Here is a 112135-nt window from a genome sequence, read left to right as displayed (position 1 = left end):
GAGCGGAACCGCTACGAGGCTTGCGTCACGGCCGTCGGGCAGCGCGTCGCCGACCTGGTGACCCACGACCGGCTTCCCAAGGGCGACACCGACCTGGACCCCGCCGGCTTCGTGGCCGACGAGGCGGGCCTGGGCACGGCCCGGCAGGTGCACTTCGTTGTCGCGGCGGCGAGCACCGAGGAGATGGCGCTGGCGCGGGTCCGCCGGGATCTGCGCTACTACGGCGAGCAGGCGCGGGACTGGCATCCCTACGATCCGGCGACCTATGCCTCGCCGCTGGCCGAGCAGGCGCGCGCCATCGCCGCCGATCAGCTGTTCGGTTCGGACGTCACCGATCTGCGGCAGCTCACCGAGCGACTCGAGGCGGCGCGCGCGAACAACCACATCGTCGTTCTGCTCGTGGACCTGTGGGTGACCCGGCTGCCCGGCCGCCACCAGCAGCTGTCGACGCTCGCCAGGACCGGCGAAGCGACCGTGGCGGTGCTGGCCCCGCTGAGCGCCATGGATGCCGAGACGGTGCGGCACCGCGACGATCTGCGCTCCGAGCTGACCCGGGCGGTGCTGGCGGACATGACCGAGCGGGATGCGCCGACCCGGCTGGCGATCGAGAGCAGCGAAGCCTTTGTGGAGAACCTGATCTCGGCCCTCGAAGAGGCCCAGAACCGATTGTTCAGCCGGGGCAGGGTGTTTCGCCGACCGGCGGTCGAGTCCGCGACGAGCCGGCCGATCCTGCAAGGCCCTTGATCGACGTCCGGCAAAGAGTTGCCCGCCTGTTGCATAGTCGAAACCGAGTAGGAAAGGTGAGTGGCTGCGATGACCGACGCTGATGAGCCGGGTCTGGATGGTCGGATCATCACCTTCTATTCGTACAAGGGCGGCGCCGGGCGCACGATGGCCCTCGCCAATGTGGCGTGGATTCTCGCCAGCAACGGGGCTCGGGTGCTCGTGGTCGACTGGGACCTCGAGTCGCCGGGTCTGCACCGGTATTTCCACCCGTTCCTGGAGGACAAGGAACTGCGCGGGTCGCCCGGCGGGGTCATCGACATGATCCGGGCGTTTGCGATGGCCGCCACGCATCCGGGTGACGACCCGAGCGCCGAGCTCGGCCCGGACGAGGTGGACCGGCTCGCTCGGGTTGCGGCGTACTCGACTTCGCTGAACTACACCTTTCCCGAGGACGGCCGCATCGAGCTGCTGTCCGCCGGGCGGCAGGTTCCCGAGTACTCGACCCGGGTGAGCACCTTCAACTGGGACGACTTCTACGACCGCCTCGGCGGGCAGGCGTTCCTGGCCGCGCTACGCCGCAACATGCGCCGTGAGCACGACTTCATCCTCATCGACAGCCGCACCGGTCTCAGTGACAACGCCGGTATCTGCACCGTCTTCCTGCCGGACGTGCTCGTCAACTGCTTCACCATGAGCACGCAGAGCATCGACGGTGCCGTGGCGATCGCCCGCTCGGTCCGCAAGCTCCGCACCGCGCCGATCGACATCTTTCCGGTGCCGACCCGCGTCGAGGACGGCGAGCAGATCAAGCTCGAGCGCAGCCGCACCCTGGCGCGCCATCGCTTCGAGCCGTTCATTCCGGTGAGCGTTGCGGAGGCCGAGGAGTACTGGGGCTCGGTCGAGATCCCCTACAAGATCTACTACGCCTACGAGGAGATTCTTGCCGCGTTCGGCGACCGCCCCCGCCAGGAGGGCACCCTGCTGTCCGCCTATGAGCGTCTGGCGAGCAAGCTCACCGGGGTCGAACGCGAGCTGGGGGCCGTCGCCGAGGCGACCCGGCTGCAGTGGCTGGCCGAATTCGAACGTACGGCCGCCGCCACGGCGCCCGGCGACCCGATCGTGATCAGCTACGCGCCCCGGGATCGGATCTGGGCTGAGTGGATCAGCGCCGAGCTGCGGCTCGTCGACCAGCCGTACGAGCTTCGCGAGCTGCGTACGTCCGGCGGCGCCACGGAGGGGGCGAGCCGGGTCGTGGCGCTGCTGTCCGAGGAGTACCTGCGCTCGTCCGCGGCCGAGCGGACGCTGCGGAACGCAACCTCCCGGCCGTACCGCGGGCGCGGCCAGTTCCTGGTCCCGCTCCGGCTGGACGGCACGGAGTTGCCCAAGGCCTTGGTGGGCAGCGCGGTGCCGAACCTCCGGGATCTGACCGCGGCCCGGGCCCGGGAGGTGCTGCTGGCCGCGTTGGACCTGGCCGACGTTGCGGTTCCGCTCGTCGGCGAGAACGGCCCGGGCCCGCGCTACCCCGCGACGATGCCGGGCATCTGGAAAGTTCCGGCCCGAAACCCGGTATTCACCGGCCGTGAGGGGCTGCTCGACCGGCTCCGCGGCCGGTTGATCGACAGCGCCTTCACCCGGCCGGTGGCGCTGACAGGCCTGAGCGGCGTGGGCAAAACGCAGATCGCGCTGGAGTACGCCCACCGTTTCGCCGCGCACTATGACCTCGTTTGGTGGATTTCGGCGGATCAGCCGGCGATCGTCCGGGTGGAACTGGCACGGCTGGCGGGTCCGTTGCGGCTGAACGCCGGCGCGGACACCACCGGCCAGGTCGATGCGGTGCTGCAGGCCCTGCGCCAGGGCGACCGGCTGCGCCGGTGGTTGATCATTTTCGACAATCCCGACGACCCCGAGGGGATCGCGGAGTTCCTGCCGGCCGGCCCGGGAGATGTCGTGATTACGACAAGGAACCCGGACTGGGCCCAGCACGCGGAACGGATCGAGGTCGGCGTATTCGCCAGGCGGGAGAGCATCGAGCTCATCGCCAGGAAGATCGACTCGTTGTCCGAGGTGGAGGCCGATGCCGTGGCCGATCGGCTCGGCGATCTCCCCTTGGTGGTGGAGCAGGCCGCCGCGTGGCTGCAGGAGACCGGGATGCCGGTCCGCAACTATCTCGAGCTGCTGCAGTCCCGCCCGGCCGCGGTGCTGGCCGAGTCGTCCTCGGGCTACGGGGCCTCGGCCGCCGCGACCTGGACGCTGTCGATGCAACGACTGGAGGAACGGCAGCCCGCGGCCGCCCGGCTGATGGAGCTGCTTGCCTTCTTCAGCCCAGAACCGGTCCCGACATGGTTGCTACAGACCCCTGCTATGACCGAGGAGCTTGCTAGAGTCGACCGGTCCATGCGTGACCCCCTGCTGCACGGCTCCCTGATCCGGGAGATCGGCAGGTTTGCCCTGGCCAGGGTTGATCCCTCGATAAGCGCTGTTCGCGTCCACCGGCTGGTGCAATCTGTAATCAGGGACGCGCTGAGCGAAACTGATTCGGAGACGACGAGGGTGCAGGTTCAGGAGATCCTCGCCGCGGCCGCAGCGGCCCGGCAGGGTGGGGCGGACGACCAGGACAACTGGTCGATCTACGATGAACTGCGTCCGCATCTGGTTCCGTCGGGCGCGCTGCGCTCGCGCGAGGACGCCGTCCGTCAGCTGGTCATCACCATGGTCCGGTTCCTGCGACTGCGCGGCGACCTCGCCGGCAGCGAGGAGCTCGCCAAGCAGGCCCTCGACGAGTGGTCCGCAACGGGTGACGAGACCGACCGCGAGATGACCCTGCGGTTGAAGGTGCAGCTGGCCAACGTCCTGCGCACCGCGGGTCGTGACGACGAGTCCCGGCAGCTCAGCCACGAGGTCACGGAGGAACTCACCGAGCTCGTGGGCCCGGACCACCCGTACCGTCTGGAGGCGGCCGGTGGGCTCGCCGCCGACCTCTGGTCGGCCGGGCAGTACCAGGAGGGTCTTGCGCTCAACCGCGAGCTGCTCGACCGCTGGCGCGAGGGGTTCGGCGAGGACCACCCTCGCACGCTGATGGCGGCCAACAATCTGGCTCACGCGGAGCGCCTGTGCGGCAACCTCGCGGAGGCGGTGCGGCTGGACGCCGACACGCTGCGCCGTCGGACCAAGACGCTGGGCACGGACGACATCTGGACGCTGTGGTCCGCCATCTACTACAGCCTCGGCGTGCGTGAGGTCGGCAGCTACGAGGAGGCCCGGGACCTGCTGCAGCGGACCGTGGAGGAGTGCAACCGCACGCTCGGCCGGGAACACGAGCAGTCGCTGCGGGCGTCCCGCATCCTGGCCGGAACGCTGCGCCGGATGGGCCGGGCGGCGGAGGCCGAGCGGCTCGCCGCGGAGACGTACGCCGGGTACAAGAAGACCCTCGGTGCGAAGCATCGCGAGACGATGCTCGCCGAACTCGAGGTCGCCTGCACCCGCTCCGCGGCCGGCGATCACGGGCAGGCCGACGAGCTGGCGGCCGAGGTCCTGGACTACTACACCGACCAGTACAAGAGCGACAACCCCTACAGCCTGGCCGCTGCCAATGACCGCGCCATCTTCAAGATCCGAGCGGGCGACGGCGCAGGCGCGCTGGCCATCCTCGCGGACGTGTTCGAGACGTACCAGGCGAAGCTCGGCGACGAGCACCCGTCGACGCTCATCTGCTGCCTCAACCTCGCCAACGCGTGCTTCCTCACCGGCGACACCGCCCGCGCTCACCGGCTCGACGAGCGCACCCACGCCCGGCTGCGCCAGACGTTCGGCGCCGAGCACCCGGTCGTCATCGCCGCCACCAACAACCTGGCGATCAGCCTGCACGCCACCGGTCAGGAGCGTGACGCCGAACGCCTGTTCACGGAGGCGGCGCGGCTTGCGCGGGACGTGCTGGGCCCGGAGCACCCCAACACCCTCGCCATCGGCGAGCGGACCCGTATCAACACCGACATCGAGCCGTTCACGCCATGAGCTCAGCCGTCCAGGACGGCGCTGATCCAGGCTGACACGTCGGCCGGAGCGACCGTCCGGTCGGACGCCTCGTACAGCCGGCGGACGAGCCGCGGACGGCCCACCGGGTCGCTGCGGCGGCTGGCGACGCACAGGCCGACCCAGGCCTCCGGGGCGCCGCCGTCGATCGCCGAGCGGAATTCGTGCGCGGCCCGGTCGGCCTGCCCGTCCACGTGTGCGGCGACGGCGTCGACCAGCCGTGGATCGGCACGCGCGGGCGCGTCACCGGTCACGATCGATCGAATGAGTGCCGCCACCATCGGCTCCGCGGCCCCTGCGGCGGACTCGGTCCGGACGGCGCCGGGAGCCTGGGTCCACGCCGCCGGCAGCCAGGACGGCCGGGGCGCTCTCGCCAGCCGGCTCAGGTCACGGTCGGCGGACGCCTCGTCGTGGGTGAGGTCCCAGCGCACCTGGTACGCGTACGCCACATCGTCAGCGGCGTGCTCGATGTGAGCCGGGACCGGCTCGGCCACCCAGTCCAGCAGGGTGCGGTACAACGGCTCGACGAACTGCCGGCCACAGGCCGTCAGCTCGTCCGAGTCGAGCAGCGTCTGCACGGCGTGCAGGGTCAACCGCCGCCACAATGCGAATTCGAAATGCGCAGAGCGGTCACCGTCCGCACCGCGCCGCCGGCGCCAGAATTCACACACGCCGAAGTGTGCATAGGTGCCGTGCAGCAATGCGGAAATAGGTCGCGGATCGGGACGCCAGGGCGCGAAATACAACCGCCGGTCAGTCGTGTGCAGGTCATACTGGTCCAGAATCGCTACCAGTTTCATGTGCATGAACTCATGAATGAGAGACAATGCCATGGCCTCGGCCGGCGTGTCGAGCGATACAGCCAGCGACCCGAACGCGCGGAATGCGGTGGCGCCCTGGCTTTCGGCATCGTCGGAATGGGTGAGCGGCACCAGCGACGCGAGCGCGGTGCGCATGCCTTGGGCGTGGTCGGGGAAGTCCGTCGCGATGATGGACCACGCGGCCCGGCAGGTGTCACCGAACCGGGCCGCGGCCGCGTCGTCGAGCCGTTCCTGGGGAGGCCACGGATAGCAGTCGCGCTGGGCGTCGAGGTCCTCGACCGCGATGGCGTACCGGCCCTCCAGCTCGACCCGTCGCACCGGCATCCAATGCGCGCCGGCGCCGGTGAACGGCCGCGGCACATCGGCGTGGCCGTCCGTGCCGTGCAACGTGATCCGGTCGGCGGTGCCGGTGATCCGCACGAGGCCGGAGCCCAGGCCGGTGCCCGCGCCGAGGGTGGGCAGCACGACCGTCCCGTCGCCGGAACGGACGTCGACCGCGAACGTCATCCGGGCCCGCGCGGCGGCGGCGGCGGCGAGCGCGGACAGGTAGTCGGCGGCCTCGTCGAGGTCGCCCTTGGTCCGCAGCCAGTTGGACGCCCACTGATCGAGGTACGGGTGGCCGAGAACGGCCAGCGCGGCGCGGCCGTCCACGGACTCGGCCTCGGCGAGGAGATCGATCATCCGGTGAATGGTGTCGGCCGGGGCGTTGTTGGCGTTGCTCGTCTCGTGGCGAATGGCAGTAAGAAGAAATTTTCGCTTCAGCACCTGGCTCATGGCGAGTTTTTCTACCGCCGCACCGCTCCCACCGGTAGTCGTTAAGCTGGTGAATTCGGCCTGCGTCAGCGCAAGCCGTCCGAGCTTGGGCGTGTTGACACTCCGCACGGACGCTGAGCGTAATCGTGTGGAAGGCGGGCGCCAACGCGGCACGAGAAATTCGGTTACGCCTGTTTGGGAAGTTCACCCCGGGAGGGGACCGTATAGCACACAGTAAGTTCGGAACCACGCAGCGGCGAATGTCGCACGAATTGAGGCCGGGGCAACGCCGTCAGTAGCTGCGGACGAAGGTGGCGCCCGCGTCGGGGTCGACCAGAGAAGTGGTCGTCCACCGGTTGTCGCCGCAGGTGTACGGCTGGGGGTTGCTCGTCCCCGTCGGGTTGTTCTTCAGGACCTGTTTGTTGTCGACCATGACGGTCATCGTCATGGTGCCGGCCTTGGCGCTGAACAGGATCTGGTGGTTGGACGTCTTCAGGGTCTGGCGGTACTGGCCGCTGAACAGCAGCGTCACCGTGCGGCCGTCCGAGGACCTGCCCGTGTACGTGACCGACGAGTAGTCCGAGACGGAGTCGCCCTCGGCGGTGATCTCCTGCTGCACGCCGGAGCCGGTGACCTTGACCTTGCCGAGGGACTTGCCGTCCGGGGCGAGGTCGGTGAAGTCGAACGTCGACTTGTACTCCGACTGCTTCCAGTTGCCGACGAGGCACATGTCGATCGGGCCGGCCTGCGTTGCCGCGGCGCTCGTCGCTGTGGACGCGGCGGGGGCGGCGTTATCGGCGGGCTTCTTGTCGTCGGCCTGGCGCCGGATCGCGATCACCACCACGATGCCCACGGCCACCACGGCGAGGACCACGAGGCTGCCGATGAGGGCGAAGACCCGCGCGCTGCGTCGCGGGGACGGCGGGAGCGGGGGTGGCGGCTGGTACGGCCCGTAAGCCGGCTGGGGCGGTGCGGAAAAAGGCTGCGCGTAGGGCTGCGCCGAGTACGGCTGGGCCGAATATGGCTGCGCCGAGTACGGCTGGGCCGGATGGGGCTGGGCCTGATAGGGCTGGGCCGGATAGGGCTGGGCCGGATAGGGCTGGGCCGAGTACGGCTGCGCCTGGTCCGGGACCTGCTCGCCGCCGATCGGCGTGACGTCATAGGACTGGTAGGGCGGCGGCTGGCCCTCGTTGTTCCACTGCGTCATGGATGGATCTCCCCCGATATCATCCGATCAGGGGACAGGATGTCACAACGGGCGGCCGGGGTCGTTCGGGTGGGGTGACAACAGGGTGACCGTGTCGTGTCGCCAGGCGCGCAGCGGCATCGACGCCAGCGTCGTTTCCAGCTGATCGGCATCGTCCGCGCTGAACAGGCCCCCCGTGCGCCACTCGCCCGGTGCCAGCGGGGGCCGCCAGAGCCGCAGCAGGCTTCCCTGTGCCGCCAGTTCGGCCGCCCGTGCCGCCTCGCGCCGGCGCATGCCGGTGATCTCGTCGTCCGTCGTGCCGGCCGGGACCGTGGTGACCATGTCCACCAAGTACTCCAGCGGCCGATCATCCCGCACCGCGCGGGGCCGCCGGTATAGGATCTACGGGCTTCACAGTTATGGCATTCGATATTGTCGCCGTCGGCCGCGGGGGAATCTGCGTGTACGCCGCAATTGTCAGCGCCAGCAGTTCCGTTGTCGTGGCGGTTGTGGTGTTCGTGCTCAATCAGTGGAGTCATGCGCGGCGGGAGCATCGGCAGACCCGGCTCGCGATCGTCAGTGCGCAGATCCGCGATCTCTTCGGGCCGCTCAAGGTGGCCGTGGAGAGCAATGAAGAGGTCTGGCGGGCGTTGCGGGCGTCGAAGCTGCCCGACGGGTCGCTGCGTCGCGGCGCCGATCCCACGGATGGCGAACGGGCGACCTGGAGCAGCTGGTTCGAGGGGGCACTCATGCCTGAGAACCGTCGCATCCGGGATCTCATTCTCACGCACTCCGACCTGATTCCCGGCGACGATCTGCCCGATGTTCTCCGCGATTTCTGTGCCCACGTCGCCGCCTGTGAGGTGGCGCTCGCGCGGCAGGACGAACCCGAGGTGCTGATCGGTCATCCCGGGGCCGCCTTCGTCGAGTACGTTCGCAGCACTTTTGCCGACCTGAGGGCGAAGCAGGCCGCTCTACTCGACTCGATTGGATGACTGGCCAACCATGATGGCGGACGCAGTTCAGGGCGACGGGAAGACGGTCGCCATCGTGCACGGGCGGGACCGCCGGGCGTACGACGTGACGACCCGGCTGCTGGTTGCGCTGGGTCTGCGGCCGTACGCGTTCGAGGACGCCCTGGCGCGTACCCCGGAGCTTCCGACCACCATCGCCACGGTCCGGCAGCTCTTCGACGGGGTTCAGGCGGTGGTGGTCGTGCTCACCCCGGACGACCTGGCCATGACGCACACGAGTCTGGTGCTGCCGGCCGACAGTCTTCTGGACCGGCGGTACAGCGGTCAGCCGCGGCAGAACGTGCTCATCGAGGCGGGCATGGCGATCGCGGCGCTGCCGGGGCGGACGATTCTGGTGCGGGCGGGCAACATCCGCCGGGCCAGCGATCTCGATGGCGTGGCGATGGTCAACCTGGACCGCAGCGAACGGCCGATCGGGCGGCTCGTCGCCCTGCTGCGGCGTTCGGGCTGCGAGATCGCCGACCCGGTCAGCATCGACCAGGAGGTCCTCTCGGCCATCGCCCGGTTGCTGGACGAGGTCAAGGCCCGCGAGACCGAGCCGGTGTTCAGCGATCGCCCGGTCACCATTTTCGAGGCCGCGCGCAACTCCGGGCTCAAGGACGTCGAGACGCGGACCGAGGACAACGCGCTGCAGCTGCCGCCCGAGAAGTTCTACCAGAAGGCGCGGACCGAGCTGGCCATCACCGCAGTGTCGGCCTTTCACTCGTTCAGCCAGCACATGCGCCACATTCAGGGCGCGCTGGCCCGGGGCGTACGCGTGCGCTGCCTGATTCTCGATCCGGACAGCCCGGAGGTGAAACGGCTCTCGGACCGGGAGCGGCGGCCCATTCGCGACGACATCGTGGGGACCATCGGAACGCTGCGGCGGACGGGTCTCGATCGGGATCCGTTGTTCGAGGTGCGTTTCATGCCCTTCATGTACCCGTTCACGAGCGTCATGATCGACGGTGACCTGGAGGCCGCGCCGTCGTCGGACTTCGAGCGGCCGGACACCGATTTCGCGCCGCATGCGGAGATCCGGGTACAGCCGGCCGGATACTTCATCACGCAGCACGTCGGGCCGGTGCTGCAGTTCGTGGCGACCGACAAGGTCGGGCCGTTCCACCATTTCGCCACCGACGTGCGGCGGCAATGGGCCGGCGCCAAGCGGCTGGAAGAGCTCGAGGCCGGGCAGTGACGTTCGCCGGGGCCACCGTCGCCGCCTTTTACGGCCCGAAGAGCCCGCCCTTCGCGTCATTTCTGGCCGGGCTCCAGGGGCTCGCCGGTGACCTGCTCCCGGGTTTTGCGCCGCGGAGCATCGAGCAGATCCACGCGACGGTGCTCGGCCTGGAGTTTCCGATCAGGCCGACGACCCGGCAGGACGTGCGCGATGTCCTGGCGCACCTGCACGCGCAGCTCGGGGCGGCGCCGGTGCCGATACGGTTCGGCGGGTTCGGCCCGGGCGAGGCCGGCTTCCGGAGCCGCAACCGGACGCCGTACGAGCGGTCGTTCTCGGTGTCCCGCCGCCTGGCGGTGCTCATCGGATGGCCCGCGGACGCCGTTCAACGGCTGGCCGAGCTGCGGTACGACGCCGAGCGCTTCGGGTTCCGGCACCGGTACCACGGCCTGGGTCTCGATCCGGACCCCGACTGTTACCTGGTCATCGGCGAAGTGCCGCCGGAGGCCGGCGACGCCGGGCTGGAGGAAATGCGCTCGTACCTCTCCGCGCACCCGTTCACCGTGCCGCTGGGCGCCGCGGACGCGAGTGTCGTCCTCTACCGGTCGACGGAGCTGCCCCGGGCCACCAGCGTCGCCATTCCGCTCGCCGAGGCCGGCGAGCGGAACGACGGTACCGATGCGATTGCCGCAGTTGTCCGGGGCGACCGGCCGGACTAGGGGAGAACGGGCTGCGGCGCGGCCGGCGCCGGCACCATCGACCGGCGGCGGGTCGGCATGCCGAGCATCGGGTTGGCCACGCCCCACACGGCGCCCTTGCAGACCAGCTCCTTGTACACGGCGGCGGTCCGGCCGGTCAGGACCGCGGACTTGGCGCGGTCGTCGGCGGTGACGTACTGGATCAGGCCCTCCTTGCGGCCCAGCGAGATGCACTGGTTGAAGTACCGGATCGGCGCGTTCGGAAGCTTGCCCCCGGTGAGCCGCGCGGCGATCGCGTCCGCGGCCTGCCAGGCGGACGGGCTGCCCGACGCGCACGACATCCGCAGCGGCTTGCCGCCCGGGCCGATCGCCAGGGCGGAGTCGCCGATGGCGTACACGTCCGGGTGCGAGAGCGAGCGCATGTACCTGTCCACGGCAATCTGCCCCGTGTCCGAGACCTGGAGCGAGGTCGCCGCGGCGATCGGGTGCACCGCGAAACCGGCCGTCCACAGGGTCACGTCGGCGGCGATGTCCCGCCCGTCGGACGTGGCGATCCGGTCGGACCCGACGGCGTTGACCAGCGCGTGCTCGTACACCCGGATGTGCAGCCGGCCGATGACCTTGCGCAGGTGGTCACGGCCCTTGGGGGAGAGCCAGTCGCCGAGCTCTCCGCGGACGACGAGCGCGACGTCCAGGTCGGGCCGGGACTCGGCGATCTCGGTCGCGGCCTCGATGCCGGTGAGGCCGCCGCCGACGATCGCGACGGGGCGGCGGGCCTCGAGCCGGGCCAGGCGGTCGCGCAGCCGCAGCGCGCCGGGGCGGCTCGCGATCTCGTACGAGTGCTCGGCCGTGCCCGGCACGCCCTGCGCGTTCCAGCCGCTGCCGAGCGCGTAGACGAGGGTGTCGTACCCGAGCTCGCCGTCGCTGAGGCTGACGACCTTGCGTTCGGCGTCGACGGCGGTGACCTTCGCGATCCGCAGCTCGACGCCGGTGCCGGCGAACATCTCGCGCAGCGGCCGGGGCTTGAGGGTCTGGCCGGTCGCGAGCTGGTGGTTGCGAACCCGCTCCACGAAGTCGGGCTCGGCGTTGACGAGGGTGACGGTGGCGTCCTCGCGGCGGAGGCGCCGGGCCAGACGGCCGGCGGCGATGGCTCCGGAGTACCCGGCCCCGAGAACGACGATGCGGTGCGACATGGTGTGCTCCTGTCCTGCGCGGTTTTGCCCTTTGAGCCGGACAGCCCGCCGTTTCATGACAGCCACACGCTGTGAAGCACCTCACAGGGGCTCAGAAGGTGATCGTGGCCAGCGGCTCGCCGTGGTCGAGGGCGGCCCACTTCGCGGTGGCGCGCTCGAGCTTGTCGGGGTTCACCTGGTTCAGCAGCGCGGTGATGCCGTCCGCCGTCACCTCCAGGCACATGATCCCGACGACGCGCCCGTCCACGACCGCGACGACCGCCGGGTCGCCGTTGGCCGTCCAGGCGTACACCTCGGGCGAGCCCCCGACGGCGGCCCGCTTGCCGGCGCCGGGCTTGAACAGGCCCCAGATGAACTTCGCCACCGCCACGGCGCCCTGGAACGGCTTGGTCCGGGCCGGCACCTTGCCGCCGCCGTCGCCGATCGACACGGCGTCGGCGGTGAGCAGGCGCACCAGCGGCTCGGTCTGCCCGCTGGCCGCCGCGGCCAGGAACTCCTCCACGATCCGCCGGGCCGCGGCCGCGTCGACCGCGGTCCGGGTCTTGCCGTCGGCGACGTGCTGCTTGGCGCGGTGGAAGATCTGCTGGCTGGAGGCCTCGGACAGGTCGAGGATCTCGGCGATCTCGCGGTGCGGGTAGTCGAAGGCCTCGCGCAGGACGTACACGGCCCGCTCGTTGGGCGAGAGCCGCTCCATCAGGGTGAGCACCGCGAAGGAGACGGACTCGCGCTGCTCGGCGGTGTCGGCCGGGCCGAGCATGGAGTCGCCGGCCAGCAGCGGCTCGGGCAGCCACTGCCCGACATACGTCTCGCGCCGCGCCCGGGCGGACGTGAGCTGGTTGAGGCAGAGGTTCGTGAGCACCTTGGTCAGCCAGGCCTCGGGGACCTCGATCCGCTCGATGTCGGCGGCCTGCCAGCGCAGATAGGTCTCCTGCACGGCGTCTTCGGCCTCGCCGGCGGAGCCGAGCATCCGGTACGCGATGGCCTCCAGCCGCCCGCGGGCCGCCTCGAACCGTTCCACGTCCCCGATGGCCACGCTCATGGCCCGATGCTAACGCGCTCGTCCGGCGCTACAGGGACGGCGGCAGGCCGAAGCGGGCGAAGATCTTCGGGTCGATGAACGAGGTGATCTCGGCGATGCGGTCGCCGTGCAGGGTGAGGACGTTGAGGGCCCAGGCCTCGTGCGGGCCGTCCGGGGTGCGGCGCAGGTAGCTGGCGATCGCGGGCTGGGCGTTCGCGGCCGCGGCCAGGTTGCGCCAGCTGCCGCACGTGCTCAGCGGCATGCTCTCAGCGAAGTCGCGGACCGTCGGGAGCCCGCGGTACCAGGCCGGCAGCGGTGGCATCGACCACGTCACGTCGTCGGTGAGCAGGGCGACCAGGGCCGGGGCGTCGCCGTCCTCGAGCGCCGTGGCGAACGCGGTGACGATCTCGCGGACGCGCTCGTCGCCGATTCGGCGCAGGGTCGGCTGCTGGTGCCGCGGCGGTACCTTCTCGGCGAGCGTGCGCCGCGCGCGGGCGATGGCGGAGTTGACCGAGCCGGCCGTGGTCTCCATCATCGCGGCGATCTCGGCCGCGGCGAAGCCCAGCACCTCGAACAGCAGCAGGGCGGCGCGCTGGTTGCCGGGCAGGTGCTGCAGGGCCGCGACGAATGCGAGCTCGACGGTCTCGCGGCGCTCGTAGACGACGTCGGGGTAGGGCTCCAGCCACGCGACATCCGTGCGCGGCTGGACGCCGGCGGCGGGCGCCTCGGCGGCGGGGCCGAGGTCGATCGGCAGCGCGCGGCGGCCGCGGGCGGCGACGAGGTCGAGGCAGGTGCGGGTCGCCACGGTGAAAAGCCAGGAGCGCAAAGAACCGCGGCCTTGGTACCCGGACAAGCCCAGCCAGGCCCGCACGAGCGCGTCCTGCAGCGCGTCGTCGGCGTCGTGGACCGATCCGAGCATGCGGTAGCAGTGCGCGTGCAGCGCCCCACGCAGCGGCGTGACCAGGCGCGCGAAGGCGTCGTCGTCGCCCTTGCGCGCGCGGGCGAGGTCGTCGGCGAAATCGGGCTCGAGCAGCCGACGAGTCTGCGGCACTTCGTCAGTCTCCTTTCGTGAGAGAAGGAGGTCATCCACCATGCGACACGACACTCTGCGCGTCCCGGACGCCGCGCTGCACTACGAGCTGCGCGGCAGCGGACCGCTCCTGGTGCTGGTCGGCGCCCCGATGGGCACCCGGTTCTTCGCCGCGGCCGCCGACCTGCTCGCCGCCGACCATACCGTGCTCACCACCGATCCGCGGGGGATCGGCGCGAGCGTCCTCGATGTTCCCGAGTCCGGCTCGACCCCGCAGGCCCGCGCCGACGACCTGGCGCGCCTGATTGCGCACGTCGATGCGGGTCCGGCCGCCGTCTTCGGCTCCAGCGGCGGCGCGGTCACCGGCCTGGCCCTGGCCGAGCGCCACCCCGGCGTCGCACACACCGTGATCGCCCATGAGCCGCCGGTGACCGAGGTGCTCGAGGACCGCGAGGAGCGCCGGGCCGCGATCGAGGACATCATCGCCACCTACGAGTCGGGCGACCCGGCCGGCGCCTGGAAGAAGTTCATGGTCAACGCGAACATCCACGAGGGGCCGCCGGCGGGTCCGCCGCCGGACGCGCAGCAGATCGCGGACGAGCGCTTCTGGTTCCGCCACGAGATGCGCGGCACCACGGTCTTCCGGCCCGACATCGCCGCGCTGCGCTCCGGGCCGACGCGGGTCGTGGTCGCGCTGGGGGAGGACTCGGCGGGGCAGCTGCTCGACCGGACGTCGCACGCCCTGGCCGCGCTGCTCGGCACGGCGCCGGTGCCGTTCCCCGGCGGGCACATCGCCTTCGTGATGGACCCGCCGGGGTTCGCCGCGCGCCTGCGTGAGGTGTTGGCACTGTGAGGTGCTTGGACCTCAGCGGCCCATGAGCCGCTCGACCTCGGCCAGCTCGGTCTCGTTCAGCGGCCCGTGCTCGAGGGCGCCCGCGTTCTCCTCGACCTGGGCGACCGTGCGGCACCCCGGGATCGGGACCGTGCGCGGGTCGTAGGCCCACAGCCAGGCCAGCGCGCCCTGCGCGAGGGTGCGGCCGCCCGACGTCAGGATCTCGCGGATCGCGTCGATGCGCGTGAGGAACTCCGGCGTCGGGCGGCCGTCCTTGAAGTACGTCATCCACTCCGGGCTCAGCCCGCGCACGTCGTCGCGGGGCAGTTCCGAGGTGGCCGAGTAGCGCCCGCCGAGCAGCCCCATCGCGAGCGGCCCGCGGATGATGACGCCCAGGTCGTGCTCGGCCGCCACCGGCAGCACCGCGAACGAGCCGCGCAGGACCGACAGATCCGCCTGGATCGTGGCGCACCGGACCCCGGCGGCCGCGAAGGCGTCCGCGCGCTCGGGGAAGTCGGTGCTCCAGCCGTACGCGCGGATCAGGCCCTGGTCCACGAGGCCCTCGAGCACGGGGACGAGGTCGAGGGCCTCGGCGATCGGCAGCGCGTTGATGTGCAGCTGGTACAGGTCGATGTGGTCGGTGCCGAGCCTTCTGAGCGAGTCGCGGACCGAGCGCCCCACGTTCGCGGGCGTGCCGTCGTCGGGCCCGACCTGCCGGGTCTGCTCGTCGAAGGTGGCCCCGAACTTGGTGGCGATCACCACCTCGTCGCGGCGGCCTTCGAGCGCGCGGGCGAGGACCTTCTCGCTGTGCCCGGCCCCGTACACGTTTGCGGTGTCGAAGAACGTCACCCCGAGCTCGAGCGCGCGGCGGACCGCCCGCACCGACTCCTCGTCGTCGACCTCGCCCCACCCGAGCGGCTGCTCACCGGCCCAGAACGGCCCGCCGATCGCCCAGCACCCCATGCCGAGCGCGCTGACCTCGATGCCGCTGCGTCCCAGGAATCGCTTGTCCATGAGGAGGAGCCTGTCACCTGGAGCGCGCTCCAGGTCAACTCAGGCCGTGATGACGATCTTCCCCCGCGCGTGATGCCCCAGCATGTGCGCGACGGCGCTCGCCGCGTGGTCGAGGGGGTAGGCCTTGTCGACGACCACCCTGACCTTGCCGGTCCCGAGGAGCTCGAGCAGCGCGGTCAGGTTCTCGCGGTCGTACGCCGGCCTCACCAGCCGCACGTTGGCCATCAGCGCGGCCCGGGCGGTCCGGGGCAGGCCGGCCAGGAGGCCGCCGGTGTTGCCGATGCTGTTCGGCATGAGCACCCCGCCCGGGGCCAGGAGCCGCGCGGTGGCCTTGGGCGGGTGGTTCAGGACGTTGTCGAGGACGGCGTCGAACCGCGGCCCGCTCCGGGTGAAGTCCTCGCTCGTGTAGTCGACGACGTGGTCCGCCCCGAGCGAGCGGACCAGTTCGGCGTTGCCGGGCCCGCACACGGCGGTGACCTCCGCGCCGAGCGCCTTGGCGATCTGTACCGCCATCGTCCCGACGCCGCCCGAGGCGCCGTTGACCAGGACGCGCGTGCCGGCGCTCACGTGGGCCACGTCCCGCATGGCGGCCAAGGCGGTGAGCCCGGCCATCACCGACGCCGCGGCGTCGGTGAACGTGAGCCCGGCCGGCTTCTTGACGAGCCGGGCGGCCGGTGCGGCGGCGTACTCGGCGAAGGTGCCCTGGGCGGACCCGAACACCTCGTCGCCGGGGGCCAGGCCGGCGACCCCGGCGCCGACGGCCTCCACCACCCCGGCGACGTCGCTGCCCCGGATCCGGCGCCGCGGGCGGCGCGGCCCGGCGCCGAGGCGCAGGATGGACGGCTCGCCGGCGACGGTGGCCCAGTCCGGGGTGTTGACGCTGGTGGCCCGCACCCGGACCAGGACCTCGTCGGGGCCGATCGCCGGCACGTCGATCTCTTCGATGCGGAGCACCCGCTCGGGGGCTCCGTAGCCGGTTTGGACGATGGCGCGCATGTCAGTATCCTTACGCGGTAAGGCCTGTGCGTACGCTGTAAGGGTAGGCCGTACGGTGTAAGGGCGTCAAGGGAGGGCGACGTGAAGATCTCCGCGCTGGGCGACCCCGGCCCCGAACGCCGCACGCAGCTGACCCGGGCGCGGGTGATGGAGGCCGCGATCGAGCTCGCCGACCGGGACGGCCTCGAGTCGATAAGCATGCGGAAGCTCGCCCAGGAGCTGGGCGTGGAGGCGATGTCGCTCTACACGCACGTACGCAACAAGAAGGACCTCCTCGACGGCATGACGGACGCCGTGCTCGGCCAGATCCCGACGGGGGTCGACGGCGCCGGCTGGAAGGCGTCGCTGCGGCAGCTGGTGCTCGCCGCGCGCGGCGTCATGCTGCGCCATCCGTGGGCGCCCGGCGCGGTACAGCAGCAGAGTGCCCCCGGCCCCGCCGCGCTGACCTACGTCGACACGGTGCTCGGCATCCTCCGCGAGGGCGGCTTCTCGGTCGCGCAGACGCATCACGCCCTGCACCTGCTCGGCAGCCGCCTGCTCGGGTTCACGCAGGACGTGTTCGACGACTCCGGGGACCTCGCCCCGGAGGCGGTCGCCGGCCTTGTCCGCCAGCTCGGCGCCAGCCATCCCTACGTCGTGGAGATGGCCGTCGCGGTCACCCACGAGGGCGCCCTCGGCGGCTGCGACGACGGCGCCGAGTTCGCCTTCACGCTCGACTTCATTCTCGACGGCCTGAGCCGGCTGCAAGGAGGACCGGCCGGGTCATGACGCTCAGCACCGGCGCCGGCTGGACACTCATCACCTTCGTCTTCCTCGCCGTCGCGCCGGCCGCGAGTCTCTGGGCCGGGCGCAGCCGGGCCGCCGCGATGTGGGGCATCGTCGGCGGCACCGGCTCGATGGTGTTCGCGCTAGCGCTGGTCGCCGCCGGCTTCGCCACGATTCCCGAGCGGGACAGCCTCGACTACGTCACGGCGTTCCCGGTCGGGCTGGGGCTGCCGCTGCTCGCCGCCGGCCTGGGCCTGCTGCTCGCGGCCGGCGTCCGCGCCGTCGCCGTGACGTCGGCGCCCGGCCGCGCGGAAGGCGAGCAGCAGCAGGACCGCGCCCAGGAAGGCGACCAGCGCGGCCGTCGCGGCGGTGACGTGCATCGCCGCGATGAACGCGTCGTTCGCCCGCGTGGCCAGGTCGGGGCGGTGCAGGGCGTCCGCGACCGCGCGGGTGTGCTCGGCCGACGGGGCCGCCGCGTCCCGGGCCGCGGGCGGCAGGTCCCGCAGGGCCGGCTCGATGCGGTCGCGGTACGTGGTGGCCAGGACGGTGCCGAGCAGGGCGATGCCGAGCACGCTGCCGACCTGCCGCACGGTGTTGTTGACCGCCGACCCGGCGCCCATGCGGTCCAGCGGCAGCACGGCGATGACGGCGGCGACCGTCGGGGCGATCGTCATGCCCATCGCGGTACCGCTGACCAGTCCGATGGCGCAGAACCACACCAGCGGCGTGTCGACGTCGAACCACAGGTTGGCCAGGAACGCGGCCGCGACCACGAGCAGGCCGCCGCCGCTGACCAGGCCCACGCCGTGGCGCTTGGCCAGGCGTGCGCCGAGGCCGGAGCCGATCGCGACGCCGAGCGCGCCGGGCAGGAACGCGAGGCCGGTGTCGAGCGCGCTCATGCCGCGGGCGCCCTGCAGGTAGAAGTTGCCGTAGAACATCTGGCCGGTGATGGCGAAGAACAGCGCGGCGAGGGCGACGTTGCCGGCGCTGAACCGGCCGTTGCGGAACAGGCGCGGGTCGAACGACGGCTCGCTCGAGCGCCATTCGAAGACGGTGAACAGCACGAGCAGCGCCAGGCCGAGCACGACCGGGCCCCACACCGGCCAGCGGGTCCAGTCGGTGTCCTGGCCGGCCTCGATGAGGCCGTAGGCGAGGGCGGCGAGGCCCGCGGTGGACAGCAGCAGGCCGATCGGGTCCGGCCGGCGCTTCCGGGCAAGCTTCGGGTTCGGTACCACCGACGCGATCCCGATCAGCGCGATGGCGACGACGGGCAGGTTCACCAGGAAGACCGAGCCCCACCAGAAGTGGTCGACGAGCACGCCGCCGAGCAGTGGGCCGAGGGCGACGCCGACTCCGCTGGAGGCCGACCAGGCGGCGATCGCCCCGGCCCGGCGTTCGGGCGGGAACGTGGCCCCGATGATCGCCATCGAGGTGGGCATCATCATCGCGCCGCCGACGCCCATCAGGCCGCGGGCGAGGATCAGGCCGGTGGCGTCGCCGGCCCACGCGGCCCAGATCGAGGCGCCGCCGAAGCAGACCAGGCCGAGCACCAGGATCGTGCGGTGGCCGTAGCGGTCGCCGAGCGCGCCGGCGGCGAAGAGCGCGGTGGCGAACAGCAGGGCGTAGGAGCCGACGGCCCACTGGAGCTGGCCCGGCGTGGCGCCGAGGCCGGTCCGCGGGTCGGCGATGCGCTCCAGCGCGATGCCCAGGATTGTGGTGTCGATCCAGATGAGGACCGCGGCGAACACGAGGACCGACAGCACGCGGCGCTGCCGGGATACGCTTATTGACAGGTCCCTGACGGTCATGTTTGCCACACTCGCAGGATTGGCAGGTTCCTGTCAATAGTATTCCGGCGCACAATGGGCGGGTGACTCCCGGAGACGCCTGCTCGACCTTCCTCGTCCGCCACGCCTGGCTGACCCTGCGCGGCGTCGTCGCCGAGGCCCTGGTGCCGTTCGAGCTGTCGGTCGCGCAGTTCGCCTCGCTGCTGCTGCTCGACGAGTCGCCCGGAATGTCGGTGGCCGACGTGGCGCGCAAGGTGTCCACCGCCCGCCAGTCGGCGAACGAGATGCTCACCGGCCTGGAGCGGGCCGGCCTGGTGGAGCGCCGCCAGCACCCCTCCGACCGCCGCTCGCAGCAGATCCTCCTGACCGACGCCGGACGGGCGCGGCTGGGCGAGGCGGTGCCGGCCGTGCAGGCCGTGGAGGCCAGGCTCTCCAACGGGTTCACCCCGGAGGAGCTGGCCGTTGTGAACGCCTGGCTGACGCGCATGACCGCGGCCGACGCGCCGCAGGGCGAGGAGATAACTACGCTCTGAGCTGGACAGAGGTGTGTCCCGCATCACATCATGGAGTGGGCGGGAGGTGCGGCATGGAACTGCTCGGCGGTATACAGCGCGTGGAACACGCCATCCAGACCCCGGTCGGTGATCCGGCGTTCGGGTCCCGGGTAAGTCACGCGGTGGCGCAGCTCAAGGCCGCATTCGCGGTCCACGTGGAACAGACCGAGGGGCCCAGCGGCCTCTACGCGGAGGTGGTCGACGACGCGCCGCGGCTGGCGCCGTACCTCAACACCCTGGTCGGCGACCACCGCTCCGTGTGGACGGCCCTCGACCAGCTCGAGGGGCACCTGACCGACGAGCACCCGCCCGAGGCCGTGCGCCGCGACGCGGACCGGCTCATCCGCGAGGTGTGGCAGCACCGGCAGCGGGGCGCGGACCTGCTCCACGAGGCGTACGAAACCGACCTCGGCGGAGAGACCTGAGCCGACTACGCTCGAGCGATGGGGCAGCATGTGCTGGTCGTCGACGACGACCCGACGGTCAGCGACGTGGTGCGGCGCTACCTGGAGCGGGCCGAGTTCGGCGTCCGGCTCGCCCGTGACGGGCAGGCGGCGCTGGACGAGTACCGCCACGAGCGCCCCGACCTCGTCGTGCTCGACCTCATGCTGCCCGGCATCGACGGTCTCGAGGTGTGCCGGCGGCTGCGCACCCAGGACCCGGGCCTGCCGATCATCATGTTGACCGCGCTCGGCGAGGAGTCCGACCGCGTGATCGGCCTGGAGGTCGGCGCCGACGACTACGTCACCAAGCCGTTCTCCCCGCGCGAGCTCGTGCTGCGCGTGCAGTCGGTGCTGCGCCGCGCGGCCCCCGCCCCGGCCGCCGGCGGTGAGCTGGCCGATGGCGACCTGCGGGTCGACGTCGCCCGCCGGATCGCGACCCGGCACGGGATGGAGCTCGCGCTGACGGTGCGCGAGTTCGACCTGCTCGTGTTCCTCATGCGCAACCCCGGCCGGGTGCTGCGCCGCGCCGAGCTGCTGGAGCAGGTGTGGGGCTGGACCTTCGGCGACCAGTCGACGGTCACCGTCCACATGCGACGGCTGCGGGAGAAGGTCGAGGACGACCCGGCCGAGCCCAGGCGGATCCTCACCGTGTGGGGCGTCGGGTACCGGTACGAATATGCCTGACATCATCTCCACGTTCCTGATGGCCCTCAGCGGCGCGCTCGCCGTCGCGCTGGCCGGCCTCGTCGCGCTGCGGGTCCTGCGCGGCCGCTCGGTCACCGCGCACATCGTGGTCATCCTGCTCGTCACCGTGTTCAGCGTGCTGGCCGGCATCCTCGGCGCCGCGATGCGCATGTTCATCTCCGACCACGATCTGCACGTGCTGCTCATCGTCGTGGGTACGGCCGCATCCGTCTCGCTCGCCGTCGGGCTGTGGTCCGGACGACGCCTGGCCCGCTCCAGCATGTGGGCGGCCGAGGCCCGCGACCGCGAGCGCGCCGCCGAGGCCCGCCGCCGCGAGCTCGTCGCCTGGGTCTCGCACGACCTGCGCACGCCCCTGGCCGGGCTGCGCGCGATGGCCGAGGCGCTCGACGACGGCGTCGTTTCGGACCCGGACACCGTCGCGGAGTACCACCGCCGCATCTCCGCCGAGACCGACCGCATGGCCGCGCTCGTGGACGACCTGTTCCAGCTCTCGCGGATCAACGCCGGGGCGCTGCGCCTGTCGCTGACGGACGTGCCGCTCGGCGACGTGGTCTCCGACGCCATCGCGTCGGCCACGCCCCTGGCCGCGGCCGAGCGCATCAGCATCGTCGCCGAGCCCTCGTCCGGCTGGCCGGTCGTGCGCGGCTCGGTGCCGGAGCTGTCGCGGGTGGTGAACAACCTGATCGGCAACGCGATCCGGTACACGCCGCCGGAGGGCACCGTGACGGTCACCGGCGGCCAGGACGACGGCGGCGGGTGGCTCGCGGTGTCCGACACGTGCGGCGGCATCCCCGATGCGGACCTGCCCCGGGTCTTCGACGTGGCGTTCCGGGGAGCTCCCGCGCGTACACCCGAAAAAAGCGCCGGAGGCGGGCTCGGGCTGGCCATCGTGCGCGGTCTCGTCGAGGCCCACCACGGCGACGTCGCCGTGGACAACTCCGGCGACGGCTGCCGGTTCGTGGTACGGCTGCCTAGTGCAGACCGTCCAGTGCGTGCCGGCACGGATCGTCCGGCCGCTCCGGCAGTCGCGGGATGACGTCGAGCAGCACCCGCCGGAGCCGGTCGGTGTTCTCCCCGAAGACCCGGAAGACCTCCTCCTGGGTCACCCCGTGGTCGCCCTCCACGCCCGCGTCGAGGTCGGTGACCAGGGCGATCGAGGTGTAGCAGAGCGCCAGCTCCCGGGCCAGCACCGCCTCGGGATGCCCCGTCATGTTCACCACCGCGCCGCCGATCGCCGTGTACCAGCGCGACTCGGCCCGCGTGGAGAAGCGCGGCCCCTCCACGACGACCATCGTGCCGTCCCCGGCCGCGATCCCGTGCTCCGCCGCGACCTTCTTCACCACGTCACGCCCGGTCTCGCAGTACGGGTCGGCGAAGTTCACGTGCACCGCGCCCTCGTCGTAGAACGTCTGCACCCGCCCCGAGGTCCGGTCGATCAGCTGGTCCGGCACCACGAACGTGCCCGGCCCCAGCTCGGGCCGCAGCCCGCCGACCGCGCAGGGCGCCAGCACCTGCGACACGCCGATCTCCTTCAGCGCCCACAGGTTCGCCCGATAGGGGATCCGATGCGGCGGAAAACGGTGATCCTTTCCGTGCCGGGGAAGAAAAGCGGCGCGCCGCCCGCCCACCGTGGCGACCGTGATCGGGTCGGACGGTGGGCCATAAGGCGTGTCGACCACGTGTTCCTCGGCGCCGTCGAGGAGGGCGTAAAGCCCTGATCCACCGATCACGGCTACGTCCGCGAGTGAGGTCACGGAACAGACCCTAACCGGGACGCGCGGGTCAGGCTATGGTGCGAGACATGACCCTCGCACCCCGCTTCCTCGTTTGCTGGTGGGACTGATGTCGATGCACGGGGAACTCGGTGAACCACCCACGGGCCGTGGGTCACCGAGACCGGGAAATTCCGGCACCGGCCGGGGTACGTCCAGGCAGCGTCGAGGGAGGGCGATGGAGTCGTTGACCGGGCGGCTGCTGGTGGCGACCCCCGCGCTCCGCGACCCGAACTTCGAGCGCACCGTCGTGCTGGTCGTCGCGCACGAGGAGGGCGGCGCCCTCGGCGTGGTGCTCAACCGTGCGACCGAGGTCCAGGTGGCCGATGTCCTCGGCGGCTGGGGCGCCCTGGCGGGTGAACCACCGGTGGTCTTCGAGGGCGGCCCGGTGCAGCCCGAGGCCGCGATCTGCCTGGCCCGCACCCGCCCCGGCGTCGAGGACCTGGCCGGCTTCAACCGCGTCTCGGGCGCCGTCGGCACCGTCGACCTCTCCGGCGACCCAGACCTCCTGGTCGCGGGCGTCCTCGGCGTCCGCGTCTTCGCCGGCTACGCGGGGTGGTCCCCGGGCCAGCTGGAGCGCGAGATCGAAGGCGGCTCCTGGTTCGTCTTCGACGCCCTGCCCAGCGACGCGTTCGCCCCGCGCCCCGACGACCTGTGGCAGATGGTCCTGCGCCGGCAGGGCGGCCTCATGGCGGCGGTGGCCCACTACCCGTCGGACCCGACCCAGAACTAGGCATACCCGATGTGACCCCAACCCCGGTTATGTGTACTATTCCGTGAGTGCCCGCGAGAGCGAAGCACAAGATGGGGCCGTGGCGCAGCTGGTAGCGCACCACACTGGCAGTGTGGGGGTCAGGGGTTCGAGTCCCCTCGGCTCCACCATCGATAGGCGCTCCCTGCTCAAAGGCGGGGGCGCCTTTTTTGCCGTTGCGATGGCGGTGTTCCTCGCGTTTGCTTCGCATCACTCCCCAGTGGGGGCTTCGCCACCCACACCCCCATTTCGGTCCTCAGGTTGCTGATCGTTGGTGTCCTCAGGTTGTGGTCCTCAGGTTGCTGATCGTTGGTGTCCTCAGGTTGTGGTCCTCAGGTTGCTGATCGTCGGTGGCCTTGGTTCTGCTGTGGGGGTTTTCGTCTCGTGTTGGTTTTTTCGCTTCCGATTGGCAGGGGGTGAGCATTCTTTCGGTGTTTGACGATCGGTCGGTGCGGGCCAAGATCGCGGCGGTCGTGCTTGTTGCTGCTGCCTCGGGGGTTGTTGTCGGGGCGATCGGGATCTCGGCCGTGCGGAGCGTGAAGTCCACGGCGGATGCGGCGCAGAGCAAGAGTCTGCAGGTGTTCGAGGCGTCCGGGTCGTTTGCCAAGAATATCGAGGCGTTCGGGGACAATATGTCTGCGCTGCGCCTGTACCCGAGCCTTGCGGACCGGATCAACGCCGGGCTCGCGGCCGACAAGAAGGCCGTGGAGGATGCCCTCGGGACGCTGCAGACGGGGCTGGCGGGCGATGATGCCGCTACTGGCGTCGTCGCCAAGGCGGCGACCGACTGGAAGGCCTACACGGAGTTCATCGCCGTGGACCGCAGCAAGGCGTCGGCGGCCGAGCTGGCGACCGTGGTCACCCAGTACGACCAGCTCTACGGGGCCCTCGGCGACGATCAGAAGGCCCTGAGCGACACCGCGCACCGGTTCGTCGCCGCGACGTCACGCGCCAGTGCCGCCGAGGCCCGCAACGCCACCACCACGATCGCGGTCGTCCTCGTCGTCGGGGTGCTGCTGAGCCTGCTGCTCGGGCTGCGGGTGGCGAGCCGAATCCGCCGCGCCGTGCAGGGCGTTTCGAACGTGACCGACGGCCTGGCCGGCGGCGACCTCACCCGCATCTCCGACATCGTCGACCACGACGAGATCGGCCAGATGGCGGCATCCCTGAACCGGGGCATCGCCAGCCTGCGCGACGACGTGGTCGGCCTCGCGCGCAACGCCACCAGCCTGCGGGGCGCGGCCGACCAGCTCAACTCGGTCGCCGGCGGCGTCGAGAACGCGGCGAAGGACGCCTCGGCCCGAGCCGGTACCGTCGCCACCACCGCCGACACGGTCTCGTCCAGCCTTCACGTCGTCTCCGCCGGGGCGGAGGAGATGCGATCGTCCATCCGGGAGATCAGCCGCTCCACCTCGGAGGCGGCGCAGGTCGCGGCCCAGGCCGTCCAGGTCGCCGCCCAGACCAACGAGACCGTGTCGCGCCTCGGCGACTCGTCGACCGAGATCGCCACCGTCGTCAAGGTCATCACGCAGATCGCCGAGCAGACGAACCTGCTGGCGCTCAACGCCACGATCGAGGCCGCCCGGGCCGGCGAGGCGGGCAAGGGCTTCGCCGTCGTCGCGAGCGAGGTGTAAGGACCTGGCCCAGGAGACGGCCAAGGCCACCGAGGACATCGTGCACCGCGTCGAGGCCATCCAGAGCGACACAACGCGCGCGGTCGGCGCCATCGGTGAGATCTCCGGGATCATCGAGCGCATCAACTCGATCCAGCTCACCATCGCCTCGTCCGTCGAGGAGCAGACGGCGACCACGCAGGAGATGAACCGGACGCTCTCCACGGCGGCCCAGGGGGCGGGGGACATCGCGGTCACCATCGCCGGTGTGTCGGACGCCACCCGCCGCACTACGGACTCGATCGGCGAGACCACGAAGGCGGCCCAGCTGCTCGCCCAGACGTCGACCGACCTGCAGACCCTGGTGTCCCGCTTCCGCTACTGAGGCCGTTCGTGCTCGCGCCCACGAATGCACGACCTTCAACTCATCTTGTTCCCATATCACCATATGGCCTATACTTGTCCGCATGTCGAGTCTGCACAGGCAAGTCGCCGCCCACATTCGGGCCGAGATTCGGACCGGTTCGCTGCCGCCGGGATCGATACTGCCGAGCGAGAAGTATCTGGCCGAAGCCCATGATGTCGGCCGGGCCACCATTCGCGACGCCCTGCTGATCCTGTGCGGTGAAGGGCTTGTCGACTGCCGGCCCGGCTATCGAGCGCGGGTGTCGGTACCGGTCGCCCGGATGCGCCTCACACTGCAGCCGGGCGAGGAAATCGTCGCCCGCGCGCCATCTGCCGAGGAAGCGGCCGGACTCGGACTTCGCGCGGGCGAACCCGTGCTGGAACTGCGCCGGGATGGCCAGGTCGAGCTGTACCCCGGGAACCGCACCGTTATCGGGGCGGCCTCGCCGGAGGACTGGAACGACCCGGCATGAAGGCCGCCGTGGTCGGCGCCGGATCAACGGGCTTCGGTTCTGACCAGGTCAGTCCTTCTTCAGCCGGCGCCAGCCGCCGGCTCGGTTGTTCGCGATGATCTGGCGGAACATGGCCAGGAGCGGCTCGGCCGGGACGTGGGCGCCCTCGTATACCGCCACGGTGCGGGCCGTTTTGTTCGCGTGACCCGCGGTGATGATGCCCGCCGGGTCGGGGACTATCGCGCCGTCGTACAGGAACACGTTGACGTGGGTTTTTGCGGCCAGCAGGGCACAGATGTTGCCGTCGAGGACGAAGTAGGGCTGGACGGTGCGTTTGATCGTCTCGGTCACCGCCGGGTCGGCCTCGTGTACCAGGTCACGGACCCGGCGGCAGACGGTCTGCTGCCACTCGGGGAGCGCGTCGATGTACGCGTCGACGCGCTCGTCCTTCTCGTACGTCATGTTCCCGAATCTAGAGCGGCTCGTCCGAGGAGTAGCACGGCGTCGCGATGTTGACTCGCAGAGTGTCGGTTCCCTCGGGGGCCACGGAGATGTTGACCCGGTCGGCGGCGGTGGCGTTCAAGGAGCCGTCGGCGCCGGTCGAGGCCACGGTGTACTGCTCGCCGGTGTAATGGTCGCGCAGCTTCTGCAAGGCGGCCGGCTGCTGGGCGGCGGGCACGGGCACGTCGCCGTAGGTGATGGCGGTGAAGGTGTGCGGGCCCTCGCACGGCGCCAGGCTGCTCGTCGGCGGGCCCGTGGGCGTCGCGGCCATGGCGGTCACGGCCTCGGTGCGGTACTTGTCGGCCAGCGCCTGGGCGTCGGCGTGCTTCATGGACTTGACGGGGCCGGCCGAGGGCGTGCCCGACTCCGGCGTGCTCTTATCGCCGTCCGAGCACCCGGCCAGCACCACAAGGGCCAGCACCAGGCTCAGCGGACTCAGGATGCGCCTCACTGCACACTCCCAGTGGACATGGGTTCAGGCTAGGTCGTACACGGTCGTGGCGATGTCGCGGGCACAGAGCCGGTCGATGATCAGCGGTTCGATCTGCTCCCATCGGCCGCCGGCCAGCCCGGCGCCGATGCGCGGCATGTGCACCGAAGCCTGCAGCCGCACGGCGTGATCCGCAACCGCACCGAGGCAAAGACTGAGTGCGTCGTACCGGATCGGGGGTCCCTTCGAGCCGGTCCGCATCCCGTGCTGGCCGATCATGTTCGCGACCCAGGTGTCGGCGCGTACCGGGACCACCCGGACCGCGCCCAGGGCGAAGTCGTTGTGGGCGCGCTCCCGGTGCCACGCGCGGTAGTCGCGCTCCGGCTCCGGCCACCGGCGGGACAGGGCGACCACGAACCCCTTGCCCCATCCGCCGAGGTCGTTGCAGACGTGCGCGATGAGCTTCGGGCCCGCGGCCTGGGGGCTTGTCGCGTCGCCCCGGACGTAGCGCAGGGGGGTCACGACGTCACGTGCCGCGGCAGGACCAGGGCGAAGGCACGCGGGAAGCCCAGCGGCTCCAGGTGGCGGGCGGCCACGTCGGCGACCGGGATCGTCGTCTCCACGCCCCGGGCGGGGTTGAAGCAGTGCAGCTCGCCGTCGGTGTGGCCGACGATCAGGACCCAGTGGCGCGGTATGGCCGCGCCGATCAGCATCGCGACCGGCCAGTCGCACTCCACGGCGGCGATCGCCGGGGCCAGGTCGCCGCGGAAGAGTCGCCAGCCGTACCGGACCCCCAGGGCCGCGGTGTGCGCCGAGATCACGCCGGCCACGCCCCACGGCGTGGTGCCGAGCTTGCGGGGCCACAGGCGGTTCGCGGCGGCGTGGATGCGGTGCTGCTCGGCCGCTGCGTCGGTGACCGTCGCGCCGTAGTCCGGGTCCAGCGCCGCCGCGGCCACCAGGGCCACGGTCGGGCCGCAGGTGAAGCCGTCCGTCTGCCGTACGTACGCGTAGTCGGGCACGCACAGACAATAAGGAACGATCAGCCCCGGCGCAGGAGGCGTCCCACGGCGGCCATCATCTCGGTGGCCATCTCCTCGCCCTTGCCCTCCTGGGAACCGTTGTGCATGCAGTGGCGGGCGTGGTCGTCGAGCAGTCCGAGCGCCACCTTGTCCAGGGCCGCCTGGATCGCGCTGATCTGGGTGAGGACGTCGATGCAGTACCGGTCCTCGTCGACCATCTTCTCCACGCCGCGGACCTGGCCCTCGATGCGGCGCAGGCGGCTCTGGAGCTGGTCCTTGGTGGCGGTGTACCCGCGCGGCGTCGGGGCGGTCATGGCGACAAGCATACCCGCATCGCGATGAACCCCCTGGGGGTATAAAACCAGGTCACAAACCTCACGCCGGGCGGGGCGGTGCCGATAACCCACCCGTGGGAGAGTGGCTGACCAGGCGCCTCTGGCTCGTCTGGTGTGTAGTGGGCGGCGTCGTGGCCGCGATCTACCCGCTGCTGCCGCGCAACTCGCCCGGGGCCGGCATCGGCTACGAGACGATCATGCTGGGCGCGGTGACAGGGGTGCTCCTTGGCGTGCGGCGCAACCGGCCGCGGCGCCGTGCGGTGTGGTACTGCTTCGCCGCCGGCCTCGCCGTGTGGGTCCTCGGCGACATCGTCTACGGCCTGTACCTGCTGCGGACCGGCGCCGTGCCGTACCCGTCCCTGGCCGACGCGTTCTACCTCGGCGCGTACCCGGCGCTCGCGGGCGGCCTCTGGCTCATGCTGCGCGCCCAGGGCCGCGACCGGGCCGGCCTGATCGACGCGTGCATCACCGCCGCCGGCAGCGGCCTGTTGTTCTGGGTGTTCGTGATGCGCCCGATCGCCGACGCGGAGCACTTCACCGTGCTGCGCCGGGGTCTTCGCGCTGACCTACCCGTTCGCCGACGTCGTGCTGCTCGTGCTCCTCGCGCGCCTGCTGACCGGCCGGACGGCCCGGACGGCGAGCTACCGGCTGCTCGTCGCCGGCACCACGCTGATGTTCGTCACGGACGTGAGCTTCTCGGTGTTGTCGACGTTTTCGTCGGTACCGAATGGAGTTCCGCAAATCGGGTGGCTTGCGTCATATGTCGCGCTAGCGGCCGCGGCCCTGCACCCGTCCATGCGCACCCTGACCGAGCCCGTCACCGAGGCGGCCACGACGCTGTACCGAAGCCGCCTGGTCGTGCTCGCGGTCAGCTCGCTCATCGCGCCGCTGGTGCTGCTCGGCCAGGGCCCGGCCCGCGCGGAGCACATGGACTGGCTCGCCATCGGCGTCGTCGCCGGGGTGCTGTTCGTCCTGGTCGTGGTGCGGATGGCGGCGAAGGAGGCCAAGTCGCGCCAGGAGCGCTTCCGGCCCGAGTTCGACCAGCGCGCCTCCGAGCACGCCCAGCTGGGCGCGCAGCTGCGGGAGGCGATCGACCAGGGGCAGTTCCAGCTGGTGTACCAGCCGATCGTGGCCCTGCCGCACGGCGAGCTCGCGGGCGTGGAGGCACTGATCCGCTGGCACCACCCGGAGCTGGGCTTCATGAGCCCCGCCGACTTCATCCCGGTCGCCGAGCGCAACGGGCAGATCGTCGAGCTGGGCGCGTGGATCCTGCTCGAGGCGTGCTCGCAGGCGGCGGCCTGGATGGCGAGCCTCGGGGCCGCGGCGCCGCGCAAGGTGAGCGTCAACGTCTCGGCGCGCCAGCTCGCGGAGCCCGACTTCGCGGAGGTGGTGGCGGCGGTACTCGCGGCGACCGGCCTGCCCGCCGAGCGTCTGGCGATCGAGGTCACCGAGACCGCGGTCTTCGGGGGCGGGCGGGCGATCGAGGCGCTCGACGCGGTACACCAGCTCGGTGTGCGCATCGCGCTGGACGACTTCGGCACCGGCCACTCGTCGCTCGGGCTGCTGCAGACCTGCCCGGTCGACATCCTCAAGGTCGACAAGTCGTTCGTCGACAACGTGACAATGGCGGGCCGGCACGCGGTCATCGCGACCGCGCTGATCAACGTGAGCGACGGGCTCAACCTCGAGGCGATCGCCGAGGGCGTCGAGACCGCCGAGCAGGCCGCGGAGCTCTACCGGCTCGGGTACCGCTACGCGCAGGGGTACCACTTCGGCCGCCCGGTCGCGAACCCCCAGTTCGCCCTGGAGTCCGCCGTCGCCTAGGCGGCCGCGACCGTGACCTTCTCCGGCAGCACCACGCAGATGCGGCAGCGGGCCTCGTACGCGTACGTGCCGTCGTCCGGCAGTGCGGTCGACGGGGCCAGCGTCCGGAGCATCGGCTCGCCGTGCTCCAGCACCTGCGTGTACACGGCGGAGAACGAACGGCAGCGGTCGCACACCGCGCGGCGGTAGGTCACGCTCGCGGGCCCGAGCTCCAGCAGCGCCCGCACCGGCGCGAACAGCTCGCCGCGGTGGTCGAGGTCGATGCCGGCCGCCACCACGCGGGTGCCGCGCTCCAGCAGCCGCCGCACCACGAGCATGTCGGCGATCGTGAACATGTGCACCTCGTCGATGCCGACGACGTCGAGCTCCTCGTCGAGCGCGGAGGCCAGCGAGGTCGCCTTGACCGTCGCGAGGGCGGCCCCGCTGCGCGAGACGACACCGGCGTCGCGCACGTGCCGGGCGCTCTGGAACACGCGGTGCCGCGCGTCCGTGTACTGCAGCGGCGAGAGCAGGCTCACCAGCTCCAGCGACTTGCCGCTCTTCATCGGGCCGAGGATGACGGTCAGATCCACGGCGACACGGTACTCCGGCCGGACTGTAGGAATTTTCACCCCAGCTTGCGACCTTCGTCCCCAGGGGGCATGTTTGATGGTATGCAGGTCGTCTCGCCGCCCAGCCGTCTGCGGCGTGGTGTGCGACGACTCGCGATGGCCATCTGTGCCCTGATCCTCGGCGCCGGCTTCACCCCGGCCGTGCCGTCCACAGTGGAGCCGTCCCGTCCGGCGCCGGTGTCGTTCAACGCGACCGCCGCCCCCGCCCCGGCCCCGCAGTCCACAGTGGACGAGGCGGCCCCGGTCGCCCGTTTCGCCGAGGCGGTGGCGATCACGGCCGCGCGGGCCATGCCCGACGGCCGATCCGTGGGCGCCGCGGCGGGCCGGGCCCCACCCGCGCACCCGGCGTGAGACGAACCCCTCCCTGACCGGTCTCGCCCCCATCCGAGGTGCCCCCGCCATGCAGAACTTCTCCCACGGTATGCAGCAGGCCCTGACCATCTGGCTGGCCCTGCTCGCCGCCGCCGTCATCGCCTTCGTGGTCATGTCGTTCATCTCTCACCGCGGCTCCGGCGGCCCGTCCTGGTGGACCCGCCTGCGCAAGGCGATCCGCGACCCCGACGCCGCGCGCGAGAAGCTGGCCAAGGCCGAGCGCAGTGCCAAAGAGATCGAAGAGCTGCGGCGGTACTGCGCGGAGGTCGCCATCGCCGACGAGCGCGCCACCGCCATGGCCGACCGCCGGCGCAACGAGTGGGAGGCGGCGCAGCGCACGCAGGAGGCCGCCTGGCGCGCGTTCGAGGAGTCGGAGCGGGACGTGCACCGCCTCCGGCGCGCGAACGCCTTCCGGCTGACCGAGGACGACCCGGAGAACCGCCGCCGCCACCTGGTCCGCATCGTCAACGCGGCCCACGACCGCGGCGAGATCTCGGCGGCCGACCTGGCCGACGCGCTCATGCACCGCAACGGCTGGGACCCGAAGGCGCACCCGTTCGCGCAGCAGCTGATGCTCCGCAAGGTCATCCGGGACCGGAAGTTCCGCGCGTACCAGGAGGCCTCGGAGCTGGAGCGGAAGACCGCGAAGGCCGCCGACCTCGCGATGGCGGCCAAGCGCAGCCTGGACGACGAGGCGTTCGACGCCGAGCTGCGGCTGCGCAAGGCGACCGCGGTGGCCCCGGAGCAGGGCGCCCCGTCCTTCCGCACGGCCACGGCCGGTTCCTGAGCTCCGGGCGGCGCTGCGCGCCGCTCTGGTAAGGCGATAGGTCGGGCGCGGCGCTGCGCACCGCTCTGGTAAGGCGATAGGTCGGGCGCGGCGCTGCGCACCGCTCTGGTAAGGCGATAGGTCGGGCGCGGCGCTGCGCACCGCTCTGATATAGGCGATAAGTCGGGCGCTCCGCGCCGCGACTTATCGCCTATATCCGCATTTTTCGGGGGTCTGCGGGCTTCGTCCGGTCTTCGGGGCGCAGCGCCGCTGCGGCGTTTCAAGGTCAAGACCGTTCGGCCCGGTGTAACTTGTGTGTGGGGCGTCGACATCGGCACGATCATGGCCGCGGGCGGCCTGCCCAACGGCCGGAACTTCGCGGAGAACGTCAGCATCCGGTACCTCGCCGGCGCCCGCGTCGTGCACGCGGGACCGGGCGGCACGCTGAGCACCATCGGCGGCCCCGGCATCCGGGCGGGCGAGGACCTGGCCTTGATCGGCGCCTGAAATTCGCTACGTTGACGGGGTGGCCTACCTCCTCTCCGTCAACGTGGGCGCGCCCATGCGCACGCAGCACTCCGACGTGCAGCACACCGGCATCGACAAGCGCCCGGTCGACGGGCCGGTGGCGATCGCCGAGCCCGGGCCGCGCGGGTCCGAGCCGACCGGGGTCGACGGCGACCGGGTCTGTGACACCCGGCACCACGGGGGGCCGGATCAGGCGGTGTACGCGTACGCCCGCGAAGATCTCGACAAATGGGCCGCCGAGCTCGGCCGGAACCTGCCCGGCGGCGTCTTCGGCGAGAACCTGACCACGGTCGGGCTCGACGTGACCGGCGCCCGCATCGGCGAACGGTGGCTGATCGGCGACGAGACCGTGCTCGAGGTGTCCGCGCCGCGCATCCCGTGCCGGACCTTCGCCGGCTGGCTGGGGGAGCGGGGCTGGATCAAGACGTTCACGCAGCGGGCGATCCCCGGGGCGTACCTGCGGGTCGTCGTGCCGGGCTCGGTGCGCGCCGGGGACGAGGTGCGCATCGTGCACACTCCGCCGCACGACGTCACGATCGGGCTCACGTTCCGGGCCCTGACCGCGGAGCCGGAGCTGTTGCCCCGGCTCGTGGCGGCCACGGCGCTGCCGGCCCAGACGCGCGGGAAGGTGCTAAGCCGTCTGGAGTGAGCGCTTGGACAGGCCCATGAAGTATCCGTCGATCACCGAGCGCACCGGCGCGTCGGGTTGGTCGGCGGCGCCGAGGGTGACGAACAGCGGCGTGTAGTGCTCGGCCGTCGGGTGCGCGAACGGCATGCCCGGGGCCTGGCTGGCGTACCGGCTCAGGGTGTCGACGTCACCGCGGGCGAGCGCGTCGGCGGCCCAGGCGTCGAACTCGGCGGACCAGCCCGGCGGCCGGCCGTGCCCGGTCCAGTGCTCCCGGGTCAGGAACGGCAGCCCGTGCGTCATGAACCCGGAGCCGATGACCAGGACGCCCTCGTCGCGCAGGGGGCGCAGCCGGCGGCCGAGCTCCAGCAGCCGGTCGGGGTCGTGCGTGGGCAGGCTGAGCTGGAGCACGGGCACGTCGCCGAGCGGGTACATCACCATCAGCGGTACCCACGCGCCGTGGTCGAGCCCGCGGCTGGTGTGCTCGTGCAGCGGCTCGCTGTCGGGCATCACGGCCGCGATGCGCCGCGCGAGCGCGGAGGCATCGGGCGTGTCGTACTTCAAGGTCCAGAACACGGGCTTGAAGCCGCCGAAGTCGTACACCAGCGGCGTGTTCGCGCCCGTGGCGGAAACGCTCAGCGGCGCCTGCTCCCAGTGCGCGCTCACGATGAGGATCGCCTTGGGCTTGGGCAGTTCGAGCGTCCAGTCGAGCAGTTCGCGCATCCACTGCGCGTCTTCGAGCAGCGGCGGGGCGCCGTGGCTGATGTACAGGCTGGGCAGCGCCCCGTCCTCGGGCGTCCATACGCGCTGCTCGCGACTGGCCGGAACGGCCGCGGCGAGGTGCTGCTCGAGAAAGGGAAGCTGGTTCATGTTTACGAGAGTAGCGCGTTAGTTGAGCGCTCAACAAGAGCGGGTGACGATATGTCGGGCGCTGGCGCGCCGCGACATATCGGATTTATACCCCGGCGGGGCTTAAGTCGTTTTTTTCCGGGTTCTCAGTCCGTTGCGAGCTCGGAGGCGCGGTGGAGGGCTTCGGCCACGGCCCGGGTCTCGGCGGCGCCGTATACGAGGAGGAGCTCACGCTCGCGTCCGCCGCGGCGGTCGGTGGCGGTGGCGCGCTCGACGACGACGCGGGTGGTGGTGAGCCGGTCGTCGACGTGGATGTCCATGTCGGCCACGCCGATGTCCACCTGCCGGACGAAGAGTTCTTCCATGAGGGAAAGCGTGGCGCCCCCTCGACGCGCGTACGCCGCCCCGATCGGGTTATTCGCCGCTCGCCCTCTGTCGCCCGCTTCGGGGCTTGCCTTCGATGCCGCGAGGGTGGCCTGGCTCCGCGCTGGGGCTTGGCTTTTCTGCGCCGCGCCGCGCCGCTTGGCTTTCGCGCCGCGCCGCGCCGCGCCGCGCCGCGCGGCTTGGCTTTCGCGCCGCGCGGCTTGGCTTTCGCGCCGCGCGGCTTGGCTTGGCTTTCGCGCCGCGCGGCTTGGCTTGGCTTTCGCGCCGCGCGGCTTGGCTTGGCTTTCGCGCCGCGCGGCTTGGCTTGGCTTTCGCGCCGCGCGGCTTGGCTTGGCTTTCGCGCCGCGCGGCTTGGCTTGGCTTTCGCGCCGCGCGGCTTGGCTTTCGCGCCGCGCGGCTTGGCTTGGCTTTCGCGCCGCGCGGCTTGGCTTGGCTTTCGCGCCGCGCCGCGCCGCTTGGCTTTCGCGCCGCGCGGCTTAGCTTTTCGCTTCGCGCGGCTTGGCCCCGTATTGCCCCGTCTGGGCTGCGCGGCTCGGCTTCGTTCAGCGTCGTCCGGTGGGCCTCTCCCGGGCTCGCCTCAGAAGTGTGCGCGGGCGGCGGTGGTGACGAGGAGCTTGGCCTCGTGCAGGTGCGTCTTCTCCTCGGCGGTGACGTTGGGGTCGGCGTGGCGCCTGTGCACGGCGGCTTCGAGCTGGGAGAGCGGGTTGTCGCGGGTACAGCTGAGGAAGGTGTCCAGAAAGTCCTCGGCCCGCTCGGCGAACTCGTGCCCCGGCACGACGGCCACCGTCGCGATGAGCAGCGCCGTCGCCGCCACGTCCAGCTCCGGCGGCCCCTCGCAGCTGTTGCGCCAGTCGATCACGACGGGCCCGCCCTCGGTCATGACCACGTTCTCGGGGTGCAGGTCGAGGTGCAGGATGCGCGTGCCGGGATCGGTGGCTGAGCGAACGCGCACTTTGTGCAACCGTTCGAGCAGATCGGCGAGCACGGTGGCGCCCGAGTGCAGATCGAGCGTGCCCTCGTCGAGCGCCTGCAGCATCGTGGGCCCTTCGAGGCGCTCCATGACCAGGTCGGCGCCCTCGGCCTCATAGACGCGAGGGACCGGATATCCATGATCCGAGACGTACCGCATGATGACCGCCTCCGCCGTCACGTCCCCGCCGCGCCGGTACCGCCGGAGGACTCGCCGCTCGTCAAGGGCATAGACATCCGCATCGCGGCCGCTGGCGAGAAGTGCGGTCATGCCGCGACTCTACGTCCTCACCCGCAATCATTCAGCCCTCAGGTGGAGGGGCATCCACTCTTGTGAGCGACACCCGTTCGCGGCTCACATTTCGCTCAGCCGCGCGCTGCACGAACGTGCACGAGCTGGCGTAACGGTATGTAGCGAGGAGCCTGTTTGCGTTTGCGGCGGGCACCGTTGCCGGCAACGCGCGCATGGCACGCCGATGCGCAAGGCTTGTGTTCTCGCCGTGGCTTCAGAGCCAGCCGTTCTCGTCGGCGAGGCGGACGGCTTCGGCGCGGGTGCGGGCGCCCGTTTTGCCGATGGCCGCCGACAGGTGGTTGCGCACGGTGCCCTCGGACAGTCCGAGCTGGCCGGCCACGTCGGCGACGGTGCCGCCCTCGCGGGCCGCGCGCAGCACGTCGGCCTCGCGCGGGGTCAGTGGACTGTCGCCGCTGGCCAGCGTCTCGGCGGCCAGGGTCGGGTCGACAACGCGGAGGCCTTGGGCGATGCGGCGTACGGCATCGGCGAGCTGCTTGGCCGGTGTGTCCTTCACGACGAAGCCCGACGCGCCCGCGGCCATGGCCCGGCGCAGGTATCCGGGCCGGCCGAACGTGGTCACCATGAGCACCTTGCAGGACGGCAGCGCCTTGCGCAGCGCCGCGGCGGCCGCGATGCCGTCCAGCCCGGGCATCTCCACGTCGAGCAGCGCGACGTCGGGCCGGTGCTCCCGCGCGGCCGCGACGACCTCGTCCCCGCGCCCGACCTCCGCGACGACGGTGAGATCGGCCTCGAGATCGAGCAGCGCCGCGAGCGCGCCCCGCACGAGGGCCTGGTCGTCGGCGATCAAGAGTCGGATGGACACCGGAGCATCGTGCCATGACCGAGTCGCGCGGTCGCCGAGCGGAGACGAACAGGAACCACTGCGCGTTTCGTGCAACGGCCGGGCGTCTCGCTGCACAGGCCGGCGCGAATCGTGCAACTGCCCCGGGCGAACGTTGTGCATGAGCGTGCACCGAGCGGTGAGCGTGCACGGCGCGGTGAGCGAATGTGTGCCGGTGAGCGTGCGCCGTGCGCGGCGCGGTGAGCGTGCGCGGCGGGGTGAGCGAATGTGTGCCGTTGAGCGTCCGCCGTGCAGAAGTGAACGCCGTGTCCGAGCGTGCGCGGCGCCGCGCATGAACGAAAGAGGCCGTCGGCGATGTGCGTTCACGTCGCCGGGGCGGGCTCGTTGCGCGGGGCCTCGTGCTCCTCCTCCGCCTCGGTGTCGAGCATCGTGGTCTCGTCGAAGGGAATCTCGCCGGCCAGGACGGCCCGTGCGCGGTCGCGGTCCAGCTCGCCCGACCAGGAGCCGACCAGCAGCGTCGCCACGGCGTTGCCCGCGAAGTTGGTCAAGGCGCGCGCCTCGGACATGAAGCGGTCGATGCCCACGATCAGCCCGACCCCGTCGGCGAGGGCCGGGCGGTGCGCCTGCAGCCCGCCCGCCAGCGTCGCCAGACCCGCGCCGGTCACGCCCGCGGCTCCCTTGGACGCCACGATCATGAACACCAGGAGCGAGATCTGCTGCGGTACCGACAACGGCTGATTGAGTGCGTCCGCGATGAACAGCGACGCCATCGTGAGGTAGATCGCGGTGCCGTCGAGGTTGAAGGAGTAGCCGGTCGGGACCGTGATGCCCACCACCGCACGTGACACGCCGGCGTGCTCCATCTTGGCGATCAGTCGCGGAAGCGCGGACTCCGACGACGAAGTGGACAGAATGAGCAGGAACTCTCGCCCCAGGTACCGCAGCAGCTGCAGCACATTGAGGCGCGTCACGGCGAAGAGCAGCAGGCCCAGCACCCCGAACACGAAGATCAGGCAGGTCGCGTAGAAGCCGAGCATGATCTGCGCGAGGCCGGCCAGCGCCTTCCAGCCCGTGGCGCCCACGACCGCGGCGATCGCGCCGAACGCGCCGACGGGGGCGACCCACATGATCATTGCGAGTACGCGGAAGACCAGGCGCTGCAGCAGGCCGATCGCGCCGAGGATCCTGTCGCCGCCGGGCAGGGCCTGCACCGCGAAGCCGACGAGCAGCGCCACGAGCAGCGTCTGCAGCACGGAGCCGCTGGTCAGGGCCGAGAACAGCGTGGTCGGCACGATGTGGAGGAGGAAGTCGACGGTACCCTCGGCCGCCGCCCCCTTGTAGGTCGTCGTGCCCGCCAGGTCGAGGCCGGCGCCCGGGTGGATGATGTTGCCGACGATCAGGCCGATCGCGAGTGCGACAGTGGACATCACCAGGAAGTAACCGAGCGCCAGTCCGCCGACCTTCCCGACGCGCGCGGCCTGTCGGATCGAGCCGATACCGAGCACGATCGTGCAGAAGATGATCGGGCTGATCATCATCTTGATGAGGTTCACGAATCCGTCGCCGAGCGGCTTGAGCTCCTTGGCGAAGCCGGGCCAGAGCAGGCCGACCGCCACACCCGCGGCAACGGCGAGGATCACCGCGAGGTACAGGAACCTGGTCTTGTCGCGTCCCATGCCAGGGACTTGCCCACTAGGTAGTGATCTGAATCACTGTGCGAGATCGGTGATCGTCCGCACCGCGGCCTTGACGATGCCGGCCGCGAAGTCGTAATCGAGCGTGTCCGCGGTGTCGTCGGCGCGGTGGTAGTGCTCGTTTCGATAGTCGGCCGTGTCCGTTACGAGCAACGAGCGGCGGCCCGCCTCCCAGTACGGCACGTGATCACTGCGCAGCGCGACGTCCTGGGCGAACTCCGGAAGAACCAGAGGCAGCGACGGTACCTCCAGATGCCTGGCGAACCGCGTCAGCAGCCCCTGGGACCGCTCGTCGGCGACCAGCGCGACGAAATCCCCCTGCTCGGGCGGCTCCAGGAAGCCCGCGAGCTCCTCGGGCAGCCGCTGGTGAGCGGCGGTGTACCCGATCATTTCAAAAACGATCGACTCCGTCTGCGCGGTGATGAACGCCTGGTGCGCGGCGCTGCCGTCGAAGCCGGCCTCTTCGCCGCCGAACAGACAGAACCGGATGGTGCGGGCGGGCAGGTCGGCCTCGCGCAGCAGGCGCGCGGCCTCGAGCACGCCGGCCACGCCGCTGGCGTTGTCGTCGGCCCCGGGGCTGCCGTCGACCGTGTCCCAGTGCGCACACAGCTCAACGGCGTCGTCGGAGGTGCCGCCCTCGATGTCGGCGACGAGGTTTACCTGGTGCAACTCGCCGCCATAGCGTTCGACGCGCACCTTCAGCCCCATGGCGGTGAGCTGATCCGTCACGTACCGCAGGCAGGCCGGCACCCCGGGCAGGTCCTCGAACCGCGGCCCGTGCGCAGTGAGCGCTTCGACATGAACGCGCAGCCGTTTCGCGGAGATCACGGCCACAGGATAGGGAATGGGCGATGCGCCGGGGAACGCCGGGACGGCCACCGTTTCCGTCCGCGGCTGCGACCCCGAACGATTGCCCCTGGTCGCGGCCCGCGGAGGCCGGCTCACGATGATTCTTGATCGGACGGCGCCGGACATGGAACAGCCCCCGAGGTTTCCCGCGCTCTGCGCAGGCCGGTCGGACTACACCGGAAAGCCTCGGGGGCTGGGTGGCTGTCTCGTATTCGCCTGCCGCCATCCGGGCGGACATGCGAAGTGCGAGTCCAGAGGACGGCGGCTAGCGGACAGTCACCTCACGAGTCCCATTGCTACACAACTTTGGACCACCTCCTTTCCCGTGTACGCCCAAACTAGCCAGCTCCGTGGATCACCTGCAACGGTTTTTCGGGAGCACTTCGGTCAGCGGCGTCGGAGGCGGCGAGGCGCTTGATCATCCGCCGTACGACCAGCAGCGGGATGATGCCGAAGACCCCGAACGACATGTCGATCAGCGACCACCAGATGGGGATGTCGCGCACGGGCCCGGCGAAGAGGGCGAGCGGCACGATGCCGAGGCAGGCGATCATGCCCCACTCGATCACCCAGATGTTGCGCACCGGGTCGCGCAGTGGGCCCCAGAAGGCAACGGCGATGACGAGGTGGGCGAAGGCGAGCCAGTCCGTGCCGTACATGATGAAGGGGTACTTGTCGTTGGTCTCCGTGATGCCACGGTCCACCCGGGCGATCCAGTCGATCAGGCCCTGCGGCGCGGGGGAGCCGTCGAGCAGGTGGTGCAGCCAGCGGACCTCGTGCTCGAGCGGGAACGCGGTGACGCCGCTGGCGACCAGGCCGACGATGAAGACGATCAGCCAGACCCGGATCTTCGTCATGCCCGCAGCGTAGGACCGCGCGCGCCGCCGCGGCGTTGTCCGTCACGAGATCTGCACAACAACTACGCTGCGCGATGTGAGAGACATCGAGATCCGCGGCGACATGATCCGCCTGGGTCAGTTCCTGAAGCTTGCCGACATCATGGAGTCGGGCGGGGAGAGCAAGGAGCTCATCCTCGACGGCGAGGTCAGCGTCAACGGCGAGGTCGACACCCGCCGCGGTCGGCAACTGCACAAGGGCGATGTCGTACGCGTCCTGGGCGAATCGCTGCGCGTCGCCTAGAGGCACGGCGCGCACGCCGGCCGTTCGGGACTCAGCGCGCCGGGTGCCGTTCGCGACGATCCCGCGGCCGCCCGAGGACGCGTGAGCCCAGCCGCCCAACGGCGCGGTACTCAGGAACTTCACAGCGCCGTTTGGGCCGCTCCCCAGGTCAGCGCCGCATAGTTCTTCTTGTGACCGGCGCCGGAAAAACCGGAAGCCTCCCTGGATGGTCCACCGGCGCACGGTCACGCCAAACGTTGCTCACGACGTTGCCGAGCTGGGGTGGTCAGCGCGGGCAACAGTGATGCGGTCGAGGTCGGGGCACCACCTGCCGGGGGTGCGCCCGGCCTCGACTGTGTTGCGCCCGGCAAGCGGCGCACCGCCAGAAACCGGCGAATACCCCGTCGGGCGATAAATCCGAAAAGTCGCGGCGCGAAGCGCCCGACTTTTCGTGCCCAGCCCAGCTACGGCGTCAGCACGAGCTTCCCGCGCACATGGCCCGCGCCCAGCAGCCGGTGCGCATCCGCGGCCTCCGCCAGCGGCAGCTCCCGGTGCAGGGCCACCCGCAGCCGGCCGCGATCCGCGAGGTCGGCCAGCCAGCGAAGATCCTCCGCCGACGGCGTCGGCGGCACGTACCGCCCGCCCGCCGCCGCGATCGCCGGGTTCACCGTCGACACGGCCCGGGCCGGGTCGCGCACCTCTCGCAGTACCGCCGCCGTCGTCTCCCCGCCGTCCAGGTCCAGGGCCACGTCCACCGGCTCGGGCGCGAGAACTGGCTCGGCGCCCAGTTCGCGCAGGAAGTCGTGGTCGGCCTCGGCCGCGGTACCCAGCACGCGCTCGGCGCCCAGGGCCAGGGCGATCTGCACCGCGAAGTGCCCGGAGCCGCCCGCCGCGTCGTGGATCAGGACCACGTCGCCCTCGCCGGTGCCGGCGGCGCGCAGGGCCTGCAGGGCGGTGACGGCGGCGCGCGGGACGGCCGCCGCCTCCACGAACGTGAGGCCGGCCGGCTTGTGGGCCGCGGCGCGCTCGGGCACGGTGACGCGCTCGGCGTAGGCGCCGTCGGTCCAGGCGTACACCTCGTCGCCCACGACGAAGCCCGTCACCTCCGGGCCCCGGGCGACGACCACGCCCGCCACCTCCCGGCCGGGCACGAGGTCGGCCGCGGCGGGTGCGTCCAGGTCGGCGCGGTCGACGCCGGCCGCCCGGATCGCCAGGAGCAGCTGGTCGGGGGCCGGGTTCGGGTCGGGCAGGTCCCGCAGGGTCAGCGTGTGCTCTGCGGTCAGCGTGATCGCCTTCACGCCTCCATGTCTAGCGGCTCCGGGACCCGCGCGCAGGCGGATACGGCCAGGTCGAGGGAGGTGAGATGGGCAAGTCCCGCCCGGGTGAGGCGCGCTACCACCCCCGCCGCGAGCCAGCCGGGGCCGCCGGCGTTGAACGCGGTGGCCGGGAATTCGGCGGCGACGGCGAGCAGGCCCGCGGCGTCGGCGGTGTCCGCGGTCTGCGACCAGATCACGGCGGCGCCGGGCGACGTCCGCTCCGTCGCCGCGTGCAGGGCCCGCCACGGTACCGCCGCGCCGAGCGGGAAGGTCCCCAGCCGCCGTTCGAACAGCGTGGCCGCCAGCGCCTTGAGCGGCAGGTCGTGCTGCTCGCCGGGCGCGCAGGCCAGCAGCACGTGGTTGCTGCGGATGTCGTCGTGGCGGGGGAGGCTGGCCAGGTCGAGGCCGCGGGCGATGCCCTCGGTGAGCGTGTGCTCGACCGCGATGTCGATCGGCCCGTGTACAGCGGCGACCCGGCGCAGGGCCGGCACGCACGCCCCGGTCCAGGTCGCCGCGACGCCGTACCGCGCCGTCAGCGTGACGACGAGGCCGGCGACGGCGCCGCTGTCGAGATCCCGGGCCGCGTCCAACAGGTCCAAGAGCCGCATACCCAGTGATTCGCGCGGACGACGGCAAATGGATGCAACCCCGCCCGCCCGGGGCGGCAGGCGGACGGGGCGGACCCGAGCGGGGCTGTGGCGCAGCCCCGCCCGCCCGGGGCGGCGGGCGGGAACGGGTACGACATCCTCAGGCGCTTTGGCGGCGCACCAGGATCGTGGGCAGCACGGGCGGCTCGTCCCACGGCTCGTTGCACATCTGGGCGAGCAGCTGGCGGGCCGCGGCCGCCCCGATCTCCTCGACCGGCTGCTTGACCGTGGTCAGCGGCGGCTGGGTGAACGCCGCCAGCGGCAGGTCGTCGAAGCCGACCAGGGCCACGTCCTCCGGCACCCGCCGCCCGGACTGGCGCAGCGCGTGCAGGGCCCCCACCGCCATGAGGTCCGAGGCGCAGAACACCGCGTCGAGGTTCGGGCGGTGATCGAGCAGGCGGGTCATCGCGTGCACCCCGGCCGGGCGCGTGAAGTCGCCGTACGCGATCGGGCCCGGGTCCAGGCCCGCCCGCTCGAGCCCCTCGCGGAACCCGGCGAGCCGGTCCACCCCGGCCGACACGTCCGGCGGCCCGGCGATCGTGACGATGCGCCGGCGACCCGTGCGGGCCAGGTACTCCACCGCCTGCCGGGCGCCGCCGCGGTTGTCCGCGTCGACGTACGACAGCGCGCTGCCCTGCAACGGCCGGCCGATCAGGGTGACCGGCACGCCGAGCGCGGGGAGCGTGACGACGAGGGGGTGGCTGCTGCGGCAGTAGATCAGCATCACGCCGTCGATGTGGCCGCTGCTGAGGTACCGCTGCAGCGACGCGGGCCGCTCGCCCGCGGCCAGGAGCATCGGCATGTCGCGTTCGGCGAACGCGGCACTGGCCCCCGCCAGCACACGGGAGTAGAACGGGTCGGCGAAGAGGCGTGCGTTCGGCTCGCACACCACTGCGGCGACGGATCGCGGGCGGCGGTCGACAGCGCGGGCGGCACGCTGTCGGACGTAACCTAGCCGGTCAACGGCGTCTCGGACCTGCTGGCGGGCGGCCGGCGACACACGGGCGGAGCCGTTGAGCACACGCGAGGCAGTTGCGGAAGAAACACCGGCGAGGGCGGCGACGTGGGCGAGGGTGGGGTGGTCAGCACTGTCACGCATGGGGTCGTGCGTGGGATCCTGCGTTTCTGGAGCGACGGTAATCGACATCGCGACCTCCTTAGATAGCAAGTCGTCGATTTTGGGAGCGCTTCCATATCGGAGCGTCATACACGGTTTCCGCGGTGTCAACACGAGATTGCCGCAAGGTTTCGCTACCGGGCTTCTGACTGTAAATTTCAGCGCCGGACCGTGAGCCGGGTCTCGACGCGCACCCGTCGGGTTCTCTAGCCTCGCTGCATCGAAGGAGGCAAGGATGCGTGACTGGATCGCTGTGATCGTCGCCGTGCTCGGGGTGCTGTTGGTCCTGGCCGGTGCCGTCCTGATCGTTCTGCAGGCCCTCGGCGAGACCCGCCCGTCGTCCGGCTCGGCCGGCCGGGTGGCGCCGGTCCCGGATAATGCCGACACCGTCGTGGTGGAGGCGGTGCCGGCCGGGCCGCCCAGCGAGCCGATCTCCAGCCGGCTCCTGGGGGCCGTGAAAAGCCCGAGTCCGGCCGATCGGCTGATCTTCTGGGGGATCATCTTGTTGGTGCTGGCCGCGATCGCGGCGGGCGCCATCAGCTTCGACTTCGGGGCCAAGGGCGGTAGCTGAACCCCAGCGATCTCGCGTCGGGCAGTAGGACTATTCTGCCTGCGGGGTGACCCGTTGATCGCGTTGGCGATCACTCGACGCCTCGCGGAGCTGGCTCGCCAGCTGGTTCAACAGCCTCAGGAGGCCTTTCGTGACCACCGTCGCACCGAAGCCGATCGTCACCAGGCCTTGGCCGGTGCACAAGCCGGTCAAGGGCTCGGCGTTCGCTCGGCTGCTGCGCACCACGGACGCCAAGCAGATCGGCCTGATGTACCTCACCACGTCGTTCGTGTTCTTCATGATCGGCGGGTTCATGGCTCTGCTCATGCGCGCCGAGCTCGCGCGTCCGGGCCTGCAGTTCCTCTCCCCTGAGCAGTACAACCAGCTGTTCACCATGCACGGCACGATCATGCTGCTGTTCTTCGCGACGCCGATCGTCTTCGCGTTCGCGAACTACATCACGCCGCTGCAGATCGGCGCCCCGGACGTCTCGTTCCCGCGGCTCAACTCGTTCGCCTACTGGCTCTACGCGTTCGGTGGCTCGATCACGCTGATCGGCTTCATCACGCCGGGTGGCGCCGCGGACTTCGGCTGGTTCGCCTACGCGCCGCTGAACAACATCATCAACTCGCCCGGCGTCGGCGCCGACCTGTGGATCGTGGGCCTGGTGCTCTCCGGCCTCGGCACCATCCTCGGCGCGGTCAACATGATCACCACGATCCTGACCCTGCGCGCGCCCGGCATGACGATGTTCCGGATGCCGATCTTCACCTGGAACATCCTGGTCACGAGCGTCCTCGTGATCATGGTCTTCCCGATCCTGGCCGCCGCGCTGCTGGCCCTGGAGGCCGACCGGCGGCTGGGCGCGCACGTGTACGACGCCACGACCGGCGGCGCGATGCTCTGGCAGCACCTGTTCTGGTTCTTCGGCCATCCCGAGGTGTACATCGTGGCGCTGCCGTTCTTCGGCATCATCACCGAGGTCATCCCGGTCTTCAGCCGCAAGCCGGTCTTCGGCTACAAGGGCCTCGTCGGCGCGACGATCGCGATCGGCGCCCTGTCGATGAGCGTGTGGGCCCACCACATGTTCGCCACGGGCCAGGTCCTGATGCCGTTCTTCTCGTTCCTGAGCTTCGTCATCGCCGTGCCGACCGGCATGAAGTTCTTCAACTGGATCGGCACGATGTGGCGCGGCCAGATCACCTTCGAGACGCCGATGCTCTTCGCGATCGGCTTCCTGGTGACGTTCCTCTTCGGCGGCCTCTCCGGCGTGCTGCTGGCCAGCCCGCCCATCGACTTCCACGTCTCGGACACGTACTTCGTGGTCGCCCACTTCCACTACGTGCTCTTCGGCACGATCGTGTTCGCGGTGTACGCCGGCATCTACTTCTGGTTCCCGAAGATGACCGGCCGGATGCTCGACGACCGCCTGGGCAAGGTCCACTTCTGGCTCACCACGATCGGCTTCCACACCACGTTCCTGGTGCAGCACTGGCTGGGCACCCAGGGCATGCCGCGCCGGTACGCCGACTACCTGGCCTCGGACGGCTTCACGACGCTGAACACGATCTCCACGATCGGCTCGTTCATCACCGGCCTGTCGACGCTGCCGTTCATCTGGAACGTGTGGAAGTCGTACAAGACCGGCCGCGTCGTCGAGGTCAACGACCCGTGGGGCCACGGCATGTCCCTGGAGTGGGCGACATCCTGCCCGCCGCCGCTGCGCAACTTCGACAGCATGCCGCGCATCCGGTCGGAGCGGCCGGCCTTCGACGCCCGCTACCCGGCCCACGCCCCCGGCCACTCGCTGGAGGCCCCGCCGCCCGGCGGTGCCCGCCCGCTGAGCCACGAGGCCGACGGCGGCGCCAGCTACCAGGACTCGTGACGGCCGTAAGGCTCTGAACGCCCTCGCACCGCTTCGGCGGGCGGGGGCGTTCCTCGTTCTCGGGGTGCGGAGATCTGGACCGTGAGGGGCGCCCTGAGGGCGGTTTTCCGGGGTTTGCCGAGCAACCGCGGCGTCCTGTTGCCGGCGCCGCTCGTGTGACAGTTTTGTGAAAAACGGGCGTGATCACCCGACCGGGTGATTTGCTTGATCCGCGGTCACGTTGCGTCGAAGCGCTGACACGCGGCGTGACTAAATGTGACGGTGTCTGAGCGCGGGCGCCGCCACCCGGGGTGTGGGGTGGGGCGCTCCGCGCTTCGTCGTCGAAAGGGGCGGCCGGAGCCGGGAGAGACTGCGCTCCGTAATCGTCAGGCCGGTTGGGTGACCCCGCCGCGAGGGGCGGGGAGGCGGCCGGACACGGTGCCGGGCGGGATCGGTACGCCGAGGATGTCGCTCACGCCCACCACCGCGAACAGACGCGCGATGAAGGGGTTGGGCCGGCGAATATCGAGCTTGACGCCCATGCTGTGGCAGATGCGCTTGGCAACGACGAGGGTGCCGATGCCGGTGGAGTCGAGGAAGGTGACCCCCGCGAGATCAATGACGAGGAGATCGATGCTTCCGTCGAGCACTGAGCTCACCGAGGTGCGGAGCTCTTGAGCGGTCTCATAGTCGATTTCGCCACTCAGGGTCAGCACTGACTCCCGCTGATCTGAGGGGCGAGTCTCGATCGACAACTTCACGTGACCCTCCTGGTGCTGAGCCGTCCACCATGGACGACCCTTTGAGGTCCCGCAAGCGTAGCGAAGTCCAGCCATTTTCGCCACGCTCCGTGTAGGGGCTCCTTACGTAGTGACGTGAGAAGTCCTCACATCGGTGTTACGGAACCACTTGCCCGGATGACGGTACACGTCGGTTGTTACACGGCAAGTCCAGCCATGTGCCATCCGCCGGACGGTCAACTCGTCGTCACGACGGGTTCACCGACCAAGGTCACCCCGGCCGCACGCAGCTCTACCAGCGCGGATTCGGTCGTCGCCGGCGCGACCCCGGCCGTGAGGTTCAGGAGCACCTTCGTAACAAAGCCCTCACGCACCGCATCGAGGGCCGTCGCGCGGACGCAGTGGTCGGTGGCGATGCCGACCACATCGACCTCGGTGACGTCCCGCTCGCGCAGCCACTCGGCCAGGCCCTGGCCGCCGGCGGAGCCCTCGAAGCCCGAGTACGCCGCGGCGTACGCGCCCTTCTCGAAGACCGCCTCGACCTTCGCGGTGTCCAGCGACGGGTGGAAGCCGATGCCGCCGGTGCCGACGACGCAGTGCACCGGCCAGGTGCTGACGTAGTCGGGGTGTTCGGCGAAGTGCGCGCCCGGGTCGACGTGGTGGTCCTGGGTGGCCACCACGTGGTCCCAGGGGCCGTCGGCGAGCGCGGCCGAGATCTCCGCGGCCACGCCGGCCCCGCCGGCGACGGCGAGGGAGCCGCCCTCGCAGAAGTCGTTCTGCACGTCCACCACGATCAACGCCCGCGTCATGCGGTGCCTCCAGAGATTCCGCCGGACATGACGACCGGGACCGCGGGGTCGCCGGCCGAGAGCTTGAGCCCCTCCCAGGGGATCGAGATCAGGCACTGGCGCAGGTGCTCGCGCGAGTCCTTGATCGTCGGCAGGCCGTCGACCGGCTCGCCGCCGCGCAGCAGCGGCCGCTGCAGCGCGCGGTCGTGCGGCTGCGGGTCGGGGACGCCGAGGGAGACGACGAGTTCCTCGGTCGCGGTACCGGTGGGCTTGTGCCGCCGGACCGCCGTCTTGCGCCCGCCGACCGTGCCCTTGTTCTCCGAGCGCTTGACGACCGGGCGCCCCTCGACCTCGACGAGCTTGTACACCAGCCCGGCGGTCGGCGCGCCCGAGCCGACGACGACCGCGGTCCCCGCGCCGTAGGCGTCGACGGGCTCGGCGGCCAGGGCGGCGATCGCGTACTCGTCGAGGTCGCCCGACACGACGATCTGCGTGTCCGTGGCGCCCAGCGAGTCCAGCAGCGCCCGCGACTCTGACGCGAGGACGCTCAGGTCGCCGGAGTCGATCCGCACGGCCCGCAGCTCGGGGCCGGCCACGGCGATCGCGTTGCGGATGCCCTGGGCGATGTCGTACGTGTCGACCAGCAGCGTGGTCTGCTTGCCCAGCGTCGCGACCTGGGAGGCGAACGCGGCCTGCTCGGAGTCGTGCAGCAGCGTGAAGGCGTGGGCGGCGGTACCCGTGGTCGGGATGCCGTAGCGCCGCCCGGCCTCGAGGTTGGACGTGAACGCGAAGCCCGCCAGGTACGCCGCGCGGGCCGCCGCGACCGCCGCCTCCTCCTGCGTGCGGCGCGAGCCCATCTCGATCACGGGCCGCCCGCGGGCCGCCGTGACCATCCGAGCCGCGGCCGCCGCGATCGCGCTGTCGTGGTTGAGCACCGACAGGATCAGCGTCTCCAGCGCCACGCACTCGGCGAACGTGCCGCTCACGGTGATGATCGGCGAGCCGGGGAAGAACAGTTCGCCCTCGGTGTAACCGTCGATGTCGCCGCCGAACCGGTACTTCCCGAGCCACTCGGCCGTCGCGTCGTCCACGATGCCCCGGCTCTTGAGGAACTCGACCTCCTCCGCGCGGAAGCGGAACTCGGCGATCAGGTCGACCAGGCGCCCGGTGCCCGCGACCACGCCGTAGCGCCGGCCGGTCGGCAGCCGGCGCGCGAACACCTCGAACACGCAGTGCCGGTCGGCGGTGCCGTCCCGCAGCGCGGCGGACAGCATCGTCAGCTCGTAGTGGTCGGTCAGGAGCGCGCTACTCGTCACATGAACAACATATTCCAAGGGCTATAGGACGGCGATCACTCCGCCGGTCGGCAACCGCCCCGAACTCCACGAACCAGATATATCGCCTGGCGGGGTATAAGTCCGAAAAGTCGCGGCGCGGAGCGCCCGACTTTTCGCTACCAGCCGGGCGCCCGGTGCACCGGGAAGGCCGCCGCTACTCCTCCGGCGGCAGGGAACGCAGCGCCGCCGCCAGCTCCGCCCGGCCCGTCACGCCCAGTTTCGCGTAGACGCGCATGAGGTGGTTGTCGACGGTACGCGAGGAAAGGTAAAGCTGATCCGCGATCTCCTTCGACGGCACCCCGGCCGCGGCCAGGCGTGCGATCTGGCGCTCCCGCCCCGTCAGCATCGGCTGCGGCACGACCAGGGCCGGGGTCACCGCCTGCGGGCACTCCACGCGCAGCTCGGCCAGGCGCTGGGCCGCCCGCGGGGTCTGAGGCGAGCGGATGCCGCGCAGGAGCGTGACCGCGCCCGCGGCGGCCTCGGCGGCGAAGAGGTACAGGCGCATCTCGGCGAGCTCCTCGGCCACCGAGAGCAGCGCGCCCCCGTCCTCCTCGGCCATCGCGCGCACGTGCCAGGCCATGGCGGGCGCGAGACGGCCCTCCACCGTCGTGGCGAGGGCGCCGATGCGCTCGTTGACCTCGGCGGCGAAGCCGAGACGGCCCAGGTCGTACAGCGCGAACATCTCGTGCGCGGCGAACCCGTCGCTGCGGTTGCGCGCGGCCAGCAGGCGGAGCACCTCGGCCGCCGTGGTCACGTCCCCGCCGGCGACGGCGACCCAGGCGCGGGCCTCCTCGAGCCAGGGGTACAGGACCTCCATGGAGCGGTAGTGCGCCTCCTCGGCCAGGGCGAACGCCGCGGCGGCGCCGGCCGCGTTGCCCTGCAGGGCGGCCATGTGGGCGCGCTCGGCGTGGGCCAGGGCGACGAAGATCCGGCCGGTGGCGAGCATGGCGCTGGCCTGGCTGGCGGCGCGGCCGCCCTCCTGGAGATGCCCGCGCAGCCGGGCCGCCTGGGCGCGCACGATCTGCAGGTATCCGGAGCCGAGCAGGAAGTTGCCGGCGTCGGCCATGCCCGCGAACTCGGTGGCCACGATCGCGTCGACGGCCTCGAGGTCGGCCGCGAGGATCATGGCCGTGCCGCGGGCGAGCTCGATGCCGAGCTGGATGTACGGCACCTCCGCGCGCCACTGGGCCGCGTCGGCGTCGAGCAGGGCCATCGCCTTGACCGTCTGCACCGGGGTGCCGCGCATGGCCTGGAGGTGGCCCATGTTGCTGCGGGCGAGGGCGCGCGGGCCGGGGGCGGAGGCGGGGCCGTCGAGCACGGTGCGGGCCAGGGTGAGCGCCTGGCCGTAGTCGCCGCGGTGCAGGCGCATGGTCGACTCGACCGCGAGCACGAGCGAGCGCTCGCGGAGGTCACCGATCTTGTGCGCCTGGCGGCTCATCTCGTCGACGGTGGAGGAGTCGCCGATGCCCCAGTGCGAGGTGATGTGCCGGATCGCCAGCCACCGGCTGCGCTGGGCCTCGTCGGTGATCTGGTCCTCGTTCTGGTCGAGGAGCAGGGCGCCCTCGTCGGGGCAGTTGGCGAACATGAGGATCGTGGCCAGGGTCTCGGCGGCGTTGAACCCGCCGCCGGCGGCGACCGCGGCCTTGCCCAGGCGCATCGCCAGCGCCATGTCATAGGTGGCGAACGCGAGCCGGCACGCGTTGAGCAGCAGCACCGGGTCGCGGGCGGTGTCGGAGTCCAGCCGCCACACGGCCACGCGCAGCAGGTCGTCGCGGCGGCGGGCACCGCTGGCCTCGACCAGGCTCGCGAGGTCGGCGAGCAGGCGCCGGAACCGCGTGACCGGGCAGCGGCGGCGGACGACCTCGCCGTACAGCGGATGGGCCAGCCGCACCGTCGTGCGCCGGTCCTCCACGACGACCCGGACCAGCTGCCGCTCCTCGGCGATCTCCACCGTGGCGAGGTCGGTCGCCTTCACCAGCAGCGGCAGGCCGATGGGCTCGCCGAACGCGACCAGCTCCAGCACCGCCCGCTCCTGCGGGGTCAGCTTCCCGATGCGGGCGTCGACGACCTCGGTGAGGGTCGGGGCCAGGTCGACCTTGCCGGTCCAGCGCTGCATGCCGTAGCTCTCGATGATCTCGCCGGACGCGTGGGCGGCGATCACCAGCTCGCGCAGCAGGAGGGCGTTGCCCTGGGAGAGCTGCCACAGCCGGTCGACCGAGGCCGAGTCGACGGGGCCGCCGAGCACCTGCTGCAGCAGGTCGGAGGTCTCCTGCAGGGTGAGCGGCCCGAGCTCGATCCGCTCGACGAGGTCGTCCTTCCACAGCGCGCTGACCGGGTCGTGCACCGACTCGCCGGTGCGCACGGTGCCGATCACCGTCGCGTTCTCGGAGCGGGCGACGTAGTACACGAGCGCGGCGGACAGCGGGTCGAGCAGGTGGGCGTCGTCGATCGCGACCACGATCGGGCGGCCCGCGGCCTGGCGGTGCAGCGCGTCCACCGCCCAGCGCAGCAGACCGGCGGGCGAGCCGCCCGCGGGCTGGTCGGGCGGGAGCACCTGGGCCAGCCCGCCGAGCGGGAGACCGGAAGTCGCGGCGTTGGCGGTGGCCGTCCAGACAGCGAGTCTGTCCTGGTCCAGCGTGTTCACGCTCTCGCGCAGCAATCGGCTCTTGCCGATGCCGGGCGGGCCGCCGAGAATCAGACCGCGACCGGTCGAACCGGAGGCCGCCTCGGCGACTCGAGTGAGTTCTGCGTTTCTGCCGACAAAGCTCCAGGGAGGCACCGTCGCAGCATATCGATACGTTGATTACTGCGCGTACCCGCGGAAGCACGAACTTGAGTAGTGCGTTCGGCCCCACTGAGTAGCTGGAGCCCTGCTGCCGTAAGTGTCCGTTCACGTAGCGTTCCGATGCCCCGCCCAGCCGCGCCGCCCGCCGGCGCCCGGAGCGGGCTTTCCCGAGCGTGCACAAGGAGGTCGCACATGGGCTTCGGGGTCATGCAGGCGCCGCTGATCGATCTGGCAATTACGTCAGCGCCGAGCTTCGGCGTCCCGACGAGCGGGAGATCAGTGGCCGCCATGCCGGTTCGCGGCAGCCGGAACCAACGGCAACCCGTCACCCCGTCGCAGCCGTCCCACCGGTGCTGCGCGATCGTCGCCGGCACCGCCGGGTCGGGCAAGACGGCGCTGATCAACGCGCTGATCCGGCGCAGCGCCGAACCGCTGGAGGCCGGCGACGCCTGGGTGGTCTTCCGCCACGGCGAACGCCCCGAGGCCTGGGCCTTCGTGCCCGGGCACCGCGAGCCCCGGCCCTTCCCGGACCGCAGCACGATCAAGGGCCCGGTGCGCCCGGCCCGCCGGATCGAGATCGCCCACCCCTCACCCCTGCTCAAGCGGGTCGCCTTGATCGACACGCCCGGGCGCGGGGACCTGGATCCGGCGACCGCCGAGATCTCCCTCGACGCGGCCGCCGACGGCCTCGGCCTGCTCTTCGTGGTCGACGCCGCGGCCCCGCTCGGCCGCGCCGACCTCGACCTGCTCACCGCCGCGGCCGAGCGGCTGGAGCGCATCGCCTTCGTGCTCACCCGCATCGACCAGCACGACGAGTGGCCCGAGATGCTCGCCGCCAACCGGGCGCTGCTCGCCCCGCGCGGCCCCCGGCTGGCCACCGCGCCGTGGTTCCCGGTCTCGCTCGACCCGGCGTCCACGTTCGGCGTCGCCGAGCTGCGCCACCAGCTCGAGGCCTGGGCCGACGAGCGGGCCGCGGCCGGGGCGCGCGTCGGGGGAGTCGCGGCCGCCACGGTCTCGGCCACCGGCGACGCCTGGCAGGAGCACCTGGAGCGGGAGATCCGCACCCGCCGCCTGGCCGCCATCGAGCGGGTCTCGATCGACCTGGCCACCATCCACGTGCGCTGCGTGCAGGAGCTCGGCTCGGGCAAGGGCTGCCCCGAGCTGCCCCGGGTGCTCGACCGGCAGCTGCACGCCCTGTCCGTGCGCAGCACCCGCCAGCTGCACACCGACACCCGCGAGGTGATCGGCGCGGTCTTCGGCGCGCTGCTGGACACCCCGCCGGGCGAGCTCGTGCTGGCCCGCATCGCCGGCGCCGCCCGCCGGGCCGCCGACGGCAACCGCGACGACGGCCGCGAGCGTGACCGGGCGCTGCTGGTGACCACCACCTCCGGCGTCGCCGCGCTCACCGGCGCGGGCGCGCTGGACAGCCTCTCCGCGACCGGCGCGGCCGGCGAAGACCCGGTCCGGGTGCTCTCGCCGCTGGGCATCGGGCTCAACGCGGGGTCGTATGCGATGTGGCAGTCCCGGCACGCGCCGGGCGGCCCACCGAAGCTGCCGGACAAGAAGGACTGCCGCCGCTGGCTCCAGCACGCGCTGCGCGAGATCGAGGTTGAACTCGGCCACGAGCTCAGCGAGCGCTACGCGGAGCTGCGCCAGGCACTGTCGATCATCGCTGGAGACGCGGTCGACCATGGCGTGCTGCTCGCTTGATGGCACCATGTTGGTATGGCGGCGCCGCAGGTCCTACCGATCGAAGAGACCCACGTCGAGGTTGATGAGGTGCCCCAGACCGACCGTCCGTGGGTGACTGTCGTCTGGAACGATCCCGTCAACCTCATGAGCTACGTGACCTGGGTCCTGCAGAAGCTGTTCGGGTACAGCAAGGAGAAGGCCGAACGCCTCATGCTCGACGTGCATACCAAGGGCAAGGCGATCGTGACCAGCGGGGTGCGCGAGAAGATGGAGTACGACGCCTCACGGCTGCAGGCCCACGGGCTCTGGGCGACGGTGGAGCGGTCGTGACCATGTTCGTGCGCGCCGGCACGGTGTGCGTCGCCCGGTTCGGCCCGGGCGAGGCGGCCGTGCTCAACGAGGTCATGCTCGAGGTCATCACCCTGCTCTCCGAGGGCTTCGACCGCACCGACCCGGTGATCGAGCGCCTGTTCCCCGACGTGTACCGCGACGACGCCGCCCTCTCGGCGGAGCTGCGCCGGTACACCGAGGACGATCTGCGCTCGGCGAAACTGGAGCAGGCCGCCCTGCTCCTCGACGCCCTGCCCGTCGAGGGCGGCGAGGTGGCCCTCGACGAGGAGCAGGCCGAGGCCTGGCTGCGAGCGCTCACCGACGTCCGGCTCACCCTGGGCCTGCGCCTGGGCATCGCCGACGACGACGTGGACATCGAGACGGAGCTGGACGAGGCGATCCTCAAGGACCCGACCTCGGCGCGGGTCGCGCAGCTCTCGGTGTACCAGTACCTGACCTACCTGCAGGAATCGCTCGTCGGCGCCCTGATGGGCTGACCGTGAGATGCCCGTCACGGGCGAGGGTCGCCCGGGCTTCGGTAGGCTGTGAGCCGTGCTGACCCTCGACGCCGCGATCCTCGACGCGATCGTCGCGCACGCCCGCCGGGATCACCCCGACGAGGCGTGCGGGATCGTCGCGGGCCCGGCCGGCTCCGACCGTCCGGTGCGGCACGTGCCGATGGAGAACGCGGCCCGGTCCATGACCTTCTACGAGTTCGACTCGAAGGAGCAGCTGCGGCTGTGGCGGGAGATGGACGACGCCGACGAGGAGCCGGTCGTGGTCTACCACTCGCACACCGCCACCGAGGCCTACCCGTCCCGCACGGACGTCTCCTTCGCCGGCGAGCCCAACGCGCACTACCTGCTCGTCTCCACCCGTGATCCGGAGCTGACGGAGGTCCGCTCGTTCCGCATCGTGGACGGAGCCGTCACCGAAGAGCCGGTTCAGGTAGTTAATGCAGTCGTGGATCCGAACGCCGTCCAGAAGTACCTCTTCGGGCAGAGCCCGGCGACCGTCGACTACGAGTGTCAGTCCGGCAGCTGAGGCCGCCCGGTTGCACGAGTACGTCCGCACGTCGTCAAAGGCTCATGCCGTACCAGAGGAGAAGAAATGGCTATCGAGGTCCGTATTCCCACCATCCTGCGCAGCTACACCGGCGGCGCCAAGACCGTCGAGGGCTCCGGGGACACCATCGCCGACCTGCTCACCGACATCGACTCGCGCCACGCGGGCATCAAGGACCGCCTGATCACGGGCGAGGGCGGCCTGCACCGGTTCGTCAACGTGTACATCAACGACGAGGACGTCCGCTTCCTCGGCGCGCTCGACGCGAAGCTCAACGACGGCGACTCGGTGACGATCCTGCCCGCGGTCGCGGGTGGGGCGTTCGCGTTCGCCGCCGCTCACGCCCTGCGCAGCTGATCCCGTGGCGCGCTACGAGTCCCTGCTCGACGCGTGCGGCAACACGCCGCTCGTCGGACTGCCCCGGCTCTCGCCGAGCGCCGACGTGCGGCTCTGGGCCAAGCTCGAGGACCGCAACCCGACGGGGAGCGTCAAGGACCGCGTGGCGCTGTGGATGGTGAAGGCGGCCGAGGAGTCCGGCCGCCTCCGCCCCGGCGACACGATCATCGAGCCGACCAGCGGCAACACCGGCATCGCGCTGGCGATGGTGGCGAAGCTGCGCGGCTACCGGCTGGTGTGCGTGATGCCGGAGAACGTCTCGTCCGAGCGCACCGCCCTGCTGCGGATGTACGGCGCGGAGATCATCACCTCGCCGGCGGCGGGCGGCTCCAACCGCGCCGTCGCCGTGGCGAAGGAGATCGCGGCCGAGCATCCGGACTGGGTGATGCTGTACCAGTACGGCAACGAGGCCAACGCCCGTGCGCACTACGAGACGACCGGCCCGGAGATCCTGCGCGACCTGCCCACCATCACCCACTTCGTGGCCGGCCTGGGCACCACCGGCACGCTCATGGGCGTGGGGCGGTACCTGCGCGAGAAGGTCGAGGACATCGAGATCATCGCGGCCGAGCCCCGCTACGGCGAGCTCGTCTACGGGCTGCGCAACCTCGACGAGGGCTATGTGCCGGAGCTGTACGACGCGTCGGTCCTGACCCGCCGCTTCTCCGTGGGCACCCAGGACTCCGTGCTGCGCACCCGGCAGCTGGTCGAGGTCGAGGGCATGTTCGTGGGCTTCTCCACCGGCGCCGTGCTGCACGCCGCGCTCGCGGTGGCCCACCAGGCGCTCAAGGCCGGCCGGCGGGCCGACGTGGTGTTCCTGGTGGCCGACGGCGGGTGGAAGTACCTCTCGACCGGCGCCCACGGGGGCACCCTGGCCGAGGCCGAGAGCGCCCTCGACGGCCAGCTCTGGGCGTAGACAGACCTACAACCCGGTCACGACCCAGCCGAGCAGCAGGCTCACCGACGCCGCGCCCAGCAGCGCGTAGGGGAGCCTGCGCCGGTGCACGCTCGCGAACGCGGCGATGGTGCACACCAGGCCGAGCAGGCCGATGGTGATGACGACGGGGCCGTACCAGATGCGGTACTGCGCGATCAGGCCCACAAAGGCCCGCAGGGCCACCGCCATGCCCCCCAGGCCGAGCGCGGCCGCCCAGGCGCACACCGCGGCGATCTGCCGGTTGTCCGGGCGCGGGTCGGCCTCGGTGGGCAGGCGGAACGCGTCGGGGAGCTGCCGGCGCAGCCACTTGGCTCGGAACATGTCAACCGACACGGTCGCCTCCTCTGTTACCGCCTCACCGCGTGCAACGAGCGAGATAGTTGACCGTGACGCGACCCTGTCACGTTGGCGACATCCGCCCCCGGATCTTTCGGCCTCGGCTGTCAGTCCGGCGTAGGCTGCGCAGCGTGAATGGGCCAAGCCGGGCCTTATACCGGCGGGTTCGTGGATTGGATCTATCCTCACCCTGACCGTTCCTAGCCACATGCGATCCACAGTTCGTTCGAAGACGGGAGACGGCGGGTTGAGGGCAGCATCATGAGGCTCACGGTTCTCGGCTGCGCCGGCAGCTTCCCGGGGCCGGAGGCGCCCTGCTCCGCCTACCTGGTCGAGGCGGACGGCTTCCGCCTCCTGATGGACTTCGGCCCGGGCTCGATGTCGGCGCTGCAGCGCTACGGCAGCCTCTACGCCGTCGACGCCATCCTGCTGTCGCACCTGCACTGCGACCACATGCTGGACGCCTGCTCGTACGTCGTGGCCCGCCGCTACGCCCCGGCCGGCCCGTTCCCGCCCCTGCCGGTCTACGCGCCCGTGAACGCCCCCGAGCGGATCACCGCGGCCTACGGCGGGGAGAACGAGCCGATGTCGATCGGCGACGTGTACACCTTCTACGCCCTGCAGCCCGGCAGCTTCCCGATCGGGCCGCTGTCGGTGACCGTGGACCGGGTCAACCACCCGATCGAGACGTACGGCGTGCGCCTCGAGCACGACGGCAAGGTGCTGGCGTACTCGGCCGACACCGCCCCGTGCGAGGCGCTGATCCGCCTGGCCCAGGGCGCCGACGCGTTCCTGTGCGAGGCGAGCTACCTCGACGGGGTGGACAACCCGCCCGACCTGCACCTGACCGGCCGGGAGGCGGCCGAGCACGCCACCAAGGCGGGCGTCGGCCGGCTGCTGCTCACGCACCTGGTCCCGGCGTGGGGGAGCGAGGCGCTGACGCTGGAGGCCGCATCGAGCGCCTTCTCTGGCCCGATCGACGTGGTCCGGCCTGGGGCCAGGTACGACATTTAGGACCCCGTTTGCCGTCTGGCCAACAAATGGTGGCCGCATGCATGGACGACGCCCTCATGGTCATGGCATGCGGATCGCGATCGTCACCGAATCGTTCCCGCCCGATGTGAACGGCGTCGCCCACTCCGTCGTCCGGGTCGCCGAACACCTCGTCGCGCGTGGCCACGAGCCGCTCGTGATCGCACCTCAGCCGTCGTCCGCGGCGCGCTCGGTCACCGGCTCGTTCCCGTACCAGATCATCCGCGTGCCCTCCGTCGCGACGCCGGGCTATGGGAGCTTCCGGCTGGGGCTGCCCAGCCGCCGCCTGGCCGCCGCGCTGAAGGCGCACCGCACCGACCTCGTCCACCTGGCCAGCCCGTTCGTGCTCGGCGCCCGCGGCATGACGGTCGCGGCGTCGCTGGGCCTGCCCACGGTGGCCGTCTACCAGACGGACGTCCCCGCCTACGCCCGCCTGTACTACAAGTCGAACCTCGGCGAGCAGGCCGCCTGGCGCTGGCTGCGGCACATCCACAACGCCGCCGACCGGACCCTGGCGCCCTCCACCGCCGCCGCCACGGCCCTGCACAGCCACGCCATCGAGCGCGTCTGGCTCTGGCGCCGCGGCGTCGACGCGGCCCGCTTCGACCCCGGGCACCGCTCCGCGGCCCTGCGCCGCGCGGTGGCCGCCGAGGGGCAGGTGATCGTCGGGTACGTCGGCCGGCTCGCCGTCGAGAAGCGCGTCGACCTCCTCGCGCCGGTCAGCCGCATCCCGGGCGTCCGCGTGGTCGTGGTCGGCGACGGCCCCGCCCGGGCGAGCCTCGAGCGGGCGATGCCCGACGCGGTGTTCCTCGGCGAGCGGCGCGGCGACCAGCTGGCCCGGATCTTCGCCAGCCTCGACCTGTTCGTGCACACCGGGCCGTTCGAGACCTTCGGGCAGACCATCCAGGAGGCCCTCGCGAGCGGGGTGCCCGTGGTCGCGCCGGCCCAGGGCGGCCCGCTGGACCTCGTCGACGACGGCCGCACCGGCTTCCTGGTGCCGCCCGGCGACGCCCCGGCGCTCGTCGCGGCGGTGACCTCGCTGGTGAACGACGACGAGCGGCGCCTGGCGATGGGCGTGGCCGCGCGCGTGGCGGTGGCGTCGCGCACGTGGGCCGCGGTCGGGGACGAGCTGATCAAGCACTACGTCGACGTGCACTCGGGAGGCGTCGCCGCCCGGTCTGTGCCCATCCCGGCATGAGCGGTCCGGAGCGGAGCGGAGGGGCCGCTCATCGGAAATGCAGGGTGCCTTGTGCCTCGCGTCGATGCCGGAGTGCAGCGGAGGCATCGGCGTGAGTGCTCGAATAGTTCGGCTGGCGAACTTCGTCATGCCGCGCTCCGGCGGGTTGCGCACGGCCCTGCACGCCCTCGGGGAGGGGTACCTCGCCGCGGGCCACGAGCCCATCCTCATCGTCCCCGGGGCCGAGTACTCCGACGAGATGACCAGGCAGGGTCGCGTGATCACGATTCCCGGCCCGGTCGTGCCCGGTACCGGCGGGTACCGCGTCCTGCTGGCCCGCCGCCGCCTGGTCAAGCTCCTCGCCGACCTCGCGCCCGACCGGCTCGAGGTCTCCGACCGCTTCACGCTGCGCTGGACCGGCCGCTGGGCCCGCGAGCGCGGCATCCCCGCGGTGATGGTGTCCCACGAGAGCCTCGCCGGCCTGCTCACCTTCGCGGGCCCGCTCGGCAACCCGTGGGCGAACCTGCTCAACGCGCGCAGCTTCCGCTCGTACGACCGCATCGTGTGCACGACCGGCTGGGCCGCCAACGAGTTCCGGCGCATCGGGGCCGGCAACCTCGCGCAGGTGCCGCTCGGCGTCGACCTGGAGCTGTTCAACCCGTCGCGCTACGACGACACGCTGCGCGCCCGCTACGCCCGGCCGGACCAGGTCCTGCTCGTGCACTGCGGCCGGCTCTCGTCCGAGAAGCGGCCCGAGCGCTCTGTCGACGCCCTGGTGGCGCTGCGGAAGCGGGGGGTCGATGCGGTACTCGTGGTGGCCGGCGACGGCCCCCTGCGCGCCCGGCTCCAGGAGCAGGCCCGCGGGCACGAGGTGCACTTCATGGAGTTCGTGGCCGAGCGCACCGCCGTCGCGTCGCTGCTCGCGACCGCCGACGTCGTGATCGCGCCCGGCCCCATCGAGACGTTCGGGCTCGCCGCCCTGGAGGCGCTCGCGTGCGGTACGCCCGTCGTCGTCGACGCGGCATCCGCGCTGCCCGAGGTGATCGGCGCCGCCGGCGTCGCCGTCACGAACGATTTTGCTTCCGGTGTACTGCGGGTGCTCGAACGACCCGCCGCCGCCCGACGCGCCGAGGCGCGCGCCCGGGCGGAGCAGTTCTCCTGGCCGGCCGCGGTCGCCGGCTTCCTCGCGGTACACCACTCGCTGGTCCTGTCGGGGGTGGCTTCGTGACCGTCTTTGCGGCTCTGGGTGATTCGACGACCGCCGGCTTCGGCGACCGGGTCAAGGGGAAGTGGCGCGGCTGGGCGCCGATCTTCGCCTCCGCCCTGGGTGTACGTCTCCACAACTTCTCGCTCAGCGGCGCCCGGGCCGCCGACCTCGAGCGCGACCAGCTCCCGCGCGCGCTCGCGGTGCGCCCGACCCTCGCGGCCGTGCTCATCGGCACCAACGACACGCTGCGGGACCCGTTCGACGGCGTCCGCTTCGCGGGCCACCTCGAGCGCACCGTCGCCGCCCTGCGCGGGGCCGGCTCCGAGGTGCTCACGATCCGCCTGCCCGACCCCGGACGCATGTTCGGCCTGCCCGGCCCGCTGGCCCGCCCGCTCGCCCGCCGCATGACCGAGATCAACGAGGCGGCCGACCGCATTGCCGCACGGTACGACACCATCCATTTCGACGCGGCCGGCAACCCGGACTCGTACGACCGCCGCATGTGGAGTGTCGATCGCCTCCACCCGAGCGAGCGCGGGCACCGCTTCCTGGCCTGCTCGTACTTCGACCTCCTCGACCAGCGCGGCGTCGTCAGGACCCTCCGCACGGACGGCCCGGGCCCCGCCCGCCCGTCGCCCGAGCCGAGCAGCCCGCCGCCGTCGCCGCTGGCCCAGGCCCTGTGGATCTCGACGGCCGGCACCCATTGGGTGATCCGCCGTTCGACCGACCTCCTGCCGGGCCTGTTCCGGCTCGCCTGGTCGGAGTGGCGGCACGGCTCGCCCGCCGCGGATTTGGACATGGTCCCGGGCAAGGTCGCCTGACCTCGTGCGCCGCCCCTTGTCTAGGGTGGTTCTCATGGCTCGACCCGATGGACGCGTCCACGACCAACTTCGTCCCGTATCGATCACCCGCCAGTGGAGCACGCACCCGGAGGGGTCCGTGCTCATCGAGTTCGGCGCCACCCGCGTGCTGTGCACCGCCAGCGTCACGGAGGGCGTGCCCCGCTGGCGCAAGGGCTCCGGCCTGGGCTGGCTGACCGCCGAGTACGCGATGCTCCCGCGCGCCACCACGACCCGCAGCGACCGGGAGAGCGTGAAGGGCAAGATCGGCGGCCGTACCCACGAGATCTCCCGCCTGATCGGCCGCAGCCTGCGCGCCTGCATCGACCTCAAGGCCCTGGGCGAGAACTCGATCGTCCTCGACTGCGACGTCCTCCAGGCCGACGGCGGCACCCGCACCGCCGCCATCACCGGCGCCTACGTGGCCCTCCACGACGCGGTCGGCTGGCTCGCCGCCCAGCGCAAACTGGCCGGCAAGCCCGCGGACGTCCTGCACCGCTCGGTGGCGGCCGTGAGCGTGGGCATCATCGCCGGCGACCCGCGCCTCGACCTCTGCTACGAGGAGGACGTGGTGGCGGACGTGGACATGAACGTCGTCTGCACCGGCGCCGGCGAGTTCGTGGAGGTCCAGGGCACCGGCGAGCAGGGCATCTTCACCCGCGCCGAGCTCGACACCCTGGTCGACCTGGGCGCCCGCGGCTGCGCCGACCTGACCGCGCTGCAGCAGAAGGCCCTGGCCGGATGACGGACCTCCTCCTGGCGACCCGCAACAAGAAGAAGCTCGTGGAGCTCCGCCGGGTCCTGGAGTCCTCGGCGCCGCACATCGAGCTCCTGGGCCTGGACGACGTCGACACCTACCCGGAGGCCCCCGAGACCGGCCTGACGTTCGAGGAGAACGCCCTCCTGAAGGCTCGCGAGGCGGTCCAGTACACCGGCCTGCCCAGCATCGCCGACGACTCGGGCCTGGCGGTGGACGCCCTCAACGGCATGCCCGGCGTGTTCTCGGCCCGCTGGTCCGGCCTGCCGAGCGGCGCCCCGGACCGCGACGGCGCCAACCTGCGCCTGGTCCTGGCCCAGATCGCCGACGTGCCCGACGAGCACCTGGGCGCGGCCTTCGTCTGCTCCGCCGCCCTGGTCCACCCGGACGGCCGCGAACAGGTCTTCCGAGGCGAGATGCGAGGCCACTTGATCCGAGCCCCCCGCGGCGACGGCGGCTTCGGCTACGACCCGATCTTCGTGGCCGACGGCCACACCCGTACGACGGCCGAACTGACCCCGGACGAGAAGGACGCCATCAGCCACCGCGGCAAGGCCTTCCGCGCTCTGGCCGCGGGCCTGTAACACCGCAGCCTTCCGTTTCCAGCTCCCGGCGGCCGCCCAGCACCTAGGGCCGGCCGCCGTTTGCGTCCCCGGCTGGTCTACCCCTCTTCGTCCCGGCCGCCGCTTCGGGTCATCCCGGTCTTCCGCGGCGCGCCGTCCCGGTCTTCCGCGGCGCGCCGTCCCGGTCTTCCGCGGCGCGCCGTCCCGGTCTTCCGCGGCGCGCCGTCCCGGTCTTCCGCGGCGCGCCGTCCCGGTCTTCCGCGGCGCCTTCCCGGCCTTCCCTGACGGCCGGATCAGCGCCGTCGGTCAGGCCAGCGGTCCCGCCACCCGCTCGATCTCCCTCCGGAGGTCCCGCGACCACACCGCGCCTCGAGCCGCCTCCATCACCGGCGCGAGGAACACATCCGGCCCCGGCCGTCCCGCAAACCTCTCCACGATCTCCACCGCGAGCGTCCCCGCCGGCGAGGGCTGCAGCGGCTCCCGGAGCTGAATCCCGCGCACCCCCGAGATCAGTTCGACCGCGAGGATGCTGCACAGGTTGTCCAGCACCGTCCGCAGCTTCCGCGTCGCCGCCCACCCCATCGACACGTGGTCCTCCTGCATGCCCGACGTGGGCAGCGAGTCCACGCTCGCGGGCGCCGCCAGCCGCCGGTTCTCCGCGACGATCCCCGCCGCCGTGTACTGCGCGATCATCAGCCCCGAGTTCACCCCAGCGTCCGGGGCCAGGAACGGCGGCAGGTCCCGCGACCGGGTGACGTCCAGCAGCCGGTCGACCCGCCGCTCGGCGATCGCCCCGACCTCGGCCGCCGCGATCGCGAGGTAGTCGGCCGCGAACCCGAGCGGCGCCCCGTGGAAGTTGCCCGTCGACTCGACCCGCCCGTCGGTGAGCACCACCGGGTTGTCCACGATCGACCGCAGCTCCCGCCCGGCGACCGCCGCCGCGAAGTCCAGCGTGTCCCGCGCCGCCCCGGCCACCTGCGGCGCGCACCGCATCGAGTACGCGTCCTGCACCGCATGCACCAGGTCGTCCCGGTGCGAGTCCATGATCGGCGAGCCCTGCAGCAGCCGGTGGATGTTCGCCGCCGAGGCCGCCTGCCCCGGATGCGGCCGGATCGTGTGCAGCTCCGGCATGAACGGCCGGTCCGACCCGAGCATCGCCTCGATCGACAACGCTGCCGTCACGTCCGCCATCGTGAACAGGTGCCGCGCGTCCTCGATGGCCATGATCAGCATGCCGAGCATGCCGTCGGTGCCGTTGATGAGGGCGAGCCCCTCCTTCGACGACAGCTCGATCGGCGACACTCCCGCGTCGAGCGCACTGATCCGCGTACCGTCCTTCGCCAGCACCCACCCCTCGCCGATCAGCACCAGCGCGCAGTGGGCCAGCGGCGCCAGGTCCCCGGACGCGCCGAGCGACCCGTGCTCGGGCACCCACGGCGTGATGTCCGAGTTCAGCAGCTCCACGAGCGCCTGCGCGACCTCGGGCCGCACCCCGGAGCGCCCCATGGCCAGCGAGCGGATCCGCAGCAGCATCATCGCGCGTACGACCTCCCGCTGCACCGGCGCCCCAACGCCCGCCGCGTGCGACCGGATCAGCGCGTGCTGCAGCTCCGCCCGCCGCTCCGGCGCGATGAACGTGTTCGCCAGCGCCCCGAACCCGGTCGACACCCCGTACACCGGGCGCCCGTCCCGCTCGATCGCGTCCACGATGGACCGGCTCGCGCGCATGGCGTCGAGCGCGTCCGGCGCGAGGGCCACTCGCGCGTTGGCCCGGGCGACCGCGATCAGGTCGTCAGGGCTGATGCCAGAGGCGGTGATGGTGATCAAACCAGCTCCCCATTGAGCACGACGTTATTCATCAGCGGCACCCCGGGCCGATAGGCCAGGTGCACGTAAGAGGGGGCGTCCAGCACGACGAGGTCGCCGCGCGCCCCGTACGTCAGCCGCCCGATGTCTTCCCGGCGCAACGCCGCCGCCCCGCCCCGCGTAGCCGCGAGCACGGCCTCGGCCGGCGTCATCGCCATCTCGCGCACGGCGAGCGCGATGCAGAACGGCATCGACGTGGTGTACGACGACCCCGGGTTGCAGTCCGTCGCCAGCGCCACCGTCGCCCCCGCATCGAGCAGCGCCCGCGCCGGCGGATACGGCGACCGCGTCGAGAACTCCGCCCCCGGCAACAGCGTCGCGACCGTGCCCGACCCGGCGAGCGCCGCGATGTCCGCCGCGGACAGATGCGTGCAGTGATCCGCCGAAGCGGCATTGAGCTCAACCGCCAGCTGTACCCCGGGCCCCGCCGTCAGCTGGTTGGCGTGCACCCGCACCCCCATCCCCGCGTCCGCGCCGACGGTCAGGATCGCCCGCGAATGATCCGCGTCGAACGCCCCCCGCTCGCAGAACACGTCGATCCACCGCGCCCCGGCCCCGCGCGCCGCGCTCAGCATCGGCCCGCACACGAGGCTCACGTAGTCATCCGTCCGATCCGCGTACTCGGCCGGCACCACATGCGCCCCGAGAAACGTCGTCTCGCTGCTGAACTCCCGCGCGATCCGCAGCGACCGAGCCTCATCGGCGACGCTCAGCCCGTACCCGGACTTGATCTCCATCGTCGTCGTACCCTGCCGCAGCGCCTCATTCCGCAGCCGAGCCACGTTGGCCCGCAACTGCTCGTCATCGGCGGCCCGGGTGGCGCCGACGGTCGTCCGGATCCCCCCACCCGTGTACGGCTGCCCCGCCATCCGCGCCGCGAACTCCGCCGCCCGATCGCCGCCGAACACCAGGTGCGAGTGACTGTCCACAAACCCGGGAAGCACCGCCGCCCCGTCGGCGTCGAGCCGCACATCGGCCGCGGGCGCGTCGCCGGCCCGCCCGATCCACTCGACCCGCCGATCGTCAATGACGAGCGCCGCGTTGCGCCGAATCCCGAGCGGCCCCTCACCCCAGTTCGGATCGCCCGTGACGAGCTCCCCGACGTTGGTGACCAGCAACGACCTCATAGCGCCGCCCCGATGCGCCCGCCGTCGTCAACGCCTTCACGCCAAACCCCGACTCCAACGCGACTCTCCCCGAAGGCCGCGTCCCCGCCATTGCCCGCCACATTCCCCGCCACGTCGCCGCTCGGACCGCTACCGGGTTCGTCGCCGATGCCAGCCGCGTCGCCGTTCGCGCCGTTTCCAGACCGCTCGCCGATGCCCGCCGTGTTGCCTGGCCGTCTGTCGCTCGTAGCGTTTCCCGGCCCATTGCCGGCGCGGCCGACCCCGGCATCGTCAGCGCCCGCCACACTTTCCGGCTCATCGCCCCTCGGTGCGTCGCCGTCGGCCGTCGCGCTGCCTGTCTCGCTACCGCGCGCCGCACCCCCTGGCCCACTACTCGGGCCCGGCCGACCTCCACCGCCGGACCGGCCTTCTCGGGCCGGGGCATCTCCGCCAGCCTTCGCGATCTCTGCGAGCGCATTGGTCAGGGCAGCCGCCACATCGGGGACGCCGGCGTGAACCCCGTCGCGCACGACGACCCGCCCGTCGACCACCACGTGCCGCACGTCCGCCGCGGTCGCTGCGAACCCGATCGCCGCCGGGTCGCAGCCCGCCGTCCGGGCCGTGTCGAGCGCCACCGTGACCAGGTCCGCCCGCCCACCGATGGCGATGGAGCCGGCGTGCATCCAGCCGAGCGCCGCGTGCCCGGTCGCCGCGGCCGCGGTGATCAGCTCGGCGCCCGTGAAGTGCCCGCGGTGCTCGGTGTGGAGCCGCTCGTGCATCTCGACGCCGCGCGCCTCCTCGAACAGGTCGATCACGGCGTGGCTGTCGCTGCCCAGGCTCAGCGGGCTGCCCGCGTCGACCAGCGCCCGCGCGTGCCCGATGCCATCGGCGAGATCCCGCTCGGTCGTCGGGCAGAAGCACACCCCGGTGCCGTTGTCCCCGAGCTCCGTCCGGTCCGTGTCCGACAGGTGCGTGGCGTGCACCGCCGTCAACCGCGCGCTGAGCAGCCCGTTGTCGGCCAGCAGCTCCGTCGGTGTCCGGCCGTGAACCGCCAGGCAGGCCTCGTTCTCCGCGCGCTGCTCCGAGAGGTGCACGTGCGTCGGCAGACCGTCGGTGCGCGCCGCGAACGCCGACAGCACCTCGGCCGGCACCGCCCGCACGCTGTGCGCAGCCGCCCCGATCCGCGCATGAGGCCGGGGCCGCAGCCGATCCAGCCGGTTCGACCAGGCATCGATCGACCCGTCCCCGAACCGGAGTTGTACCCCTTCCAAGGCCCGCCCATCGACCCCCGCGGTCAGGTACAGCGTGTCGAGCAGCGTGATCCTGATCCCCGCATCGGCCGCCGCGGCGATGAGCGCCTCGCCCATTGCGTTCGGGTCCGCGTACCTGACTCCGCCCGGCCCGTGATGCAGGTAGTGGAACTCGCCGACGCAGGTGATGCCGGCCAGCGCCATCTCGGCGTACACGGCGACCGCCAGCGCGTGGTACGAGTCCGGGTCGAGCGCGCCCGCCACCGCGTACATCTGCTCGCGCCAGGTCCAGAAGGTGCCCCGGCCCCGCTGGGTGCGCCCCCGCAGCGCCCGGTGGAACGCGTGGGAGTGCGCGTTGGCCAGGCCCGGCAGCGTGAGCCCCGCCAGCCGGACCGCCCCGGCCGCCTCGGGCGCGTCGACCGGCGTCTGGGTCCGCACTGCGACGAACCGCCCACCGGCGATCTCGACGAGCACGTCGTCGGCGACGCCGGACGGCAGCCAGGCGTGTTGGCAGTGGTACCGCGTCATTGACATAGCCGGGCCAAGAGGTCGGTGAGCTTCTCCACCCCGACGGCGCAGTCGGCGTCGGAGGCCGACTCCTGCGGCGCGTGGGAGATGCCGGTCGGGTTCCGCACGAACAGCATGGCCGTGTCGACGTGCGCGGACAGCACGCCCGCGTCGTGCCCGGCGCCGGTCGGCAGCACGGGCGCCTGCAGCTCGAGGGCGGCGAGCCGGCTGACGTCACCGGCGAACCCGACCTCGCCCGTGACCGACTCCGCGGTCATCGTCACGTGCGTGCCGTCGCGCCGTGCCCGTTCCTCGGAGCGATGGTGGATCGACTCGACGAGCTTCTGCAGCGTCTCGCCGTCCGCGGCCCGGGCGTCCAGCCAGGCGGAGGCGCGGGCCGCAATGGCGTTGGTGGCGTTCGGCGCGACGTCGACCCGCCCGACGGTCGCGTGCGCGCCGTGGATCCGGGCGACCTCGTCGGTCGTCAGCACCGTATACGCGAGCGTCAGCATCGGATCGTGCCGGTCCGACATGCGCGTCGTGCCGGCGTGGTTGCCCTCGCCGGTGAAGTCGAACCGGTATCGCCCGTGCGGCCAGATCGCGCTCGCCACGCCGATCGGCGCGTTCAGGTGGTCGAGCGCCCGCCCCTGCTCGACGTGGAGCTCGACGAACGCTCCGATGCGCGCGAGCCGGTCCGGATCGGGCCCGAGCCGGTCCGGGTCGAGCCCGGCCCGCCCGATCGCGTCCGCGAGCCAGGCGCCCTCCCGGTCGCGCAGCCGCAGCGCCTTCGCCGGGTCGAACGCGCCGGTCATCAGCCGTGATCCGAGGCACGGTACCCCGAACCGGGCACCCTCCTCCTCGGTGAACACCGCGACCGCCACCGGCCGCACCGGTTTCACGCCGCGCTCGCGGAGCCGGTCGATGGCCAGCAGCCCGGACACGACGCCCAGGGGCCCGTCGTAGGCCCCGCCGTGCGGAACGGAGTCGAGGTGGCTGCCGGTGACGATGGCGCCCTCCTGCTCCGGCTCGCCCCACCAGGCCCACAGGTTGCCGTTGCGGTCGATCTCCACCTCGAGGTCGCGGTCCAGCGCCTCCTCGATGAACCACTCCCGGCACACCAGGTCGGTGTCGGTCCACGAGTGCCGGACGTACCCGCCGTCCTCACCGGCCCGGCCGACGGGGCTCAGCGACTCCCACAGCGCGGCGAACCGCTCGGCGCTCATCATGCCCGCTCACCGGCCTCTGCGCCGTCGGCCGGCGCCTCCCGCATCGGCACCCGCAGCCCGTTCGCCCCGGCCACCTCCGCCGCGTCCTCGTACCCGGCGTCCACGTGTCGCAGCACGCCCATCGCCGGGTCGTTGCTCAGGACCCGAGCCAGCTTCTGCGCCGCCAGCGCGGTGCCGTCGGCGACCGACACCTGCCCGGCGTGGATCGACCGTCCGATCCCGACGCCGCCGCCGTGGTGGATCGACACCCACGAGGCGCCCGACGCCGTGTTGACCAGCGCGTTGAGCAGCGGCCAGTCCGCGATCGCGTCGGATCCGTCGCGCATCGCCTCAGTCTCGCGGTACGGCGAGGCGACTGATCCGGTGTCGAGGTGGTCGCGCCCGATCACGAGTGGCGCCTCCAGGGTGCCGTCGGCGACCATCTCGTTGAACCGCAGCCCGGCCCGGTCGCGCTCGCCCTGCCCGAGCCAGCAGATCCGCGCCGGCAACCCCTGGAACGCGACCCGCTCCCGGGCCATCGTGATCCAGCGGTGCAGCGACGCATTCTCCGGGAAGAGGTCGAGGATCGCCCGGTCGGTGGCGGCGATGTCGGCGGGGTTGCCCGACAGCGCGGCCCACCGGAAGGGGCCCTTGCCCTCACAGAAGAGCGGGCGGATGTACGCCGGGACAAAGCCCGGGAACGCGAACGCCCGGTCGAATCCGCCCAGCTGGGCCTCGCCCCGGATCGAGTTGCCGTAGTCGAACACCTCGGCGCCGCGGTCCAGGAAGCCGACCATCGCCTCCACGTGCCGGGCCATCGATTCGCGGGCCCGCTCCGTGAACTCCTCGGGCTTCTTCGCCGCGTAGTCGGTCGCGTCCTCGGGAGCGACACCGCTCGGCACGTAGGACAGCGGGTCGTGCGCCGAGGTCTGGTCGGTCACGATGTCGGCCGCGACGCCCATCCGCAGCAGCTCGGGCAGCAGCAGCGCGGCGTTGCCCGCGACCCCGACCGACAGCGGCCTGCGCGCCGTCTGCGCCTCGACGGCGAGCCGAACCCCGTCCTCCAGCGAGTCGGCGACGACGTCGAGGTAGCGGGTGGCGACCCGCCGCTCCAGCCGGGCCCGGTCGACGTCGATGATCAGGCAGACGCCGCCGTTCATGGTGACCGCGAGCGGCTGCGCGCCGCCCATCCCGCCGCACCCCGCGGTGATCGTGAGCGTGCCGGCCAGCGACCCCCCGAACCGCTTCTCGGCCACCGCCGCGAACGTCTCGTAGGTGCCCTGCAGGATGCCCTGCGTGCCGATGTAGATCCACGACCCGGCGGTCATCTGCCCGTACATCGTCAGGCCGAGCGCCTCCAGCCGCCGGAACTCCGGCCAGTTGGCCCAGTCGCCGACCAGGTTGGAGTTGGCGATCAGCACCCGGGGCGCCCACTCGTGCGTCTGCAGCACCCCGATGGGGCGGCCGGACTGCACCAGCATCGTCTCGTCCGGTCCGAGGGTCGTCAGGGTGCGAACCAGTGCGCGGTAGGACGGCCAGTCGCGTGCGGCCTTGCCCGTACCGCCGTACACCACCAGGTCCTGCGGACGTTCCGCGACGTCAGGGTCGAGGTTGTTCATGAGCATGCGCAGGGCGGCCTCCTGTTGCCAACCTCGCGCCGTCAACTGGGTGCCCCGAGGGGCACGGACTGTTTCCATGATTCTCCTCGGTTAGGGCAGGAATACCTGACGGGTGGCGGCGGAGCGCTCGAACGCCTCGAGCCGCTCCTGAGTTTCGGCCGGTGCCGAGTCGCACATCGCCTGGAGCAGGATCGTCACCATGGCCATCGGCGCGGTGTGCATGTCGAACACGAGCCGGGAGCCGACCGGCGCGGGCAGCACCACGTCGGACTCGGCGGCCGCCGGGCTGACCGGCGAGTCCGTCACGGTGACGACACGAAGCCCAGCGGCCCGCGCCTCGCGTAGCGCGTCGACCGCCTCGCGTGGATATCGGGGCAGCACAAACGCCAGCATCGCAACTGCACCGGCCGCGCGTGCCTGTTCCAGGCGATCCGCGAGCAGGCTGCCCTGCTCGTGCACCAACCGTACGTCCGGATGAACCTTGGCCGCGAAGTAGGCGAAGGCGCCCGCGAGGGCCGCGGCCGCGCGGAGCCCGAGAACCGGCAGCGGCCGGCTCGCCATCAGCAACCGGCCCGCCTCGGTCAGCGGCCCGGGGTCCTTGAGAGTGTCGGAGAGCCGTTGGAGGTTGGCGATCTCGTCACCGAGCGCCTGCTCGAACTGGCTGACCGGGGCGGTCTCATCCGGGTCGTCCACTGTGGACGGGCCGTGCCGGTAGCCGTCGATGGTCACGCGCAATTCGTCGCGCAGTGCTGGATAGCCCTCGAACCCCAGCGCCGTCGCAAAGCGGGTCACCGACGGCTGGCTGACGCCCGCGAGGGTCGCCAGGTCGCCGCTGGAGAGGTAACCGGCCTGCCCGGCGTGCTCGACCAGGATGCGCGCGATGCGCCGCTGGACGGGCGTGAGTCGCTGTCCATCGAAGAGGTCGAGTATCCGCTGGCGTGGTGTTGAGGCCATGGGCTGACTGTAAGTCGACTTTCAGAGTTGCGTCAAGTGCATGGGATCATTCAGAATGTTGGCGGGAAGGGGGACGTCCATGCGACTCTCAGAACGTGCGCCTGAGCTACCTAGCTACCTACCCGATCAAGAGCTGTTACCGCGTCGAGGCAGGCATCGCGGAGGTGGAGCCCTGGGGTCTTGCGGGCGATCGCCGGTGGATCGTCGTCGACGAGACGGCCAAGCTGATCACCCAGCGGGAGTTGCCGGCGTTGGGTCGGGTGCGGCCGCGGTACAACGACCGGGGCCTGGTGCTCGAGGCAGAGGGCGCGGCGCCGATCGAGGTTCCGTACCCGTCGGCCGAGACGACCGACATCAGGCACTTCCACCAGTGGATCGCCGCGACGTCCGCGGGGGACGTCGCGAACCACTGGGTGTCGCAGGTGATCGGGCGGCCGGCGCGCCTGTTCCACCTCGACGATCCGACCCGGCGGGCGGTGGACGCCGGGTACGGCACCCCGGACGATCGCGTCAGCTTCGCCGACGGCTTTCCGCTGCTGCTGGCCAACGAGTCCTCGCTGCACGCGGTCAACGACTGGCTGGTCGAGGACGGCGACGAGCCGATCACGATGACCCGGTTCCGGCCCAACGTCGTCGTCTCCGGCGCCCCGGCCTGGGCGGAGGACGACTGGATCGGCCGCCGGATCGTCATCGGCGATGTCGCCTTCCGTGTGCCGAAGTCGTGCGACCGATGCGTGCTGACCACCATCGACCCCGAGACGGGTGAGAAGGGCAAGCAGCCGCTGCGAATACTGGCCAAGCACCGGCGGTTCCCGGGCGGCCTGATGTTCGGCGCCAACCTCATCCCGGATGTACGGGGCAAGATCGCGGTTGGCGACGAGGTCACCGTCGCCTGAGGACACTGGGCGCGAGCGGTGGTCAGGTGTCGGCCGGTCGGTCGGGTCGGGCAGGTCGGGCGGCACGGGCCTATGAGGGTGCCGGGCGCGAGCGGTGGTCGGGCGCCGATCGGTCGGGTCGGGCAGGACGGGCAGCACAGGCCTACGGGGATTCTGGCGCGAGTGCCGGCCGGGTGGTCGGGCCAGTCGGGTCGTTGACGCGTTCGAGCGCGAGTGATGGCAGCGACGGTCGGGCCGCGTAGGTCCTTGACGAACTTCGGCGCGAGCGATGGCAGGCGGCGGGGCCGCGGAGGTCTTTGACGAACTTCGGCGCGAGCGATGGCAGGCGGCGGGGCCGCGGAGGTCTTTGACGAACTCGGTTTGAGCGATGGCGGCCGAGGCCGTGCAGGTCTCTGGGGGAGATGAGCGGCTGCGCGTCGTGGGTGTGTTCAATCAACTTCGACGGTAGCGGTCGCGGCGCGCCGGACATTCGTGCGGTGGCGGGGCCGGCGGGGTCTGCCGGTCAGGAGTGCCCGGTGCGGGATTCGGACAGTAGCTACGAGAGCACGTCAGGTGGCGAGGCGAAAGTGGCATAACGCGTCCCGGGGTGCTGCTGGCGGGACATGATCAAGGCGTGACGCCCGTGCGGGTGCGGCCCCATCTTGCCGAGATCCTCGAGCGCACGCAGCACGTCGTCGTGACGTTCAGCGTGCTCGGGAACCTGCTACCCGAGCCGGAAGCGGTGGCGCGGCTGGTCGGCGAGATGCTCGAGGAGACCGGGCGTCGGGCGTCGGTCCTGCAGGGCGTGAGCGACAACCCGTTCGACATGTTGGCCGAGGCGTACGAGGTGTCGGAGGAGGTGGGGCGCCGGGCCGAGCAGTTGATTCACGACGCGGAGGTGGACGCGGCGGACTGGGTGCCCGTGACCGCTAAATCGGCCGAGCTGCTCGAGGCGTGCCGGGCGACCGGGCGGTCCGTCGCCGTGTACGCGCCGCACAGTGAGTCGGCGGTTGGGCGGTACCTGCATCGGCTCGGGCTGCGCAGCCTCGTCGGGCCGGCGTTGGGGCGCGGGTTCGCGATGCGTAACCGGCGGTCCGGACGCTGGCGCCGGTGTTCGCGATGCGTAACCGGCGGTCCGGACGCTGGCGCCGGTGTTCGCGGCGATCGGGGTCCGCGCGCAGGACACGGCGGTGGTGTGCGCGACGTTCTCGGCGATGTCGGCCACGCAGCGGGCGGGGGCGCATGCGATCGGGGGGGAGCGGATTCGTGAGCCGCGGAAGGTGTTGCACGGCGGGGAAGGGCGGAATGCGGTGGTGCGGTCCTTGATGGCGCTGGCCGGGGCCGTCCAGGAGTGTGGACCGCCGCCCGAGGTGTGGTGACGGCATCCGGGGATCGTCGGGGGAGAGATATTGAGGTCTGTCGTTGGCGTCGGCCGGCTGGAGTCGGACTAGGGCAAGATCGCTGGCCAAAACACATCGGTAATGTGAGCGAAACGGTTCCTGCCTAGGCTCCCTCCATGGCGGACATCTTCGATGAGTACTCGATGTCCGGGGGCATGTTCGAAGCTTGGGACGAGATGTTCGAACGCCCCGGACTGCCGCGGTCCCCCTATCGTTCGCTGTTCGCCGCGCTTCAGCCGTTGGCCCCGGCCGACCTGCGGTTTCGGGCTGATCAGCTGGCTCGGGTCTTCACTGATCGCGGGGTCACCTTTGCGTACGCGGGGGAGGAGCGGCCCTTCCCGCTCGACCTGATTCCGCGCATTCTCGACGCTGCCGAGTGGGACCTGCTGACCGCCGGGGTGCGGCAGAGGGTCAGGGCGCTCGAGGCTTTCCTGGCCGACATCTACGGGGCCGGACGGGTGTTCACCGATGGAGTGGTACCGCGGAAACTGATCACCAGCAGCGCGCACTTTCACCGGCAGGCGTACGGGATCGAGCCGCCCAACGGGGTGCGCGTGCACATCAGCGGCGTGGACCTGGTGCGGGACGAGCAGGGGCGTTTCCGCGTGCTGGAGGACAATCTGCGGATTCCGTCCGGGGTGTCGTACGTCATCGAGAACCGGCGCGCGCTCGCGCACACGATGCCGGCGCTGTTCGCCGATGCTCGGGTGCGGCCCGTCGACGACTACCCGGCGCGGCTGCTCGCGGCGCTGCGGGCCGCCGCGCCCGAAGGGGTCGACGATCCGACCGTCGTCGTGCTGACGCCGGGGGTGTACAACGCCGCGTACTTCGAGCATGCGCTGCTCGCGCGGCTCATGGGCGTCGAGCTCGTCGAGGGGCGTGACCTGGTGTGCAGCGGCAACCGGATCCGGATGCGCACGACGCAGGGGGAGCGGCCGGTGCACGTCGTGTACCGCCGGGTCGACGACGACTTCATCGACCCGCTGCACTTCCGGCCCGACTCGGTCATCGGCTGCCCGGGGATCGTCAACGCCGCGCGGGCCGGGCAGGTCACGCTGGCCAACGCCGTGGGCAACGGGGTCGCCGACGACAAGCTGGTGTACACGTACGTGCCGGACCTGATCCGCTACTACCTGTCGGAGGAGCCGCTGATCGACAACGTGGAGACGTACCGGCTGGACGACCGCGAGCCCGAAGTGCTCCACGACGTGCTCGACCGGCTCGACCAGCTCGTGCTGAAGCCGGTCGACGGGGCCGGGGGCAAGGGCATCGTGATCGGCCCGCAGGCCTCCGCGGAGACCCTGGCCACGCTGCGCCGGACGGTCGAGCGGGACCCCCGGGGCTGGATCGCCCAGCGGCCGGTCGCGCTGTCCACGTCGCCGACGCTGCTCGGCGACCGGGTCGCGCCGCGCCACATCGACCTGCGCCCGTTCGCGGTCAACGACGGCAACGAGATCTGGCTGCTGCCCGGCGGCCTGACCCGCGTCGCGCTGCCCGAGGGCGCGCTGGTGGTCAACTCCAGCCAGGGCGGCGGCTCCAAGGACACCTGGGTGCTGGCGAATCCGGGCGATCCCGCGCCGGCGCCGCGGGCCCAGGCCGGGGCCGAGCGCGACAGCGGCGCCGTCCGGGCCGAGAGCGGCCCGCGGGACAGCGGCCCGGCGGCCGCGCAGTTGGCCGGACAGCAGCAGTAGGGAGGAGGGCTGATGCTCAGTCGTATCGCGGAGTCGCTGTTCTGGATCGGCCGGTACGTCGAGCGCGCCGACGACACCGCGCGCATCCTCGACGCGTTCCTCGGCCGGCTGCTCGAGGACCTGTGGGCCGACGAGGACGCGGCCTGCCGCACGCTCATGTCGATCCTCGGCGCGCCCGCCCCGCAGGACCGCCGGCTCACCACCGGCGATGTGCTGGAGCTGCTCGCCTTCGACGCCGAGGACCCCAGCGCGATCTCCGGTGCGATCGTGGCCGCCCGCGACAACGCGCGGGGTGTACGCGAGACGATCTCCAGCGAGATGTGGGAGTGCCTCAACGTCACGTGGCACACGCTCGCGTCGCGGCGGGGTGCGGCCGAGCGGCTCGGGCCGACGGTGTTCCTGAGTTACGTACGCGAGCGGTCGGCCGTTCTCGCGGGCCTCGCCGAGTCGACGATGAGCCGCGACGACGGCTGGCGGTTCCTGGTGCTCGGGCGCAGCCTGGAACGGGTCGACATGACCGCGCGGCTGCTGTCGATCCAGACCAACACGCCCGACGAGGTGACCGGGTGGCGCACGGTGCTGCGCTCCTGCGGTGCCGACGAGGCGTTCCTGCGCACGCACGGCGGCACGTTCGACCCGCAGCGGGTCACCGAGTTCCTGCTTCTGGACCGTCTGTTTCCGCGATCCGCCCTGCATGCCCTGGGTACCGCCGAGCAATGCCTTATCGATCTTGCGCCCACGATCGAGCGCGCCGGCGTGACCGACGCCGCGCGCCGGCCCATCGGGCAGATCCGGACGCGGCTGGAGTACGCCGACACGACCACGCTGCTGGCCGAGCTCCCGCAGCACCTGCGCGCGCTGCAGCTGACCTGCGCGACGGCGAGCGCGGCGATCACCGCCCGGTACTTCCCGCAGTCCACGCCCGTCACGTGGGGCACCGTCGCTTGGGGTGGATCATGAACTGGCGCCTGAAGATCCGCCACGTCACCGGCTACAAGTACGCCGGGCCGGTCTCGGCCTCGTACAACGAGGCCCGGCTCACGCCGCTGACCCTGCCGTGGCAGACGACCCTGTTCAGCCAGGTCGAGGTCACGCCCGGCGCGACCACGTACCGGTACCACGACTACTGGGCGACCCAGGTCACCGCGTTCGACCTGCACCGCCCGCACCAGCAGCTGCGCGTCGTCTCCAGCAGCCTGGTCGAGGTGTCGCCGCCCCCGGCGCCGGCCGTCCGTCTCGGCTGGGCCGAGCTCGGCACCGGCGCGGTGCACGACGCCTACGCCGAGTTCCTCGCGCACTCCCGGCTCACGACGGTCGCCCCGGAGCTCGTCGCCGACGTCTGGTCCGCCGTCGCCGGGTCCCCCGCGGAAGCGGCCGAGGCCCTGTGTCATTGGGTTCGCAATGAGGTGGCGTACGTCCCCGGCTCGACCGGCGTGCAGACCAGCGCCCAGGAGACGTGGGACCTGCGCAAGGGGGTCTGCCAGGACATCGCGCACCTGACCGTGGGGCTGCTGCGGGCGAAGGGCATTCCCGCGCGGTACGTCTCCGGGTACCTGCACCCCAAGGTCGAGGCCGAGGTCGGCGAGACGGTCGCCGGGCAGAGCCACGCCTGGGTCGAATGGTGGGCCGGGGAGTGGACCGGGTTCGATCCCACCAACGGGGTGCCGGTCGGTCCGCGGCACGTGGTGGTCGCCCGCGGCCGGGACTACGACGACGTGCCGCCGCTGCGTGGGGTGTACCACGGGGCGCCGAGCAAGCACCTGGGCGTCACGGTGGAGATCACGCGACTGGCTTGAGTATTGTGTCTCTCTGTTACTGGGGCCGTAGCCCAATGGCAGAGGCACACGGTTTAGGTCCGTGCCAGTGTGAGTTCGACTCTCACCGGCCCCACTTCCGATTTATCGGGTACTGCAAGTGCTTTACCGGCTCGTACACTCGTCCGCATTATGACGAAGCTGAATCAGATCATCGCGGTCGAGAAGGGCGTGAAGTCCCGCTCCTTCCAGGACCTCACCGAGGCCCACCACGTCCTGCAGAAGCCGGCGCTGCTGGCCGGGATCTCGCGCACGTACCGCCCGAAGGACGAAGAGGGCGAGCAGCTCCCGCCCGAGTCGACGCGCGTGCAGGTCAAGGCCGAGGAGGTCCTGCGCCAGACGGCGACGATCCTCACCCGCCTGTTCGACGTCACCGCGACCAAGGACTGGACGAACTGCGTCGCCCGCGCCGACGTCTCGGTCGACGGGGAGGTCCTGCTGCGGGAGGTGCCGGTGTCGTACCTGCTCTTCCTGGAGAAGCAGCTCGCCGACCTCCTCACGTTCGTGCGCAAGCTGCCGATCCTCGACGCCGCCGAGACGTGGGTGTACGACGCCTCCGCCGACACGTACGCGACCGAGCCCACGCAGACCACCCGCACGAAGAAGATCCCGCGCAACCACGTCAAGGCCGAGGCGACGGAGAAGCACCCGGCGCAGGTCGAGGTCTACTACGAGGACGTGGTCATCGGCTATTGGAAGACCGTGAAGTTCTCGGGCGCGCTGGCGGCCAAGCGCGTGAACGAGCTCGTGGAGCGCGTCGAGAGGCTGCAGGCCGCGGTGAAGTTCGCCCGCGAGGAGGCCAACGGCGTGGAGGTTGTGGAGCAGGAGGCCGGAGAGAAGGTTTTCCGGTACCTGTTCGGCGCCTGACGGCGGCGATGCCCGGCGCTTAGCGGAAGTGCGCGGCGCCGGGCGTCGGATGGGTTGAGGTGCGCCCCGGGCCGATGGGCGGTCGATATGCGTGATGCGTGACGACCGGAGGGTGCGGGACGTGTTTGCGCGGCGCGTGACGACCCGGCGCGTACGGGCGTGTTTGGCGTAGCGCGTGACGACCCGAGGTGCGCGGCGCGTGCGGGCGTGGCATGGGGTGTGCGGGGCCGGCTGGGGACGTGTGCGGCTGGGTTCCGGCTATGAGGTGCGCGACTTTCCTGCGTGTGGCGGTGGCGGTGGAAAGCGGTTTCGCGTTTTGGGGTGGCGGCTTTAAGATCGAGGTGCGCAAGGAGCGCAGGCTGAACCTGAGGCTCAGTTTGACAGGTGCGCGCGGTGTCAAGGTGGAGGTTCGATTCCTTCCGCCGCCAGTACTCGAGGCGGCGTAGCCCAATGGCAGAGGCGGCCGCGGGAGCCGAAACACAAACTCAACTTCTCGCTCCAGTCTGAGCATTCGCCGCCGAACGCCGGATCAAACGAACGGGACGCCAGTCGTCGAGGTTGCGGGTTCAACTCCCGCTCGGTCCTCTCCATGGGCCGATAGCTCAATCGAAGAGCGCGACGTCATAACTTGATCTTCGTTCTTCAAACGTCGCCGGTGTGCGCAAATGGGCGGCACGCCGAAGCCCGGTGGATGGATACTCCGCCGGGCTTCACCATGTCCGCGGCAGGACGCCGAAACTGGGGAAGAGCGGTGCGGGTGGAGGTCGCGGGGGATCGGCTGCCGTCGGGCCAGCGCGGACCCGATGAGGCGGATGCCGGGCTCGCGGCGGGCGCCGGCGTGGACTCGGGCCAGGTGCGGACCCGGGCCAATGCGGACACGGGCAACTGCGGTCCCGATGATTCGGCGCGCGGATGCCGGCTCGCGGCAGGGCAGTGCGGACTCTGGGCCAGTGCGGACCCGGCCAGCGCGAAACCTGGGCCAGCGGAAACCCGGGCCGCCGCGGACCCGGCGAGCGCGAAACCTGGGCCGGCGGAAACCCGGGCCGCCGCGGACCCGGTGAGCGCGAAGCCTGGGCCGGCGGAAACCCGGGCCGCCGCGGACCCGGCGAGCGCGAAGCCTGGGCCGGCGCCGAACCTGGGCCGGCGGAAACCCGGGCCGCTGCGGACCCGGCCAGCGCGAAGCCTGAGCCGGCGCCGAACCTGGGCCAGTGTGGACCCGGGCGTGCGCGGACCCAGCCGGTGCGAAGAACTGCGCCGACCTCCGGCCGTCAGCGGGGCGGCTCAGTCGAGGCCCAGGTCCTTGCGCAGCTTCGCCACGTGGCCGGTGGCTCGTACGTTGTACATCGCGCGCTCGATCTGGCCCTTCTCGTCGATCACGAAGGTGGAGCGGATCACGCCCAGGACCGTGCGGCCGTAGTTCTGCTTTTCGCCGTAGGCGCCGTAGGCGCGCAGGACGGCGCGGTCCGGGTCGGAGACCAGGGGGAAGGTGATCGCGTCGCGGTCGCGGAACTGGGCCAGCTTCGCGGGGGCGTCGGGGGAGATGCCGACCACCTCGTAGCCTGCGGCCTTGAGCGAGGCGATGTTGTCGCGGAAGTCGCACGCCTGCTTGGTGCAGCCAGGGGTCATCGCCGCCGGGTAGGCGTAGAGGACGACCTTTCGGCCGCGGAGGTCGGCGAGTGACAGGGGCTCGTCCCGGTCGGTCTGCAGCGTGAACTCGGGGGCCGTGTCACCCGGCTCCAGGCGCGTCGTCGTCATGCCCAGACTCTATCCCCCGGGTACGACAAACATGGACGCTGATCGCGGAGTGCCTTGGCGGCGCTACTCGAAGTGATCGGGAACTTTTTGCGGGTGACCCGCGACCAACTCAGAATGACCGGCGCGAAATCATGAGCTCATGACCCGACGCAGATGGTCCGTCCCTCTGGCGATGCTCCTCGGGGCCCTGGCCATCCTCGTGCTGCCCGCCGCGCCCGCCAGCGCGCACGCCGAGCTCGAGCAGACCGCGCCGGTCGCGGGTACGGTGCTGGACCAGATGCCCGGCGAGGTGACGCTGACCTTCAGCGAGCAGGTGCGGCTCGTCGCCGACAAGATCAAGGTCGTGGCCCCGGACGGCAGCCGGGCGGATACAGGCAAGCCCGCGGTACGCGATCAGGAGCTGGTGATTCCGCTCAAGACCGGCGGGCCCAAGGGCACGTACCTGGTCAGCTACCGGGTCATCTCCGCCGACAGCCACCCGGTCAGCGGCGGCTACAGCTTCTCCTTCGGCCAGCCCTCGGCCACCCCGAACGCCGACGACGGCAAGGACGTGCAGACCGACGGCGTCGTCAAGAACGCGATGTCCGTCGCCCGGTTCCTCGGCTTCGCCGGTCTCGTGCTGCTCGTCGGGCCCGCGCTGATCCTGCTCGCGCTCTGGCCGCGCCGGCTGTCCACCCGCGACCCGGGCCGCCTCGCGCTCGGCGGGGCCGGGCTGCTCGCGCTGAGCACGATCCTGGAGTTGTACATCCAGATCCCCTACACCGCCGGGACGTCCCTGTTCGACGTCTCCGGCACCGCCGCCCGCGAGGTCCTGGGCACCCCGTTCGGGGCCGCGCACCTGGTGCGGCTCGGCGTCGTGCTCGCGACCGCGATCCTGATCCGGCCCGTGCTGACCGGCCGGGCCGGCAAGTTCGACCAGACCATGCTCGTCATCCTGGGCATCGTCGGGCTCGCCACCTGGCCGATCTCCGGGCACCCGAGCGCCTCGCCGGTGCCCACGCTCACCGTGGTCGCCGACGCCGCCCACCTCGCGGCCATGTCCATCTGGCTGGGCGGGCTCGTCATGCTCTTCGGCTTCCTGCTGCGCCGGGCCAACACCCGCGAGCTGAGCGCGATCGTGCCGGTGTGGTCGGGCTGGGCGCTCTTCGCCATCACCGTCCTCGTACTCGCCGGGACCGCGCAGGCGCTCGTGGAGATCGGCACGCTCGATGCGCTGACCGGCACGACGTACGGCCAGATCGTCATCGCCAAGGTCGCGCTCCTGGCGGTCGTGGTCGGCGTGGCGGCGTACTCGCGCAGCATTACGAACCGCCGCTTCGCTCCAGCCATGGCGGAAACGGAGCCGGCGGAACTGGGAGCGGCGGAACTGGCAGCGCCGGAAATAGGAGCGGCGGAAATAGGAGCGGCGGAAATAGGAGCGGCGGGAATACCGGCAGAAGCGGCGGAACCGGACGCGGCAGAAGCGGAAGCCGAAGCGGCGGAATCGGACGCCGCGGAATCGGAAACAGAAGCGGCCGAAGCCGAGGCGGCGGAACTGGAAGCGGCCGAAGCGGAACTGCAGGAAGCGCAGGCCCAGCCGCCCCGGATCGAGGACGCCGACCGCCGCCGCCTGCGCGCCGCGGTCATCATCGAGGTCGCCATCGCCGTGGTCGTCCTCGCGCTGACCTCGGTGCTCGTCCAGACCAGCCCGGCCCGCAGCGGTACCAGCGACACCCCGCCCGGCCCGTTCGACACGGTGGTCTCCACCAGCCTGCTCAAGCTCCAGGTCGACATCTCCCCGGCGACCGTCGGGCCGAACTCCATCCACCTGTACGCGGTCAAGCCCGACGGCTCCGGCCCGCAGACGGTCGTCGAGTGGAAGGCGACGGCCGCGCTGCCCGCCAAGGGCATCGAGCCGCTCACCGTGCCGGTCCTCGCCGTCGGCGACGACCACGCGCTCGGCCAGGTCACGCTGACCTCCCCGGGCACCTGGGAGTTCAAGTTCACGGCCCGGGTCGACGACCTCAACCAGACGACGGTGACGGTGCAGGTACCGGTCAAATAGTCCTGGAAGGAGGCCCCCACGACGATTCGGCCAGCTTGCGCCCGTTTTGCCGGTAATGTCGCCCTCGTAACGCCGGGGAAAGAGGGGCGGCTGCCACGGTCGTGCGTCTGGTTCGGGCGGGTGTCGGCGCGCTGCTGCTGCTCATCGCGGTGCCGCTGGCTCTCGCCGGTGGCGGACTTCTGCTCGCCATGGAGCATCGGGCCGACGACGGTTCGTTCGCGGCGCGACTGGAGCGGGTCCGCGCCGGCGGTACCGCGGTGGTCGTGCCCGACGTCGACGCGCTCCTGCGAGCCGAGGCGCCGTTCGCGCGGGGTGGGCAGACCACGCTCAGCCTGTCGGCGGTCGGCTCCGGCGGCCCGCTCTTCATCGGTCTCGGCCCCGAGGCCGACGTCCGGCGCTACCTCGACGGCCGGGCCCACTCCCGCCTGACCCGCGTCCGCCTCGCCCGCGGCCCGCTCCCGGTGGAGCTGAGGGCCGAGCCGATGGCGCGCACCGCGAACCAGTCCGCCGCCCCCGTGAACCCGGACGCCGCCGCGGCCCCCGTGAGCCCGGACGCCGCCGCCGCTCCCGTGAACCCCGCCGACGCCGGCGCCGCTGCCGCTCCCGGGAATCCGGAGGCCGCGGCTCCGTCCGAGGCCAAGCGCCCCGCCGCCGAGCGGTTCTGGATCGCCCGCAGCGAGCAGCGCGCCGGTGCGGCCCGGCTCACCTGGTCGCCCTCGGCCCTGCGCGGCCGGCACCTGTCGCTCGTGGTGATGCGCGCCGACGGTACCGCCGGCATCGATGCTTCTATCACCGCACGCCTGACCCCGGCCTGGCTCGGCCCCACCACCGGCGGCCTGCTCATGCTCGGCGGCGCCCTGCTCTTCCTCGCGCTGATCACCCTGGCCTGGCCCCCGGCCTGCGCCCTCGCCACGGCCGAGCCGCTCGTGATCCCGGCCCGCCCCGCGCCCGAGGAGCCCGCCGAGGAGCCCGCCGAGGAGCCCGCCGCCGGGACGACGGTCGCCGAGGAGACGGTCGTGGACGAGGCGGTCGTGGAGAAAGCGGAAGAGGACGAGGCCGAAGCGGCCGAGCCGGAGCCGGAAGCAGCGAGGACGACGCCGCACGAGCGTGTCATGCGCACCCTGGCCGACGTCCTGGCCGCCGCGGACGCCGAGCGGCAGATCAGCGACGAGAAGGACGCCGGAGCGCCGGAGCCGCCGGCCCCGCGGGTCGAGTGCGAGCTCGACCGCCCGGCGCCCCGCGACGCCGACCTCGACGACCACGGCCCGATCGACCTCCCGCCGCTCCCGGCGATGCCGAACATCGAGCTGCAGTTCACCTGGGCGCCGATCGCGGCGAGCGAGGACAAGGACGCCGCGGAGCCGAGTACCGCCGCACGGTGAGTGACGCAGGCCACATTGAGCCGGGATTTGGTAACGACAAGGCGCAGTCCGGGTGGTTGCCTGCACCGAGGAGTGAGAAGTCGGCCGGATGAACACTAGGCTGTCCGGTGTGGGTGATCTTTTGGTCTGGATCGACTGTGAGATGACGGGGCTCGATCTGGGGAAGGACGCGCTGATCGAAGTCGCAGCGCTGGTGACCGACCCCGATCTGAACGTGCTCGGCGAGGGCGTCGACGTGGTGATCCACGCCGACGACGCGGCGCTGGACGGGATGCTCGAGGTCGTGCGGGACATGCACAGCAAGTCCGGCCTCACCGAGGCGGTGCGGGCTTCCGCGGTCACGGTCGCCGAGGCCGAGGACCTCATCATGACGTACATCACCGAGCATGTGCGCGACCCGCGCACGGCGCCGCTGTGCGGCAACTCGATCGCGACGGACCGCGGCTTCCTGGCCCGCGACATGCCGCGCCTCGACCACCATCTGCACTACCGGATGATCGACGTCTCCTCGATCAAGGAGCTGTGCCGGCGCTGGTACCCGCGCGTGTACTTCGGCCAGCCGCCGAAGGGCCTCGCCCACCGCGCCCTCGCCGACATCCGCGAGAGCATCCGTGAGCTGGAGTACTACCGCCGCACGCTCTTCGTGCCGCTGCCCGGCCCCGACGTCGACACCGCCAAGGCGATCGCCGCCGAGTTGAGCCGGGAAGGCGACACGAACGCGTCATAACCCTGTCGACGAATCCCGCACCCCATGCCCTACTATTAGCGGGCGAGTTCATGGTGGCTGTAGCTCAGTTGGCAGAGCACCGGGTTGTGGTCCCGGGTGTCGTGGGTTCAAATCCCATCAGTCACCCCATACGAGAACGGCCCCCGTCGAAGGACGGGGGCCGTTTCGCTTGAGCGGGGTTACGACGTCGGCATCAGGGCCAGACGGCCGTGGTACTCGTTGCCGATCCGCTCCGTGTCCGAGCCCACCAGGAGCCCCTGCGGCGTCGCCAGCAGGGCCCGTGCCCCGACACCGCGCGGGTTGCGCTGCGGGTTCCAGGTCGTCGCCTTGCCCGACAGCGGGTTGAGCGCCGCGATACCGGGCCGCGCCACCGCGCCCGGGCCCGCCGTCTCCTGGCCCTGCGGGTTGTCCATCCAGCGCTGGTGCCCGCCGACGTAGACGGCCGCGCCGGTGTCGGCGACCGAGTACAGCGAGTCCCCGCCGGTGTGGTTCACCCACAGCGGCTTGTGCATCCCGGTGCCGCGCAGGTCGAAGCGCGCCGCCGTGTCACACATCAGGTCGGCGCCCCACTTGCGGCCCGTCGCCACGATCGTCGCGTAGGTGCCGGTCGGGTCGAAGTCGACGCCGCGCAGGTACGTCTCGAAGCCGGCCCGGCACTCGTGGGCGTAGGCGTCGGTGTACCAGTCGGCGAGGCGCACCGGCCCGGCGGCCGGGATGTCGACCATCACCACCTGGGCCCGCCACTGCCCGGCGGCCTGCTCCACCGCGCCGACCGCGGCCAGCCGGGTGCCCGTCGGGGGTCAGAGCCAGGTCCTCGAGCTTCACGCGGGTCAGGTGCGGGGCGGCCAGCTTCAGGTCGAAGACCGGGTCGACCGCGCCGGTCGTCGCGTCGAGCCGGGCCAGGCCGACGCGGCCCGTGGCGCCGATCGCGCTGAACGAGCCGGCCACGTACAGGTACGGGCCCTGGGCGATGATGCTGCGGCTGTCGCCCCAGTTGATCGCCGCGGTGAAGGCCGGCACGCGGCTGTCGTCGGCGACGTTGAGCTGAGCCAGGCCGCGCTGGTCGGCCCCGGCGATCTTCTTGAACTCCCCGCCCGCGTAGACGGTGTTGCTGGCCCCTGTGGCCAGCGTGAACACCGGCGCGTCGGGCTGCGGCGCGAACGGCAGGATCTCGCCGGTCGCGGCACGGTACGCGAACAGGTTCTTGCGGTTGTACTTCACCTTGCGCTGGGCGTCGGTGACGCTGGTGAAGTCGCCGCCCACCACCACGGTGTCACCGACCAGCGCGAACGCGCGCACCTCGCCGTCGAGGACGTTCGGCGTGAAGTCGGCGGGGTTGGTGGACACCTGGCTCGGCTGGTTGAGCGCGGCGGAGGCGGGAATGGCGACCGCGAAAGCGGCCATTGCTGTGGCGGCAGCGGCGATCAGGCGTCGGCGCATGCAGGCGTCTCCTCGGTCGGTTTACGTGATGCCAGACCGTGCCGCCGGAGACGGCGGCACATAGCCAGGACAACGCGAAACGTGGCGAAAGGAAACGCAAAGTACGCTAAAGCACCGGAATGGTCGTGGAGTCCGATTCTTCCGGGTCGTCGGCGTTGACCATGAAGTGGGCGGCGCGCTCCAGATAGTCCCAGAGCACCGCCTCCTGGTCGGGCGGGAGCGCGATCGCGTCGACCGCCCGGCGCATCTGCCGCAGCCAGGCGTCGCGCTCGGCCGAGGCGATCCGGAAGGGCGCGTGGCGCATCCGCAGGCGCGGGTGGCCGCGGTTCTCCGAGTACGTCGACGGGCCGCCCCAGTACTGGATCAGGAACAGCCGGAAGCGCTCGTTGGCCGGTCCGAGGTCCTCCTCGGGGTACAGCGGACGCAGGATCGGATCCTCGGCCACGCCGGCGTAGAACTCGTCGACGAGCTTGTGGAAGGTCGGCTCGCCGCCGACGAGCTCGTAGAAGTTGGGGGACGTCACGCCGTCAACTATGCCGCGCCGCCTGGGAGGGTGGCGCGGGCGGGAGGCCGCCGAGCTCCGTGGTGCGCTCGGTCAGGTCGACGGTGCGCTCGGCGGGGTCGGCCATCGGCGGCTCGCGGCGCGGGCCGGGGGAGGGGCGGCGGCGGGCCGGGAGGGCCACCCGGGCCAGGTCGATCGTGACCTCGCCGAGGTCGTCGATGCCGCCGTGCGCGGCGGCGTACTGCGCGGCCGCGGCCCGGACCTTGTTGGCCGCGATCGCGTCGGCGATGGTGGCCTGGGCCGGCCAGGAGGCGATGATCAGCACGGTGGCGGCGAGGCCGGCGATGCCGAAATACCCCACGACGTCCGGCAGCGGGTAGTAGGTCGCCAGCCAGCCGGTGAGCACGATCGCCCCGCCCTGCAGCAGGTGCACGCCGCTCTGCATGACGCCGAACGCGCGGGCCCGGTACGCCGGCGGGAGCACCTGCACGAAGAGCCCGTTGCCGGCCGGGAGCGTGATCGCCAGCGAGGCGCCGGCGACCACGGTCATGACGACGATCGCCGGCAGGCTCGGGTTGAGCAGCGCCGGCACGAGCGCCAGCGGCGTGATGATCGCCAGCGGCCGGATCAGCGCGACCCGCCGCTGGGGCGGCAGCAGCCAGGTGATCAGCGCGCTGCCGATCACGAACCCGGCCGCGGCCGCGGTCATGATGACGCCGAAGCCGAACGCGTCGGAGTGCCCGGCGAGGTGGGCGGCCCAGGCCGCGGCCAGGCCCTCGGGAACCACGCCGAAGCAGACGCCGCAGAACACGACAAGCGCGATCGAGCGCATGACCGGCGAGCGGAACACGACCCGGTAGCCGTCGGCCGCCTCGCGCAGCAGGTTGGTGTGCTGCTCGGGCTTGAGCTCGGGCTGGCGCTCGCGCACCAGCAGCGAGATCACCAGCGCCGAGACCGCGAACGTGAGCCCGTTGACGAGCAGGGCCAGCGAGCCGTTGACCGCCACGAGCACGGCGCCCAGCGCGTAGCCGGCGATGAGCGAGACCTGGCCGGTGGTGCGGTTGAGCACGATCGCGGTGACGTACTGCTCGCCGTGCAGCAGCTGCGGCATGAGCGCCGAGCGGGAGGCGTCGAACGGCGGGCTCAGCAGCGCGTTGCCGAACAGCAGCGCGATGATGAGGCCGGTCGGCAGGCCGGGCAGCGCGGCGAGCGCGAGCATGATGCCGGCGCGCAGCAGGTCGCAACCGATCATGGTGCGGCGGTACGGGTGGCGCTCGGCCCAGGCCGCCAGCAGCGCCCCGACGCCGAGCCACGGCAGGTAGCTCACCGCGAACGCGGCGGCGGACAGGATCGGGGAGTTCGTCTGGCGGTACACCAGCGCGACGACCGCCGCGCGGGCCACGTTGTCGCCGAGGCTCGACTGCGCCTGGGCCGCGAAGACCGCGGCGTACTCGCGGTTGGCGAGGGTCTCGCGGATCGTCGCGGGGCGCTGGGCGGAGGCGTCGTTCGGCACCGGCAGAGCCCCCTTCCCCATGGTCGCGACGGCGGCGGAACGTTCGCGGGCGCGGCCGAACCGGTCAATCCGCCCGAGAGGGGTCAACGGCGGCGGACCGGGACACTGTGCAGCGATGCACCTGAACGAACGGACGATAACCGACTGACCACCCGACGCGCGACCCTACCCTCGGGGTTGATCACAGATGACCGCGAGATTGGACAAATACCCCCGATCGGTACAGGAATGGAGGTATGGCCACTTCTGCCGGGTGGCGATCCGCGAAGGGGCAAGCGGGTGGGTCGCCCCGGATCAGGTGGGGCCGGGCTGGCCCGTCTCGCCGCCGTCGCCGTTGGCCGGGCGGATGTACATGCGCGCCGCCGTCAGCTGGGCCGCGATCCCGGCCCGCTCCAGCGACTCGGTCAGCCGCCGGCGCAGCTCGCGCCCGATGCGCCACTGCGCCTCGTTCGACGTCTTCACCGTGGTCCGCAGCACCGCGCCCTCGGCGGTGAGCTGCTCCACGCCGAGCACCTTCGGCGGGTCCATGAAGTCGTCGGCGTAGTCCGGGTCGGTGCCGAACTCGTCGGCCGTCGCCTGCAGCACCGCGGTGGCCTGCTCGACCGAGACGAACCCGACCGGCACGTCGATGTTGACCACGGCCCAGCCCTGGCTCTTGTTGCCGACCCGCACGATCTCGCCGTTGCGCACGTACCAGACCACGCCCCCGGCGTCGCGGATGGTGGTGATGCGCAGCCCGACCGCCTCGACGGTGCCGGTGGTCTCGCCGACGTCGACCACGTCGCCGACGCCGTACTGGTCCTCCAGGAGCATGAACAGCCCGGCGATGAAGTCCTTGACCAGGTTCTGCGCACCGAAGCCGATGGCCAGGCCCGCGATGCCGGCGCTGGCCAGCAGCGGGGCGAGGTCGATGCCGATCTCGCCGAGCACGAGCATCGTGGCGATCGAGAACACGACCGCGGAGGCGATGCTGCGCAGCACCGAGCCGAGCGCCCGGGCGCGCTGGTTGCGCCGCTCCGAGGGGGCGGCGAGGGTCGGGAGCCGCCTGCGCAGCGGCCGCAGCACCGAGCCGCCGGCCTCGTTGTCGCTGATCGTGTGCCGGATCAGCCGGTCGATGGCCCGGTGGACAAGTGCCCGGATGATGAGGGCGATGATGATGATCACGATGATCGTCAGCGGCTTGACCAGCGCCCAGTAGCTGCTCTCGGCCAGCCACTTGTTCTTGGTCTGGTCCCAGACGAAGTCGCAGAAACCGGATTTGTCCGCACAGCTCGGCAGGCTCCCGGGCTTCGGCGTCTCCTCCAGCGGCATCGCGATGGGGCCGATCACGTCACTCCTCTAGCAGCAAACCGGGGCGGACCGGGGCAAGTCCGCACAAAAGCCGGGGTCACGGGGGAAGGTTCACCCACCGGCCGCAAATAGTACGTGCAATCCGAGGATCTATCAGGGACGATTAGCCCACGGGCCACCGCCGGTGGGCTCGCAAGCAGACCTTACGTGGCCATTTCCAGGGAGACTTCCTTCACGTATTAGGGGGACGGCGATGCCTGACATACGACCCGCACGAGTATCGGGTGCGCTGGTGCTGAATGCCACCTACGAGCCGCTGTGTGTCGTGTCTGTCAGACGTGCCACCATCCTGGTCCTGACGTCGAAGGCCGTATGTGTCGCCGACGGTGACGGGATCCTCCACAGTGCGATGAACGAGCTGCCGGTGCCGTCCGTGGTCCGGCTCACCCGCTACGTGCGGGTGCCGTACCGCACGCACATAGGCCTCTCCCGCCGCGGAATATTCGCCCGCGACGGATGGCGTTGCGCCTACTGCCGCGGCCCGGCCGAGACCATCGACCACGTGATGCCACGCAGCCGGGGCGGGCGGCACGCCTGGGAGAACGTCGTCGCCGCCTGCGCCCGCTGCAACCACACCAAAGGTGACAAAACGCCAGCCGAACTCGGCTGGCGTTTGCATGCCAGCCCCATAGCGCCCAAGGGCGTGGCCTGGCGGGTGCTCGGCCACCGCACGCCCGACCCGCGCTGGGCCGACTGGCTGGACCTGCCCGTCGACGGCGTGCCGCAGGCGGCTTAGGGGCTGTATCGAAGCCTCAGGTCACCCGGCCGAGCTCCGCCGTGAACGTCGAGTAGGCGCCGGACGTCACGATCTCCCGCAGCCGCCGCATGCCCTCGTGCACGTCGGCGAAGCGGGTGTACAGCGGCGCCAGCCCGATCCGCAGGCGCTCCGGCGTGCGGAAGTCCGGGATCACGCCGGCCGCCTTGAGCGCCTGGCAGATCGGCCAGGCCTCCGGCGCGCGGAACGTAACGTGGCTGCCCCGCCGCGCGGCGTCCCGCGGGCCGGCGAGCGTCAGCCGGTCGCCCAGCCACGCCTCGGCCAGCCCGATCGCGTAGTCGGTCAGCGCCGCGCCCTTCGCGGCCAGGGCGTCGATGCCGGCCTCGGCCGTGATGCGGACGCCTTCCAGCGCCGCGTACCCGCCCAGCACCGGCGGCGTGCCCACCAGGAACCGGTCGATCGAGTCCGCCGGGTCGTAGCCGTCCCCCATCGCGAACTGGTCCCGCCGGCCGAACCAGCCCCAGATCGGCTGCCGCAGCGAGGCCTGCAGGTCCTCGCGCACATAGAGGAACGCGGGCGCACCCGGGCCCGCGTTGAGGTACTTGTACGTGCACCCCACCGCGAGATCCGCCCCGGACTCGCGCAGCGGCACCCGCACCGCCCCCGCGGAGTGGCACAGATCCCACAGTGTGAGGGCGCCCACCCGGTGCGCCGCAGTGGTGATCGCCACCATGTCGGCGACCGCGCCGGAGCGGTAGGCCACGTGGGACAGGCAGACCAGCGCGACGTCGTCGTCCAGCGCCGCGGCCACCCGCTGCGGGTCCACGCCCGCGTCGATGTCGGTCGCGACCACCCGCAGCTCGAGGCCGCGCGCCTTGGCCAGGCCCTCCAGCACGTACCGGTCGGTGGGGAAGTTGTCGTCGTCGGTGACGATCACGCCGCGGCCCGGGCGGGCATCGAGCGCCGCGGCGGCCAGCTTGTACGCGTTGACGCTCGTGGAGTCCGAGAGCACGACCTCGCCGGGAAGCACGTGCAGTACCGACGAAGCCAGCCGGTCACCGACGGAGCGGGCCAGGTCGATCCACGTGTCCCAGCCGCGGATCAGGTCGTGACCCCACTCGCGGTCGATGGCGTCGCGGAGCCGCTCGCGCGTGGCCAGCGGCAGCCGGCCCAGGGAGTTACCGTCGAAGTACACCAGCTCGCTGTCCGGAATGTAGAACCGCGCCCGGAAATGTCCGATAGGGTCGTGGGCGTCGAGCGATTCGGCATGCTGGCGCGAGAGGTCCATGTCAGTGACGGTAGGCCCCCGGCAACCGGCTGGTCATAGCCGCCCGCTAACGTGAAGCCGGTCTTTTAGTCCCTTCGACGCCTGGGGGCGTTGAGCTTGTCCATCATCGAGACGACGCTGATCTTTGCCGGGATTCCGGCTGCGGTCATCCTGCTCATCGCGGGCGCCGTCTACGCGGGGGGTTCCCGCCGTAGCCGGCGCTACCGGCCCGGACGGCCGTTCGATTTCACGCCCGTCTGGTTCCTCTCCGCGCCCGAGCAGCAGACCGAGGCGGCGCACGCCCGCGAGCTCACCGGTGCGCGGCGGGCGGAACTGACCGCAGGCGGCAATGCCTCCGGCGCGACCGACTGGTCGGGCGACCGGACGCTGCCGCAAGTCATCGGAGGCGCAAGTGACCGGTGGTAGCCCGGCCGGCCTGACCGGCCGGCCCGAAGTCCTCAACGGCCCGTTCACCACGCGCCAGCTGCTGCGCCTGGACGAGGCGCTGCGCCTGGCCGACTCGTCGACCGGGCTGACCTTCAGCATCTACGTCGGCGACCTCGAGGAGCCGGGGCGGGCCTACGCGGAGAAGCTGCACGGGCAGCTCGCCGACCCGGCGAACACCGTGCTGATCGCCCTGTCGCCGAACCAGCGCGTGCTGGAGATCGTGACCGGCGGCGAGGCGCGGCGCCGGCTGCCGGACCGCGCGGCGAAGCTGGCGGCCCTGTCGATGGCGGCGTCCTTCGGAGGCGGGGACCTGGCGGGCGGTCTGGTCTCGGGCCTGGCCCAGCTGGCCGACCACGCGGGCAAGCACTGAGTTTCGCGCTGCGCTCCCCGTTGGGGGAGCTCCGCTCCACCCAAACCCGCTGTGTTTCGCGCTGCGCTCCCCGTTGGGGGAGCTCCGCTCCACCCAAACCCGCTGTATTTCGCGCTGCGCTCCCCGTTGGGGGAGCTCCGCTCCACCCAAACCCGCTGTATTTCGCGCTGCGCTCCGCATTGGGGGAGCTCCGCTCCACCCAAACCCGCTGTATTTCGCGCTGCGCTCCGCATTGGGGGAGCTCCGCTCCACCCAAACCCCCTCCCACACGTGGGTCGCCGTCCGGGGCGGAAGGGGCCGGGTTCGTTCTACTCCGGGCCTCCACGGACCGCACCTGGTCCTACTGGACATGAATAAAGAAATGCGGCGCGTTCTCTCTTCGAGAACGCGCCGCTTTCTTTTGCTTTTGGCTTTGTCAGGAGGCTTCGGCGTCCTTGGCCCTGGCCTTGAGGGCTCGCACGATGCCGTCGCGGCCCTCGCCGACGAGGCGGCGCAAGGGGGCCGGCTTGTCCGGGGTGGCGAGCCAGGCCTCGGTGCGCGCGACGGTGTCCTCGCTCACCTGGTAGGCCGGGTACGCCATCTCGACGAACTCGGCCGCCGGCTCGCTGTCGCGGTTCTCCCACACGGGCAGCAGGGCGTCGAAGTACGCCGGCACGAACGAGGCCGTCAGCCGCGTCTGCGCCGAGTGCTGGAAGCCCTGCAGCATCGAGCGCTGCAGCCAGTTCGGCAGGGCGTGGTCCTCGGTGAGCCGGCGCCAGGTCTCTTCCTTCGACTCCGCCGTCGGCACCAGCGCCCGGGCCAGCGCCGCCTGCCGCTCGCCGCTCGCGGTGCGGTCGCGGTCCAGCTCGGCCTCGATCTGGGCCGGGTCGGCCGCGCCCGCCGCGATCAGCGAGTGCAGGATGCCCCAGCGCAGGTCGGCCTGGATGGTGAGGCCGGGCGGCACGTCCTCGCCGCGCAGCCAGCCGGCCAGCACCGCCAGGTCGGCCTCGCTGCGCGCGGCCGCCGCGAACGAGCGGGCCCAGGCCAGCTGGAAGCCGCTGCCCGGCTCGGCCGTGTCGAGCGCCGCGCGGGCCGTGCGGGCCAGCTGGGCCCAGCCCTGCGGCGCCCACGCCGGGTCGGCGTAGAACACCAGCGCCGACTGGGCCTGGCGGATGGTCGCGGTGACGAGGTTGATGTCGCGCTCGGCGGCCAGGCCGGTCCCGACGAGCTTCACGTAGTCGCGCGCGGCGAGCTCGGCGTCGCGGACCATGTCCCACGAGGCCGACCACACCAGCGCCCGGGCCAGCGAGTTGTCCAGCCCGTCGATGTGCTCGACGACGACCGACATCGAGGCCGGGTCGAGGCGCAGTTTGGCGTACGTGAGGTCGTCGTCGTTGAGCAGCAGCACATCGGCCGCACGCACCCCGGCGAGCGCGGCGATCTCGGTCTGCTCGCCGTCGACGTCGGCCTCGACCAGGTCGCGGCGCACCAGCGCCCCGCCGGACAGGTCGTACAGGCCGATGCCGATGCGGTGCGTGCGCAGCGTCGGGTAGGCGGCCGGCGCCTCCTGGCGCACCACGACGCGCTCGTAGGTGCCGTCGGCCGCGACCGTGATCTCCGGCCGCAGCGTGTTCACCTGGGCCGTCTCCAGCCACTGGGCGGCGAACTTGCGCAGCTCCTTGCCGCTGGCCGACTCGAGCGCGGTCAGCAGGTCGTCGAAGGTGGCGTTGCCCCACTGGTGCTGCTGGAAGTAGGCGCGCAGGCCGCTGCGGAACGCGTCGATGCCCACGTACGCGACCAGCTGCTTGATCACGCTGGCGCCCTTGGCGTAGGTGATGCCGTCGAAGTTGACCTCGACCGCCTCGACGTCGGGCATCTCCGTGTAGACCGGGTGCGTCGAGGACAGCTGGTCCTGCCGGTAGCCCCAGTTCTTGCGCACCGACAGGAACGTCGTCCACGCGTCGGTGAAGCGGGTCGCGTGCGTGTTGCACCAGTGGCTGGCCCACTCCGCGAACGACTCGTTCAGCCACAGGTCGTCCCACCAGCGCATGGTCACGAGGTCGCCGAACCACATGTGCGCGAGCTCGTGCAGGATCGTGTTCGCGCGCTGCTCGTACTCGAAGTCGGTGACCGGCGAGCGGAAGATGTAGTGCTGCTCGGCGTGGACCACGCAGCCGAAGTTCTCCATCGCGCCGGCGTTGAACTCCGGGGAGTACACCTGGTCGTACTTCGGCAGCGGATAGCGGATGCCGAACTCCTCGTGGAAGAAGTCGAAGCCCTGCTTCGTCACGAGGTTGATGTCATCGGCGTCGAGGTACTGCTTCATCGACTGCCGGCAGAACACACCCAGGTCGATGCCGTCGTGCGTGTCGCGGACCTCGTGGTAGGGCCCGGCGCACACGGCGGTGATGTAGGTGCTCATCCGCGGCGTGGCCTGGAAGTGCCGCACGAGGCCCTCCTGCCGCTCCAGCGGCATGTTGGAGATGACCTTCCAGTGGGCGGGCGCGGTCACGCGGAAGGTGAACTCCGCCTTGAGGTCCGGCTGGTCGAAGCAGGCGAAGGCGCGCTGGGCGTCGGCCGTCTCGAACTGGCTGTAGAGGTACACCTCCTTGTCCACGGGGTCGACGCTGCGGTGCAGGCCCTGGCCGGTCGCGGAGTACGCGAACTCGGCGTTCACGACGAGCACGTTGTCGGCCTGCAGCCCGGACAGGACCAGGCCGCGCTCGGTGGACCAGCCGCTCGCGTCGACGGGCGCGCCGTTGAGCGTGGCACCGTGCACGGCCACCGCGGCGACCTCGATGAAGGTCCCCGCCCCCGGCTCCCGGCAGGTGAAGCGCACCTCGGTGGTCGACCGGAACGTGCCCTCCCCCGGATTTCCGGCGCCGTCGGTCAGGTCGAGGCTGATGTCGTACGCCGTCACGCCGAGCAGGCGGGCCCGCTCGACGGCTTCGACCTGGCGTAGGTTGCGTACACCGGCCACGTGTCGTCTCCTGTCGTTTCGCTGTGGCCGTCCCCGTCGACGGCGTCACCCCGAGTGTTCCATGCTCGCGGAGGAGACTGGGGGAGTGGCTCAGGTCACTCCTACCCGAAGTGGTACCTCACGCGCGGGTTGCGTAAGGATCGGATCGGGTTTCCGACTCTTTCACTAGTGAGGTGGTCACCGTCATGGCCGAAGACCGCGTCATCGCCGACATGTGGTTCGACCCGCGCTGCCCGTGGGCCTGGATCACCTCCCGCTGGCTGCTCGAGGTCGAGCAGGTACGCCCGGTCGACGTGCGTTTCCACGTAATGAGCCTCTCGATTCTCAACGAGGGCCGCGACGAACTGCCGGAGAAATACAAGGAGGGTCTGGCAAAGGGTTGGGCGCCGGTCCGGGTGGCCATCGCCGCGGAGCAGAAGTTCGGAAATGATGTACTTCGTCCGCTTTACACGGCCCTGGGCACCCGCATCCACCACGAGAAGCAGGAGCTCGGCGACGAGCTGTACCGCGCCGCGCTCGTCGAGGCGGGCCTGCCGGCCGACCTGGCCGAGTACGCGGAGTCGACCGAGTTCGACGCGCAGCTGCGGGAGAGCCACTTCGCCGGGATGAACCCGGTCGGCATGGACGTCGGCACGCCGGTCATCCACGTGCCGGGCCCGGACGGCAACCTCATCGCGTTCTTCGGCCCCGTCGTCACCCCGCGCCCGAAGGGTGAGGCCGCCGGCCGCCTGTGGGACGGCACGCTCCTGGTCGCCGGCACCCCCGGCTTCTACGAGATCAAGCGCACCCGCGACGTGGGCCCGGTCTTCGACTGAGTAGCCTGGCTACTTGTGCGGCAGTTCTTCACTCCCCGATGGGTGCTCGGGCATGTCCTGACACTCGTCGGGGTGGCCGTGTGCATTGCCGCATGTGTGTGGCAGTACCAGAGGGCCACCGCGGGGAACATGCTCAGCTGGGCGTACACCGTCCAGTGGCCGCTCTTCGCGGTCTTCGTCGTGTTCCTCTGGGCCCGCGCGATCCGCGACGCCCGCGGGACCGGCGCGCCGCCGAGGCCCGGCCCGGCCCCGCTGCGGCCGCGCGTGCCGGTCGCCGCGCCCGTGGACGACGACGATCCGGAGCTCGCCCAGTACAACCGGATGCTGGCCTGGCTCGCCGCCAACCCCGACCGCCGCTCGAGCGACTTCCCAGGATGAAGCAGATGAACCTCAACCCCGCCCTCACCCGCTACCGGGTCGTGGCCTGGATCGTCGGCGTGCTGCTGATCGTCCTCACGGTCGGCACGGTGCTGAAGTACACCAGCGACGACGAGACGATCGTCGCGATCGTCGGGCCCGCGCACGGCTTCCTCTACATGGTGTACCTGCTGCTCGCGGCCGACCTGGCCCGCCGGGCGCGCTGGAAGATCGGCTTCACCGTGCTGGTGCTGCTGGCCGGGACGGTGCCGTTCCTGTCGTTCGTGGCCGAGCGCGTGGTGACCCGCCGGGTGCGTGCCGCCGCGGCCCCGGAGCCGGTGCGCACCGCCGCCTGAACGCGAGCTGCAAGTTTCCTCCCCTTCCGTGCGGGGCATCCTTACGGTGCAACCGAATTGGCGGCGCGAGGGGAGTTTCCCGTGGGCATGGAAGTCCGGCTTTCGCTCTCTCTGCCCAGGGATACCACCACCGTTCCGCTGACCCGGCGGGTGCTCGACGCGGCGCTGGCCGTCTTCTCCGTGACCACGGACTGCCGTGAGGACATCGGCCTGGCCGTCGGCGAGGCGTGCGCCAACGCGGTCCAGCACGCCGAGACCGGGGCCGACTACGAGGTGACGGTCACCATCCACGAGGATCGCTGCATCATCGACGTCGTCGACGAGGGCGCGGGCCCGGACAGCGTGACCCCCAGGGACGTCGGGCCCGACTCCGAGAGCGGCCGCGGCCTGAAGATCATCCATGCCCTGTCCGACATGGTGGAGCTGCGCCGCCATCATCCGCGCGGGATGGCTCTTCGGATCGTCAAGCTGCTGACCCGTACGACGCCAGTCTTCACTTAGGGCCCAAGCATTCTCCGAACGTCCCATTTTCGTGCCGCGCCGCCGACAGAAACCTTGCCGCGGCGGATCCGTGTAGTTCTCTGGAAGTCGCACATCGAGTGCGGCAACCGTACGGACGGGTGCCGTTGCATCCGGTGACGACGAAATTTCTGGAGAAGGCCGAGACCATGTCTGAGACCCGCTGCACCGTCCAGGAACGGACCTGGAAGGACGAGCTGCCCTCGCTGCCCGACGACGTGAGCGCGCTCCTGGCGCCGCCCGTCGTCGTGCGCTTCGACACGGTGGCCGCCGGCGCCCCGCGCCGCACTGCGGGACGGGCAAACCCCCGTGCCGCGGCCCGCGTCGGCTGACCTATAGCGTCGTACGCATGACGGTTGCGCACCCGATCGCCCACGCCTGGCTCTCCACCGGAGGGACCGGCGCGCAGAACTACGACGAGTTCGCCGACGACGCGGAGATCACCGCGATCATCGCCGCCAACCCCGCCAGCGCCCTGGCGGTCGAGATGCCGCACCGAGCCCCCGACAGCGTCGGCCGCCCGTTCCTCGACTGCCTCCCCGACGCCGTCGAGCGCCTGCGCGCGGCGAAGGAGGACGGCCACTACGCACCCGCCGACGACGTCGTGGTGCTCTACCGGATCACCGCGCCCGACGGCGCCCGCGCCTACGGCCTGTGGTGCATGGTCGCCACCGACCAGATCTCGACGAGCGCCGACGAGCCCGGCGCGGTCATCCGCAACGAGGACGTCTTCATCGAGAAGGTCCGCGAGCGCGTCGCCCTCGCCGAGGCCACCGGGCACCTGCTGTCGCCGGTCCTGCTGCTGCAGACCGCCCACGGCGACGCCCTGCACGCCGCGCTCGCCCAGGCCGTGGCCGACGCCGGCCGCCCCGCCGTCACCGACACCGACCCGTCCGGCCGTGCCCACGAGATCTGGGCCGTCGGCGCCGGCACCACCCGCGACCGCCTCCTGGCCCTCGCCGGCGGCGGCGAGCTCGTCGTCGCCGACGGCAACCACCGCAGCCTCGCCGCGCAGACCGCCGGGTACGAGCGCTTCCTGGCCGTCGTCACCACTCCGGAGTCGGTGGCCATCCAGCCGTACAACCGTCTCGTCTCGGAACTGCCCGGATCGCTCGAGGACCTCGACCGGCAGCCGCTGTCCGGCCCGGCCGGCGTTCCGGCCACCGGCGGCCGCGTGCACCTCTACACCCGCGACGGCGCCTGGTCGGTGAGCCTGCCGGGGGCCGCCGACCAGGGCGTCGTGGACAACCTCGACCACGCCCTCGTCGAGCGCCGGCTCTTCGCCGAGGCGCTCGGCCTGGAGCCGGGCGACAAGCGGATCACGTACGTCGGGGGCGACTACCCCGCCGAGTGGCTGCGCGCCGAGGTCGACGCCGGCCGCGCCGAGCTGGCCGTGCTCATCGCCCCCGTGACGGTGGACGACTTCGTGGCGGTCAACCTGGCCCGCCAGAAGATGCCGCGCAAGAGCACCTGGTTCACCCCGAAGGCCCGGGCCGGTCTCGTGGTGGCGCAGCTCGATTCGTTCTAGTCACCCGATCGTGGTACACACTAGGCCGCTGTACTTCGGGCCTGGGGTGTGTACATGCAGATGCAGATGTTCATCGCGGCGATGATCGCCGCGTGCGGAATCGGCGCGTTCGCCGCGGCCGCGCTCGTCTGGGACCGCCGGCGGATTCTGCGGCTCAAGACGGGCGCGACCGCCGGCTGGGTGTTCGGGCTCGTGCTGCTCGGCGGCGGCTTGCTGGCGGGTTCGTGCCTGGGGTTGATCCGGCTCTGACAGACTGCCGGGTATGCGCGTCTACCTTGGTTCGGACCACGCCGGCTATGAGCTGAAAGTGCACCTGGTCAGCGCCCTCGGGCTGCAGGGCTACGAGGTCGTGGACGTCGGACCGGCGAAGTACGACCCGGACGACGACTACCCGGTCTTCTGCTTCCACACGGGCGCCCGGGTGGTCGCCGACCCCGCCGCCCTCGGCGTGGTGATCGGCGGCTCGGGCAACGGCGAGCAGATCGCCGCCAACAAGGTCCCCGGCGTGCGGGCCGCCCTGGCCTGGAACGTCGAGACCGCTCAGCTCGCCCGCGAGCACAACGACGCGAACGTGGTGGCGATCGGCGCGCGCCAGCACACCCTCGACGAGGCGACCACCCTCGTCACGACGTTCCTGTCGACGAAGTTCTCGGGCAACGAGCGCCACGCCCGGCGGATCGTGCAGGTCCAGGAGTACGACGACTCCCGCGTCCTGCCGCCGCTGCCCTAGGGGCTGTATCGAAGTGGATGGCCGGGCTGCGGCGGACTCAGGCGTCGGCTGGAACCACCCCGGTCACACCCCGATACAACCCCGGTATCGGGGCGCGCCCGGCGCGGCCCCAGCCGACGCCTGAGCCTCGCCTCGCTCCGACCCCCACTTCGATACAGCCCCTAACCGTCACGACGTCGGTGAGCGGCGGCCGGGCCGGGTCAGCTCCTCGCGCGGCACCCAGCCCCGCCGGATGATCTGCAGGTCGCGCTCCGCCGCGGCCAGATCCGCGTCCGTCGGGCGCGCCGCGTCCCGGGCGCGCAGGGCCGCCGACACCGAGACCTGGGACGCCCCGCCGCCGACCAGGCCGCGCAGGCCCCGCTCGGAGACCACCTCGTCGTGGTGCTGGTGATGATGGTGGTGCAGGGGGTGGTCGTCCTCCGGGGCGGCCGCGGCCGGCGGCGCCTCGACCGGCTCCGGGTCATGCACGGCGGCCGTCATCGCGAACGTCCCCGACAGCTCGGCGAGGTGGTGGGGCGAGGGCCGCGGCGCGGCCGGAGGCACGGCGGGCGGCGCGGCCGGCGCCTGGGCGGGGGGCTCTTCGACCGGTGGCGCGGGCTCGTCCGGGACCTCGGGCTCCGCGGGGGTCTGGGTGGTCACCGGTTGATGCTGCCGCATGCGGCGCCGCCGGCGCTGAATCCCACCCATCCGCCGAATCTACCGCCTGCGGCCGCAGCATCCGAGAAATCAGAAGATTTCGATCGAATACGGGGCGACGGGCCAGCCGAACGCGGTGCTCGCGGCGGCCACGGCGCCCGGGCGGCGCTCGCCGACACGGCCCGCGAGGTGCAGCGCGCCCAGCCGGGTGCCGCCCAGGTAGGCCGCGCCGAGCTCGGTGATGCCGAGCGTGAAGTCGGGCTCGCCGTCGGCAGGAGTACAGGTGACGAGCGCGCCGCCCGCGCCCGCGCGCAGCCGCCAGCGGCCCGCGTTGCCCGGGACCAGCGCGTCGGTGACCTCGAAGACGACGTCGAGCGGGGCCGCGTACCGGCGCGCCGTGAGGGCCCGCGGCACGTCGATGATGCGCAGCCAGAGCCCGTCGCCCGCCTTGGCGCCGAGCTGGCGCGGCTCGTCGACCAGGTGGAAGAGCGGGTCGTCGGCGCTGGTGCAGCCCTGCACGAGGGTGCGGGCGAGGTCGATGCGCAGCAGGAAGCGGTAGATCTCGGCGTAGGCCGCGGGCGTGCCGGCGACCACCTCGATGACGTTGACCTCCTGCTTCGGGCCGTTGTCGTCCCAGCCCGGGCCGATGCGGAAGCGCGCGAAGCCCTCCACCACCCCGTCCGCGTTCTCGTACAGCACCGCGCGCGCCTTGGTGGCGCCGCCGCGGTCGCGCTCCGGGTCGGCGGTCAGGTGCCGCCACCAGGTCTCGTCGCGGCTCGACCAGCCGGGCTTGCCGGGAAGCACGCGCGAGTACACCTCGGAAAGCTCTTTGAGGAGCTCCGCCGGGTTGCCCGAGCGCAACGTCCCGGGCGCCGGCCGGGCCGTGACCTTGAGGTCCCGGCGATCGGCGCGCATGGTGACGTTCTGGGCGGCGAGGCCGTATCCGAACCGCGGGTAGATGCGGCCCTCGGAGGCCCACAGCACCGCCACGGCCTCGGGCGCGGCCGTCAGCTGGGCCGCCATCAGGCGGCTGAGGAGCCCCTGGCGGGTGTGCACCGCGGAGACCGACACGCCGGTGACGTGGGCCGCCGGGATCACCGCGCCCGGCACCGCCAGGTCGCGGGTGAACGCGCCCGCGACCGCCACGACCTGCCCGTCCTGCTCGGCGAGGTGGGTGCGGCCGGCCTCGAAGACGGAGCGGTACGTTCCCTCGGGGTTGTACTCGCCGGTCGCGCCGAACGCCTCCCGGCGCACGCGCGCGATCGCCTCGAGGTCGGCTTCCGTCGCGGTGCGCAGGACATAGTCGCTCATCGGTTGTGTCTACCTCGTGACCTCCGGTCGGCGCGACCGATTTGCGCGCTCGTTACTCTCGAAACCGTATGGGGGCGGCAACACGAATGCTGGGGGGAGCGACACGATGACGCAGGGTGCGTTGCTGGACCTCGTCTGCGGTCCGGCGAGCCCTTTGGCCGAGACGTTCCAGCGGTACCGTCTGGTGGCCCACCTGGGCTCCGGCGGTCAGGCTGACGTGTACCGCGCGGTGCGCGTCGCCGGCGGGGTGACCTCGGCGCCGATGACCGTGAAGGTGTTCCGGGTCGACCCGCAACGCCCGATCGCCGACGAGCTGCGCTCGTGGGACAAGGGCGACGCCGTACTCATGGATCTCAACAACCGCGGGGTGCCCGGCATCTGCCGGCGCGCCGACGGCTTCTACGGGCCGCCGCCGCACCGCCCGGGGGAGCGCCCGGCCCCGGGCGACGCCGTGCCCTACCAGGTGTACGACTACCTGCACGGCGTCAACCTGCGCGAATACGTGGTGCAGCGCTCCGGGTCGGCCACCGCCGGCCGCCGGCTCAACGCCGTCGTGGCCCTGAAGACCCTGGCCGTGGTCCTGCAGCACCTGCACAACCCGCAGGAGTCCGGGGCAACGCCGGTGCTGCACATGGACGTGAAGCCGTCCAACCTGATGGTGCTGGCCACCGGCGAGGTGCGCCTGATCGACTTCACCGGCGCGCGGTACTTCCGCGAGGAGGAGATCACCCAGATCGCCTACACCCCGGAGTCGGGCGGCCCGGAGGCGTTCGGCGGGGTGAAGTACGTCGGACCGGCGTACGACGTGCACGGCTTCGGCGCGGTCGCGTACTTCATGGTCACCGGCGCCTACCCGCGCGTCGACGGCCGCAGCGACCAGGGCGGCCCGCCGGACGCGTCGCCGCCGCCGTGGAGCGTGCTGCGCCGCCACCCGCTGCTCGAGCGCCTGCCGGCCCTGCGCGACCACCTGCATCTGCCGCTGGCCGACCGGCCGTCGGACCGCCCGCAGACCCGCGACCTGCAGTCGTGGCTCGCGCACCTGGCCGACCTCGTACGCCGCTCCGGCCTGCCGGACGTGGGCTGCGACTGGCACGAGGCCGAGCCGGGCGAGACGGGCCGGGTCGTCGGACGGGCCCGCCCTTCCGTCAGCGGTACCGAGACCGACGCCTACCAGCGCATCGAGCGCCTCGAGCGCGAGCTCGTCGCGCTGCGCACGGGGGCCGCCCCGCCGACCGCGTTCCAGCAGGAAGTACCGCCGGTCCCCGCACCCCCCGTGTCGGGTGCGCCGGTCTCCAGTGGAGGTGTCGCCGTGAACGCCGACGGAGTGCCGCAGATGCGCGGCCGGGCCAAGGTCGTCCCGCGCCCCGCGCCGGAGCCGACGGGCATGATGGACATCGAGCCGGAAGAGCAGCGGCCGCGGTACTCCCCACCGCGCGGCGAGCGCGCCCGGCAGCTCAAGCTCGGGTGGGAGTACACCGGCACCGGCGCGATCATCGCGTTCATCTGCTGGGGCCTGTGGGCGCTGGACAGCGAGGGCAGCCTCAACGGGCCGTTCATCGCGTTCCTGGTCGTGCTCGGCGTCGCGGTGGGCGTGTTCGCGCTGTCGCGGCTGCTGGGCCGCCTCGTCCTCGAGCAGCGTCTGGGCCGCCCGCGGCGCAGCGCCCGCGGCGCCCACGCGATCACCGGACTCTTCCTGGCCGCGGCGGGCATCGCGTACCTGCGCGAGGTCAGCGGGGCGGTGTCCCTCTACCACTGGGTGAAGGACCTCATCGGGTGAGATTCTGGCGCCGGCGCAAGCCTCTGGAAGGGCTCGTCAACTTCCGCGACCTCGGCGGCCTGCCGGCGGAGGGCGGCACCGTGCGCCCCGGCGTACTCTTCCGCAGCGACTCCCTCGCCTACGCCACCCCCGCCGACGCCGACCGCCTGGTCCGCGACCTGGGCCTGTCCACCGTGATCGACCTGCGCGGCGAGTACGAGGTGTCGCAGCTGGGCCGCGGCCTGCTCTCGGGCGCGGCCGTCGAGTACTACCCGGCCCCCATCGCGGACGTCAGCGGGGCCGAGGACCTCGTCGGGCACTACGTCGCCATGCTCACCGAGAAGGGGCCGGTGCTGGCCGACACCGTCCGGTTGCTCTCGTGCGCCGGCACGCTGCCGGCGGTCTTCCACTGCGAGGCCGGGTGCGACCGGACCGGGGTGCTGGCGGCGGTGGTGCTCGGGCTGCTGGGCGTGCCGGAGGACGCTATTGCGGCGGACTATGCGGCCACGGCCAAGGCCATGCCGACGATTCATGAGCGGGTGGCGGTTGTCGTGGACCGGCTGGGGTTGCCGCCTCGGCCGGTGGTGTTGCCGGCTTGGGAGCCCGAGGCCGCGCTGATGGCTCGGATGCTTGATCTGGTGCGGGAGCAGTGGGGCGGGATGGAGGGGTGGGCTCGTTCTTACGGGCTTACGGCTGATGAGCTGGCCGCTCTGCGCCGGAACCTCATCTTGGCGTCGTAGTCCGCGCGATAGATCGGGGTTCATGCCGGCTTACCTGGCCATGCGGGTCTATACGGCCACCGCGTCCGGCGCCACCGGGGTCGAGACCGGGCGTGCGTTCAGCAGGGCCGTGTAGTCCCGCTGGGCGGCGTCCAGCAGGCCCGCCCACGCGTCCGCGCCGACCGGCAGGCGTACCGGGCGCTGGTCCGACGCGATGTAGCGCAGCACCTCGGCCGCGAAGGCCGTCGGCGGGCTCGCTACCGGCAGGGCCTTGAGGGCGCGCACGCCGGCGCGGACGGGTTCGGTTACGCCGGCGTAGGCGGGTAGGTGCTCGGCCGACTCGGTCAGGGACGCGCCCCACTCGGTGGCGAACACGCCGGGCTCCAGCGCGGTCACGTGCACGCCGCTCCCGGCGAGCTCGAGCGCCAGGGTCTCCACGAGGCCCTCCAGGGCGAACTTCGCGACCGCGTACGCGCCCAGGCCCGGCATCGCCACCCGGCCCGCCGTGGAGGAGACCATCACGATGTCGCCGAAGCCCTGGGCCCGCATGAGCGGCAGCACCATCCGGGTCAGGCGCCACGGTGCGACCAGGTTGACTGCCAGCTGGGCCTCCAGCTCGGCGTCGGTGACCTCCTCGACGGCGCCGAAGTGGCCGCTACCGGCGTTGTTGACCAGTACGTCCACGCCGCCGTAGCGGGCCAGGGCCGCGTGTACGGCGTTGTGGCAGTCGTCGGGGTCGCGTACGTCGAGGACGCAGGTGGCAAGCGTTCGGGGGTACCGGTCCTGGAGGTCCTCGAGCGTCTCGGGGCGGCGGGCGGTGGCCAGCACCTGCTGCCCGGAAGCGGCGACCGCCTCCGCCAGTGCGCGCCCCAGGCCGGTGGAGCAACCGGTGATCAACCAGCGACGAGTCATGTTCGACATAGTGACTCTCAGTATCCGCCGACCGACAGTCCGAGAAACGTGAATGACAATCATTCAGCGCCGATTTTCCGTCGTTCGTGTCCGGCGGAAGGCGGCCGTACAGTTGGGCGGGTGCGCTCGCTGGCGGAGCTGATCTCCGACGACCGGTCCGCCTGGGCCGAGATCGAGGCGGCGGTGTCCGGCTCTCCGTACGCGGTTGAGCTGCTGCCTGCCGACCCCGACCGGGCCGCCGACTGCCTGCGGCGGCTCCAGGTTGCCACGAGCTCGTGGCTCGGTGCGCTGGTGTACGGCACCGGCGGCCTCATCCTCGACGACGGCTGGCTGCGCGTGCTCGGCTCCGGCCACCCGCGCCGCCGGCTGGCCGACATCCACGAGGTCAACGAGCGCTTCGAGCCCGCCGGGCTGGTCGTGGCCCAGGACATCCTCGGCGGCGAGTTCGTGTGGCGGCAGGGCGAGACCGACGGGCGGCCGACGATCCACTACTTCGCGCCCGACACCCTGCGCTGGGAAGATCTCACGCTCGGCTACACCGACTGGCTGTACGCGATGCTCGCCGGCGCCGCCGACCAGTTCTACCTCAGCTGGCGCTGGCCCGGCTGGCGCGACGAGGTCGCCGCCTGCCCGTTCGACGCCGGGATCAGCACCGCGCCGCCGCTGTTCGCGAAGGACGGCCGCGACCTCGACACCGTCGACCGCCGCCCGGTCTCGATGTCCGAGCTGCTCATCGTCAAGCACGACATGGCCGACCAGCTGGGCGCATGAGGCTGGCGCGCAACGACACCGGGGGAGACGGCCCGGCGATCGTCCTGCTGCACGGCGGCGGGAGCGGCCGCGGCACCTGGGACGCCTTCACCCGCGAGCTCGCCGGCTGGCGGGTCGTCGCCCCGGACCTGCGCGGGCACGGCGACAGCCCGCGCTGCGCGGAGTACACCCTGGATGATCACGCCGACGACGTGGGCGGGCTGCTCGACGAGCTCGGCCTCGACGCGCCGGTGCTGCTCGGCCACAGCCTGGGCGCCTTCGCGGCGGCGACGGTCGCGCAGCGCCACCCGGACCGGGTCGGCCGCCTCGTGCTGGAGGACCCGCCGGCGCCGCCCCGCGACGGGGTCCGCGCCGGGGGATATTCGCGCGCCCGGCTGGCGCTGTCGGCCGTGGCGGGCGGGCTGTCCCGGCGCCGCTTCGACCGCAATGCGCTGATGTCGGCCATCCACGAGCTCCGGGAGCCCAATCCGTCCTGGTGGGCCGGCTTGGAAAAGATCCAGGCGCCGGCATTGGTACTGTCGGGAGGCCCCCGAAGCCACATCCCGCCCGCCCGCGTCGCGTCGGTGGCCGCGGCGATCCCGGGCGCCGAGCTGGTCACGATTCCGGTGGGGCACCGCATCCACAGCACCGCCGGGCCCGAGTTCGCGGCCGCGGTCAAAGAATTCCTGGGCTGACGGTCCGGATGCGGGCGGCGGCTCCGACGTAGCCCGCGAAGACACCGAACCGAAGGGGCGCGATCGTGAAGTACATCATCCTCAGCTATGCCTCCCAGCGCGACTACGACGCCATGGCGGGCAAGGCCAGCGAGTCACTCTGGAAGCCGGCGGACTTCGCGGCGATGGGCGAGTTCATGGCGACGTTCACCGCGGAGCTCGAGGCGAGCGGCGAGCTCGTGGAGACCCGCGCGCTGGACGCGCCGGTGCACACGCGGCGGATCGGGGGCGCGACGGGACTGGTCACCGACGGGCCGTACGCGGAGACGCAGGAGGTCCTGGCCGGCTACTGGATCGTCGAGTGCGACAGCTTCGACCGCGCCACGCAGATCGCCCTGCGCTTCCGCGAGTGCCCGGCGCCGCCCGAGGTGGCCGCGACCGCGTACGCCGACGTGCGCCCGATCGTCGAACACGCCGCCGACGCGGGCTTCTGACGTGGCCGCCGCCGCCGACGCGGGTTTCTGATGCGGCGCACCGCGCTCGAGGATCTGCTGCGCACGCTGGCGCCGCAGGTCCTCGGCGCGGTGGTACGCCGCTACGGGCACTTCGGCACCGCCGAGGACGCCGTCCAGGAGGCCCTGCTCGCCGCCGCGCGCCAGTGGCCGGACGACCCGCCCGCCGACCCGCGGGCCTGGCTCATCGCGGTCGCGGCGCGCCGGCTCACCGACCTGCTGCGCGCCGAGCAGGCCCGCCGGCGCCGGGAGGAGGCGGTGTTCCGACTGGCTCATGAGGTACACCCGGAAATTGCGCAGACCGACGACTCGCTGGTGCTGCTGTTCATGTGCTGCCACCCCGCGCTCAAGCCCGACGCGCAGGTGGCGCTCACCCTGCGGGCGATCGGTGGCCTCAGCACCGCGGAGGTGGCGCGCGCGTTCCTCCTCCCGGAGGAGACGATGGCCCGCCGGATCGGCCGCGCCAAGCAACGGGTCAAGGCCAGCGGCCTGCCGTTCGCCCTGCCGCCCCCGGCGGACCGGCAAGAGCGTTTGGCGGTGGTACTGCACGTGCTGTACCTGATCTTCAACGAGGGCTACGCGGCCACCCGCGGCGACGCCCTGCACCGCCCCGACCTGGCCGCTGAGGCCATCCGCCTGACCCGCCTGGTCCACCGCCTGCTCCCCGGCGACCGGGAGACGGCCGGCCTGCTCGCCCTGATGCTGCTGACCGACGCGCGCCGCGAGGCGCGGACCGCGCCCGACGGCTCGCTGGTGCCGATGGCCGAGCAGGACCGCACCCGGTGGAACGCGGAGCAGATCGCCGAGGGCATCGCTCTGATCACCGCGACCCTCCCGCGCGGCGTGCCCGGCGCGTACCAGCTGCAGGCCGCGATCGCCGCGGTGCACGACGAGGCCCCGAGCGCCCCGGAGACGGACTGGCCGCAGATCGTGGCCCTGTACGAGCTGCTCATGCGCCGCGCCCCCGGCCCGATGGTGGCCCTGAACCACGCGGTCGCGGTGGCCATGGCCCGCGGCCCGGCGGCCGGCCTGCCCCTGCTGGACGACCTGCCCGAGCTGGAGGGCGACCATCGCCTGCACGCCGTGCGCGCGCACCTGCTGGAGATGTCCGGCGACCTCCCGGCCGCGAGCGAGTCCTACCGGCGAGCGGCGTCCCTGGCCGGCGCGCTGCCCCCGCGCCAGTACCTCTTCGGCCGACTGGCCCACATTAGCACTGATGTTCGACTAGTCTCGTCGATCATGACGACCTGCGCCGCGACGAAGACCACGACCACCGCAACGGGCGAACTGGAGGTCCGCTGCGCCAAGCCCGCCGGCCACGAGGGCCCGCACGAGGTCAAGCTGGGCGCCTTCCCCATTCGGTGGCATTAGTACTAATCTGTGCGGAGGCGGCTCGCAACCCCTGTATCCCGGAAGGGTCAGCCGCCGCCGTGGAGCCGAAGTACGCCGAGATCATGACCGTCCTGCAGGACCGCATCGACCGCGGAGTCCTGGCCGTGGGCGATCTCCTGCCGAGCGAGGCCCAGCTCACCCGCGAGTTCGGAACGTCCCGCTCCACCGTCGTACGCGCCCTGCGGCAGCTGCGCCAGCAGGGCTGGGTCCGCGGCGTGCAGGGCAAGGGCCGCATCGTCCTGGGCCGCCCGGTGGCGACCCTGTCGACCTTGCCCCGCCGCGTGCAGTACCTCCTCCAGGCCGACCGCCACGCCGAGTGCCTGGGCGCCCGCCGCATGCTGGCCCCGCCGCGCATGTCGGTGATCCTGAACCTGCCCCCGGGCGGCACCGTGTTCGCCGCGCGCTACCGGGTGGCCCGCCTGGACGCGACCCCGCTGGCCCTGACGACGGTCTTCACGCCGTTCGGCCTGGACAGGTCCCGGGGCCTGCTGGACCAGCTCGAGAACTGCCACGGCCGCCGCCCCCACCACGTGATCGAGCGCCTGGGCGCCCGCCTGTCGACAGCGGCGGAGACGACGGCACTGTCGTTACCCCACCGCCGCAGCGTGGCGGTGTCGCTGATGACGGTGCACGACGCGGCGGGCGAGGCCTTCTTGGGCGTGGACGCGGTACTGTCCCGCGAGGCGTCCGAACTGAACGAGACCTACGACATCTGATCCGCCGCCCAGCCCAGCGTTCTTCCAGCCCCGACGCCGGGGTTATTTTTTTGCCCTTGCTATTTGACGACCCGAAGCGGCGTCGTGGTGCCTCCGCCGGCGAGCCGGTCGAGCGCCCGCTGCGCCGCGGCCTGGATGCCGCGCAGCTCCGCAACGGGGTCCGGCGCGGCGCCGGTCGTCACCCCGAGCCCGGCAGTGATCAGGTCCCGATACATGGCCGAGATCGAAACGCCGCGCTGCTCCGCCAGCGCACGAACGGTGGCATCGAGGTCGAACGGCAACCGCAACGGCCGGATCACCACGTGAGGAGCGCTCGGCGGCGGCAGCTGCCCTACGGCCCGCGCAGCTTCGGCCGGATCGTCGACGGGCACCGGCTCAACTCATGGCGGACTGTCGCCGCCGTTTGCGTCCGCCACGAGGAATCGGCCCGCAAGATCTGGCACGCCACTGGCACGGCGGCCGAATACAAGATCGAAATAGGAGTACGCCCGGGGGTTTTGGCGTGTGGATCGGGTGCTGATGGGGACCGTCGCAGGCACGTGGGGTACACCCGACGTTGCGTGGGTCAGAGAACCTTTTTGCTGCTAGACGGGCCCGGCGCCGCTTTTGAGGGGGTCTGGGTGGAGCGAAGCTTCCCCAGGAAAGGTAAATCCAGAGCGGGCGATGAGAATCGAACTCACACCGTCAGTTTGGAAGACTGAAGCTCTGCCATTGAGCTACGCCCGCGTGCGCCCCGTCCACCGGGGTGCACGCACCAGCCTACCGAATCATCCGTCCGATCGTCGGGGGCGGGGGGTCCACGGTGTGCGACACCGGTATACCGAGCGGCGACGTCTCCGGCGGAGCGCATACACTTGCCGACGCACACCACCGGGGTGTAGCGCAGTTTGGTAGCGCACTCGCTTTGGGAGCGAGGGGCCGTGGGTTCAAATCCCGCCACCCCGACCGGGAACAACGAAGAAGCGCAGCTGTCAGTCCGCAGCCGTAGTAACGAGGGAGAAAGTTCTGTGAAGAGCACCGTCGAGACCCTGAGCCCGACTCGCGTGCGGCTCGAAATCGAGGTGCCGTTCGCCGAGCTGGAGCCGAGTCTCAAGAAGGCGTACCGCGAGATCGGCTCACAGGTCAACATCCCCGGGTTCCGTCGGGGCAAGGTGCCCACGGCGGTCATCGACCAGCGGGTGGGGCGCGGTGCGGTGCTGAACGAGGCCGTGCAGGAGGTCATCCCGACCCAGATCCTGGCCGCGGTGCGCGAGCACGAGGTGAAGACGCTCGGCCGGCCCGAGGTGGAGATCACCGAGTTCGCCGATGGGCAGCCGTTGAAGTTCACGGCCGAGGTCGATGTGCGGCCGGAGATCAACCTGCCGGACCTGGGCGAGATCACCGTTACGGTCGACGCGCTCGCGGTGTCCGAGGATGACGTCGACGAGCAGCTCAAGGGGCTGCGCGACCGGTTCGCCACGCTCAAGACGGTGGAGCGGACCGCGCTCGTCGGTGACTACGTGCAGATCGATCTGGTCGCGACCGTCGACGGCGAAGAGGTGCCCGGCGGCAGCGCGACGAACGTGTCGCACGAGGTCGGCTCCGGCCAGCTCGTGCCGGGCCTCGACGACGTGCTCGTGGGCATGGGCGCCGGCGACTCGACGACGTTCACCACGCAGCTGGTGGGCGGGGAGTTCGAGGGCCGCGACGCCGAGGTGTCGGTTTCCGTGAAGTCGGTCAAGGACAAGCAGCTGCCCGAGGTCGATGACGAGTTCGCGCAGCTCGCGAGCGAGTTCGACACCCTCGAGGAGCTCAAGGACGACCTGCGCACCCGGCTCACCCGGGTGAAGCGGATGGAGCAGCTGTACTCCGCGCGTGACCTCGCCCTCAAGGCGGTCATCGACGCGACCGAAGTACCCGCGCCCGAGGGTGTGGTGAAGGACGAGGTCGAGTCGCGCAAGGAGTCGATGAACGACCAGCTCCAGCGGATCGGGGCCTCGTTCGACGACTACCTGCAGACCGAGGGTAAGTCCGAGGAGGAGATGGACGCCGAGCTCAACGAGGCGGCCGTCGAGGGCGTCAAGGTGCAGCTGGTGCTCGACACCCTGGCCGACGCCGAGGACGTACAGGTCAGCGACGACGAGTTCGGGCACGAGATCGTGCACCGGGCGCAGCGGGCGGGCCTCGGCCCCCAGCAGTACTACGACCAGCTGGTCCAGGCCGGTGTGGCCGGGGCGGTCTTCGGCGACGTGCGCCGCGGCAAGGCCCTGGGGATCGTGCTCGAGCGGGTGAAGATCGTCGACAGCGAGGGGACCGCCCTGAGCCTCGAGGACCTCCGCGGCGCGGTCGACGAGCACGAGGGTCACGATCACGGGGATCACGAGGGTCACAACCACTAACGTTGTAGGCCGGGGCAAAAACCCCGGCCTTCACCACGGTGCGCTCATAGCGAAATGCGGTGAGCACGGGAAGCTGAGGCTCCTCGCACCGGTTAGGGTCGGCAAGTACAAGACTCTTGCGAAGGGCTGCCATGACCGACCTGCATATTCCAGCGTCGCCAGTCAGTCCCGCGCCCCACGGGCGCGGTCGGGGCGCGGACACGAGCCTGACGCTCGACGACTCGGTTTTCAACCGGCTGCTCAAGGAGCGCATCATCTTCCTTGGCAGCGAGGTCAACGATCAGGTCGCCAACCGGATCTGCGCCCAGATGCTGCTGCTGGCAGCTGAGGACGATGAGCGGGACATCTGGCTGTACATCAACTCGCCCGGTGGCTCCGTCTACTCGGGCATGGCGATCTACGACATCATGCAGTTCGTCACCAACGACGTGGCGACTGTGGCGATGGGCATGGCCGCCTCGATGGGCCAGCTCCTGCTGTGCGCGGGGGCGCCGGGCAAGCGCATGGCGCTGCCGCACGCGCGGATCATGATGCACCAGCCGTCCGGTGGCATCGGGGGCACGGCCTCCGACATCGCCATCCAGGCCGAGCAGATGCTCTACACGAAGCGCATGTTCCAGGAGCGCGTGTCGTTCCACACCGGTCAGTCGCTCGAGCAGATCGAGTCCGACTCCGACCGTGACCGCTGGTTCACCGCCGAAGAGGCGCGGGACTACGGCTTCATCGACAAGGTGATCACCGGGGCCCAGCAGGCTCCGGAAGGCGCCGGAACTCTGGCCTGAGGAGCGAAGCCATGACCGATCTGAGCCTGCCGCCGGCGCTGCGCGAGGTCCACAACCGTTACATCCTGCCGTCGTACGTCGAGCGGACGTCTTACGGCATCAAGGAGACCAACCCGTACAACAAGCTGTTCGAGGACCGGATCATCTTCCTCGGCGTGCAGATCGACGACGCGTCGGCCAACGACGTGATGGCGCAGCTGCTGACGCTGGAGAGCACGGAGCCGGACCGGGACATCACGCTGTACATCAACTCGCCCGGCGGCTCGTTCACGGCCATGACGGCGATCTACGACACCATGCTGTACGTCCGGCCCGACATCCTCACGGTGTGCCTGGGCCAGGCCGCGAGCGCGGCCGCGGTGCTGCTGGCGGCGGGTACGCCGGGCAAGCGTCTCGCGCTGCCCCACTCGCGCATCATCATCCACCAGCCGGCCACCGAGGGCGGCTACGGGCAGGGCTCGGACATCGAGATCCAGGCCCGGGAGATCATGCGCATGCGGACCCAGCTCGAGGACATGGTGTCGCGGCACAGCGGCCAGCCGGTCGAGAAGGTCCGCAAGGACATCGACCGCGACAAGATCCTCACGGCGGACGAGGCCAAGGAGTACGGCCTGGTCGACAACGTGCTGGTCAGCCGGAAGAAGTCCAGCCTCGTGGCGTCGGGCAGCTGACGACTCGCGTGCAACACCCCATCGGCTCGCCCTAACCTGGAGGTTGGGCGGGCCGATGGGGTCTCCGACGGGTGGCGTCGGGAGGCCGGCCAAAAAGACACCCCCGCGTAGGGGGTCGGAATACGGGCGACCACCAGGTAACGTCGAGGCAGTAGCCAGCGTGGGCGTGCATCAGGCCCGCAGGCGAGCAGATGCGATCCGGACGTTGGGTCCGGCCGAAGGCAGGGAGATCGTAGGTGGCACGGATCGGCGACGGCGGCGACCTACTGAAATGCTCCTTCTGCGGCAAGTCGCAGAAGCAGGTGAAGAAGTTGATCGCCGGCCCAGGCGTTTACATCTGCGACGAGTGCATTGATCTCTGCAACGAGATCATCGAGGAAGAGCTGGCGGAGTCGGGCGACGTCAAGTTCGACGAGCTGCCCAAGCCGATGGAGATCTGCGCCTTCCTCGACCAGTACGTCGTCGGGCAGGACCAGGCCAAGAAGGCGCTCGCGGTGGCGGTCTACAACCACTACAAGCGGGTGCAGGCGGAGTCGGGCGGCAGCTCGGGCGGCGACGGCGTCGAGCTGGCGAAGTCCAACATCCTGCTCATCGGCCCCACGGGCTGCGGTAAGACACACCTGGCCCAGACGCTCGCGCGGATGCTCAACGTGCCGTTCGCGATCGCCGACGCCACGGCGCTCACCGAGGCCGGCTACGTGGGCGAGGACGTCGAGAACATTCTCCTCAAGCTCATCCAGGCCGCGGACTACGACATCCGCCGCGCCGAGACCGGCATCGTGTACATCGACGAGGTCGACAAGATCGCGCGCAAGTCGGAGAACCCGTCGATCACGCGGGACGTCTCCGGCGAGGGTGTCCAGCAGGCGCTGCTGAAGATCATCGAGGGTACGGTCGCGAACGTGCCGCCCCAGGGCGGCCGCAAGCACCCGCACCAGGAGTTCATCCAGATCGACACGTCGAACGTGCTGTTCATCTGCGGCGGGGCCTTCGCCGGCCTCGACCGGATCGTGCAGCAGCGGGTCGGCAAGGGCGGCACCGGCTTCGGGGCCAACCTCCGCTCGATCACCGACCGGACGGCCGACGACTCGTTCGGCGACGTCATGCCGGAGGACATGCTCAAGTTCGGCCTGATCCCCGAGTTCATCGGGCGCCTGCCGGTCATCACGAGCGTGAAGAGCCTCGACCGCGACGCGCTGGTGAAGATCCTGACCGAGCCGCGGAATGCGCTCGTGCGGCAGTACCAGCGGCTGTTTGAGCTGGACGGCGTGGAGCTCGAGTTCGACGCCGAGGCCCTCGAGTCGATCGCCGATCAGGCCATCCTGCGCGGCACCGGCGCCCGCGGACTGCGGGCCATCATGGAGGAGGTTCTGCTCTCCGTGATGTACGAGGTGCCGAGCAACCCCAACATCGCCCGGGTGCTCATCACCCGCGAGGTGGTGCTGGAGAAGGTCATCCCGACGATCGTGCCGCGGGACCTGGCCGCGCATCGGGTCGGCCGGCGACGGGCGGACCGCGAGGAGAAGTCGGCGTAGCCTGGCGTCTATGCGCGTAGCGGTATGTCAGCTCAATGCCCGCGACGACCGGGCTGAGAACCTCAAGGCGGCCCGTACGCTGCTTCAGCGGGCATCCGATGGGGGAGCGGATCTAGCGGTCCTCCCGGAGTACGTGGACTACCTCGGGCGGGCGCATTCGGCGCCCGCGCCCGAGTCCGTCGACGGGGAGTTCGCGACGTTCTTCGCCGACGCCGCGCGCGAGCTCGGGATGTGGGTCCACGCCGGCTCGTTCCACGAGACCGGACCCGATGACGAGCACACGT

General features: G+C 71.4%; 114 protein-coding genes, 5 tRNA genes and 3 pseudogenes (2 of these 122 cut by a window edge). 71 read left to right on the top strand and 51 right to left on the bottom strand.

The window, feature by feature from the left end; all coding sequences use genetic code 11:
• Window positions 1–744, top strand: partial view of an FxsC protein gene (gene fsxC / locus ACPPVO_RS55675; RefSeq protein ID WP_426507727.1) — the 3' portion only. Its footprint begins 306 nt before the window's first position; the window shows 744 of its 1050 coding nt (coding positions 307–1050); the start codon falls outside the window, past its left edge; its stop codon occupies window positions 742–744.
• A 69-nt stretch (window positions 745–813) separates the two neighbouring features.
• Window positions 814–4737, top strand: a complete 3924-nt coding sequence (fxsT, locus tag ACPPVO_RS55670) for an FxSxx-COOH system tetratricopeptide repeat protein (protein WP_426507726.1) — start codon at window positions 814–816, stop codon at window positions 4735–4737.
• Window positions 4738–4739: 2 nt separating this feature from the next.
• On the opposite strand, the gene ACPPVO_RS55665 is transcribed toward fxsT, so the two are convergent.
• The 3 genes from ACPPVO_RS55665 to ACPPVO_RS55655 all read right to left on the bottom strand — a co-directional run bounded on the left by ACPPVO_RS55665 (window position 4740) and on the right by ACPPVO_RS55655 (window position 7857).
• The gene (locus ACPPVO_RS55665) at window positions 4740–6458 is read right to left on the bottom strand and encodes an aKG-HExxH-type peptide beta-hydroxylase (protein WP_426507724.1); all 1719 of its coding nucleotides are present in this window, start codon (window positions 6456–6458) and stop codon (window positions 4740–4742) included.
• Window positions 6459–6621: 163 nt separating this feature from the next.
• The gene (locus ACPPVO_RS55660; protein WP_426507722.1) at window positions 6622–7536 is read right to left on the bottom strand and encodes a hypothetical protein; all 915 of its coding nucleotides are present in this window, start codon (window positions 7534–7536) and stop codon (window positions 6622–6624) included.
• 42 nt (window positions 7537–7578) lie between these two features.
• The gene (locus tag ACPPVO_RS55655; protein ID WP_426514884.1) at window positions 7579–7857 is read right to left on the bottom strand and encodes a muconolactone Delta-isomerase family protein; all 279 of its coding nucleotides are present in this window, start codon (window positions 7855–7857) and stop codon (window positions 7579–7581) included.
• Window positions 7858–7934: 77 nt separating this feature from the next.
• Between ACPPVO_RS55655 and ACPPVO_RS55650 the strand changes: the two genes are divergently transcribed.
• From ACPPVO_RS55650 to ACPPVO_RS55640, 3 genes are read left to right on the top strand one after another with little or no spacing between them, the layout of a single operon-like run.
• Window positions 7935–8510, top strand: coding sequence for a hypothetical protein (locus ACPPVO_RS55650; RefSeq protein WP_426507721.1), 576 nt, complete (start codon window positions 7935–7937; stop codon window positions 8508–8510).
• Window positions 8511–8520: 10 nt separating this feature from the next.
• Window positions 8521–9726 carry a TIR domain-containing protein gene (locus ACPPVO_RS55645; RefSeq protein WP_426507719.1) on the top strand — a complete coding sequence of 402 codons (1206 nt, stop codon included), beginning with the start codon at window positions 8521–8523 and terminating at the stop codon, window positions 9724–9726.
• Window positions 9723–10424 (top strand): hypothetical protein, encoded by a 702-nt coding sequence (locus tag ACPPVO_RS55640; RefSeq protein ID WP_426507718.1) that lies wholly within the window; start codon window positions 9723–9725, stop codon window positions 10422–10424. Before ACPPVO_RS55645 ends, ACPPVO_RS55640 begins: the two co-directional genes overlap by 4 nt.
• Here the strand turns inward: ACPPVO_RS55640 and ACPPVO_RS55635 are convergent.
• The 3 genes from ACPPVO_RS55635 to ACPPVO_RS55625 all read right to left on the bottom strand — a co-directional run bounded on the left by ACPPVO_RS55635 (window position 10421) and on the right by ACPPVO_RS55625 (window position 13665).
• The gene (locus ACPPVO_RS55635; RefSeq protein ID WP_426507716.1) at window positions 10421–11596 is read right to left on the bottom strand and encodes an NAD(P)/FAD-dependent oxidoreductase; all 1176 of its coding nucleotides are present in this window, start codon (window positions 11594–11596) and stop codon (window positions 10421–10423) included. The two genes, ACPPVO_RS55640 and ACPPVO_RS55635, sit on opposite strands and share 4 nt — an antisense overlap.
• A 91-nt stretch (window positions 11597–11687) precedes the next feature.
• Window positions 11688–12635: an RNA polymerase sigma-70 factor gene (locus ACPPVO_RS55630; RefSeq protein WP_426507714.1), complete on the bottom strand. Its 948-nt coding sequence runs from the start codon at window positions 12633–12635 to the stop codon at window positions 11688–11690.
• 28 nt (window positions 12636–12663) lie between these two features.
• Window positions 12664–13665, bottom strand: coding sequence for an RNA polymerase subunit sigma-70 (locus tag ACPPVO_RS55625; RefSeq protein ID WP_426507712.1), 1002 nt, complete (start codon window positions 13663–13665; stop codon window positions 12664–12666).
• 40 nt (window positions 13666–13705) lie between these two features.
• Between ACPPVO_RS55625 and ACPPVO_RS55620 the strand changes: the two genes are divergently transcribed.
• Entirely contained in the window at window positions 13706–14497 is a 792-nt protein-coding gene (locus tag ACPPVO_RS55620; protein ID WP_426507710.1) for an alpha/beta fold hydrolase, read from the top strand.
• A 12-nt stretch (window positions 14498–14509) separates the two neighbouring features.
• On the opposite strand, the gene ACPPVO_RS55615 is transcribed toward ACPPVO_RS55620, so the two are convergent.
• On the bottom strand, window positions 14510–15490 hold the full coding sequence (locus ACPPVO_RS55615) for an aldo/keto reductase (RefSeq protein ID WP_426507709.1): 981 nt from the start codon (window positions 15488–15490) through the stop codon (window positions 14510–14512).
• 39 nt (window positions 15491–15529) lie between these two features.
• The gene (locus ACPPVO_RS55610; RefSeq protein WP_426507707.1) at window positions 15530–16486 is read right to left on the bottom strand and encodes an NAD(P)-dependent alcohol dehydrogenase; all 957 of its coding nucleotides are present in this window, start codon (window positions 16484–16486) and stop codon (window positions 15530–15532) included.
• Between the two features lie 81 nt (window positions 16487–16567).
• Here ACPPVO_RS55610 and ACPPVO_RS55605 point away from each other — a divergent pair, with 81 nt between their 5' ends.
• Window positions 16568–17254, top strand: a complete 687-nt coding sequence (locus ACPPVO_RS55605) for a TetR/AcrR family transcriptional regulator C-terminal domain-containing protein (protein ID WP_426507706.1) — start codon at window positions 16568–16570, stop codon at window positions 17252–17254.
• Window positions 17255–17394: 140 nt separating this feature from the next.
• On the opposite strand, the gene ACPPVO_RS55600 is transcribed toward ACPPVO_RS55605, so the two are convergent.
• A complete protein-coding gene (locus ACPPVO_RS55600; RefSeq protein ID WP_426507704.1) occupies window positions 17395–19014 on the bottom strand; it encodes an MFS transporter in 1620 nt (539 codons plus the stop codon).
• Window positions 19015–19121: 107 nt separating this feature from the next.
• Between ACPPVO_RS55600 and ACPPVO_RS55595 the strand changes: the two genes are divergently transcribed.
• The 4 genes from ACPPVO_RS55595 to ACPPVO_RS55580 are packed head-to-tail and all read left to right on the top strand — an operon-like array spanning window position 19122 to window position 21776.
• On the top strand, window positions 19122–19571 hold the full coding sequence (locus ACPPVO_RS55595; RefSeq protein ID WP_426507702.1) for a MarR family winged helix-turn-helix transcriptional regulator: 450 nt from the start codon (window positions 19122–19124) through the stop codon (window positions 19569–19571).
• A 53-nt stretch (window positions 19572–19624) separates the two neighbouring features.
• Window positions 19625–20017, top strand: a complete 393-nt coding sequence (locus ACPPVO_RS55590) for a hypothetical protein (protein WP_426507700.1) — start codon at window positions 19625–19627, stop codon at window positions 20015–20017.
• 18 nt (window positions 20018–20035) lie between these two features.
• Entirely contained in the window at window positions 20036–20719 is a 684-nt protein-coding gene (locus ACPPVO_RS55585) for a response regulator transcription factor (protein WP_426507699.1), read from the top strand.
• A complete protein-coding gene (locus ACPPVO_RS55580; protein WP_426507697.1) occupies window positions 20712–21776 on the top strand; it encodes a sensor histidine kinase in 1065 nt (354 codons plus the stop codon). Before ACPPVO_RS55585 ends, ACPPVO_RS55580 begins: the two co-directional genes overlap by 8 nt.
• On the opposite strand, the gene ACPPVO_RS55575 is transcribed toward ACPPVO_RS55580, so the two are convergent.
• On the bottom strand, window positions 21712–22470 hold the full coding sequence (locus ACPPVO_RS55575) for an S-methyl-5'-thioadenosine phosphorylase (protein WP_426514883.1): 759 nt from the start codon (window positions 22468–22470) through the stop codon (window positions 21712–21714). The genes ACPPVO_RS55580 and ACPPVO_RS55575 overlap by 65 nt on opposite strands.
• A gap of 220 nt (window positions 22471–22690) precedes the next feature.
• Between ACPPVO_RS55575 and ACPPVO_RS55570 the strand changes: the two genes are divergently transcribed.
• The 5 genes from ACPPVO_RS55570 to ACPPVO_RS55550 all read left to right on the top strand — a co-directional run bounded on the left by ACPPVO_RS55570 (window position 22691) and on the right by ACPPVO_RS55550 (window position 25754).
• The gene (locus ACPPVO_RS55570; protein ID WP_360378245.1) at window positions 22691–23245 is read left to right on the top strand and encodes a YqgE/AlgH family protein; all 555 of its coding nucleotides are present in this window, start codon (window positions 22691–22693) and stop codon (window positions 23243–23245) included.
• Between the two features lie 73 nt (window positions 23246–23318).
• Window positions 23319–23394 (top strand) — tRNA-Ala (locus ACPPVO_RS55565).
• 300 nt (window positions 23395–23694) lie between these two features.
• Window positions 23695–24897 (top strand): methyl-accepting chemotaxis protein, encoded by a 1203-nt coding sequence (locus ACPPVO_RS55560; RefSeq protein WP_426507695.1) that lies wholly within the window; start codon window positions 23695–23697, stop codon window positions 24895–24897.
• 40 nt (window positions 24898–24937) lie between these two features.
• Entirely contained in the window at window positions 24938–25261 is a 324-nt protein-coding gene (locus ACPPVO_RS55555; RefSeq protein ID WP_426507693.1) for a hypothetical protein, read from the top strand.
• Window positions 25262–25343: 82 nt separating this feature from the next.
• Window positions 25344–25754: a GntR family transcriptional regulator gene (locus tag ACPPVO_RS55550; RefSeq protein ID WP_426507691.1), complete on the top strand. Its 411-nt coding sequence runs from the start codon at window positions 25344–25346 to the stop codon at window positions 25752–25754.
• A gap of 48 nt (window positions 25755–25802) precedes the next feature.
• Here ACPPVO_RS55550 and ACPPVO_RS55545 read toward each other — a convergent pair whose 3' ends face one another.
• Genes ACPPVO_RS55545 through ACPPVO_RS55525 form a run of 5 tightly spaced genes read right to left on the bottom strand, consistent with a single transcriptional unit; the run spans window position 25803 to window position 27997 of the window.
• Complete coding sequence (locus ACPPVO_RS55545) at window positions 25803–26195, bottom strand: DUF1801 domain-containing protein (protein ID WP_426507690.1); 393 nt, start codon at window positions 26193–26195, stop codon at window positions 25803–25805.
• 10 nt (window positions 26196–26205) lie between these two features.
• Window positions 26206–26685 carry a hypothetical protein gene (locus tag ACPPVO_RS55540; protein WP_426507689.1) on the bottom strand — a complete coding sequence of 160 codons (480 nt, stop codon included), beginning with the start codon at window positions 26683–26685 and terminating at the stop codon, window positions 26206–26208.
• Between the two features lie 24 nt (window positions 26686–26709).
• Window positions 26710–27186, bottom strand: a complete 477-nt coding sequence (locus ACPPVO_RS55535) for a macro domain-containing protein (protein ID WP_426507687.1) — start codon at window positions 27184–27186, stop codon at window positions 26710–26712.
• Window positions 27183–27683: a hypothetical protein gene (locus ACPPVO_RS55530; protein ID WP_426507686.1), complete on the bottom strand. Its 501-nt coding sequence runs from the start codon at window positions 27681–27683 to the stop codon at window positions 27183–27185. The genes ACPPVO_RS55535 and ACPPVO_RS55530 overlap by 4 nt, the downstream gene beginning before the upstream one ends.
• A gap of 20 nt (window positions 27684–27703) precedes the next feature.
• Complete coding sequence (locus ACPPVO_RS55525) at window positions 27704–27997, bottom strand: metal-sensitive transcriptional regulator (RefSeq protein WP_360378234.1); 294 nt, start codon at window positions 27995–27997, stop codon at window positions 27704–27706.
• 999 nt (window positions 27998–28996) lie between these two features.
• Here ACPPVO_RS55525 and ACPPVO_RS55520 point away from each other — a divergent pair.
• Window positions 28997–29842, top strand: a pseudogene (locus ACPPVO_RS55520) (putative bifunctional diguanylate cyclase/phosphodiesterase); the annotation flags it as partial.
• On the opposite strand, the gene ACPPVO_RS55515 reads toward ACPPVO_RS55520, so the two are convergent.
• Entirely contained in the window at window positions 29839–30414 is a 576-nt protein-coding gene (locus ACPPVO_RS55515) for a thymidine kinase (RefSeq protein ID WP_426507683.1), read from the bottom strand. The pseudogene ACPPVO_RS55520 and the gene ACPPVO_RS55515 sit on opposite strands and share 4 nt — an antisense overlap.
• A 135-nt stretch (window positions 30415–30549) precedes the next feature.
• Here ACPPVO_RS55515 and ACPPVO_RS55510 point away from each other — a divergent pair, with 135 nt between their 5' ends.
• The 4 genes from ACPPVO_RS55510 (at window position 30550) to ACPPVO_RS55495 (ending at window position 32768) form a co-directional block, all read left to right on the top strand.
• Window positions 30550–30804 carry a hypothetical protein gene (locus ACPPVO_RS55510; protein ID WP_426507682.1) on the top strand — a complete coding sequence of 85 codons (255 nt, stop codon included), beginning with the start codon at window positions 30550–30552 and terminating at the stop codon, window positions 30802–30804.
• A gap of 49 nt (window positions 30805–30853) precedes the next feature.
• A complete protein-coding gene (locus ACPPVO_RS55505) occupies window positions 30854–31612 on the top strand; it encodes a hypothetical protein (protein ID WP_426507680.1) in 759 nt (252 codons plus the stop codon).
• 294 nt (window positions 31613–31906) lie between these two features.
• Window positions 31907–32098, top strand: coding sequence for a hypothetical protein (locus ACPPVO_RS55500; RefSeq protein ID WP_426507679.1), 192 nt, complete (start codon window positions 31907–31909; stop codon window positions 32096–32098).
• Between the two features lie 19 nt (window positions 32099–32117).
• Window positions 32118–32768 carry an MOSC domain-containing protein gene (locus ACPPVO_RS55495; RefSeq protein WP_426507677.1) on the top strand — a complete coding sequence of 217 codons (651 nt, stop codon included), beginning with the start codon at window positions 32118–32120 and terminating at the stop codon, window positions 32766–32768.
• Here ACPPVO_RS55495 and ACPPVO_RS55490 read toward each other — a convergent pair.
• From ACPPVO_RS55490 to ACPPVO_RS55460, 7 genes are all read right to left on the bottom strand, one after another.
• Window positions 32751–33614: a dioxygenase gene (locus ACPPVO_RS55490; RefSeq protein WP_426507676.1), complete on the bottom strand. Its 864-nt coding sequence runs from the start codon at window positions 33612–33614 to the stop codon at window positions 32751–32753. The two genes, ACPPVO_RS55495 and ACPPVO_RS55490, sit on opposite strands and share 18 nt — an antisense overlap.
• A gap of 125 nt (window positions 33615–33739) precedes the next feature.
• Window positions 33740–33958: a hypothetical protein gene (locus ACPPVO_RS55485; protein ID WP_360378210.1), complete on the bottom strand. Its 219-nt coding sequence runs from the start codon at window positions 33956–33958 to the stop codon at window positions 33740–33742.
• Window positions 33959–34554: 596 nt separating this feature from the next.
• Complete coding sequence (locus ACPPVO_RS55480) at window positions 34555–35217, bottom strand: phosphotransferase (RefSeq protein WP_426507675.1); 663 nt, start codon at window positions 35215–35217, stop codon at window positions 34555–34557.
• A gap of 235 nt (window positions 35218–35452) precedes the next feature.
• Window positions 35453–36061 carry a response regulator gene (locus ACPPVO_RS55475; protein ID WP_426507673.1) on the bottom strand — a complete coding sequence of 203 codons (609 nt, stop codon included), beginning with the start codon at window positions 36059–36061 and terminating at the stop codon, window positions 35453–35455.
• Window positions 36062–36402: 341 nt separating this feature from the next.
• Complete coding sequence (locus tag ACPPVO_RS55470; protein ID WP_426507672.1) at window positions 36403–37716, bottom strand: cation:dicarboxylate symporter family transporter; 1314 nt, start codon at window positions 37714–37716, stop codon at window positions 36403–36405.
• 33 nt (window positions 37717–37749) lie between these two features.
• On the bottom strand, window positions 37750–38613 hold the full coding sequence (locus ACPPVO_RS55465) for a M20/M25/M40 family metallo-hydrolase (RefSeq protein ID WP_426507671.1): 864 nt from the start codon (window positions 38611–38613) through the stop codon (window positions 37750–37752).
• Between the two features lie 308 nt (window positions 38614–38921).
• Window positions 38922–39440 (bottom strand): hypothetical protein, encoded by a 519-nt coding sequence (locus ACPPVO_RS55460; RefSeq protein WP_426507669.1) that lies wholly within the window; start codon window positions 39438–39440, stop codon window positions 38922–38924.
• 76 nt (window positions 39441–39516) lie between these two features.
• Here ACPPVO_RS55460 and ACPPVO_RS55455 point away from each other — a divergent pair, with 76 nt between their 5' ends.
• Window positions 39517–39723 (top strand): RNA-binding S4 domain-containing protein, encoded by a 207-nt coding sequence (locus tag ACPPVO_RS55455; RefSeq protein ID WP_360378197.1) that lies wholly within the window; start codon window positions 39517–39519, stop codon window positions 39721–39723.
• A 443-nt stretch (window positions 39724–40166) separates the two neighbouring features.
• Here ACPPVO_RS55455 and ACPPVO_RS55450 read toward each other — a convergent pair whose 3' ends face one another.
• The 4 genes and pseudogenes from ACPPVO_RS55450 to ACPPVO_RS55435 all read right to left on the bottom strand — a co-directional run.
• On the bottom strand, window positions 40167–41000 hold the full coding sequence (locus tag ACPPVO_RS55450) for an NADP-dependent oxidoreductase (RefSeq protein WP_426507668.1): 834 nt from the start codon (window positions 40998–41000) through the stop codon (window positions 40167–40169).
• Window positions 40997–41626, bottom strand: coding sequence for a transcriptional regulator (locus ACPPVO_RS55445; protein WP_426507667.1), 630 nt, complete (start codon window positions 41624–41626; stop codon window positions 40997–40999). Before ACPPVO_RS55445 ends, ACPPVO_RS55450 begins: the two co-directional genes overlap by 4 nt.
• Window positions 41627–41765: 139 nt before the next feature.
• Entirely contained in the window at window positions 41766–42554 is a 789-nt protein-coding gene (locus ACPPVO_RS55440; RefSeq protein WP_426514882.1) for a LacI family DNA-binding transcriptional regulator, read from the bottom strand.
• Between the two features lie 63 nt (window positions 42555–42617).
• A pseudogene (locus ACPPVO_RS55435) lies at window positions 42618–42764 on the bottom strand (LacI family DNA-binding transcriptional regulator); the annotation flags it as partial.
• 253 nt (window positions 42765–43017) lie between these two features.
• On the opposite strand from ACPPVO_RS55435, the gene ACPPVO_RS55430 reads away from it, so the two are divergent.
• Together ACPPVO_RS55430 and ctaD are read left to right on the top strand one after the other, a co-directional pair.
• Window positions 43018–43353: a hypothetical protein gene (locus ACPPVO_RS55430; protein WP_426507666.1), complete on the top strand. Its 336-nt coding sequence runs from the start codon at window positions 43018–43020 to the stop codon at window positions 43351–43353.
• Between the two features lie 130 nt (window positions 43354–43483).
• Entirely contained in the window at window positions 43484–45217 is a 1734-nt protein-coding gene (ctaD, locus tag ACPPVO_RS55425; protein WP_426507665.1) for a cytochrome c oxidase subunit I, read from the top strand.
• A gap of 365 nt (window positions 45218–45582) precedes the next feature.
• On the opposite strand, the gene ACPPVO_RS55420 is transcribed toward ctaD, so the two are convergent.
• The 4 genes from ACPPVO_RS55420 to ACPPVO_RS55405 all read right to left on the bottom strand — a co-directional run bounded on the left by ACPPVO_RS55420 (window position 45583) and on the right by ACPPVO_RS55405 (window position 50840).
• The gene (locus ACPPVO_RS55420; protein WP_360378184.1) at window positions 45583–45957 is read right to left on the bottom strand and encodes an STAS domain-containing protein; all 375 of its coding nucleotides are present in this window, start codon (window positions 45955–45957) and stop codon (window positions 45583–45585) included.
• 215 nt (window positions 45958–46172) lie between these two features.
• Window positions 46173–46745 (bottom strand): isochorismatase family protein, encoded by a 573-nt coding sequence (locus ACPPVO_RS55415; protein WP_426507663.1) that lies wholly within the window; start codon window positions 46743–46745, stop codon window positions 46173–46175.
• Window positions 46742–47998, bottom strand: a complete 1257-nt coding sequence (locus tag ACPPVO_RS55410; protein WP_426514881.1) for a nicotinate phosphoribosyltransferase — start codon at window positions 47996–47998, stop codon at window positions 46742–46744. Before ACPPVO_RS55410 ends, ACPPVO_RS55415 begins: the two co-directional genes overlap by 4 nt.
• Before the next feature lie 217 nt (window positions 47999–48215).
• Window positions 48216–50840 carry a LuxR C-terminal-related transcriptional regulator gene (locus tag ACPPVO_RS55405; protein ID WP_426507661.1) on the bottom strand — a complete coding sequence of 875 codons (2625 nt, stop codon included), beginning with the start codon at window positions 50838–50840 and terminating at the stop codon, window positions 48216–48218.
• Window positions 50841–51038: 198 nt separating this feature from the next.
• Here ACPPVO_RS55405 and ACPPVO_RS55400 point away from each other — a divergent pair, with 198 nt between their 5' ends.
• From ACPPVO_RS55400 to ACPPVO_RS55375, 6 genes are all read left to right on the top strand, one after another.
• The gene (locus ACPPVO_RS55400) at window positions 51039–52556 is read left to right on the top strand and encodes a hypothetical protein (RefSeq protein ID WP_426507659.1); all 1518 of its coding nucleotides are present in this window, start codon (window positions 51039–51041) and stop codon (window positions 52554–52556) included.
• A gap of 15 nt (window positions 52557–52571) precedes the next feature.
• Window positions 52572–52868, top strand: a complete 297-nt coding sequence (gene clpS / locus ACPPVO_RS55395) for an ATP-dependent Clp protease adapter ClpS (RefSeq protein ID WP_360378173.1) — start codon at window positions 52572–52574, stop codon at window positions 52866–52868.
• A 2-nt stretch (window positions 52869–52870) separates the two neighbouring features.
• Window positions 52871–53365, top strand: coding sequence for a DUF2017 domain-containing protein (locus ACPPVO_RS55390; protein ID WP_426514880.1), 495 nt, complete (start codon window positions 52871–52873; stop codon window positions 53363–53365).
• A 55-nt stretch (window positions 53366–53420) separates the two neighbouring features.
• Window positions 53421–53912 carry a M67 family metallopeptidase gene (locus ACPPVO_RS55385; protein WP_360378170.1) on the top strand — a complete coding sequence of 164 codons (492 nt, stop codon included), beginning with the start codon at window positions 53421–53423 and terminating at the stop codon, window positions 53910–53912.
• A 66-nt stretch (window positions 53913–53978) separates the two neighbouring features.
• Window positions 53979–54290 (top strand): MoaD family protein, encoded by a 312-nt coding sequence (locus tag ACPPVO_RS55380; RefSeq protein WP_426507658.1) that lies wholly within the window; start codon window positions 53979–53981, stop codon window positions 54288–54290.
• Between the two features lie 4 nt (window positions 54291–54294).
• Window positions 54295–55245 (top strand): PLP-dependent cysteine synthase family protein, encoded by a 951-nt coding sequence (locus ACPPVO_RS55375; protein ID WP_426507656.1) that lies wholly within the window; start codon window positions 54295–54297, stop codon window positions 55243–55245.
• Between the two features lie 6 nt (window positions 55246–55251).
• On the opposite strand, the gene ACPPVO_RS55370 is transcribed toward ACPPVO_RS55375, so the two are convergent.
• Entirely contained in the window at window positions 55252–55599 is a 348-nt protein-coding gene (locus tag ACPPVO_RS55370) for a hypothetical protein (protein ID WP_426507654.1), read from the bottom strand.
• A gap of 264 nt (window positions 55600–55863) precedes the next feature.
• On the opposite strand from ACPPVO_RS55370, the gene ACPPVO_RS55365 reads away from it, so the two are divergent.
• From ACPPVO_RS55365 to rdgB, 6 genes are all read left to right on the top strand, one after another.
• Window positions 55864–56616, top strand: a complete 753-nt coding sequence (locus ACPPVO_RS55365; RefSeq protein ID WP_426507652.1) for an MBL fold metallo-hydrolase — start codon at window positions 55864–55866, stop codon at window positions 56614–56616.
• 67 nt (window positions 56617–56683) lie between these two features.
• Window positions 56684–57832: a glycosyltransferase family 4 protein gene (locus ACPPVO_RS55360; RefSeq protein ID WP_426507650.1), complete on the top strand. Its 1149-nt coding sequence runs from the start codon at window positions 56684–56686 to the stop codon at window positions 57830–57832.
• 64 nt (window positions 57833–57896) lie between these two features.
• On the top strand, window positions 57897–59039 hold the full coding sequence (locus ACPPVO_RS55355) for a glycosyltransferase (protein WP_426507648.1): 1143 nt from the start codon (window positions 57897–57899) through the stop codon (window positions 59037–59039).
• Window positions 59036–59839, top strand: a complete 804-nt coding sequence (locus ACPPVO_RS55350; protein WP_426507646.1) for an SGNH/GDSL hydrolase family protein — start codon at window positions 59036–59038, stop codon at window positions 59837–59839. Before ACPPVO_RS55355 ends, ACPPVO_RS55350 begins: the two co-directional genes overlap by 4 nt.
• A gap of 34 nt (window positions 59840–59873) precedes the next feature.
• Window positions 59874–60602, top strand: coding sequence for a ribonuclease PH (gene rph, locus ACPPVO_RS55345; protein WP_360378149.1), 729 nt, complete (start codon window positions 59874–59876; stop codon window positions 60600–60602).
• Window positions 60599–61198, top strand: a complete 600-nt coding sequence (gene rdgB, locus ACPPVO_RS55340) for an RdgB/HAM1 family non-canonical purine NTP pyrophosphatase (protein ID WP_426507644.1) — start codon at window positions 60599–60601, stop codon at window positions 61196–61198. Before rph ends, rdgB begins: the two co-directional genes overlap by 4 nt.
• Window positions 61199–61483: 285 nt before the next feature.
• Here the strand turns inward: rdgB and hutH are convergent, their stop codons facing one another.
• From hutH to ACPPVO_RS55310, 6 genes and pseudogenes are all read right to left on the bottom strand, one after another.
• Window positions 61484–63004, bottom strand: coding sequence for a histidine ammonia-lyase (hutH, locus tag ACPPVO_RS55335; RefSeq protein WP_426507642.1), 1521 nt, complete (start codon window positions 63002–63004; stop codon window positions 61484–61486).
• Window positions 63001–64170 (bottom strand): imidazolonepropionase, encoded by a 1170-nt coding sequence (gene hutI, locus ACPPVO_RS55330; protein ID WP_426507641.1) that lies wholly within the window; start codon window positions 64168–64170, stop codon window positions 63001–63003. The genes hutH and hutI overlap by 4 nt, the downstream gene beginning before the upstream one ends.
• Before the next feature lie 431 nt (window positions 64171–64601).
• Window positions 64602–65927 (bottom strand): annotated as a pseudogene (locus ACPPVO_RS55325) (formimidoylglutamate deiminase); the annotation flags it as partial.
• Window positions 65924–67129 carry an allantoate amidohydrolase gene (locus tag ACPPVO_RS55320; RefSeq protein WP_426514879.1) on the bottom strand — a complete coding sequence of 402 codons (1206 nt, stop codon included), beginning with the start codon at window positions 67127–67129 and terminating at the stop codon, window positions 65924–65926. The gene ACPPVO_RS55320 and the pseudogene ACPPVO_RS55325, both read right to left, overlap by 4 nt.
• Window positions 67129–68808, bottom strand: a complete 1680-nt coding sequence (gene hutU / locus ACPPVO_RS55315; RefSeq protein ID WP_426507640.1) for a urocanate hydratase — start codon at window positions 68806–68808, stop codon at window positions 67129–67131. Before hutU ends, ACPPVO_RS55320 begins: the two co-directional genes overlap by 1 nt.
• Window positions 68809–68820: 12 nt before the next feature.
• A complete protein-coding gene (locus ACPPVO_RS55310) occupies window positions 68821–69684 on the bottom strand; it encodes a MurR/RpiR family transcriptional regulator (protein WP_426507638.1) in 864 nt (287 codons plus the stop codon).
• A 95-nt stretch (window positions 69685–69779) separates the two neighbouring features.
• On the opposite strand from ACPPVO_RS55310, the gene ACPPVO_RS55305 reads away from it, so the two are divergent.
• The 7 genes from ACPPVO_RS55305 (at window position 69780) to ACPPVO_RS55275 (ending at window position 76331) form a co-directional block, all read left to right on the top strand.
• Complete coding sequence (locus tag ACPPVO_RS55305; RefSeq protein WP_426507636.1) at window positions 69780–70580, top strand: MOSC domain-containing protein; 801 nt, start codon at window positions 69780–69782, stop codon at window positions 70578–70580.
• Between the two features lie 613 nt (window positions 70581–71193).
• Window positions 71194–71829, top strand: a complete 636-nt coding sequence (locus ACPPVO_RS55300) for a hypothetical protein (protein ID WP_426507634.1) — start codon at window positions 71194–71196, stop codon at window positions 71827–71829.
• A 246-nt stretch (window positions 71830–72075) separates the two neighbouring features.
• On the top strand, window positions 72076–73650 hold the full coding sequence (locus ACPPVO_RS55295; RefSeq protein WP_426507632.1) for a circularly permuted type 2 ATP-grasp protein: 1575 nt from the start codon (window positions 72076–72078) through the stop codon (window positions 73648–73650).
• Window positions 73651–73662: 12 nt separating this feature from the next.
• The gene (locus ACPPVO_RS55290) at window positions 73663–74610 is read left to right on the top strand and encodes an alpha-E domain-containing protein (protein ID WP_426507631.1); all 948 of its coding nucleotides are present in this window, start codon (window positions 73663–73665) and stop codon (window positions 74608–74610) included.
• Window positions 74607–75446 (top strand): transglutaminase family protein, encoded by an 840-nt coding sequence (locus ACPPVO_RS55285; protein WP_426507630.1) that lies wholly within the window; start codon window positions 74607–74609, stop codon window positions 75444–75446. Before ACPPVO_RS55290 ends, ACPPVO_RS55285 begins: the two co-directional genes overlap by 4 nt.
• 21 nt (window positions 75447–75467) lie before the next feature.
• A tRNA-Leu gene (locus ACPPVO_RS55280) sits at window positions 75468–75540 on the top strand.
• A 56-nt stretch (window positions 75541–75596) separates the two neighbouring features.
• Window positions 75597–76331, top strand: a complete 735-nt coding sequence (locus ACPPVO_RS55275) for a hypothetical protein (protein ID WP_426507628.1) — start codon at window positions 75597–75599, stop codon at window positions 76329–76331.
• A gap of 1281 nt (window positions 76332–77612) precedes the next feature.
• Here the strand turns inward: ACPPVO_RS55275 and bcp are convergent.
• Window positions 77613–78086 carry a thioredoxin-dependent thiol peroxidase gene (gene bcp / locus ACPPVO_RS55270; protein WP_360378118.1) on the bottom strand — a complete coding sequence of 158 codons (474 nt, stop codon included), beginning with the start codon at window positions 78084–78086 and terminating at the stop codon, window positions 77613–77615.
• A gap of 139 nt (window positions 78087–78225) precedes the next feature.
• Between bcp and ACPPVO_RS55265 the strand changes: the two genes are divergently transcribed.
• The 4 genes from ACPPVO_RS55265 to ACPPVO_RS55250 all read left to right on the top strand — a co-directional run bounded on the left by ACPPVO_RS55265 (window position 78226) and on the right by ACPPVO_RS55250 (window position 82368).
• Window positions 78226–80130 carry a copper resistance CopC/CopD family protein gene (locus ACPPVO_RS55265; protein WP_426507627.1) on the top strand — a complete coding sequence of 635 codons (1905 nt, stop codon included), beginning with the start codon at window positions 78226–78228 and terminating at the stop codon, window positions 80128–80130.
• A 101-nt stretch (window positions 80131–80231) separates the two neighbouring features.
• Window positions 80232–81512: a hypothetical protein gene (locus ACPPVO_RS55260; protein ID WP_426507625.1), complete on the top strand. Its 1281-nt coding sequence runs from the start codon at window positions 80232–80234 to the stop codon at window positions 81510–81512.
• An 88-nt stretch (window positions 81513–81600) separates the two neighbouring features.
• A complete protein-coding gene (gene orn, locus ACPPVO_RS55255; protein ID WP_426507623.1) occupies window positions 81601–82239 on the top strand; it encodes an oligoribonuclease in 639 nt (212 codons plus the stop codon).
• A gap of 53 nt (window positions 82240–82292) precedes the next feature.
• Window positions 82293–82368: transfer RNA gene (locus ACPPVO_RS55250), tRNA-His, on the top strand.
• A 50-nt stretch (window positions 82369–82418) separates the two neighbouring features.
• Here the strand turns inward: ACPPVO_RS55250 and ACPPVO_RS55245 are convergent.
• From ACPPVO_RS55245 to ACPPVO_RS55225, 5 genes are all read right to left on the bottom strand, one after another.
• On the bottom strand, window positions 82419–82826 hold the full coding sequence (locus ACPPVO_RS55245; protein WP_426507621.1) for a hypothetical protein: 408 nt from the start codon (window positions 82824–82826) through the stop codon (window positions 82419–82421).
• On the bottom strand, window positions 82786–83679 hold the full coding sequence (locus tag ACPPVO_RS55240; protein WP_426507619.1) for a hypothetical protein: 894 nt from the start codon (window positions 83677–83679) through the stop codon (window positions 82786–82788). The genes ACPPVO_RS55245 and ACPPVO_RS55240 overlap by 41 nt, the downstream gene beginning before the upstream one ends.
• Before the next feature lie 106 nt (window positions 83680–83785).
• Window positions 83786–84202, bottom strand: coding sequence for a globin (locus ACPPVO_RS55235; RefSeq protein ID WP_426507618.1), 417 nt, complete (start codon window positions 84200–84202; stop codon window positions 83786–83788).
• 4 nt (window positions 84203–84206) lie between these two features.
• Complete coding sequence (locus ACPPVO_RS55230) at window positions 84207–85715, bottom strand: MFS transporter (protein ID WP_426507617.1); 1509 nt, start codon at window positions 85713–85715, stop codon at window positions 84207–84209.
• A gap of 273 nt (window positions 85716–85988) precedes the next feature.
• Entirely contained in the window at window positions 85989–87023 is a 1035-nt protein-coding gene (locus ACPPVO_RS55225; RefSeq protein WP_426507616.1) for a mechanosensitive ion channel family protein, read from the bottom strand.
• Between the two features lie 214 nt (window positions 87024–87237).
• On the opposite strand from ACPPVO_RS55225, the gene ACPPVO_RS55220 reads away from it, so the two are divergent.
• Window positions 87238–87780 carry an HNH endonuclease gene (locus ACPPVO_RS55220; RefSeq protein WP_360378097.1) on the top strand — a complete coding sequence of 181 codons (543 nt, stop codon included), beginning with the start codon at window positions 87238–87240 and terminating at the stop codon, window positions 87778–87780.
• 16 nt (window positions 87781–87796) lie between these two features.
• Here ACPPVO_RS55220 and kynU read toward each other — a convergent pair whose 3' ends face one another.
• Window positions 87797–89047 (bottom strand): kynureninase, encoded by a 1251-nt coding sequence (gene kynU, locus ACPPVO_RS55215; protein WP_426507614.1) that lies wholly within the window; start codon window positions 89045–89047, stop codon window positions 87797–87799.
• Between the two features lie 96 nt (window positions 89048–89143).
• On the opposite strand from kynU, the gene ACPPVO_RS55210 reads away from it, so the two are divergent.
• Window positions 89144–89452 carry a hypothetical protein gene (locus tag ACPPVO_RS55210; protein WP_426507613.1) on the top strand — a complete coding sequence of 103 codons (309 nt, stop codon included), beginning with the start codon at window positions 89144–89146 and terminating at the stop codon, window positions 89450–89452.
• Window positions 89439–89843, top strand: a complete 405-nt coding sequence (locus ACPPVO_RS55205) for a DUF5130 family protein (RefSeq protein WP_360378091.1) — start codon at window positions 89439–89441, stop codon at window positions 89841–89843. The genes ACPPVO_RS55210 and ACPPVO_RS55205 overlap by 14 nt, the downstream gene beginning before the upstream one ends.
• A gap of 415 nt (window positions 89844–90258) precedes the next feature.
• Here ACPPVO_RS55205 and pepN read toward each other — a convergent pair whose 3' ends face one another.
• Entirely contained in the window at window positions 90259–92802 is a 2544-nt protein-coding gene (gene pepN, locus ACPPVO_RS55200) for an aminopeptidase N (protein ID WP_426507611.1), read from the bottom strand.
• A 185-nt stretch (window positions 92803–92987) separates the two neighbouring features.
• Between pepN and ACPPVO_RS55195 the strand changes: the two genes are divergently transcribed.
• The 8 genes from ACPPVO_RS55195 to ACPPVO_RS55160 all read left to right on the top strand — a co-directional run bounded on the left by ACPPVO_RS55195 (window position 92988) and on the right by ACPPVO_RS55160 (window position 97107).
• The gene (locus tag ACPPVO_RS55195; protein ID WP_426507610.1) at window positions 92988–93617 is read left to right on the top strand and encodes a disulfide bond formation protein DsbA; all 630 of its coding nucleotides are present in this window, start codon (window positions 92988–92990) and stop codon (window positions 93615–93617) included.
• A gap of 129 nt (window positions 93618–93746) precedes the next feature.
• Entirely contained in the window at window positions 93747–93995 is a 249-nt protein-coding gene (locus tag ACPPVO_RS55190) for a hypothetical protein (RefSeq protein ID WP_426507609.1), read from the top strand.
• A 5-nt stretch (window positions 93996–94000) separates the two neighbouring features.
• Window positions 94001–94330, top strand: coding sequence for a DUF3817 domain-containing protein (locus tag ACPPVO_RS55185; RefSeq protein ID WP_360378081.1), 330 nt, complete (start codon window positions 94001–94003; stop codon window positions 94328–94330).
• 87 nt (window positions 94331–94417) lie between these two features.
• Window positions 94418–94831, top strand: coding sequence for an ATP-binding protein (locus tag ACPPVO_RS55180; protein WP_426514878.1), 414 nt, complete (start codon window positions 94418–94420; stop codon window positions 94829–94831).
• Between the two features lie 134 nt (window positions 94832–94965).
• Window positions 94966–95181, top strand: coding sequence for a hypothetical protein (locus ACPPVO_RS55175; RefSeq protein ID WP_426507607.1), 216 nt, complete (start codon window positions 94966–94968; stop codon window positions 95179–95181).
• A 17-nt stretch (window positions 95182–95198) separates the two neighbouring features.
• Window positions 95199–96377 (top strand): DUF1015 family protein, encoded by a 1179-nt coding sequence (locus ACPPVO_RS55170; protein ID WP_426507606.1) that lies wholly within the window; start codon window positions 95199–95201, stop codon window positions 96375–96377.
• A gap of 66 nt (window positions 96378–96443) precedes the next feature.
• On the top strand, window positions 96444–96626 hold the full coding sequence (locus ACPPVO_RS55165) for a hypothetical protein (RefSeq protein ID WP_426507605.1): 183 nt from the start codon (window positions 96444–96446) through the stop codon (window positions 96624–96626).
• Between the two features lie 13 nt (window positions 96627–96639).
• A complete protein-coding gene (locus ACPPVO_RS55160) occupies window positions 96640–97107 on the top strand; it encodes a ribose-5-phosphate isomerase (RefSeq protein ID WP_426507604.1) in 468 nt (155 codons plus the stop codon).
• 168 nt (window positions 97108–97275) lie between these two features.
• On the opposite strand, the gene ACPPVO_RS55155 is transcribed toward ACPPVO_RS55160, so the two are convergent.
• Together ACPPVO_RS55155 and ACPPVO_RS55150 are read right to left on the bottom strand one after the other, a co-directional pair.
• Window positions 97276–97746 carry a hypothetical protein gene (locus ACPPVO_RS55155; RefSeq protein WP_426507603.1) on the bottom strand — a complete coding sequence of 157 codons (471 nt, stop codon included), beginning with the start codon at window positions 97744–97746 and terminating at the stop codon, window positions 97276–97278.
• An 87-nt stretch (window positions 97747–97833) separates the two neighbouring features.
• Window positions 97834–99054 carry a GNAT family N-acetyltransferase gene (locus tag ACPPVO_RS55150; RefSeq protein WP_426507602.1) on the bottom strand — a complete coding sequence of 407 codons (1221 nt, stop codon included), beginning with the start codon at window positions 99052–99054 and terminating at the stop codon, window positions 97834–97836.
• Between the two features lie 106 nt (window positions 99055–99160).
• Here ACPPVO_RS55150 and ACPPVO_RS55145 point away from each other — a divergent pair, with 106 nt between their 5' ends.
• On the top strand, window positions 99161–100831 hold the full coding sequence (locus tag ACPPVO_RS55145) for a protein kinase domain-containing protein (RefSeq protein WP_426507600.1): 1671 nt from the start codon (window positions 99161–99163) through the stop codon (window positions 100829–100831).
• A complete protein-coding gene (locus ACPPVO_RS55140; protein ID WP_426507599.1) occupies window positions 100828–101550 on the top strand; it encodes a tyrosine-protein phosphatase in 723 nt (240 codons plus the stop codon). Before ACPPVO_RS55145 ends, ACPPVO_RS55140 begins: the two co-directional genes overlap by 4 nt.
• 48 nt (window positions 101551–101598) lie before the next feature.
• Here the strand turns inward: ACPPVO_RS55140 and ACPPVO_RS55135 are convergent, their stop codons facing one another.
• Window positions 101599–102441, bottom strand: coding sequence for an SDR family oxidoreductase (locus ACPPVO_RS55135; protein WP_426507597.1), 843 nt, complete (start codon window positions 102439–102441; stop codon window positions 101599–101601).
• Between the two features lie 120 nt (window positions 102442–102561).
• On the opposite strand from ACPPVO_RS55135, the gene ACPPVO_RS55130 reads away from it, so the two are divergent.
• From ACPPVO_RS55130 to ACPPVO_RS55110, 5 genes are all read left to right on the top strand, one after another.
• Window positions 102562–103212, top strand: coding sequence for a DUF2625 family protein (locus ACPPVO_RS55130; protein WP_426507596.1), 651 nt, complete (start codon window positions 102562–102564; stop codon window positions 103210–103212).
• On the top strand, window positions 103209–103886 hold the full coding sequence (locus ACPPVO_RS55125; RefSeq protein ID WP_426507594.1) for an alpha/beta fold hydrolase: 678 nt from the start codon (window positions 103209–103211) through the stop codon (window positions 103884–103886). The genes ACPPVO_RS55130 and ACPPVO_RS55125 overlap by 4 nt, the downstream gene beginning before the upstream one ends.
• A 65-nt stretch (window positions 103887–103951) precedes the next feature.
• On the top strand, window positions 103952–104359 hold the full coding sequence (locus tag ACPPVO_RS55120; protein ID WP_426507592.1) for a YciI family protein: 408 nt from the start codon (window positions 103952–103954) through the stop codon (window positions 104357–104359).
• A 30-nt stretch (window positions 104360–104389) separates the two neighbouring features.
• Window positions 104390–105748: an RNA polymerase sigma factor gene (locus tag ACPPVO_RS55115; protein WP_426507591.1), complete on the top strand. Its 1359-nt coding sequence runs from the start codon at window positions 104390–104392 to the stop codon at window positions 105746–105748.
• Window positions 105749–105807: 59 nt separating this feature from the next.
• Window positions 105808–106485 carry a GntR family transcriptional regulator gene (locus ACPPVO_RS55110; protein WP_426507589.1) on the top strand — a complete coding sequence of 226 codons (678 nt, stop codon included), beginning with the start codon at window positions 105808–105810 and terminating at the stop codon, window positions 106483–106485.
• Window positions 106486–106544: 59 nt separating this feature from the next.
• Here ACPPVO_RS55110 and ACPPVO_RS55105 read toward each other — a convergent pair whose 3' ends face one another.
• Together ACPPVO_RS55105 and ACPPVO_RS55100 are read right to left on the bottom strand one after the other, a co-directional pair.
• The gene (locus ACPPVO_RS55105) at window positions 106545–106856 is read right to left on the bottom strand and encodes a hypothetical protein (RefSeq protein ID WP_426507588.1); all 312 of its coding nucleotides are present in this window, start codon (window positions 106854–106856) and stop codon (window positions 106545–106547) included.
• 284 nt (window positions 106857–107140) lie between these two features.
• Window positions 107141–107211 (bottom strand) — tRNA-Gly (locus ACPPVO_RS55100).
• Window positions 107212–107356: 145 nt separating this feature from the next.
• Between ACPPVO_RS55100 and ACPPVO_RS55095 the strand changes: the two genes are divergently transcribed.
• The 6 genes from ACPPVO_RS55095 to ACPPVO_RS55070 all read left to right on the top strand — a co-directional run.
• Window positions 107357–107430: transfer RNA gene (locus ACPPVO_RS55095), tRNA-Pro, on the top strand.
• A gap of 62 nt (window positions 107431–107492) precedes the next feature.
• Complete coding sequence (tig, locus tag ACPPVO_RS55090) at window positions 107493–108863, top strand: trigger factor (RefSeq protein ID WP_426507586.1); 1371 nt, start codon at window positions 107493–107495, stop codon at window positions 108861–108863.
• Between the two features lie 131 nt (window positions 108864–108994).
• Window positions 108995–109645 carry an ATP-dependent Clp protease proteolytic subunit gene (locus ACPPVO_RS55085; RefSeq protein WP_360378043.1) on the top strand — a complete coding sequence of 217 codons (651 nt, stop codon included), beginning with the start codon at window positions 108995–108997 and terminating at the stop codon, window positions 109643–109645.
• Between the two features lie 11 nt (window positions 109646–109656).
• Window positions 109657–110316 (top strand): ATP-dependent Clp protease proteolytic subunit, encoded by a 660-nt coding sequence (locus ACPPVO_RS55080; protein WP_360378040.1) that lies wholly within the window; start codon window positions 109657–109659, stop codon window positions 110314–110316.
• 236 nt (window positions 110317–110552) lie between these two features.
• Window positions 110553–111851 (top strand): ATP-dependent Clp protease ATP-binding subunit ClpX, encoded by a 1299-nt coding sequence (gene clpX / locus ACPPVO_RS55075; RefSeq protein ID WP_360378037.1) that lies wholly within the window; start codon window positions 110553–110555, stop codon window positions 111849–111851.
• Window positions 111852–111861: 10 nt separating this feature from the next.
• Window positions 111862–112135 carry the 5' portion of a carbon-nitrogen hydrolase family protein gene (locus tag ACPPVO_RS55070; RefSeq protein WP_426507584.1) on the top strand. The gene runs 521 nt beyond the window's last position, so 274 of the gene's 795 nt are visible here — the first part of the coding sequence; it begins with the start codon at window positions 111862–111864; the stop codon falls past the right edge of the window.

This window comes from Dactylosporangium sp. McL0621, assembly GCF_049995355.1.
Lineage (GTDB): Bacteria > Actinomycetota > Actinomycetes > Mycobacteriales > Micromonosporaceae > Dactylosporangium.
Note: the sequence above shows the minus strand (reverse complement) of the source record. Positions and strands in the feature narration are given on the sequence as shown.

Bases quoted from the DNA above. Each gene is read 5' to 3' on its own strand.
- ACPPVO_RS55365 (WP_426507652.1), top strand. From the start codon at position 55,864: ATGAGGCTCACGGTTCTCGGCTGCGCCGGCAGCTTCCCGGGGCCGGAG.
- ACPPVO_RS55650 (WP_426507721.1), top strand. From the start codon at position 7,935: ATGGCATTCGATATTGTCGCCGTCGGCCGCGGGGGAATCTGCGTGTAC.
- ACPPVO_RS55125 (WP_426507594.1), top strand. From the start codon at position 103,209: ATGAGGCTGGCGCGCAACGACACCGGGGGAGACGGCCCGGCGATCGTC.
- fxsT (WP_426507726.1), top strand. From the start codon at position 814: ATGACCGACGCTGATGAGCCGGGTCTGGATGGTCGGATCATCACCTTC.
- ACPPVO_RS55410 (WP_426514881.1), bottom strand. From the start codon at position 47,998: ATGCTGTCCGCCGCGCTGCGGGACGGCACCGCCGACCGGCACTGCGTG.
- ACPPVO_RS55185 (WP_360378081.1), top strand. From the start codon at position 94,001: ATGAACCTCAACCCCGCCCTCACCCGCTACCGGGTCGTGGCCTGGATC.
- ACPPVO_RS55220 (WP_360378097.1), top strand. From the start codon at position 87,238: ATGCCTGACATACGACCCGCACGAGTATCGGGTGCGCTGGTGCTGAAT.
- ACPPVO_RS55265 (WP_426507627.1), top strand. From the start codon at position 78,226: ATGACCCGACGCAGATGGTCCGTCCCTCTGGCGATGCTCCTCGGGGCC.
- rdgB (WP_426507644.1), top strand. From the start codon at position 60,599: ATGACGGACCTCCTCCTGGCGACCCGCAACAAGAAGAAGCTCGTGGAG.
- clpS (WP_360378173.1), top strand. From the start codon at position 52,572: ATGGCGGCGCCGCAGGTCCTACCGATCGAAGAGACCCACGTCGAGGTT.
- ACPPVO_RS55430 (WP_426507666.1), top strand. From the start codon at position 43,018: ATGCGTGACTGGATCGCTGTGATCGTCGCCGTGCTCGGGGTGCTGTTG.
- ACPPVO_RS55505 (WP_426507680.1), top strand. From the start codon at position 30,854: ATGCAGAACTTCTCCCACGGTATGCAGCAGGCCCTGACCATCTGGCTG.
- ACPPVO_RS55615 (WP_426507709.1), bottom strand. From the start codon at position 15,490: ATGGACAAGCGATTCCTGGGACGCAGCGGCATCGAGGTCAGCGCGCTC.
- ACPPVO_RS55490 (WP_426507676.1), bottom strand. From the start codon at position 33,614: ATGAACCAGCTTCCCTTTCTCGAGCAGCACCTCGCCGCGGCCGTTCCG.
- ACPPVO_RS55230 (WP_426507617.1), bottom strand. From the start codon at position 85,715: ATGGGGAAGGGGGCTCTGCCGGTGCCGAACGACGCCTCCGCCCAGCGC.
- orn (WP_426507623.1), top strand. From the start codon at position 81,601: ATGAACACTAGGCTGTCCGGTGTGGGTGATCTTTTGGTCTGGATCGAC.
- ACPPVO_RS55115 (WP_426507591.1), top strand. From the start codon at position 104,390: ATGCGGCGCACCGCGCTCGAGGATCTGCTGCGCACGCTGGCGCCGCAG.
- ACPPVO_RS55660 (WP_426507722.1), bottom strand. From the start codon at position 7,536: ATGACGCAGTGGAACAACGAGGGCCAGCCGCCGCCCTACCAGTCCTAT.
- ACPPVO_RS55145 (WP_426507600.1), top strand. From the start codon at position 99,161: ATGACGCAGGGTGCGTTGCTGGACCTCGTCTGCGGTCCGGCGAGCCCT.
- ACPPVO_RS55195 (WP_426507610.1), top strand. From the start codon at position 92,988: ATGGCCGAAGACCGCGTCATCGCCGACATGTGGTTCGACCCGCGCTGC.
- bcp (WP_360378118.1), bottom strand. From the start codon at position 78,086: ATGACGACGACGCGCCTGGAGCCGGGTGACACGGCCCCCGAGTTCACG.
- ACPPVO_RS55415 (WP_426507663.1), bottom strand. From the start codon at position 46,745: ATGACGCGGGCGTTGATCGTGGTGGACGTGCAGAACGACTTCTGCGAG.
- rph (WP_360378149.1), top strand. From the start codon at position 59,874: ATGGCTCGACCCGATGGACGCGTCCACGACCAACTTCGTCCCGTATCG.
- ACPPVO_RS55620 (WP_426507710.1), top strand. From the start codon at position 13,706: ATGCGACACGACACTCTGCGCGTCCCGGACGCCGCGCTGCACTACGAG.
- ACPPVO_RS55380 (WP_426507658.1), top strand. From the start codon at position 53,979: ATGGCTATCGAGGTCCGTATTCCCACCATCCTGCGCAGCTACACCGGC.
- ACPPVO_RS55285 (WP_426507630.1), top strand. From the start codon at position 74,607: ATGAACTGGCGCCTGAAGATCCGCCACGTCACCGGCTACAAGTACGCC.
- ACPPVO_RS55460 (WP_426507669.1), bottom strand. From the start codon at position 39,440: ATGACGAAGATCCGGGTCTGGCTGATCGTCTTCATCGTCGGCCTGGTC.
- ACPPVO_RS55525 (WP_360378234.1), bottom strand. From the start codon at position 27,997: ATGACCGCCCCGACGCCGCGCGGGTACACCGCCACCAAGGACCAGCTC.
- ACPPVO_RS55275 (WP_426507628.1), top strand. From the start codon at position 75,597: ATGACGAAGCTGAATCAGATCATCGCGGTCGAGAAGGGCGTGAAGTCC.
- ACPPVO_RS55630 (WP_426507714.1), bottom strand. From the start codon at position 12,635: ATGAGCGTGGCCATCGGGGACGTGGAACGGTTCGAGGCGGCCCGCGGG.
- ACPPVO_RS55645 (WP_426507719.1), top strand. From the start codon at position 8,521: ATGATGGCGGACGCAGTTCAGGGCGACGGGAAGACGGTCGCCATCGTG.
- ACPPVO_RS55655 (WP_426514884.1), bottom strand. From the start codon at position 7,857: ATGGTCACCACGGTCCCGGCCGGCACGACGGACGACGAGATCACCGGC.
- ACPPVO_RS55135 (WP_426507597.1), bottom strand. From the start codon at position 102,441: ATGACTCGTCGCTGGTTGATCACCGGTTGCTCCACCGGCCTGGGGCGC.
- ACPPVO_RS55550 (WP_426507691.1), top strand. From the start codon at position 25,344: ATGTCGAGTCTGCACAGGCAAGTCGCCGCCCACATTCGGGCCGAGATT.
- ACPPVO_RS55180 (WP_426514878.1), top strand. From the start codon at position 94,418: ATGGAAGTCCGGCTTTCGCTCTCTCTGCCCAGGGATACCACCACCGTT.
- kynU (WP_426507614.1), bottom strand. From the start codon at position 89,047: ATGGACCTCTCGCGCCAGCATGCCGAATCGCTCGACGCCCACGACCCT.
- ACPPVO_RS55585 (WP_426507699.1), top strand. From the start codon at position 20,036: ATGGGGCAGCATGTGCTGGTCGTCGACGACGACCCGACGGTCAGCGAC.
- ACPPVO_RS55190 (WP_426507609.1), top strand. From the start codon at position 93,747: ATGCTCAGCTGGGCGTACACCGTCCAGTGGCCGCTCTTCGCGGTCTTC.
- ACPPVO_RS55320 (WP_426514879.1), bottom strand. From the start codon at position 67,129: ATGAGCGCCGAGCGGTTCGCCGCGCTGTGGGAGTCGCTGAGCCCCGTC.
- ACPPVO_RS55355 (WP_426507648.1), top strand. From the start codon at position 57,897: ATGCCGGAGTGCAGCGGAGGCATCGGCGTGAGTGCTCGAATAGTTCGG.
- ACPPVO_RS55390 (WP_426514880.1), top strand. From the start codon at position 52,871: ATGTTCGTGCGCGCCGGCACGGTGTGCGTCGCCCGGTTCGGCCCGGGC.
- ACPPVO_RS55580 (WP_426507697.1), top strand. From the start codon at position 20,712: ATGCCTGACATCATCTCCACGTTCCTGATGGCCCTCAGCGGCGCGCTC.
- ACPPVO_RS55570 (WP_360378245.1), top strand. From the start codon at position 22,691: ATGGAGTCGTTGACCGGGCGGCTGCTGGTGGCGACCCCCGCGCTCCGC.
- ACPPVO_RS55085 (WP_360378043.1), top strand. From the start codon at position 108,995: ATGACCGACCTGCATATTCCAGCGTCGCCAGTCAGTCCCGCGCCCCAC.
- ACPPVO_RS55165 (WP_426507605.1), top strand. From the start codon at position 96,444: ATGTTCATCGCGGCGATGATCGCCGCGTGCGGAATCGGCGCGTTCGCC.
- ACPPVO_RS55510 (WP_426507682.1), top strand. From the start codon at position 30,550: ATGGCCATCTGTGCCCTGATCCTCGGCGCCGGCTTCACCCCGGCCGTG.
- hutU (WP_426507640.1), bottom strand. From the start codon at position 68,808: ATGGAAACAGTCCGTGCCCCTCGGGGCACCCAGTTGACGGCGCGAGGT.
- ACPPVO_RS55310 (WP_426507638.1), bottom strand. From the start codon at position 69,684: ATGGCCTCAACACCACGCCAGCGGATACTCGACCTCTTCGATGGACAG.
- ACPPVO_RS55445 (WP_426507667.1), bottom strand. From the start codon at position 41,626: ATGCGGCTCTTGGACCTGTTGGACGCGGCCCGGGATCTCGACAGCGGC.
- ACPPVO_RS55170 (WP_426507606.1), top strand. From the start codon at position 95,199: ATGACGGTTGCGCACCCGATCGCCCACGCCTGGCTCTCCACCGGAGGG.
- ACPPVO_RS55590 (WP_426507700.1), top strand. From the start codon at position 19,625: ATGGAACTGCTCGGCGGTATACAGCGCGTGGAACACGCCATCCAGACC.
- hutI (WP_426507641.1), bottom strand. From the start codon at position 64,170: ATGAGGTCGTTGCTGGTCACCAACGTCGGGGAGCTCGTCACGGGCGAT.
- ACPPVO_RS55150 (WP_426507602.1), bottom strand. From the start codon at position 99,054: ATGAGCGACTATGTCCTGCGCACCGCGACGGAAGCCGACCTCGAGGCG.
- ACPPVO_RS55160 (WP_426507604.1), top strand. From the start codon at position 96,640: ATGCGCGTCTACCTTGGTTCGGACCACGCCGGCTATGAGCTGAAAGTG.
- ACPPVO_RS55470 (WP_426507672.1), bottom strand. From the start codon at position 37,716: ATGGGACGCGACAAGACCAGGTTCCTGTACCTCGCGGTGATCCTCGCC.
- ACPPVO_RS55295 (WP_426507632.1), top strand. From the start codon at position 72,076: ATGGCGGACATCTTCGATGAGTACTCGATGTCCGGGGGCATGTTCGAA.
- ACPPVO_RS55360 (WP_426507650.1), top strand. From the start codon at position 56,684: ATGCGGATCGCGATCGTCACCGAATCGTTCCCGCCCGATGTGAACGGC.
- ACPPVO_RS55290 (WP_426507631.1), top strand. From the start codon at position 73,663: ATGCTCAGTCGTATCGCGGAGTCGCTGTTCTGGATCGGCCGGTACGTC.
- ACPPVO_RS55080 (WP_360378040.1), top strand. From the start codon at position 109,657: ATGACCGATCTGAGCCTGCCGCCGGCGCTGCGCGAGGTCCACAACCGT.
- ACPPVO_RS55400 (WP_426507659.1), top strand. From the start codon at position 51,039: ATGGGCTTCGGGGTCATGCAGGCGCCGCTGATCGATCTGGCAATTACG.
- ACPPVO_RS55635 (WP_426507716.1), bottom strand. From the start codon at position 11,596: ATGTCGCACCGCATCGTCGTTCTCGGGGCCGGGTACTCCGGAGCCATC.
- ACPPVO_RS55240 (WP_426507619.1), bottom strand. From the start codon at position 83,679: ATGCGCCGACGCCTGATCGCCGCTGCCGCCACAGCAATGGCCGCTTTC.
- ACPPVO_RS55610 (WP_426507707.1), bottom strand. From the start codon at position 16,486: ATGCGCGCCATCGTCCAAACCGGCTACGGAGCCCCCGAGCGGGTGCTC.
- ACPPVO_RS55485 (WP_360378210.1), bottom strand. From the start codon at position 33,958: ATGGAAGAACTCTTCGTCCGGCAGGTGGACATCGGCGTGGCCGACATG.
- ACPPVO_RS55480 (WP_426507675.1), bottom strand. From the start codon at position 35,217: ATGACCGCACTTCTCGCCAGCGGCCGCGATGCGGATGTCTATGCCCTT.
- ACPPVO_RS55545 (WP_426507690.1), bottom strand. From the start codon at position 26,195: ATGACGTACGAGAAGGACGAGCGCGTCGACGCGTACATCGACGCGCTC.